The sequence below is a fragment of the Pseudarthrobacter sp. P1 genome, from assembly GCF_050156935.1.
In the GTDB taxonomy this organism is placed as follows: domain Bacteria; phylum Actinomycetota; class Actinomycetes; order Actinomycetales; family Micrococcaceae; genus Specibacter.
Map to the genome: position 1 here is coordinate 4,140,061 of NZ_CP189584.1, position 115,343 is coordinate 4,255,403.

Sequence of the window (115,343 nt, forward strand, 5' to 3'; positions counted from 1 at the left end):
CACGCATGCCGATGCTCGGCAAGACCAACCTGGACGAGTTCGCCATGGGCTCCTCCACGGAGCACTCCGCCTACGGCCCCACCCGCAACCCGTGGGACCTGGACCGCATCCCCGGCGGCTCCGGCGGTGGCTCCGCTGCCGCCGTCGCCGCCTTTGAGGCCCCGCTGGCCCTGGGCACCGACACCGGTGGCTCCATCCGCCAGCCCGGCGCCGTCACCGGCACAGTGGGCGTGAAGCCCACCTATGGTGCGGTCTCGCGCTACGGCGCCATCGCCATGGCCTCCTCCCTGGACCAGATCGGCCCCGTCTCCCGCACGGTGCTGGACTCGGCCCTGCTGCAGGAAGTCATCGGCGGGCACGATCCCTTCGACTCGACGTCGCTGACCGACCCGTCCACCGGCCTGGTGGCCGCTGCCCGGCTGGGCAACGTGGCGGGCATGAAGATCGGCATCATCAAGGAACTGCACGGCGAGGGCTTCCAGCCCGGCGTGGAGAACCGCTTCAACGAGTCCCTGGAGCTGCTGCGCAGCGCCGGCGCGGAAATCGTTGAGGTCTCCTGCCCCAACTTCGGCTACGCCCTGGGTGCCTACTACCTGATCATGCCCTCGGAGGCCTCCTCCAACCTGGCCAAGTTCGACGGCGTCCGCTTCGGCGCCCGCACGCTGCCCAAGGACGGACCGCTGACCATTGAGCGCGTCATGGGTGCCACCCGTGCCGCCGGCTTTGGCGACGAGGTCAAGCGCCGCATCATCCTGGGCACCTACGCCCTGAGCGCCGGCTACTACGACGCCTACTACGGCTCGGCACAGAAGGTGCGCACGCTGATCCAGCGCGACTTCGCCGCCGCGTTCGCCCAGGTCGACGTGCTGATCTCCCCGACGTCGCCGGTGACGGCGTTCAAGCTGGGCGAGAAGCTCAACGACCCGCTGGCGATGTACCTCAACGACATCGCCACCATCCCGGCCAACATGGCCGGCGTGCCCGGCCTGACCCTGCCCGGCGGCCTGGCCGACGAGGACGGACTGCCCGTGGGCATCCAGCTGCTGGCCCCGGCCCGCGAGGACGCCCGCCTGTACCGCGTGGGTGCCGTGCTGGAATCGATGCTTGAAGCCCAGTGGGGCGGCCCCATCCTGGACCAGGCCCCCACGCTGGCCTCCACCGCTGCGACCTCCGGAGAGGTGAAGTAAATGATCACTGACGCAACCCTGAGCTTCGAAGAGGCCATGGAGAAGTTCGATCCCGTTTTGGGCTTCGAGGTCCACGTGGAGCTGAACACCGCCACCAAGATGTTCTCCTCCGCCCCGAACGTGTTTGGCGACGAACCCAACACGAACGTCAACGAGGTGGACCTGGGCCTGCCCGGCGTCCTGCCCGTGGTGAACAAGAAGGCCGTGGAGTCCTCGATCCTGATCGGCCTGGCGCTGAACTGCAAGATCGCCGAGTCCTGCACCTTCGCCCGGAAGCAGTACTTCTACCCGGACACCCCGAAGAACTTCCAGACCTCCCAGTACGAGGACCCGATCGCGTACGACGGCTGGCTGGACGTCGAGCTGGAGGACGGCACCGTCTTCCACGTGGAGATCGAACGCGCGCACATGGAGGAGGACGCCGGCAAGCTGACCCACATGGGTGGCGCCACCGGCCGCATCCAGGGCGCCGATTTCTCCCTGGTGGACTACAACCGCGCCGGCGTGCCACTGGTGGAGATTGTCACCAAGCCGATCCAGGGTGCCGGTTCGCGGGCCCCCGAGCTCGCCAAGGCCTACGTGGCTGCGGTGCGCGAGATCGTGAAGAACCTGGGCGTCTCCGATGCCAAGATGGAGCGCGGCAACGTCCGCTGCGACGCCAACGTCTCGCTGCGCCCGTACGGCCGCGAGAAGTTCGGCACGCGCACCGAGACCAAGAACGTGAACTCGCTGCGCGCCGTCGAGCACGCCGTGCGTTACGAGATCCAGCGCCACGCCGCCGTGCTCAACGGCGGCGGAACCATCACGCAGGAGACGCGCCACTGGCACGAGGACACCAAGTCCACCACCTCCGGCCGTCCCAAGTCCGACGCCGACGACTACCGCTACTTCCCCGAGCCGGACCTGGTGCCCATCGTCTCCACGCCCGAGTGGGTCGAGGAACTGCGTTCGCGCCTGCCCGAGCCGCCGGCCGAGCGCCGCAAGCGCCTGCAGGCCGACTGGGGCTACTCCGACCTGGAATTCCGCGACGTCGTCAACGCCGGTGTGATGGATGAGATCGAAGAGACGGTGGCAGCCGGTGCCTCCGCCGCCGCCGCCCGCAAGTGGTGGATGGGCGAGATCGCCCGCCGCGCCAAGCTGGCCGACGTCGATCCGGTGGCCCTGGGCGTCACGCCCGCCGTCGTGGTTGAACTCGACGCGCTGATCACCTCCGGGAAGATCAACGACAAGCTGGCCCGCGAGGTCCTGGACGGCGTGCTCGCCGGCGAGGGCACCCCGGGTGAGGTGGTGGAGAAGCGCGGCCTGGCCGTGGTCTCCGACGACGGCGCCCTGCAGGCTGCCATCGACACCGCGCTGGCGGCCCAGCCCGACGTCGCGGACAAGATCCGTGCCGGCAAGATCCAGGCCGTTGGCGCCATCGTCGGTGGCGTCATGAAGGTGACCAAGGGACAGGCCGACGCCGGCCGCGTCCGCGAGCTCATCCTCAAGACGCTCGGCGTCGAAGGCTAACTCCACCCCTTCAACTGTGGCGCGGCACTTGCTGGAATAGAGCGTTATTCGAGCAAGTGCCGCGCCACAGTTTTGTCTTCTGGCAGGATGAAACCATGACGTACAGCTGGGAGATCCGCGCGCGGGTGCAGTTTGAGGGCGATGCCCATGTCCAGGAGGACACTTGCGGCTTTGCCGGGGACACCGCCTGGGTGGTCGACGGCGCCACCACGCTGCTGGAGCCGTTGGGGCTGCCGGCAGCCTCGGATCCGCAGTGGCTGGCCCAGACCCTGTCCGTGCTCCTGGCCCAGCCCCTGCCCGCGCCTGAAGGCTTTGTTGGCGTCCGCGCCCGGCTGGCCTCTGCGCTGGCTGGCGTGGATGCCATTGGCATGGCGATGGTGGGTCAGGAGCGCGTCCGCTTCCCCAGTGCCGCCGTGTCCGTCGTCCGGCTGAACGAGGACGGCGTGGAGGTCGCCAGCCTGGCCGACTGCCGCGTGCTGGTCCGCCTCGAGGATGGCCGCACGGAGCTCGTGATGGCACAGGATGCCGATGCTGCGGTGGATGCGGCCACGGTGCCCGGCGGGCCGGTGGATCCGCAGGACCGCCTGCTCGTGCTCGGCAAGGACCGCGAGCGGCGGAACACCCCCGGCAACCTCTGGGTGGCCCGGCGTGAGCCCGAGGCCGCCGACCATGCCCATGTGGTGCAGCTGCCCCGCCCCGCGCTAATGGTGCTGGCCACCGACGGCGCCTGGCGCGCCGTCGACCTCGGCCTGGTGGCCTCGCCCGCGGAGTTCCTGGACCGCGTGGCCACTCCGCTCGGCGCCCTGGAGCTGATGGTGGAGCTCCGCCGCGAGCAGGGGCGCATCGGCGAGGTGGCCGACGACGCCACTATTTTGGCCCTTGTCCCGGCGGCGAAATAATCCCGGCATTCCGCGCCTTGTACCAAGTGACTCTCTTCACACACTTTTCGGGGGCTCCCGTGGCTGAAAACCACCTTGACCATCAACATTCCGCCGGCATCCAGGCGCAGGCCCGCACCCCGCGGGTGATCTACTTGCTGCTGGCCGCCACCTTCGTGGTGATCCTGAACGAGACCATCATGAGCGTGGCGCTGCCGCACCTGATGGCCGACCTCCATGTGGATGCGCCCACCGTCCAGTGGGTCTCCACCGCCTTCATGCTCACCATGGCCGTGGTCATTCCGATCACCGGCTACCTGCTCCAGCGCTTCCAGACCCGGCCCATCTTCACCGCGGCCATGGTGCTCTTCAGCGCCGGGACGCTCATCGCCGCCGCTGCGCCCGGATTCGGCGTGCTGCTGCTGGGCCGGGTGGTCCAGGCCGGGGGCACCGCCATCATGCTGCCGCTGCTGATGACCACCGTGCTGCAGCTGGTCCCGCCGGCGCACCGCGGCAAGGTGATGGGCAACATCTCCATCATCATCTCCGTGGCGCCGGCCATCGGCCCCACCATTTCCGGGGTGATCCTGAACTTCCTGTCCTGGCGCTGGATGTTCATCTTTGTACTGCCCATTGCCCTGGCCATGCTGGTGGTGGGCATGCGCCAGGTGGCCAATGTCGGCATCGCCGGCACGGCTCCGCTGGATGTCCCCTCCGTCATCCTGGCGGCGTTTGGCTTTGGCGGACTGGTCTACGGGCTGTCCCAGGTGGGTGCCGCGGGCAGCGCCTTGCCCATGCTGATCTCCCTGGGCGTGGGCGCACTGGGCCTGGTGGCCTTCGTGCTGCGCCAGCTGCGGCTGCAGAAGAAGGACCACGCGCTGCTGGATCTGCGAACCTTCCACCAGCGGATCTTCACGCTGTCCATCGTGATGATGGCGGTGTCCATGATGGCCCTCTTCGGCACCATCATCGTGCTGCCGATCTACCTGCAGAACGTGCTGCACCTGGATGCGCTCTCCACCGGCCTGCTGGTGCTCCCGGGCGGCCTCCTCATGGGCCTGGCCGCACCTTTTGTGGGCCGGCTCTACGACAAGGTGGGGCCGCGGCCGCTGCTGGTGCCCGGCTCCATCGTCGTCAGCGTGGCCCTGTGGAGCCTGACGCTGGTGAGCGACTCCACGCCCGCCTACCTGATCCTGGCTGCGCATCTGGTGCTCAGCCTGGGTCTGGCCATGGTCTTCACCCCGCTGTTCACCGTGGGTCTGGGGGCCCTGCCGCCGCACCTGTACTCGCATGGCAGCGCCATCGTGGGCACCGTCCAGCAGGTTGCCGGGGCTGCCGGCGCCGCCCTGTTCGTGACCATCATGGCCGCACAGACGCACGTGCTGGCCGGCTCGGGCAGCGCTGACGCCGCCGCGGCCGGGGGAGTGCGGCTGGCCTTCCTGATGGGCGCGGTGGTTTCACTCTTCGCCGTCGTGGCCGCCTTCTTCATCAACAAGCCGGCCGACGCCGGACAAAGCGTTCACGGCGGCCCGGAGGCCGAGCCCGCACTGCACCCGGAAACCGAGCACGACACGGTGCGCTGACCGCCGTCGCGCTCCACCCACCCAACTGGGGCGCACCAACTGTCGAAAATCGCGTGGTTTTCAGCAGTTGGTGCGCCCCAGTTGCTCCCAGGCGGGTCAGGGCAGGGCGACGGTGCGGAAGCCGAGGTTGCCGCTGGCGGAATCGGGGGAGTTGGAGCTGCGCGCCGCCAGCCGGTACCTGTTGCAATAGGAGTCGTGGCACAGGTACGAGCCGCCGCGCATCACGCGCCCGCGGCCAATGGAGGGCCCGGCGGGGTTTTCCACCGTGCCGGCGGCGGCGCAGGTCTTGTAGTACTTGGGCAGGAACCAGTCCGCACACCACTCCCACACATTGCCGGAGGTCTGGTACATCCCGTAGCCGTTGGGCTCGAAGGAGCGGGCCGGCGCCGTGCTGAGGAAGCGGTCGTCGAGTGTGTTTTCGGTGGGGAAGGTGCCCTGCCAGATGTTGCAGTGGTGCACCGCGGAGCCATCGTCCGCCACGCCGTGGAGCTCGTTGCCCCAGGGGTAGCGGGCCTGCTCCAGTCCGCCGCGGGCGGCATACTCCCACTGCGCCTCGGTGGGTAGCGCGCGCCCGGTCCAGGCGCAGTACGCCAGTGCATCGTTGTGCGAGACCTGCACCACCGGGTGGTCCGCCAGCTCCTCCCACGACGAGCGTCCGCCGGCCGGATGGGCCCAGTCCGCGCCGCGCACATTCAGCCACCATGGCGTGCCGTGCACGGCGCCCAGGATGTCCGATCGGTCCGCGGCCACGGCCAGGTGGAAGACGGCGGACGTGCCAAAGGATTCCGATTCCGTCCGGTACCCGGTGGCGTCCACGAAGGCCGCAAACGCCGCGTTGGTGACGGTGGTGGTGTCCACCCGGAACGCGTCAAGGGAGACGTGGTGGACGGGCGTCTCGCCGTCGGCCGCGTAGCCCTCGTCGAAGGGGTCTCCCATGGCAAAGGTGCCGGCGGGAATGGCCACGTCCGCATGCCCGGCATCCGCTGCGGCTCGGGGCGCGGGCACCGCCAGATTGAAGGTCCCAGGCTGCGCCGGGGCGGTGGCGTGGCCGTGTTCGGACGGCCGTCCGTCGGGACTGCAACAGCTGGACATGCTTCACTCCTGGGGCGGGGACCGGTTTGGCCTAGGATACCGGGCGCCGCGGGCCGCCGCCATCCGGGTCCCGCAGCGGCCGGAATCCGCTCGCCTTCGGTATGATGCCAATGCTGCCCCACCCTTCTCCTGAAAGCCGGACCATGACCGAAAGCGGACACCGACGACCCACCATCAAGTCGGTCGCCCAGGCCGCAGGAGTCTCCACGGCCACGGTGTCCTATGTCCTCTCCGGCCGCAACGGCAACGCCGCCGGGTCAGGGGTTTCCCCCGCGACGGCCCTGCGCGTGCAGGAGGCAGCCCGGGCGCTGGGGTACCGGCCCAACCAGGCCGCCCGGACCATCCGCACCGGCAAGACGGACCTGATGATGCTCTCGCTGACCATGATTTCGGACCCCTGGTCGCTGGACGTGAGCCGGGCGGTGGGGGCAGCCGCCGCGGCACGGGGCATTACGCCAATGATCCTGGCCGACACTGACTGGCGGGTGGCCCTTCGCCGGCAGAATGCCGACGTGACGTTCATCGACGCCGCGGACCGCGAGGGCGACGCCGAGCTGCTGGCCCTGGCCGCGCAGCGCCAGCGCCTGGTGGTCTTCAGCGAGACGCTGGAACCGAACGGGTTCGACGTCGTCCGCTCGCTGGCGGGAGAGTCGTGCCAGCAGGCGGTGGACCACCTCTGCGCCAAGCACAGCCGCGTGGCCGTGCTGACCTCGAGGGTGCATTCGCCCACCACGCGCTCCATCCGCTTCGATGCGTACACCGCGGGCCTTCAGCGTGCCGGTCTGCCCTTCCGCGAGGACTATGTGGCCACGTACCGCAAGGACGCCCTCAGCGCCGTCGAGGCCGCCACCAGGCTCCTGCTGAATCCGGACCGTCCCACGGCCATCTACGCGACCACCGACTATGCGGCCATCGGTGCCATCCATGCCGCCCAGCGGCTCCAGCTGCGCGTCCCGGAGGACGTCGAGGTGGTGGGGATCGGCAACACCACCGAGGGCGAGGACATGGTGCCGTCGCTGACAACCGTGGGTCCGCTGGGTTTTTTTGATGCCCTGGCCGAGTTCCTGGTCGAACGGGCAGCCAACCCGGGGGGCCCGGCCACGGTGCTGGAGTTCCCGTGGCAACTGATCCTGCGCAATTCCGCCTAACCACGGGTTTTTTGGCTGCCGTGGGGCGGCCTTGCCGGCCCCTGCCGCGCACGCCGCGGGCCCCGTTGCCATGCACCTAAGTGACGGGCCAGTACAGATTATTTTCAGAAATGATCACTCGCGGCCTTGCGCTTAATCGATTAACATGGTGTGATTTTGTTCACCGCATAAAGCTGAATGGGTGGCCGGATGGCTTCCACCGGCACCCTCAGCGGCTCCACAGACACTATGAAGGAATCCCCATGACCCATCTGAATCGACGTTCGTTCCTTTCGCTGGCCGCCCTGGGCGCCGCAACGGCAACGCTCGCAGCCTGCAGCGGTGGAGCAGCAACCGGCGGCGCGGCCGCTGCGCCCTACACGGCCCCGGCCAAGGACCTGAGCGCTACGCTGACGTACGCCATCTGGGATGCCTCGCAGAAGCCGGCAATGCAGAAGATCGTTGACAAGTTCAACGCCGTCTACCCCAACATCAAGATCAACATCGATGTGACCCCCTCCAAGGGCTCGGCCTACTGGACCAAGATCCAGACCCTGGCCTCCAGCGATTCCCTGCCGGATGTCTTCTGGATGAACGGCCCCAAGATCAAGCTCTACGCCGAGAACAACCAGCTGCTGCCGCTGGACGGTTTGACCGCGGCCAAGGCCGTGGACACGTCCAACTACCCCAAGGCCCTGGTGGACCTGTACACGGTGGGCGGCAAGCTCTACGGTGTGCCGAAGGACTTTGACACCATTGCCCTGTTCTACAACAAGGCCATGCTCAAGGAAGCCGGCGTGGCCGAGCCCACCGCAGACTGGACCTGGGATGACCTGAAGACCAATGGCGCCAAGATCTCCAAGTTCTACGAAGGCAAGGGCGTCTACGGCTTCTCCGGCGACCTGACCGGTGGCCAGACCAGCTTCTACAACACCATCCTGGGTGCCGGCGGCTCCATCGTCTCCGCCGACGGCAAGAAGAGCGGATACGACGAGCCCGGCTCCATTGTTGGCCTGCAGTTCTGGCGCGATGTCATCGACTCCGGCGTCTCTCCGAACATGCAGCAGCTGACGGACACGCTCGCCACCGACATGTTCACCTCCCGCAAGCTGGCGCTGCTGATGGACGCTTCCTACATCGTCCGCCCCACCCACGAGGCGCTGGGCGAGGACATGGGCGTCGTCGCCCTCCCGAAGGGGCCGACCAGCAACCAGGGCGTCATCCACGGCCTGGCCAACGTCATCCCGGCCAACGCCAAGAACCCCGATGCGGCCCGCGCCTTCGTTGCCTTCCTGGGCACCAAGGAAGCCGCCGAGATCCAGGCCGAGACGGCCACCGTGATCCCCGCCTTCAACGGCACCCAGCAGGCCTGGGTCGATTCCGTTCCCGGCGCCGGCCTCCAGGTCTTCCTGGACGCCGCCCAGACGGCCTCGCCCTACCCGATTTCCAAGAACACCAGCGCCTGGAACAGCCTTGAGGGCGAGCTGCTCCCGCAGGCCTTCGCGGGCACCAAGCCGGTGGCCGACATTGCCAAGGCATTGGCAACCAAGATGAACGATGCGTTGTCAGCCGAATCATGAGCACTCCAACAACCGCAGTAAAGGCCGCCCCCGAGGCCGGCCCCGGACAGAAGCCGGCACCCGTGCGGCGCCGGATGGTGGCACGCGGTGACGGCTTCTGGCCGTGGCTGTTCATCCTGCCCACCGTTTTTGGCATCACGCTGTTCTACATCTGGCCGATCATCCAGACCTTCTTCTACAGCTTCACCAAGTGGGGCGTTTTTGGCGGGGCCAAGTTCATTGGCCTGGAGAACTACATCAAGATGTTCTCGGATTCCTCCATTCCGCAGTCGCTGCTCAATACGATCATCTACACGGTGATCGTATTGGCCGGCATCCCGATCGCCGTCGTGCTTTCGGCCTTGATGGAGAGCCCGGGGCTGAAGTTCGCCGGCTTCTACCGCACGCTCTACTTCATCCCGTACATCACCATGCCGGCCGCCGTCGGCATCGTCTGGCGGCTGATCTTCAACGGCGACTTCGGTCCGATCAACTGGTTCCTGAGCCTGTTCGGCATCCAGGGCCCGTACTGGACCTCGACGCCGGGCTTCGCCCTGGTGGCCGTCGCGACGGTGGGCCTGTGGATGTCGCTGGGCTTCAACCTGATCATCATCGGTGCCGGTCTGCGGGAGATTCCGCGGGAGATCTACGAGGCGGCCGAAATGGACGGGGCCTCGCGCCTGCGCCAGTTCTTTTCCATCACCGTGCCGCTGCTGACCCCGAGCATCTTCTTCGTCTCGGTGGTGACGGTGATCAGCGGATTCCAGCTCTTCGACCTGCTCTACGTGATGATGGGCAAGTCCAACCTAGCCATGCCGCAGACGCAGAGCCTGGTGTACATCTTCTACAACCACGCCTTCCTGGAGAACGACAAGGGCTACGCCGCCGCCATCGGCATCCTGATCCTGCTCATCATCGCCGCCCTGACGGCCATCCAATTCCGTGTCCAGAAGAAGTGGGTCAACTATGTCTGAGGCAGCCATCCGCACCAGCCGGCCGGTGAAGCGCGGCCGCAACGCCGCCGCCCATCTGGTGCTCGGCTTCGGCGGCCTGCTGATGATTGCGCCGCTGATCTACCAGGTCGTCATGTCCATCTCCACCAACGCCGAGGTGCAGAGCACTCCTCCCACCTTCTGGCCGTCGGAGATCCAGTGGCACAACTTTGCCGACGTCTTCACCGCGATGAACTTCGGTTCCTCGCTGCGGGTGTCGATCCTGATCACCGTGATCCGCGTGCTGGCCCAGGTCATCCTGTGCGCGCTGGCCGGGTACGCCTTTGCCCGCATGCGCTTCAAGGGCCGCGGCGTCATCCTGGGCATCATCCTCTCCATCCTGATGGTGCCCGGCCAGCTGTTCCTGATTCCGCAGTTCCAGATCGTGCAGAACCTCGGCTGGCTGAACACCATTGCCGGCATCGTGGCACCGGGCCTGTTCAGCGCCTTCGGCGTCTTTTTGATGCGCCAGTTCTTCATGGGCCTGCCCGATGAGCTGGAGGACGCGGCACGCCTGGACGGGGCCAACCCGTTCCAGGTCTTCACCAAGATCATGCTGCCGCTGGCGGCCAACGGCGTCTGGGCCCTGGTGATCATCACTGTCCTTTGGTCCTGGAACGACCTGCTCTGGCCGCTGGTCATCGCCTCCACGCAGGACAGTGCCCCGCTGAGCGTTGGCCTGGCCAACCTGCAGGGCGAGCACGCCAACAACTACCCGATCCTGATGGCCGCATCGCTGATGGCGATGGCCCCCATCCTCATTCTGTTCATTGCGATGCAGAAGAAGGTCATGGCAGGAATCGGCCGCTCTGGGCTGAAGTAGGAAGGTGGGGTCAAATGGCTAACCACAGCAGGATGGAGCACGGCTGGTCGTTTGCGCTCACCGACTCCCTGGAAAAGGTCTACCCCGACGCCGATCCGCGGCCGTTTGACGCCGCCATCCCGCTCTCCGTCCTGGTGGGGGAGACCGCCTCCTTCCAGCTGGCCATCCGGCCCCCGGTGGAGCATGGCTTCCGATCCTTCGCCCCGGTCACGGTCTCCGTGGCCGGCACGGCGGCAGCGTTCGCCACCCTGCACCAGGTTGACCTGGTGCCGGTGGCGCTGGCGGCGTTCCCCGGGCACGACGGCGGCTACGACCGCGGTGCGCCAGGGCTCTACCCGGACGTGCTGCGGCCAGCCACGGATGGGCTCATCCAGCCCCTCTACGGCCACTGGACCGCGGCGTGGATCGATGTCCACGTGCCGACGGCGGAGCACGCCGGGGCGCACGACGTCGCCGTGGCGGTGGCCGATGCGTCGGGCCGGATCCTGTTCGGCACGACCGTCCGGATCACCGTCGTCGCCGTGGCAGCCCCGGAACTGGGCATCGTGAACGCGCACTGGTTCCACTGCGACGGGCTGGCCTCCCACTACGGGGTGCCGGTCTTCAGCGAGGCCCACTGGGACATCATCGACCGGTTCGTCGCCTCGGCGGCCCGGATGGGTGCCAACTCGCTGTTGACGCCCACGTGGACGCCGCCGCTGGACACAGCCGTGGGCGGGTACCGCCTGCCGACCCAGCTGGTGGGGATCCACGACGACGGCGGGCGCTACAGTTTCGACTTTGCCCCGCTGCTGCGCTGGATGGAGATCTGCGCCAGGCACGGCATCAAGTATCTGGAGATCGCCCACCTGTTCACGCAGTGGGGCGCCGCCTGGACGCCTGCCATCTATGTCCACACCCTGCACGGGGAGGAGCGCCGCTTTGGCTGGGACGTGTCCGCAACGTCCCCGGCCTACCGGGAGCTGATGGCGGCCCTGCTGCCCGCGCTGCGGGACGTCCTGGCGGAGCATTGGTCCCTGGACCGGGTGTTCTTCCACATCTCGGACGAGCCCTCCGGGGCTGAGGCGTTGGCGAGCTACCAGCGGGCCAAGGCCGCCGTGGCGGATCTGCTCGAGGGCGTGCGGGTGGCCGATGCGCTCAGCGACTTCGGCTTCTACAGCAGCGGCGCGGTGACCAAACCGATCGTGGCGTCCGACGCCGTCGAGCCCTTTCTGGCGGCGGGCGTGGAGGACCTGTGGGTCTACTACTGCGTGGCCCAGGACAAGGATGTGGCCAACCGCTTCATCTCCATGCCCTCGGTGCGCAACAGGGTCCTGGGGCACCAGCTCTTTGCCTTTGGCTTCAGCGGCTTCCTGCACTGGGGCTTCAACTTCTACAACTCGGTCCACTCGACCAGGCCCGTGGACCCGTTCGCCGACACCTGTGCCGGCGGCGGGTTCCCGGGCGGCGACGCCTTTATGGTCTACCCGGGCCCCGACTGGGAACCCTGGGAATCGATCCGCTACAAGGTCTTCGCCCAGGCCATGTCCGACTACCGGGCCTTTGACCTGTTGGCCCGCCTGGCCGGCCGGGACGCGGTCCTGGACCTCATCAATACCAATGGCTCCGGCGGACGCCTGGCCATGGACGGCTTCAGCTACGACCCCCTGCACTACCGGCGCGTCCGCGAGCTGGTCAATCAGGGGATCGCTGCGCACCTCAACCAGCAACCCATCCAGCCCGTGGCCCTGCGCCCGGGCCCCACCACTTAGCAAGTCAGGAAAAGTTCAATGGACCTTAAAGTTGGAATCGTCGGGTTCGGCCTGCGCGCCAGCCTGTGGAAGCACGCCCACCGCCCGGGCGAGGGCTCGGCCGTCGTGATGGTGTGCGATCTGAGCGGGCGCGGCCGGGCCGACGCCGCGGCGAAGATCCCCACCGCGGTGGTGACGGACTCGCTGGAGGAGCTGCTGGCCGCCGGCCTGGACGCCGTGCTGGTGCTGACCCCGGACAACCGGCACGCCGAGGTCGCCGTGCAGACCCTGCGCGCCGGCATCCCCACCTTCTGCGAGAAGCCGCTGGATGTGACCCTGGCGGCGGCCGACGCCATCCTGGCCACCGCCTACGAGACGGGCACCCGGCTGTACGTGGGGCACAACATGCGCCACATGCCCGTGGTGGTCCAGATGCGCGAACTGATCCAGGCCGGCACCATCGGGGAGGTCAAGGCGGTCTGGTGCCGGCACTTCGTGGGCAACGGCGGGGACTACTACTTCAAGGACTGGCACGCCCAGCGCGCCAACACCACCAGTCTGCTGCTGCAAAAGGGCGCCCACGACATCGACGTGATCCACTGGCTCGCCGGCGGCTACACCCGCCGGGTCTCCGCGATCGGGGACCTGGCCGTGTACGGCGATGTCACCAGCCGCCGCGACAACACCGACCGCCGCATGGGCGACTGGTTCTCGCTTCAGAACTGGCCGCCGGCGGCGCAGACCGACCTGGCCGAGGTCATCGACGTCGAGGACATCTCGATGATGCAGATGGTCCTGGACAACGGGGTGCTGGCCTCCTACCAGCAGTGCCACTTCACCCCCGACTACTGGCGCAACTACACCGTCATCGGCACCAGGGGCCGGATCGAGAACTTCGGCGACGGCCCGGGCGACACCATCAAGGTCTGGACCACGCGCAGCTCCGCCGGGTTCGTTGCACCGGATGCGGAAATCGAGATCCTGGACGGCGAGGGCGGCCACGGCGGGGCGGACCCGCTGCTGATCGCCGAATTCCTGCGCTTCGCCCGCGAGGGCGGGGCCACGGCGACCTCCCCGGTGGCGGCGCGTGCCTCCGTCGCGGCCGGTGTGCTGGCCACGGCCTCGCTGCGCGGGGACGGCGGGGCCCTGGAGGTCCCGGCACTGCCGGCCGAATGGGTGGAGTACTTCAACGCCGGCCAGCCCGCACGCATTCCGCAGTAGCCGGCGGCGGGTCCCGCTGGTTGAGCGGAGCTACGAGAGGCAGCAGGGTTCCCTGGCCGAGCGAAGCGAGGTTAGGGTGGCTGGCGAACGGGAGCCGAAACCCGGTGAGGCGGCCGTGTCCCCGGCCGCCGCCGTCGGGTGCGGGGGTCTCGACGGGCTCGACCAGCGAGACCCCCGCTACTTAACGGTCGGGCCGCTCGACCATGATCTGCGTGCGGCGGTGGGTCAGATAGCCGACGGCCCAGTGGCCGATGGCACTGGCCCGCTGCGCCGTGCCCGAGAGCAAGGCCGCATGGACGGCCAGCCAGGCCAGGAAGGCCACCGGCCCCTGCATCTGGAACCGTTTGGCACCCAGTTCGGCGACGGCGCCCCCGCGGCCCACCATGGCCATGACACCCTTGTCGAGGTAGTGGAACGGTTCGCGCTGGCCGCCGGTGAGGTCGGCGTGGATGTTGCGGGCGGCCCACTTGCCGGACTGCTGTGCCACCGATCCGAGCTGCGGCAGCGCGTGCCCGGCGGCGTCGGTGAGGTTGGCGCAATCGCCGAGCACATACACGCCGTCGAAGCCGGGAACGGTCAGGTCCGTGGCCGCGTCGATCCGTCCGCCGCGCCCCTGCGGCAGCCCCACGCCCGCCACCAGCGCGCCCGCCTTCAGCCCGCCGGCCCAGATAACAATCCGCGTGGCGATCTGCGTCCCGTCCGCGAGGGTCACCGAGTCAGGGGTCACCTCGCTGACGCCGACCCCCAGACGCAGCTGGACGCCCACCTTGGCCAGCCGGGCCTTGGCGTAGCTTTGCGACTTCTTGGAGAAGGGTGCCAACACCGTGGGCAGCAGATCCACCAGGTGCACGCTGCAGCGCTCGGCCAGCCCCGCGGAGAAATAGCCCGGGACGCTGTATTTGAAGGCCTCCGCGATGGCACCGGCGGTTTCGACGCCGGTCGGGCCGCCGCCGACCACCACCACCGGAACGCCGCCGGACTCGTCCGCCGCGGCATCGGCGTCGTCGAGCTCCGCAAAGAGCTTGGCGCCCAGCCGGACGGCGTCCTGGACCGAATACAGCGGGTAGGCGTACCGTTCGACGCCGGGCGTATTGAAAAAGTTCGCCTCGGCTCCGGAGGCGATCACCAGGACCTGGGCCTGGTGGACGGTGCCGTCGGCCACGGTGACGGTGCGCGCGGCCGGGTCGATGGCCGTGGCTTCCGCCGTGAGCACCCTGACGTGTTTGTTCCCGCGGAAGATGGAGCGCAGCGACCGCGCCACCACCGAGGCCCCGAGCTGCGCCGTCGCCACCTGGTAGAGCAGGGGCTGGAACTGGTGGTAGTTGTTCTTGTCGATCAGCAGCACGTCGATGCCCTTGCGGCCGAGGTGCTCCGCCGCGGCCATGCCGGCGAAACCGCCGCCAAGGACGATGACCTGGGATGGGACCATTTCCGCCTCCTTCGCCGGTGCCGCCCTTGTGGCCGCGCGGCAGGGCGGGAAGGGGGACACTTGCCAGAATTGCAGCTGCCCCGGCGAAAGACAAGGGGTGGCAATGCCCGTTAGCCGGTCAGGTCCGCCATGACGCGCTGGAGCGCCTGGGCCACCAGCACCACCGAGGTGCGTTTGAGGCTTTCGGGCCGGGCCAGGATGTCGATCCGGCGCTTGGTGCTGATGCCCGTCAGCGGGCGCAGCACGACGGCCGGTGCCCCGGCCGGGGCCAGCGACGTGCTGGAGGTGTAGCGCGGGAGCAGGCCGATCACCTCGCCCGTGGACACCAGCGCGGCCACCGTGGAGTAGTCGTTGATCCGGTGCACCACCGTGACGGGCCGGCTGGCCACCGCGGCGATGGCCGCCAGCACGTCGTCGGGCGAGTAGCCGGCGCGGCTGGTCACCCAGGGCTGGTCGACGACGTCGGCGGGGGACAGGGCGTCCAGTGCGGCCAGCGGGTGGTCCGCGGCCAGCGCCACATCGAGGGGCTCGTGCGCCAGCGGCAACACCTGGACCTGCGGCGTGGGCCAGGGCGGGCTGTGGTCCATCCGGTGCGCCAGCACCAGGTCGTAGCGGGCGGCCAGGGCCGGGAAATCGTGCTGGGCCACGTCCTCGTCGGAGAGCAGCACGCGCGGCGTGCCGGTGCCGCCGTCGGCCCGCGCCATCTCACCCAGCGCACGCACCAACGGCGCGAAGAGTGCCTGGCCCGCGCTGTGGAAGCCGCTGATGGTGACCGCTCCGGTGGGATCGTGCTGGTACGCGCCGATGGCAGCCCTGGCGTGCGCCATCGCGTCCAGCACCCCGGCGCCGGCCTCGGCCAGCACCGCGCCGGCCTCGGTGAGCACCAGGTTCCGCCCCTCCTTGCGCGTGAGCGGGGTGTCCACGCCGCGCTGGAGCAGCGAGAGCTGCTGGGACACGGCCGACGGCGTCACGGACAGGGTCTCGGCCACGGCCTTGACGCTGCCCAGCTCGCCGAGTTCGCGGAGCATCTGCAGCTGGTGGAGTTCCATGGCGCCACACTACCATTAAGCATTTGCTAAATCGTTGATGGAGGAATTTCCGGTTGTGCTAAATGGTTTTGCTGGCTCTAATGGAGACAGCTAATCCCCTGCAAGCCACCATTGACAAGGACGGACCCATGAAGGCTCTGTACAAATCCGGACCGCACGAAGGTTTCGAACTGGTTGAGCGGCCCGAGCCCGAGGCCGGCCCCACCGACGTGAAGATCCGCGTCCACACCACCGGCATATGCGGCACCGACCTGCACATCCAGTCCTGGGACGCCTGGGCGGCCGCCACCATCAACGCCCCGCTGATCGCGGGCCACGAGTTCTACGGCGAGGTGGTCGAAATCGGCAAGGACGTCCGCGACGTCAAGGTGGGCGACAAGGTCTCCGGCGAGGGCCACGTGGTCTGCGGCATCTGCCGCAACTGCCGCGCCGGCCGCCGCCAGATGTGCATCAACACCCTCTCCGTGGGCGTCCAGCGCGACGGCGCCTTCGCAGAGTACGTGGTCATCCCCGAAACCAACGTCTGGGTCCACCACGACGAGAGCGTGACGCCGGAACTGGGCGCCATCTTCGACCCCTTCGGCAATGCCGTCCACACCGCCCTGAGCTTCGGCCTGGTGGGCGAGGACGTGCTGATCACCGGGGCCGGCCCCATCGGCCTGATGGCCATCGCCGTCGCCCGCCACGCCGGCGCCCGCAAGATTGTCATCACCGACGTCTCCGAGCCCCGCCTGAAGCTGGCCGAGCAGATGGGCGCGGACCTGGCCGTCAACGTCGCCACCACCCGCCTGAAGGACGCCCAGCGCGAGCTGGGCATGCGCGAGGGCTTCGACATCGGCATGGAAATGTCCGGCCACCCCACCGCGCTGCCGGAAATGATCGACAACATGAACCACGGTGGCCGCATCGCGATGCTGGGCCTGCCGAGCCAGTCCATCGACATCAACTGGGGCAAGGTGGTCACCCACATGCTCACGCTCAAGGGCATCTACGGCCGCGAGATGTTCGAGACCTGGTACGCGATGAGCGCCATGCTCTCCTCCAACCCGGTGCTGCACCACGCCATCGCCTCCGTGGTCACCGATGTCCTGCCCGCCACCGAATGGGAGGCCGGCTTCGCCGCCGCCCGCTCCGGCGTCGGTGGCAAGGTGGTCCTGGACTGGACCGTCTTCCACACCTCCGCCGATTCCACTGCCGCAGCGAACGCCTAAGGAACCCCATGTACACCTCCATGAAAGACCAGCTGGCCACCGAACTGGACGAGCTGCGCACCGCCGGCCTGTTCAAGGCCGAGCGCCAGATCACCACGGCCCAGTCCAGCCACATCATGGCCGGTCCGCTGGATGCAGCGCCCGCCGCGGTGCTGAACTTCTGCGCCAACAACTACCTGGGCCTGGCCGACCACCCGGAGATCATCGAGGCCGCCAAGACCGCCATGGACGAGCGCGGCTTCGGCATGGCCTCTGTCCGCTTCATCTGCGGCACCCAGGACACGCACCTGGCACTGGAGAAGCGTGTCTCGGAGTTCCTGGGCACCGAGGACACCATCTTGTTCTCCTCCTGCTTCGATGCCAACGGCGGCGTCTTCGAGTCGCTGTTCGGCCCGGCCGACGCCATCATTTCCGATGCGCTGAACCATGCCTCCATCATCGACGGCATCCGCCTGTGCAAGGCCGCGCGCTTCCGCTACGCCAACCAGGACATGGCCGACCTGGAGACGCAGCTGCAGGCCGCAGCCCAGATGAACGACGGCGCCGGCGCCCGCCGCACGGTGATCGTCACCGACGGCGTGTTCTCGATGGACGGCTACCTGGCCCCGCTGGCGGCCATCTGCGACCTCGCCGACAAGTACGGCGCCCTGGTCATGGTGGACGATTCCCACGCCGTGGGCTTCATGGGCGCCACCGGCGCCGGCACCCCGGAGCACGCCGGCGTTTCGGACCGCGTGGACATCTACACCGGCACCTTCGGCAAGGCCCTGGGCGGCGCGTCCGGCGGCTACGTGGCCGGCCGCGGCGAGATCGTCGCCATGCTGCGCCAGAAGGCCCGCCCGTACCTGTTCTCCAACTCGCTGGCCCCGGCCATCGTGGCCGCCACCATGAAGGCCCTCGACCTCGTGGCCGGCTCCGCCGAGCTGCGCACCAGGCTCTTCGAGAACGCCGCGCTGTTCCGCCGCCGGATGACCGAGGAGGGCTTCGAGCTGCTGGACGGCGAACACGCCATTGTCCCGGTGATGTTCGGCGACGCCGTCGTGGCCGCCCAGGTGGCCGACGAGATGCTCCGCCACGGCGTGTATGTCACGGCGTTCAGCTTCCCGGTGGTGCCCCGCGGTGCCGCGCGCATCCGCGTGCAACTCTCCGCCGCGCACAGTCCCGAGGACGTTGAGACCTGCGTGCGTGCCTTTGTGGCCGGCCGGGCCTCCCTGGCGGCCTAGGAGGGCGCTGAACAAGGGGCAATTCGGGGCCGCGGGTTTGGCTGTCGCACCTTTCCGGGGCCTTTGGCGGCCCGCTGGGGGTCTCCTTTCTGATCGCCGGAGATCTGGTTCGTGATTTTTGCGGGCCTTGTACCTCCGTTCGTGGCTCCCCGCGGCTGGGATTTGGCCCAGGACCGGGGTGGGGGCCCTTTCCGGGTCTTATCCCAGGGCCCAGGCCCCGTTGTGGCGGGTGAGGCCCAGTTTCAGGAGTCGCCGGAGGTTCAGCGCGGCGGTGCGGACCTGCAGCCAGGCGTTGTTCTTTTCAACTCCCCGGTATCTCAGGGCCCGGTTGCCTCCGGCGACCAGCCAGCCGATGGACCGTTCCACCAGGGGCCGGTGGGCCCGGTAGTCGTGCCGGAACCCGGGCTCGAGGGCGGCGGCCCGGTGGGCGCGCTGGCGGGCGTGGTGGACGGTGATGACGACCTTGCGCCCGCCCTTGGCCGTGGTGCATTTCTCCCGCAGCGGGCAGGCCTTGCAGGCGGTGCCGAAGTTCACGTTGCCTCTGGCGCTGATGGTGCGCACCTCACCTTTGGGGCAGGTGAGCGTGTTCTTTGCTTCGTCGTGGGTGAAGTCGTCCAGGTCGTAGCCGCCGGGCACTGCCGGGCGCAGCGGCCTGGGCTTGACCAGCCCCTGGTGCCCGGCCCCGTCGAGGTGTTCGAGCATGGGCCCGGAGCCGTAGGCCGAATCGCCAAGCATTTGGTAGTCAACCTCCGTATCCTTCATGGTCGGATCGGCGGCGGCCAGCCCGATTCCGGCCTCCGCGTCGCTGGAACCGGGGCCGGCGGCCCGGGTCATCACGGCGCTGGTGTAGAGCCCGGTTTCCGGTTCGGCAATGATGTGTCCCTTGAACCCGTCCATCATCACCGAGCGGGACTTGTGCGCGTGCCTGGCCTCGGGATCCACGATGGAGACCATCCGGTCCCGGGCGACCTTCCGGGCGATCCGCCACCGCCCGTCGGTGCCGTCGGAACCCTCGGCCGGCTCCACGTCCTGGCCCGAAACCAACGCCAGCAGCACGTAGGCCTGCGCCTGCGGCGAGTCTTCTTCCAGGGTGTCGGGATCCACCGCGCCAAGCAGGGCCAGGGCGTCGGTGACCAGCCCCGAGACCAGGGCGTCCTTCGCTTCCTTGTCGTCCCAGGCGATGTCCGGCTTGCCCACGTGCGAGTAATCGTAGGAGGTGGCATGGACCGCCATGAGCGTGGCCCCGTGCTCCATGGCCCTGCCGAAACGGCGGATCACGGCAATCAGCTGGGTGATGGTGTCCTGCCGGGCCACCGCATCGGCGAACACGGTCGAATCCACCGCCCGGCGGTGCCGGCCGGTGAGGACACCGGTCGCGGTGATGACCTGGGCGACGGCTTCGGTGATGCGGTGCGGGTTGCTGCTGCCGCGCAGGCGGTTGCGCCAATGCACCAGCGCCGTGGGATGGAACGCGGTCTCGGTCAGCCCGTACCCGCAGGCGGCCTTCCACCGCAGGTCAAAGGTCAAGGCTTCGGCGGCGGCCCGGTCCGAGAGACCCTCCAGGGCCTGCAGGACCAGGACGGTGCCGATGACCGCGGCCGGGATCGAGGGCCTGCCCCGGGTGGAGGGAAACAGGTCCTCCATCATCGAGTCCGGGAAAAGCTCCGAGCGGTGCCCGGCCAGAAACGCGTAGGCACTCCCCGGGGCCAACAGCTCCCCGGCCAGCGCCTCCACATCCAAATACCCGCGCTGGGCCTCTTCAATTCCTTGCATGCATCCAGTCTTAAGGACCAGGACCCGAAGTCCAGCAGGCGCGCCTTAAACCACCCAAATTGTTCAGCACAGTCCTAGGGTGTGTCTCCTAATCAGTGGTTTTGCGGTTTGGCATGATTGATGGGTGCCTTCTCGCTATTCCGTGTTGTCCGATGCCCAGTGGGAGTCCATTGCCCCGTTGATGCCCGATTCGTCGGGGAAACCGGGCCGACCCTTCAACGACCACCGGCTGATGACCGAGGGCATCATCTACCGCTACCGGGCAGGGATCCCATGGCGTGATCTCCCTGCCTATTTCGGGTCGTGGAAGACCGTGTGGAAGCACCACCGCCGCAACGCCGCCAACGGGACCTGGGACAAGGTCCTGGCGGCGTTGCTGACCCGCGCGGACACGGCCGGGCTGATCAACTGGGAGGTCTCGATCGACTCCACGGTCAACCGTGCCCACCAGCACGGCACGAACCTGCCCCGCCACACAGGGGGACCTGTCGAATTACAGGAATCTGCTCGACGAGCCTGAGGACCATGCCATCGGCCGGTCCCGCGGCGGGCTGACCACCAAGATCCACGCCCTGGTGGATGGCAACATGCGTCCCCTGGTCCTGCTGCTGGGGCCGGGCCAGGGCGGGGACTCGCCGATGTTTGAGAACCTCATGGAGGCCCTGAAGGTAGAAAGGCCCGGTCCCGGCCGGGCCCGCACCCGCCCGGACCGGGCCATGGCCGACAAGGCCTATTCCTCCAAAGCAATCCGGGCGTACCTGCGCGGGCGGGGCATCGAGTGCGTTATCCCGGAAAAGGACGACCAGAAGGCCAACCGGAAACGCAAGGGCTCCGCCGGGGGACGCCCCGTCAGATACGACAGGGACGCCTACAAACGGCGCAATGTGGTCGAGCGCAGCTTCAACACCCTCAAGCAATGGCGGTCCCTGGCCACCCGCTACGACAAACTGGCCCTCACCTACCGCTCAGCGGCCGTCCTGCACGCCGTCGTCATCTGGAGCGCCGCATTGGGAGACACGCCCTAGTACGCCTAGGTCAAGGCCGAGTCGTTTTCCCAGGGGGCCGGGATGGGGAAATACGCCTTCATGAAGTCGGTGACGGCCGTGGTGCGCAGGTCGTCATCGATTTCGGGAAAGCTGCCGTCGTTGAGGCAAAAGAAGTCCATGTTGCGCCGTCGAAGCAACACCTCCATCTCCCGCAGGGCCGCCCGTTTGGTGGTGTCCACATATTTGACCTTGGCCATCTCCTGGAGCACTGCGCGGCCGGTGACCAGGGCGTAGTAGTGGTAGAGCGAGCAGGTGACGGAGATGTTGGTGCTCGCGCGGAAGGTGCTGGCGGCCGTCTGGGTGAACTCTTCGGAGAACTCGCGCTCCATCTCCGCAAGGACGCTGCGGCGCAGCGCGGTGGGTGCGTGGGCCAGATGCCGGGTGGTGATCCGGCCAAAGCGCTCGTAGAGCAGGCGCCGGTTGACCCGGGCCGCGTTCTCGAAGCCGCTGCGCTTCGGGTCGGTGCCACCGAGCCCGATCCGGGTGGTTGCCTCGACGAAGCGGGTGATGCCGCCCGGGGAGAAGAACATGTCCGGGCTCACGGGGCGGCCGAAGAACACATCGTCGTTGAAATAGAGGAAGTGCTCGGCGAGGCCCTCGATGTGGTGCAGTTGGCTTTCGACGGCCATGGAATTGTAGGTGGGCAGCACGGAGGGATCGGTGAAGAAGTCCGCACTGCGCACCAGGGTGACCGAGGGGTGCTCGGCCAGCCACGCGGGCCGGGGCGAATCGGTGGCGACAAAGATGCGCCGGATCCATGGCGCGAAAAGGTAGACGGACCGCAGCGCGTACCGGAGCTCCTCAATCTGGCGGAACCGTGCCTCATGGTCATCGCCCTGGCCCAGCTGGACGTGGCGCATTTGCCCTTTGACCCCGGCCAGCCACGCCGGGTCGGAGCCATCGACCCAGGAGAACACAAGGTCGATGTCAAAAGTGATGTCGGTGGCGTGGTCGGAGAACATGTTCTCGATGGTCGGCCAGTGCAGGCCATAGCGTTCCACCGTGCCCCGCACGGCGTCCCGGGCGGGAATGGTGCGCCGGGTCAGCGAATTTTCAATCGGCAATGTGATCTCCGCCGCGGCAAAGGACCACAATTCCAGCTGGATTCCGGCGGCGGCACCGAAGGCCAGGCCGCTGCCGGGCACCAGGCGCGGCCGGAAGATCCGGAAGATCCGCGCCTTGGGAGTGTCCGCAAGGGTGCCGTCGGCCACCAGGCCCAGCACGGGCTTCTTCACGTCGACGGTCTTGGCGTAAAACGGTTCATCCTGGCAGGCGGCGGCCAGCGACTCGCGCAGCTGCCGGCGGTCCGTCCAGGACACGGCCAGGACCGGGCGCTCGTCATTGCCGCGCACCAACAAATATCCGATGCCGGCCGCATCCAGGGCGCGGCGGATGAACAACAGGTCTTCCACCATGGCCTGGTGCGGGGTCAGCGCGGCGTTGGCCAGGGCGTAACGGCCGCGATGCCTGACCAGGTCCCCACGGGCAAGCAGCCGCGCAGCCGTCGCCGCGCTGGCACTCTGGACCACCTCCACCGTCACCGGTTCCTCCGGACCCCCGATGTAGATGTCGCGGTCGGCGGCAATATCGGTCATCGTCGTACCCCCCTCGCCTCTTGGGCCGGACGCGGGCACGGGCCGTGGGTGCGCAAATGCGCCACCCGGCCCGGCTAAGCCGGAAGCTACCTGGTCCGGCCCCGATGGGCCGATCCAGTACCAGTTTCCGGCGTCAACCGTGTTACGTCCAGCCCCCCGGCTGCAGCAGCGGGACCGCTAGCGCAGCGGGCTGAGGGCGGCGGCCAGCGCGCGGTCCACGGCGTCCAACGGCATGGCCGCGCGGTCGGGTTCCAAACCGCGCAGGACCAGCTCAGCGGCCAGGTCCGCCAGGGCGGCCGAGGTCTGGATCCCGTAGCCGCCCTGCCCGGCCAGCCAGAAGAATCCCGGCGCCTCGGCATCGAATCCGGCCACCGGCAGCCCGTCCTTGGGGGAGGTGCGCAGCCCGGTCCAGGCCCGCTCGACGCTCTCGAACCCCAGGCTCGTCACGCCCGCCAGCCGGTGGAGGAGGGCCTCGATGTCCCCGGGCAGCACCTGCGCATCCTGCGCCGTGCTGGGCACCGATTCGCATGGCGAAACCAGCAGATGCTCGCCGTCGGGGCGGTAGTAGAAGGAATCGTCGGCCGCGGCCACCATCACTCCATGCGGGTCCACCGGGGTGGTGGTGCGCAGCAGGGCGGCGCTGCGCCGGTGCGGCGTCAGCCCCAGCGTGGAGACGCCGAAAACCACTGCCACCGGATCGGCCCAGGCCCCGGCCGCATTGACCACGGTGCGTGCGTCGATGCCCTGCCCACCGGCACCCACGGTCCAGCCGCGGGCCGTCCGCGAGGCCGTGTGCACGGGGGCCCCGGTGAGGATGAGCGCGCCCGCGGCCACGGCGGCGGAACGGTAGAACTCCAGCAGCGCCGGCACATCGACCTCCAGGGCCGATCCGTCCAGGCAGGCCGCCGCAAAGGATTCGGGGCGCAGGTCCGGGCTCAGCCGCAGCGCTTCGGCATGGTCCAGCGGCTGCAGCACGGGGTTGCCCGCCATCAGGGCGGAGATCTGGGCGGCGGTGCCGATGATGACCTCCGGCCGCGGCCGGAGGATGGGTGTGCCCAGCCCCGCGGAAATCTGCTGGACGGACGCGATGGTCCGGCGCGTCAGCACCCGGATTGGATCGGGCCCGTAGCTGGGCTGCAGCTGCCGGGCGGACCGGGACGAAGCGTGGTAGGCCAGCGTCTCCTCGGCCTCGACCAGCACCACCGAGGCCGAGGCGGCCAGCCGCCCGGCCAGGGACAATCCGGCGATACCGCCGCCGATGATCAGTACGTCGCATTCCATAGGGCCATCGTGGCAGAGAACCACGTGCCCGGCCACCGGCGTGGAACGCGCCCGGCGCATCCGGGCGCAACCCCGGCCGCAGGCTAGCTGGCGGCGCTGGAGGCGATGACGCCCAGGCCGAGCGCGGCCAGGACGCCGGAGGTGGCGCGCTCAAAGACGGTGGAGACCTTGGGCCGGCGCAGCCATTGGTTGGCCTTGGCCGCCAGCGCCGTGACAATGGCCAAGTAGCCGAAGGCAATGGCGGCCAGGATGGTGCCGAGCACCAGGGCCGTGGCCATGGTGTTGCCGCCGTGCGGAATGAACTGCGGCACCACGGCCAGGTAGAACAGGCCCACCTTGGGGTTGAGGATGGTGGAGAGCGCGCCGGAGCCGAAGCCCGCCCAATGGCTGTACCGCAGCGGCTTGCGTTCCTCGCCCGCGGCCGCCTGCGCCCCGGCCCTGCGCGCCCGCAGGAAGGAGGAGATGCCCAGGTACAGCAGGTACAGGCCGCCGGCAATCTTCAGCCAGCGGAAAACCTCGGCGGACTGTTCCAGGATGGCCGCCAGCCCCACGCCCACCAGGGCCGCCCAGAGGATCGCCGACAGCGAGGACCCGGCGGCCGCGGCAATGGCCGCGCTGGGGCGGTTCAGGGCGATCCGGAGCACCAGGAAGGTGTCGGGCCCGGGGGTTACGGCAAGGACGAGGCAAAGGCCGGCAAAGGCCAGCAGGGATACGGCAGTCACACTGTCAATGATGGGGCAGGTCCGCCGGAAGCGGCAACTGTCCGGAAGCACAGACGCCTTCGCTTTCGGACACGCGTCCGGCGGCAGGGGAGCGGCATACGCTGGGTGGATGAGCGAATTGATCACCAACATTGGCGAATTGATGACCCAGGATGCCGCGCACGGAACCCGCCGCCAGGCCGCCGTCGTGCTGGAGGGGGAGCGGATTGCGTGGATCGGCGACGCCGCCGCCGCCCCGGCTGCGGACACGGTGGTGGATGCCCAGGGCCGGGCCGTGCTGCCGGGCTGGGTGGATTCGCACACCCACCTGGTCTTTGCCGGCGACCGCACCAGCGAATTCGAGGCGCGGATGGCCGGGGAGAGCTACAGCGCCGGGGGGATCGGCGTCACGACGGCGGCCACCCGGGCCGCCAGCGACGCCGAGCTCACGGCGCTGGCGCAGGGCCGCGTGGCCGAGGCCGTCGCCGGGGGCACCACCTATCTTGAGACCAAGACCGGCTACGGTCTCACCGTGGAGCAGGAGGGGCGGAGTGCGCGGATTGCCGGCGCCGTGGCGGACCAGGTGACCTATCTGGGCGCCCACCTGGTGCCGGCCGGCATGGATGCCGAGGAGTACACGGACCTGGTCTGCGGACCCATGCTGGCGGCCGTGCTGCCCTTCGCCGGCTGGGCCGACGTCTTCTGCGAGCGGGGCGCCTTCACCGAGGAGCAGAGCCGGCGGGTGCTGGCCGCCTGTGCCGCCGCGGGCCTGGGCCTGCGCGTGCACGGCAACCAGCTCGGCCCCGGTCCCGGGGTCCGGCTGGCGGTGGAGTTCGGTGCGGCCAGCGTGGACCACGTGAACTTCCTGGACGACGGCGACGTCGAGGCGCTCGCGGCCAGCTGGGCCGGCTGGGACGCGGGCACGGGCACGCGCGGCACCGTCGCCACGGTGCTGCCCGCCTGCGACCTGTCCACCCGGGCCCCGCTGGCCCCGGCCAAGCGCCTGCTCGACGCCGGCGTGCAGGTGGCCATCGCCTCCAACTGCAATCCCGGCACCTCCTACACCTCCTCCATGGCCTTCAACGTGGCCACGGCGGTGCTGCAGATGGGGCTCAGCGTGGAACAGGCGGTCCGGGCCGCCACCTACGGCGGGGCGCTGGCCCTGGGCCGTGAACGCGGTGTGGATGCGGACGGGCAGCGGGCCGTCGGGTCCATCGCCGTCGGGCACCGGGCCGACCTGCACCTGCTGAACGCCCCCTCGGCAACCCATCTGGCCTACCGGCCGGGCATGCCGCTGACCCACGCCGTCTGGCGCCGGGGCGTGCGCGCCCTCTGACCCGGCGCCCTCTGACCCGGGGACGCGCGGCAGGGCTCCACCACGAAAGCGGCTGCGCAATCCCGGATTTCGGGATTGCGCAGCCGCCCCTGTCCTACGGGTGCGCTAGCGGGATGCTTCTACGGTGTGCAGGCCGTGTCGGCCGGCCGCGGCGACGGGGCGAACCCGGCCGCCGTGGCCGGCGAACTGCCGTAGACCCGCATTTCCGCTGCGGCTGCAAACGCCTGGCCGTTGATGGCGCTGTTCGCCTGGAACTTCACGTACCTGGCCTGCACGGGCGCGAAGGTGATGGTCTGCATCGCCGCCGTATCGGCCAGGTTCCCCGTGGCCACCTGGGTCCAGGTGGTGCCGTCCCCGGAGGTGAAGACCGTGTAGCCCTTGACCTTGCCGTTCTGGCCGCCGCTCTGGCGGCCCTGGTAGCCAAACCCGCCCACGGTGTACTCACCGTCAAACGAGAGCTGCACCCAGTGCGGGTAGCCGGTGATCGAGGGATCGTACTGGGTGTGCCAAATGCTGCCCAGGTCTCCGTCCAGGACATTCCCGACGGGACCCTCGCCCGGACCCGAATCAAGGTTCTGCGAGTCCGCCGTGGCCGTCATGGACGACGTGGGCACGATGGCCTGGGTTCCGACCCGCAGGTTTGAATCGGAGTCCACGGTCTTGGTGCCGCAGTTGTTGAAATAGCTGGCCGCCGGATGGATCAGCGTGGTGCTTCCGGCCGCGGCGGCCGGGGTGGTGATGATCCAGCGGGTGGTTGCCGTGGCGCCGGGCTTGACCGTGCCCACCAGGTTGGCGTCCTTGGCTGCGACCTGGGCGGTCCAGCCATCCGGCAGCGTGCCCAGCGACATGGCCACGTTCGTGGCATCGGTGGCCTCATTGTTGGTGAACGTGGTGGTGTAGCTGTTGGTGGTGCCCGGGTTGAGGTCCGCGTTGGCCGGACCGGCCACCGCGGCACAGGCCGCGCCGCCGCTGACGGCACCCAGGTCCGTGACGGTGAAGTCGTCCAGCACGAAATCGGCACCGTTGGCCCCGCCGGTCTTGCGCAGGCCCACCCAGTTGTCGCCGCACCCGGCCGTGAACGTCCGCGAGTAGCTGGCGGTGTCCAGTGCCGGGGCCATGGCCTCGGCCTTGAGGTCCTTGGACGCCACGGTGCCGCCGGCAGTACCCCCGGAGAGAGTGTCCGAGCCCGTCACCCACTGCCATTGGCCGGCAATGTTGGTCTGGTACTTGAACTCAACCTTGTAGGAGTGGCCGGCCGTGAACGGCACCGTAGCCGGCACCGTCCGGTACACCAGGCCGGTGTTTTCCTCATGCGATTTGAGCGAGTTGTTGCCGTTGAGCACGTCATCCACCGCCTGGCCGGTGAGCGTGCCCGTGCTGTACGGGCGGTAGGTGTTCTTCCATTCCTTCTGCGAGTAGGGGGGTGGAGGTTGCTGATGCTGGTGCGCGGATCGGTGACCCCGCCGGCGCCGCCCTTCACGAAGGGTCCCCAGCCGGGCTGGTTGCCTTCAAAGTTGGCGGATGCGACGATGTTGCCGCTGGTTCCGGCCACCGGCGTCGTCGTATCCTCCATGATGCGGACATCGTCGAGGGTGACGGCGGCGGACCCGGCCACGGCACCGATGGATACGTCCACCTTGCCGTTGGCGGGCACGGTGAACGCCACCGAGGCGCGCTGTGAATTCGTGCCAGCCTTCGCATCCGCTGCCACAGTGTTCTCGGCTGGGGTGATGTCGAAGGTGTTGGACGCGGCCAGATCCTTGCCGCTGACGGCCAGCGTAACGGCACGGCGGTTGCCGGCCGCAATGTCAACGTTGGCGCTGAGCGTGTACTTCTTGCCCTTGTCCAGTTTCTTGATGGTTTGGGAAATGGCCGACGACGACGTGCCCAGGACCGCGATGTTGTCGCCCGCCGCGGTGCGCGAGATGGCGGCGCCACCGGTCGGATTCCAGCCCATGAGGTTTCCGGCGTTGAACCCAGGGTCGGCCACGGGGGATCCGTCTCCGTAGTCGGCGTCCTTGTTGACGGGCTTGTCCCCGTTGGGTGCCAGCACGTAGGGGGTGCCCTTGTCGCCGGTCAGCGTCACGGTGCCGTTGGCGGCGGTGATGTCCGAGACCTTGACCCGGCCCTGGTCGGTGAGCTTGTAGAGGTCGAAGTTGCGGGTCTTGGCGAACTGGCTGGTCAGCGTGAACGTACTGGTGCCCCCGTCCGCCGAGTAGAAGTACATCTTGTCGGCCTTGGCCGGCGAGGTGGTCTGGCCATTGTTCTTCGCGTCCTGCCAGGGCAGCAGGTACGTGCCGCCCTTCAGGACCACGGCGTTGCCCATGGTGATCTGGCGCTGGCCGTCCACCATGGTGATTCCGACGCCGCCGGTCAGGGTGGCCGACGTGCCGAAGTTCCAGTTGGTGACGTCGAAGTGCTGGATGAATTTGGTGGGCAGGTTGGAGGTGAAAATGTTGCTGTAGAACGTATTCCAATCGTTCTGGCCGGTCCAGCCCTCAAATTCCTTGATCTGGGTTCCGCCCAGCAGGGGATCGGTGTTCCAGACGTCGCGGTCCGCGTTGGAGATGAACCGGACAATGTTGGAGTTGATGCCCTTGTTGGTGGCGCCGCCATAGTTCTTGTCGTTGGCCCAATGGGACCAGACGGAGTTGCCCTCAAACTTGCAGGCCCATTCCGAGGCCACCTCGAAGCCCATCGTGCGCAGCTGCGCGGCCAGTTGGTCGGCCAGCCAGCCGCTGGAATAGTAGGCATCGATGTACACGGTCTTGATGCCGGGCGCCTCCTTGCGGAGCTGGGCGAAGCGGTCCAGGATGGCGCCCGTGCCAAGGTCCGTGCGCTGGTCGATGTGGTACGACTGGTTCAGCCAGTCCCAGCCGTTGACCTGGCCCGAGATCATGCCCTCGCTGAAGCTCTGGGCCTGCGGGTAGGCCTCGGTGACGTTCACATGGACGGCGACATCGGCATTGAACTTGGCCCCGGTGCTGGTCAGCGTGTTCAGCTCGGCCAGTCCACCGGCGCGGGTGTTGTAGTCTCCGCCATAGTCCGGATGGGCGGAGTCATGGCCCTCGTTGGCGTAGCCCTTTTCCAGCACCCACTGGCCCAGATCGTCGGTGGACATCGAGATCCGCTTGACGTTGTCCAGGGTCTTCAGGAACGGGTTGGTTGCCTCGGAGGCGAAGTTGAACGGGATGTGCTGGACCACCCGCTCGGGGACGCGGTCCGAGCCCAGCGGCGCCGCCATCGCGGCACGGAACGCGATGGCGCCATCTTCCCAGGTGGCCTTGCCGTCGCCGTTGGCGTCGGCGGAGAGCACCACTGTGGTCTTGGGCAGGGCATAGAACTGCACGCGGGAATCCGTGGCACCGGCCGCGGCGTACGTGTAGGTGCCGGTGGACAGCGCGGCGCGCTTGGCGCCGTTGCCGGCGTCGAGGATCTGCGACTGCAACCGGCTGTTCCAGTTGGTGTTGCTGTCCTGTGCGGAGTCGTCCGTGGCGTTGGTCAACAGGCCGGCCGAGAGTGCGGAGTTGCTGACAAAACCATACGGTGTGCCGACCGGGGCCGCATCCGGCGTTGACGTGCCGATCACCGGCACGAACTGGTCCGCCGTGGTGGTCGAATCGCTGGAGATCCTGGTGCGGGCCAACTGGGCCCGGGCATCCCCGGAATCGACCGAGACGAGGGACTGGTTGGGGATGGCGAGGTGGTCCACCGTGGCGGCCGCGCTGCCGGAGATCTTGGTGACGGCAAAGTCGACGGTGTTGTTCTTGGTGACGGTGATCGAGGATTCGATGGACAGGTTGGGGAAGTCCGCGAACGTGGAGGTGTAGCTGGCCGAATCCTTCGCCGCGCTCGCGGTGGTGGTGGCGGTGTGGTTTGTGCCGTTGATGGCGAAGTCCTTGAGCAGGTCCGCCTGGCCGGAGAGCGATTTGCCGTCCAGGGTGTAGGAGATGACCTGCGGGAATTCCTTGCCCACCAGCACATCCAGGCCCTTTCCGTTGCTGATCTTCACGGGCGTGGCCGGATCGGCGGGAGGTGCCGGCGGCACAGGTTGGGGCGTGGTGTCGCCCACGGCGCGCACGCGCAGCTCCGACGCCGAGGCATTGGTGCTGCCGTTGACGGCGCTGTCGGCCTCAAACTTCACATAGCGGGCCTTGACCGGGCTGTCGAAGAGGACAGTCTGGACGGCCGTCTGGCTGGTTGGCTGGGCAAAGCTGCCGGTTGCCACCGGCGCACCCCAATCGCCGGCGGGGTCGGTGGCAATGCTGCGGTCAGTGGTGGCGAAGACCTTGAAGTTCTTCACGGGTCCGTTGGCCTGGTTCTTGACGGAGTAGTCCAGGCCCGTCAGGGTGAACGATCCGCCCACATCCCAGGAGATCCAGTGCGGCATGGGGTCGGCCACGCCGGCGTCGTTGACCATCTTGTAGGCCACGGTCCACTGCGAGGCGTAGTCGTTGTCGAAGGCACCGGCGGCTGTTCCGTCCAGGGCGGGCGGTGCCGGATAGGCCGGCGATTGCGAATCCGTGCCGAGGAGCGTGTATTGGCCCGGTGCCACGGGCGTTCCGGACACATCGGGTGCGGCGTCGGCGGCTACAGCGCCGGTTCCGACGCTCAGTGCGGCGACCAGGGAGGCTGTTGCCGCACAGGCTGCCACCCGCTGGAATGAGGCGCCGCGCCACGGGGGTTTTCTGGTGTGCTGGGTGGTCATGCGATGTCCTTCGTGCCGTGGGGTGCACATGTTCCGGCGACAGCGTGCCGCGGCGGAACAGGCAATTGTTATGGATAACACGTTGACTATGACACCGGTGTGACAGAAATTACAACCATGGGTAAAAAGATTCAATTTTGTCAACGGGGTGCAGATATAGGCTGCCCGCCTCCGGCTTGGGGGCGCAGATGGTTGCTGGATCGAAGTTGATCATTTATTGCATATATCCGTCATAAGCGATCACCAAATGGTAGGATTTCAATCAGAAAAAGGTGCGCCGACCGACCCGTCCAGCCCCCCCGTCCAGCCCTTCGGGCCGTGCGCTCTTTCCGCGCCGGAGCTGGCCAACCGCTATGAGGATATTGATGAACATGTTGACCCGGACCTCCGAGTCGCCTGCCCCCGATGCCGGCGGCGGAGCCGCCGCACCCACCGTGCTGGCCTTTGACGTTGGCGGAACGGACATGAAGGTGGGTCTGCTGGCCGGGCCCATTGCCCCCGGGGCCATCGAGATCCGGGATCTGCAGCGCCTGCCCACGCCCGGCATCGAGCAGGGGGCGGCGTCCGTGAGCACCGCCGACGCCATTGTGGAGCGGATTGTTGAACTGACGGCCGACTACCAGGCCAACCACCCCGACTCGCCCGTGGCCGCCATCGGCGTCACGGTGCCCGGCCTGGTGGACGAGGCCACGGGGGTTGGCATCTATTCGGCCAACCTGGGCTGGAAGGACTACCCCTTCACCGCCAGGCTTACCGAGCGCCTCGGCCTGCCCGTTGCGTTTGGCCACGACGTCGCCATGGCCGGCGAGGCGGAGCTGAAGATCGGTGCGGCCCGCGGTGAATCCAACGTCGTGGTCATGGTGATCGGCACCGGCATCGCCGGCGCCGTGGTGTGCGATGGCCACCGCGTCCGGGGCGCGGGCTACGCCGGCGAACTCGGCCATGCCCTCGTCCCCACCCCGGAGGGCCCGCTGGCCATCCTGGAATCCGTCGGCTCCGCCCGCGCCATCGCCCTTGCCTACCAGGAGGCCACCGGCACCGCCGTCAACGGTGCCCGGGACGTGCTGGACCGTGCCGCCGCCGGCGATGCCGCGGCCGCCGCGGCCTGGACCCGTGGTGTGGACGCGCTGGCCTTCAGCCTGGCCCAATGCGTCTCCATGCTGGGCACCGAGACAGTGGTGCTGGGCGGCGGGCTCTCCATGGCGGGACCGGCGCTGTTCGAGCCGCTGGCCGCCGGGATTGACGCACTGCTGACCTTCCACCGCCGGCCCCGGCTGGTGCACGCGGAACTGGGCCAGAATGCGGGCCTGATCGGCTCAGCGCTGAAGGCCCGCGAGATGCTGGCAGGTGCATGATGGGCAGCATCGAGATGGCATCGGCCCCGGACCTATCCGTCGCGGCCGAGGTTGAGGCGGCGCCCGCCGCGTCCGTCCCCGCGCACGGGAGGGTGGTCACTGTGACCCCCAATCCGGCCGTGGACGTCACCTACTGGGTGGACGGCGTGAAACTTGGTTCCTCGCACCGGGTTCCGGCGCCGCTGAACCGCGCCGGCGGCAAGGGCATCAATGTCTCCCGCGTGGCGCACCAGCAGGGCTATGCCACACTCGCCATCGCCACCGTGGGCGGGGCCGCGGGCGAGCAGTTCCGCGCCGACCTGGCCGCCAGCGGCGTGCCGCACCGCCTGGTGGAGGTGGAGGCGCAGACCCGCCGCACCATCGCCCTGGTGGACACGGTGAACGGCGAGACCAGCATCTTCAACGAGGCGGGCCACGCGCTGGCGGCCGCCAGCTGGCGCGCCTTGGCCGCCGCCGTCGTCGAATCCCTGGACGGGGCCGGCGTGCTGGTGGGCTCGGGCAGCCTGCCGGAGAACGCCCCGGCGGACTTCTACCCGGCCCTGGTGGCGCTGGCGCACAACGCCGGCATCCCTGCCGTCATTGACACCTCGGGGGAGGGGATCCTGGCCGCCGCCCGCGCCGGCGCGGACCTGCTCAAGCCGAACAACCACGAGCTCATGGAGGCCGTCGGCGAGACGGACCTGCCCACCGCGGCCCGGAAGCTGATGGAACTCGGTGCCCGGCGCGTGCTGGTCAGCGTGGGGGAGGAGGGCATGCTCGCCTTCGACGCCGCCGACCCCGGCCACTACATCCAGGCCAAGCTCCCGGCGCCGCTGGCCGGGAACCCCACCGGGGCCGGGGACGCCGCCGTCAGTGCGGCCGCCGCCGTGCTTGCCACCGGCACCGGATCGCTGGAGGACATGCTGCGCGCGGCCACGGCCTGGAGCGCCGCCGCCGTGCTGATGCCCGGGGCCGGGGAAATTTCCCCCGAGCACCCCACCTTGGCGGAGCAGCTGATCGTGACGCACCACTGACGCCGGCGACGGCGTTGTTCGACCCGAAGATTGTTTCCAGACGCACCGACTCAAAAGGATTTCCCGATGGCATTGACCCCCACCCGTGAATTGATGGACGCAGCAGCAGCAGCGGGCACCGGCCAGGGCGCATTCAACGTGATCCACCTGGAAACGGTGGAGGCGCTGGTGGCCGGCGCCGAGGCAGCCGGCCTGCCGGTGATCCTGCAGATCTCCGAGAACTGCGCCAAGTTCCACGGCGGCCTGGAGCCGGTGGCCCTGGCCACCCTCGCCGCAGCCCGCAAGGCCAGCGTTCCCGTGGCTGTGCACCTGGACCACGCCGAGGACGAGGCCCTGGCCCGCCAGGCCGTGGACCTGGGCTTTGGCTCCATCATGTACGACGGCGCGCACTTCGAGTACGAGCAAAACGTTGAGGCCACGGCCTGCGTGGCCAAGTATGCCCACGAGCGCGGTGTCTACATCGAGGCCGAGCTGGGCAAGGTGGGCGGCAAGGACGGGGCGCACGCTCCGGGCGTGCTGACCGACCCCGCCGAGGCCGCCGCCTTCGTGGCCGCGACGGGCGTCGACGCCCTGGCTGTGGCCGTGGGCTCCTCGCACGCCATGACCGAGCGTTCCGCCGCGCTGAACCTGGAGCGGATCGCGGCGCTGAAGGCAGCGCTGGACGTGCCGCTGGTGCTGCACGGCTCCTCCGGCGTCTCGGATGCGAACATCGTGGCCGCGATCACCGCGGGCATGACCAAGATCAACGTCTCCACGCACCTGAACGGCTTCTTCACCCGCGGGGTGCGCGAGTACCTGGACGCCAACCCCGCCGTCGTCGACTCCCGCAAGTACCTCGGCGCGGGCCGGGCCGCCCTGGTGCCCGAGGTGGCGCGACTGCTCCAGCTCTTCGCGCTCGCCACGGATCTGTCACCGGTGGAGGCCTCGTGAACCGCACCGAACGCCTGGCGGCCATCCTGGACTTGCTGGCCGGCGCCGGCTCGGTTGAGGTGGATGACATTGTCACCAAGCTGGGCGTCTCGCCGGCCACGGCCCGCCGGGACCTGGATTCGCTGGCCAACGAGCGCCTGCTCAGCCGCACCCGCGGCGGGGCCACGGCCGGTTCGGTGGCCTATGACCTGCCCGGCCGCTACAACCGTGACGACCATGCGGAGCAGAAGCACCAGATCGCACTGGCGGCCAGTGCGTTGATCCCCAAGGGCGCCGTCATCGGACTGTGCGGCGGCACCACATCCACGGCGCTGGCCCAGGTGCTCTCCACCCGTGCGGATCTGATGGAGCCCTCCAACCGGCCGACGCTGACGGTGGTCACCAACGCCATCAACATCGCGGCCCAGCTGGTGGTGCGCCCGAACTTCAAGATCATGGTCACCGGCGGCATCGTGAATCCGCGCTCATACGAGCTGGTGGGCCCGTACACCGACATCATCCTGCAGAAGGTGGCGCTGGACTTCGCGTTCATCGGCGTCAACGGCATCGAGCCCGGCGTAGGCCCCACCATCAACGACGAGGGCGAGGCCACGGTGAATTCGCTGATGGCCCGCCGCGCCACGGAGGCCTACATGCTGGCCGACTCCTCCAAGATCGGCCAGCGCGCGTTCGCCACCATGGAGGGGTACCGCTTCCACAAGCTCATCACCGACTCCGGTGTGACCGAAGCCCAGCTGGCGGCCTTTGCCGACAGCGGCATCGATGTCCTGGTGGCACCGGCCCAGTAGTTCCACAGGGGACTGCCCGCAGCCTGCGCTGCCAAATCCCGCATATGACGCTTTTGCTGCAGCGTCATATGCGGGATTTTTTGCGTCCCGGCCCACCCCTGCCGGGCGCCGGGTCCGCGGGGCAGCAGGATCCGGGGCTTGCGTGCATCGAATGCCACGCAGATCCGGACGGCGGAAGTCAAATCTCCAGTTTCCGTATTGTGGAAATCAAATCTCCTATTGCGAAAACATCGGAACCTATCTACAGTTGTGTTCAACCTCACATTGAGGAGCGGAACTAGAGATCGGCCCCCACCATGACACTCACTCCGGAGAGCTCGCCTCTCACAGAAGCGGTCGCGGAATCGCACCATGACGACGGCAGGCACCACCACCAGCACCGCGATCACGCCGACCACATCCTGCACGCGCCGCCGGCCGGGGCGCTGGCCGCGAACCTGCCCCCGACCAGCCCGCAGCTGTACAACCAGGACCTGGCCCCGACCCAGGCCGCCGGGCGCCGCTGGACCTCCTACAGCATCTTCACCCTGTGGGCCAACGACGTGCACTCGCTGGGCAACTACGGCTTCGCGCTGGGCCTGTTCGCGCTGGGCCTGGGCGGCTGGCAGATCCTGCTGGCCCTGGGCGTGGGCGCGGTGCTGTTGTTCGGGCTGTTGAACTTCTCCGGCTTCATGGGCCACAAGACCGGCGTCCCGTTCCCGGTGATGAGCCGGATCTCCTTCGGCATCCACGGCGCCCAGATCCCGGCCCTGATCCGCGGCGCGGTCGCGATCGCCTGGTTCGGCATCCAGACCTACCTGGCCTCCCTGGTGCTGCGCGTGCTGCTCATCGCCCTGGTCCCGTCCCTGGCATCCATGGACACCAACTCGATCCTGGGCCTGTCCTCGCTGGGCTGGATCACGTTCATCGCGCTGTGGATCCTGCAGGTGTTCATCGTCTCCTACGGGATGGACATGATCCGCAAGTACGAGGCCTTCGCCGGCCCCATCATCCTGGTCACCATGATCGCCCTGGCCGTGTGGATGTTCTTCCAGGCCGGCGCCTCCATCGCCTGGTCCACCGACCACGCCCTTCAGGGCGGGGACATGTGGCGGGAGATCTTCGCCGGCGGCGCCCTGTGGGTGTCCATCTACGCCACGTTCGTGCTGAACTTCTGCGACTTCACCCGCTCCTCCACGACCCGCAAGTCGATCGTCAAGGGCAACTTCTGGGGCATCCCGATCAACATGCTGCTCTTCGGCTCCATCGTCGTGGTCCTGGCCGGGGCCCAGTTCAAGATCAACGGCCAGGTCATCTCCAGCCCCTCGGACATCGTCCAGACCATCCCGAACACGCTCCTGCTGGTCCTGGCGGCCCTGGCGCTGCTGGTGCTCACCGTCGCGGTGAACCTGATGGCCAACTTCGTCGCCCCGATCTACGCCCTGACCAACCTGTTCCCGAAGAAGCTGAACTTCCGCCGCGCGGGCCTGATCAGCGCCCTGATCGGCCTGGTCATCCTGCCCTGGAACCTGTACAACAACCCGGTGGTCATCGTGTACTTCCTCGGCGGCCTCGGCGCCCTGCTGGGCCCGCTGTTCGGGGTGATCATGGCCGACTACTGGCTGATCCGCAAGGCCCGCGTCAACGTCCCCGAGCTGTACACCGAGCAGAAGACCGGCGCGTACTTCTACAAGAACGGGTTCAACCCGCGCGCCATCACCGCCTTCGCGATCGCCGCGGCGATCTCGCTGCTGATCGCCTTCGTCCCGGCCCTGGTGTCCCTGTCCTCCTTCTCCTGGTTCTTCGCCGCCGGCATCGCCGCGGTGGTCTACTACGCCATCGCGGACCGCAAGCGCACCTTCCAGGACGTCTCCGGCGAGCCGATCGCCGTCCCCAGCGTCCACTAACCGGCCCACCCCCGACACCCACGACCAGAGCAAAGAAGAAGACATGCGCATCCTCGTTCTCAACGTCAACACCACGCAATCCATGACCGACTCCATCGCGGCCCAGGCCAGGGCTGTGGCATCGCCCGGCACGGAAATCGTGGGACTGACACCGAACTTCGGCGCCGAATCCTGCGAGGGAAACTTTGAGAGCTACCTGGCCGCCATCGCGGTGATGGACAAGGTGCTCTCCTACCCCGAACCGTTCGACGCCGTCATCCAGGCCGGGTACGGGGAACACGGGCGTGAGGGGCTCCAGGAGCTCCTGGACGTCCCCGTCGTGGACATCACGGAGGCGGCAGCCAGCACCGCGATGTTCCTGGGCTACAAGTACTCGGTGGTGACCACCCTTGACCGGGCCGTCCCCCTGATCGAGGACCGGCTCAAACTGGCAGGACTCGACGCCCGGTGCGCCTCGGTGCGGGCCAGCGGCATGGCCGTTCTGGAGCTCGAAGAAGAGCCGGAACGGGCAGTGCAGGCCATCGTTGACCAGGCGGAAAAGGCTGTCAATGATGACAAAGCCGAAGTCATCGTCCTGGGCTGCGGCGGCATGGCCGGCCTGGACGACCAGGTCCGCGCCAGGACGGGTGTGCCAGTGGTCGATGGCGTCGCTGCCGCCGTCACCATTGCCGAATCCCTGGTGCGGATGGGGCTCTCGACCTCCAAGGTCCGCACCTATGCCACGCCGAGGCCCAAAAAAGTCATCGGCTGGCCAGTGACCTCCGGTCCGCTCGCTTCCTAGACTCTGTAGTACAGACAACAAAATTCATTCACGTCATTGCGTGGGCCTGCCGCCGGTTGCCGGCGGCAGGCCGTCCGCGCAATCCGAACAAGGGAAAAGTTAAATGCCTGAATCATCCAAGCCCCAGTTTGACCTGGTCTTTCGGGGCCAGCGCATACTCACCACAGCGGGCATTGTCGCCCGCGAGGTGGGGGTGCGTGACGGGTTGATTGCTGCGATTGAACCGTTGGGCAACGGCCTGGCAGGCGCCCAGATCATCGAACTGGCCGACGACGAAACGTTGATCCCCGGCCTGGTGGACACGCACGTCCACGTCAACGAGCCCGGCCGCACCGAGTGGGAGGGCTTCGCCTCCGCCACCCGTGCCGCAGCTGCCGGTGGCGTGACGACGATCATCGACATGCCGCTGAACAGCATTCCGCCCACCACCAATGTCGAGGCCCTGCAGCTCAAGCGGGCAGCGGCCAAGGACCAGGCGTTTGTCGACGTCGGCTTCTGGGGCGGCGCGATCCCGGGCAACAAGGGCGACCTGCGCAGCCTCCACGACGAGGGCGTCTTCGGGTTCAAGTGCTTCCTGCTCCACTCCGGCGTGGATGAATTCCCCCATCTGGAAGCGGATGAGATGGAGGAGGACATGGCCGAGCTGAAGACCTTCGACTCCGTCATGATCGTCCACGCCGAAGATTCCCGTGCGATCGACAGGGCCCCCTCCGCCGGGGGCGACCACTACGACAAGTTCCTGCACTCGCGCCCCCGCGGTGCCGAGAACATTGCCATTGCAGAGGTCATCGAGCGGGCCCGCTGGACCGGTGCCCGCGCCCACATCCTGCACCTGTCCTCCTCCGACGCGCTGCCGATGATCGAATCGGCCAAGGCCGACGGCGTCCACCTGACGGTGGAAACGTGTCCGCACTACCTGACACTGACCTCCGAGGAGATCCCCAACGGCGCCACCGCCTTCAAGTGCTGCCCGCCCATCCGTGAGGCCAGCAACCGCGAAAAGCTCTGGAAGGGGCTTGAGGACGGGCTCATCGACTGCATCGTCACCGACCACTCGCCGAGCACCCTGGACCTCAAGGACCTGGAAAACGGCGACTTCGCCGTAGCGTGGGGTGGCGTCTCTTCGCTGCAGCTTGGCCTGTCCCTGATCTGGACCGAGGCACGCCAGCGCGGCATCGCCCTCGAAAAGGTCCTGAACTGGATGTCGAAGCGTCCGGCGGAGCTGGCCGGCCTGCACCGCAAGGGCCAGCTGGCCCTGGGCTTCGACGCCGACCTGGCCGTCTTCGCCGCCGACGATGCGTTTGTCGTGGACGTCACCAAGCTCAAGCACAAGAACCCGATCACGCCGTACGCCGGCAAGCCGCTCTCCGGTGTCGTCCGCCAGACCTACCTGCGTGGCGGGCTCATCGATGGCGAAACGCCCACCGGCAAGCTCCTGCGCCGCGGCGAAATCTAAACACCAACACGGCCGCTGCATGGACTGACTGCAGCACACACGAAAACCGGCGCCAACGGAGATCCGTTGGCGCCGGTTTTCGTGTGTGCTGCAGGAACTGGGTCAGGGGTGCCCATGGCGGAGATCGGCCAAATATCGTTCTTCATATTCCACTAAGTGGAAACATTTATCCAAAATCTGACGTAGAATGGTTTCACAACAGGGATGGACCACGCTGCAGCCCGCCTGCAGCGGTCCGCGATGACGTGCAGGCCCGTGGTTCAACACCGCGGCACGGTGCTCCAATGACGGAGGGCCGTGGCAGTCCGCGGACGCGGAGCTCCTTCCCACCTGCACAGAATGAGGCCCCTATGCCTGGACTTGTTGTCCTTCCCGAACTGGGTGAAAGCGTCACCGAAGGAACCATCACGCGCTGGCTCAAAGACGTTGGCGACATTGTCGAGGTGGATGAGCCGCTGCTTGAGGTGTCCACGGACAAGGTGGACACGGAAATCCCCTCTCCCTGGGCCGGCCGGCTGGCCGAGATCCTCATCAAGGAAGACGCAGTGGCCGAGATCGGTGCTTCGCTGGCCCGGATTGAAGAGGCCACGGCGCCCACAGATTCCCCCCTCCCTGTAGTCGAAGACAGGGAGGCGGGGCAGCCCGTCGCTGCCGCCCCCGCCGCCGCTCCGGCTGTTTCAGCCGCCGCAGCAGTGGCACCGGCACGGACGGACCGCCACGCGCCGTACGCGACCCCGCTGGCCCGCAAGCTTGCCCGTCAGGCCGGCCTTGATCTGGCGGCAGTGGTGGCCTCAGGGCCCGGCGGACGCATCACCCTCTCGGATGTGGGCGGAACGCACACCGCCGTGCCGGCTGCCGCTGCGGCATCCGTGGCCGTCCCGGTGCCTGCGGCAGCTGCCCCGGCCCCCGCACAGGCCCCGGTCCAGGCCCCGGCCCCGGCAGCACCCAAGGGCGCAGCAGACCCCGCGTCGCTGCGCGGCACCACGGTGAAGGCACCGCGGATCCGGCAGATCATCGCCGAGCGGATGCGCCAGTCGCTGGACACCTCGACCCAGCTCACCCAGGTCATCGAGGTGGACATGACCCGCATCGCATCGCTGCGCACCCGGTCCAAGGACGCCTTCCAGAAGGCCCACGGCGCCAAGCTGACGTTCCTGCCGTTCTTCGCCCTCGCCGTCGTCGAGGGTCTGGCGCAGCACCCGGTGCTCAACGCCTCCTACGACGAGGGCCGCCAGGAGATCACCTACCACCACGACCAGCACCTGGCCGTCGCCGTGGACACGGACAAGGGCCTCCTGGTTCCCGTGGTCTTCGGTGCGGGGGAGATGAAGCTGGACGGGCTGTCCAAGGGCATTGCCGATGTGGCCCAGCGGGCCCGCAGCGGGAAGATTGGTGCCCATGAACTCTCGGGCGGCACCTTCAGCCTGACCAACATCGGCTCCGTGGGGGCCCTGTTCGACACCCCGATCATCAACCAGCCGCAGGTCGGCATCCTGGGCACCGGGGCCATCGTCAAGCGCGCCGTGGTGGTGACCGACGACTACGGGCAGGACACCATCGCGTTCCGCTCCATGGTGTACCTGTCCCTGACCTATGACCACAGGATCGTCGACGGTGCCGACGCCGGACGGTTCCTGCAGACCCTCAAGGGGCGGCTCGAGGGCGGCGACTTCACCGAGGCGTTGAACCTCTAAGCCGCCACAGCCACAATGCCGAATGTCCCCGGGGAGTTTCCCCGGGGACATTCGGCATTGTGGTGGCAAACCCCCGGGCACGAAAAAGCGGCCGTGCTGCTTGGCAGATCATTGACCTGCCAAGCAGCACGGCCGCCGTTGGTTCAACCGTTAGACGCTGGTTGGTTGGGTCTTCCGGGTCAACGCGGCCAAGTCCGTCCCGATCCTGGAACCCACCTCAATGAGGAGCCTGCCGGCCTCGGCCATGCAGACCTCGACGTTCGGTTCGATCGCGGTCAGCGCGAAGACGGCACGGAAGCCGGCCGCCGACAGCTGCTCACCGGTGAGGGTGGTCCGCCCACAGACGGCGACGACGGGAACGTTGGCCGCCGTCGCGCTCTGCGCCACGCCCAGGGGGGCCTTGCCGCCCAGGCTTTGCGCGTCGAGGCTGCCCTCGCCCGTGATGACGAGGTCCGCCCGGCCCAGGCGTTCCGGCAACGCGGTGAAGTCGAGAATGACGTCGATGCCGGGCCGGCGCTGCGCCCCCAGGACGGCCAGGGCGGCGTAACCCACGCCACCTGCCGCCCCGGATCCGGGGGCTTCCATGTGCAGCACGCCGTCGGAGCCCACATGGTTGGAGACACCCCGGTAGAGGCGCTCGAGCCCCTTTTCCAGGCGTTCGATGTCAGCCGGCGAGGCCCCCTTTTGCGGGCCGAAGATGGCGGCGGCGCCCTCGGGCCCCAGCAGCGGGTTGTCGACATCGCTGGCCAGGACAAACGTTGTGCTGGCCAGGCGCTTGTCCAGGCCGCTGAGGTCGAGGTCCCACAGCCGGTCGAGGTGCCCGCCGCCGTCGGCGAGCCGCCGGCCGTCGCAATCCAGCAGCCGGGCACCCAGGGCGCTGATCAGTCCGGCGCCGCCATCCGTGCAGGCGCTTCCGCCGACACCCAAGGTGATGGTGGTGCAGCCTTCATCCAGTGCGGCCAGGATCAACTCCCCGGTGCCGCGGCTGGTGGAGCGCAGCGGCTCCAGCCGGCCTTCCGGCAGGACATCGAGGCCGGAGGCGAGGGCCATTTCAATCACGGCCTCCCGGCCGCGGACGGCAAAGTCCGCGGCCAGGGGTTTTCCGGTGGGACCGGAGACCGTGACGGTGCGGCGGGTGAAGCCGCTTCCCAAGGCGGCGTCGAGGGTTCCCTCGCCGCCGTCGGCCACCGGAATGCGCTCCACCGTGACATCCGCCAGGACGGTCTTGAGTCCAATCTCCAGGTACTGGCAAACCTCGGGTGCAGACAGCGAGCCTTTGAATTTGTCGGGAGCAACGATGATGCGCATTCGGCTTTACCTTCTAGTCCAGCAGGGCGATCAGGGCGGTGGGAGCATCCTGGTGCTTCTCGGCCAGGTCCTCGAACTCGGTGACGTTGGTCAGCTCGGTGCCCATGGAAATGTTGGTCACCTTTTCCAGGATGACCTCCACGATCACCGGGACGCGGAACTCGCTCATCCAGGCCTGGGCCTTGTCGAACGCGGCAGCGAGGTCATCGGGGTTCTCCACGCGGATGGCCTTGCAGCCCAGGCCCTCGGCCACCTTGACGTGGTCCACGCCGTAGCCGTTGGTCTCGGGGGAGTTGATGTTCTCGAACGCCAGGGAGACGTTCTGCTCCATCTTGAACCCGCGCTGGGACTGGCGGATCAGGCCCAGGTAGGAGTTGTTCACCACCACGTGGATGTAGGGCAGGTTGAACTGCGCGCCCACGGCCAGTTCCTCGATCATGAACTGGAAGTCGTAGTCGCCGGAGAGGGCCACCACTGTCTCGCCGGGCTTGCCGCGCACCACGCCCAGGGCTGCCGGAACGGTCCAGCCCAGCGGGCCGGCCTGGCCGGCATTGATCCACCGGCGCGGGCCGAACACGTGCAGCAGCTGGGCGCCGGCGATCTGGGACAGGCCGATGGTGGAGACGTAGGTGGTTTCCTTGCCGAAGGCCTTGTTCATCTCTTCGTACACGCGCTGCGGCTTGATCGGCACGTTCTCGAAGTGGGTCTTGCGCTGCAGGGAGCCCTTGCGCTCGGTGCACTCGGCCACCCAGCCGGAGTAGTCCGGCAGCGTGCCGGCCCCCTTGCGGGCCTTGGCCAGGGCGATCAGCCCGTCCAGGGCGATGCCGGCGTCGGAGGTGATGCCCAGGTCCGGGGAGAACACGCGGCCGATCTGCGTGGGCTCGATGTCGATGTGCACGAACTTGCGCCCGGCCGTGTAGGTGTCCAGGCCGCCGGTGTGGCGGTTGGCCCAGCGGTTGCCGATGCCGATGACGAAGTCCGAGGCGAGCATGGTCTCGTTGCCGTAGCGGTGCGAGGTCTGCAGGCCCACCATGCCGGCCATCAGCACGTGGTCGTCCGGGATGGTGCCCCAGCCCATCAGGGTCGGGATGACCGGGACGTTGAGCAGTTCGGCCAGTTCCACCAGCTGTGCGGAGGCGCCGGCGTTGATGATGCCGCCACCGGCGACGATCAGCGGGTGCTTGGCGGCCGTCAGCATGTCCAGGGCCTTTTCCAGGGCGCGCTCGGAGGCCCGGGTCTTCTCCACGGGGAGGGGCTCGTAGGCGTCGATGTCGAACTCGATCTCGGCCATCTGGACGTCGAAGGGCAGGTCCAGCAGGACCGGGCCGGGACGGCCGGAGCGCATCAGCTGGAAGGCCTTGGCGAAGGCGCCGGGGATCTGGCCCGGCTCCAGGATGGTCATGGCCAGCTTGGTCACGGGCTTGGCGATGGACTCGATGTCCACGGCCTGGAAGTCCTCCTTGTGCAGCTTGGCCACCGGCGCCTGGCCGGTGATGCACAGGATCGGCACGGAGTCGGCCCACGAGGCGTACAGGCCCGTGATCATGTCGGTGCCGGCGGGGCCGGAGGTGCCGATGCAGATGCCGATGTTGCCGTCGGCGGAGCGGGTGTAGCCGTCGGCCATGTGGCTGGCGCCCTCAACGTGGCGGGCCAGCGTGTGGTTGATGCCGCCGTGCTCGCGCATGGCGGAGTAGAACGGGTTGATGGCTGCTCCGGGCAGGCCGAACGCCTCGGTGGCGCCCTCCTTTTCCAGAATGAGGACGGCAGCGTCTACGGTGCGCATCTTGGTCATGGTGTACTCCTAAAAAGTTTTGAGTGGTGCAAAATCCGTGGTCGGGCCTGGAACCCGGTGGTCGAGCTTGTCGAGACCAAGAGAGCCAGCTGGCCGAAACCGGCTGGTGTGGTCTACTTGCGGCCGCTCAGCTGCAGGACCTGCTTGAAGAGGCCCGAGTGGTCCAGTCCGCCGTCGCCCTGGTTCACGGTGGCGGCGACAAGCTGCGCGACGACGGCGCCGAGCGGGACGGCGACATTGGCCTCGCGGGCCGCGGCGGTCACGATGCCGAGGTCCTTGTGGTGCAGGGCCAGGCGGAAACCGGGGTCGAAGTTGCGGTCCAGCATCTTCTGGCCCTTCTGGTCAAGGACCTTGGAGCCGGCCAGGCCGCCGCCGAGGACCTTCAATGCTGCGTCGGTGTCCACGCCGTAGGCCTCGAGGAAGGCGATGGCCTCGCCGAGGACCTGGATGTTGACGGCGACGATGAGCTGGTTGGCCGCCTTGACGGTCTGGCCGGAGCCGGCCGGGCCAACGTGGACGATGGTCTTGCCTACCGAGGTCAGCACCGGCTGCGCTGCGTCGAAGTCGGCGGCCTCGCCACCAACCATGATGGAGAGGACGGCGTCAATGGCGCCCTGCTCGCCACCGGAGACCGGTGCGTCAAGGGCCCGGATGCCCGCGGCCTTGGCGTCCTCGGCCAGGCGCTTGGCGACATCGGGGCGGATGCTGCTGGCATCGATCCACAGGGTGCCGGGCTTGGCGTTGGCGAAGACGCCCTCGGGGCCGTGGACAACGGCCTCGACATCGGGGGAGTCCGGAACCATGGTGATGACGACGTCGGCGTCCTTGATGGCGTCGGCAATGCTGGTGGCACCACGGCCACCCGCGGCGGCCAGCTTGTCGATGGCCTCCTGGCTGCGGTTGTAGCCGCTGACCGTGTGGCCTGCCTTGACCAGGTTGGTGGCCATGGGAAGGCCCATGATTCCGAGACCGATTACTGCAACGTTCGCCATGATGTGTCCTTTGGGAGAAAGTGGGGGGGAGATGGGAGAGGTTCTAGGCCTGGCTGGTGCTGCGCTGGCGGATGGCCCAGGTGAAGGCTTCCGCGGCCGGGGCCTTGTATTCGAGGCCGATATAGCCGTTATAGCCAAGCTCGCGGCTGCGGGCAATCCATTCGCCCAGCGGGAGTTCGCCGGTGCCCGGCGCCCCGCGTCCGGGGTTGTCGGCAATCTGGATGTGGCCGAAGTCCTTGGCGTGGTTTTCGATGACGACGGCCACGTCGTCGCCGTTGACGGCGAGGTGGTAGAAGTCGGCCAGCAGCTTCACATTGTCCACGCCGGCGGCCTGGGTCTTGGCGATGACGGCCAGGGCGTCCTGGGCCGTCTTCAACGGGTAGGCCGGGGTTCCGGAGACGGGCTCCAGGAGCACTGTGCCACCGATGCGGGCCACGCCTTCGGCGGCGGCAACGAGGTTCGCCACTGCCAGCTCGTCCTGCTCGGCCGCGGTGGAGCCCTCCAGGCGGTTTCCGTACAGCGCGTTGAAGGCCTTGCAGCCCAGACGCTCGCCGATGCCAGCGACAACGGCGATGTTGTCGGTGAACTCGGAGGAGCGGCCCGTCCAGGACACCAGGCCCCGGTCGCCGGCGGGCATGTCGCCCGCGTTGAAGTTGAGTCCGGTCAGCTGCACGCCGGCATCGGTGATGGCCTGTTCAAAGGCGTTCACATCCTTGTCGGTCGGCACGGAACCGGCGAAGGGCCACCAGAACTCCACGGCGTCGAAGCCTGCGGCCTTTGCTGCCGCCGGGCGTTCGAGCAGGGGGAGCTCGGTGAGGAGGATGGAGCAATTCACGGTGTAACTCATGGGGGTTCCTTCCTTGGGTCTGGCCTGCTCTGTGTGGGAGAGGTGCGGGGCCGGACCCGGGTTTTCATATTTCATATTATGGAAAGTATCTTCTGCCTAATGAAAATACTAGATTGGGCGGCCAGCTCCGTCAACCCCGTGTCGGAAAACTTCGAGCCAGCAAACACGGCGCCGCCCCAGCTTGGAAAGCTGGGGCGGCGCCGTGTTGTGGAAGAGGTGTGTCGTGCTGTTTTTGGGCAGGTCCTAGGTGAGGCGGATCTGGCGGTTCATGTCCTTGTACAGCAAGTAACGGAACTCGCCGGGACCACCGGCGTAGCAGGCCTGCGGGCAGAAGGCGCGCAGCCACATGAAGTCGCCGGCCTCCACCTCAACCCAGTCGTTGTTGAGCAGGTACATCGCCTTGCCCTCCAAGACGTACAGGCCGTGCTCCATGACGTGGGTCTCCGGGAACGGGATGACCCCGCCCGGCTGGAACGTCACAATGTTCACCTGCATGTCGTGGGCCAGGTCGGAAGAATCCGTGAAGCGGGTGGTCTTCCAGGCGCCGTCGGTGTCCGGCATCGCGGTGGGTTCCGCTTCGGCGTCACTGGTGACGAAGGACTTTGCCTCGTAACCCTCAAGCCGCTCGTAGGCCTTGCGGATCCATTGGAAGGAGACGATGTCATCCGAGACGTTTTCCAGGCCCCAGGTGGCACCGGCGGCCAGGTAGGCGTAGCCGCCTTCCTCAAGCTGGTGAAGTTCGCCGTCGAGGGTCAGGTTGACCTTGCCCTTGGTGACGAAGACGACGCCTTCGACGCCTGCTTCGAACTCGGCCCTGGGGGCACCGCCGCCGGGGCCGATCTCCACGATCAGCTGCGAGAACGTGGTGGCAAACCCGGAGATCGGGCGGGCCAGGATCCAGGAGCGGGTGTTGGAGAAACCCGGCAGGGTGCTGGTCACGATGTCGGTCATAACGCCCTTGGGAATGACCGTGTAGGCCTCCGTGACGATGGCCCGCTCCGTGGTGAGGTGGGTCTGCGGCGGCAGGCCGCCTTGAGGGTAGTAGTACTTGCCCATCATTGGATCCTTACTTAGAAGTGGAGTGTGCCAGCCGCGGGTGCGCCAGGGCAGCCAGCTCCTGGTAGCCCAGGCCGGTGAGGGTGTGGACCTCGTCGGTTCCGACGGCGCCGCACTGGACGCCGCGGAGGACGAATGCCGCGAGGGCGCGTGCGGTGGCGGGCTCGTCCATGACGCTGCCTTCCACACGGGCCACGTAGTTGGAAAGCCGGGCCGCCGCGGCCGGCAGGCCTTGGCGGTAGAAGGCATAGGTGGCCAGGTAGCGCGTCGGCAGCTGCGCCTGGTGCAGGTCCCAGCCCTGGTAGTAGCCGCGTTCGAGCGAGCGGCGGACCAGGCGGCCGTGCAGCTTCCAGGCGTCCTCGATGCCATCGCCCAGGGGGATGACATTGGTGGAGCCGTCGGAGAGGCGGATGCCCGTGCCGGCCACGGCAAGCTGCATGACCTCCTTGGCGAAATCTGCCACCGGGTGTTCCATCGACTGGTACTCGGCGGAGATCTGCAGCGAGGCGCTGTAGTCGTAGGTTCCGTAGTGCAGCGCGGAGATCCGCCCCGGCACCACATGCGGCAGCTGGGCCACGGGGGAGGTGCCCTCCGGGCCGAGGATCAGCTGCGGGGTCTCGACCTGCACCTCGAAGCGGAGCCGTCCGGCGGGAAGCCCATGGATCTGCTCCAGGCGGCCGACGGCGAAGTCCATCGCCTTGACCTGGGCCACCGTGGTGACCTTGGGCAGGGTGAGGACCAGGCCCTCGGGGAGTTCGCCGGCGTTGGCCAGCGTGGAGACAAAGAGGTCCAGCGTGCGCAGCCCGCGGTCCCGGGTGGGGGCCTCGAAGCACTTGAAGCGAATGCCGATGAACGGCGGCGCGGTGCCGGCGGCCACGGCCAGGCTGACCTGTTCGGCGGCGGCAACCGCCGCCGCGTCCTCCACGGCGTCGCCGCGGTCGCCGAAGCCGTCTTCAAAGTCCAGCCGCAGGTCCTCGATGGGCTCGCTCGCCAGCTTGGACGCCACGCGGGAGGTGATCTGTCCGGCCAGCTCGTCGTCGAACCCCAACAGGGATGCGAGACGGTCCAGGCCGCCATGGGCGTCCGCGGTGGCCTGCGCATCGGCGCCCCACTGCTGGGCAACGCCGGTGTTGAACCGGTCGGCCGCCACATAGACGGTGTGGATCGGCTGGCGGCTGCCGTCGTCGCCCGGGTAGCCGCGCTCCAACAGCTGGTCGGTGCCGGCCAGCGATTCGTCGATGAACTTCAGATCCGCCGGATCAAGGGAAGGCGTGATGGCCATGTCCTAGCCCACCAGCTCGTAGGCCGGGGTGGTCAGGAAGTCCGTGTAGTCCTCGGAGAGCGTGATCTCGGCGATGAGTTCGCTGGCGGGCTTGTAGTAGCGTGCGAACATCTCATCGCCCACCTCGCCGCGCAGCTTCTCGGTCTCCAGGGCCAGTGCGGCGGTGACCAGCTCGCGGGTGACGGTGTTGCCGGTGTCCTCCAGCACCACCTGGTTGCGGATCTGCTGCCACACCTGGGACCGGGAGATTTCGGCCGTGGCCGCATCCTCCATGAGGTTGTGGATGGCAACGGCGCCGTTTCCGGACAGCCAGACGGCGGTGTAGGCAACGGCAACATAGAGGTTCAGGTGCAGGCCCGCCTCCGTCACGGTGCCGTCGGCCGAGGCCACGTCCAGCAGGTCCTCCGCCGTGACGGTGACCTCGGGGCGCTGCTTGCCCAACTGGTTCGGGTTCGTGCCCAGGACGGCGTCGAACACTTCCTGGCAGACCGGAACCAGATCGGGGTGGGCCACCCACGAGCCGTCGAAGCCGTCGTTGGCCTCGCGGGTCTTGTCGGCCTTGACCTTGGCGAAGGCCGCAGCGGTGACGTCGGGCTCGCGCCGGTTGGGGATGACGGCAGCCATGCCGCCCATGGCAAAGGCGCCGCGGGCGTGGCAGGTCTTGACCAGCAGTTCGGTGTAGGCGCGCATGAACGGAGCCGTCATGGCCACCGTGGCGCGGTCCGGCAGGACAAACTGCTTGCCGGCATCGCGGAAGTACTTGATGATGCTGAACAGGTAGTCCCAGCGGCCGGCGTTCAGGCCCGAGGCATGGTCGCGCAATTCGAAAAGGATTTCGTCCATCTCGAAGGCGGCCGGAATGGTTTCGATCAGCACCGTGGCGCGGACGCTGCCCTGTTCGATGCCGAGGTAGTCCTGGGCGAAGACGAAGACGTCGTTCCACAGGCGGGCCTCGAGGTGGCTCTCCATCTTGGGCAGGTAGAAGTACGGGCCCTCGCCGTTGGCCAGGCGGACCTTGGCGGTGTGGAAGAAGACCAGACCGAAGTCCACCAAACCGGCGGCAGCAGGCTCGCCGTCGATGAGGACATTGCGCTCCTCCATGTGCCAGCCGCGCGGGCGGGCCACCACCGTGGCAAGCGGCGCGTCGGTGCGCAGACGGTACTCCTTGCCCTCCGGGGAGGTGTAGGAGAGTTCGCCCAGGGCGGCGCCCTTGAGGTTCAGGACGCTGTCGATGACGTTGTGCCACGTCGGCGTGCTGGCATCTTCCATGTCAGCCAGCCAGACCTTGGCCCCGGAGTTCAGGGCGTTGATGGCCATCTTGGTGGGCGTGGCGGGGCCGGTCATCTCGACACGGCGGTCCCGCAGCGCGGCCGGTGCTTCGGCAACCTTCCAGTCGCCGGCACGGATATCGGCGGTTTCGGGCAGGAAGTCCAGGCGGCCGGTCTTGGCGACCTCTTCGCGGCGGACCCGGCGGGCGGCCAGGCGCTCGGTGCGGGTCGGGTTGAAGCGGCGGTGCAGTGCTTCAATGAACGCCAGAGCCTCGGGGGTGAGGATTTCGTCCGCACGCTCGTGGGGTGCGGGGCTGGGCAGTGTGAGGGCCATGGTGGATGTCCTTCCTAGTTGGCGTGGGCGTGGGCGTGGGCGTCGCGGGCGGCGTGGACGACGCCGATGATGGCCTCGGCGACGTCGCCGGCCACGTGCGGGTCAAAGACGCTGGGGATGATGAAGGAGGCGTTGAGCTCCCCGTCCCCGACGCGGTTGGCGATGGCCTCGGCCGCGGCGACGAGCATTTCCGGGGTGATGTCCGAAACGCCGGCGTCGAGCAGGCCGCGGAACAGGCCCGGGAAGGCCAGGACGTTGTTGATCTGGTTCGGGAAGTCGCTGCGGCCGGTGGCCACGACGGCGGCGTACTTGGCCGCGATCGCCGGGTCGACCTCGGGGGTCGGGTTGGCCATCGCGAAGATGATCGAGTCCTTGGCCATCGAGGCGACCTGCGCCTCGCCGAGCACGTTGGGGCCCGAAACGCCGATGAAGACGTCAGCGCCGGCGACGGCGTCGTGCAGGGAGCCGGTGAAGTTCTCCGGGTTGGTGTGCTCGGCCAGCCAGGTCCGGTGCGCGTCGGTGTAGGTTTCGTCGCGGTTGATCGCCCCGGTGCGCCCGCAGGCGACGACGTTCACGGCGCCCTGGGCGAGCAGGAGCTGGATGATGGCGTTGCCGGCGGCGCCGACCCCGGCGACGACGATCTTCACGTCGGCGATTTTCTTCTCGACCACGCGCAGGGCGTTGACCAGGGCGGCGAGGGTGACGATGGCGGTGCCGTGCTGGTCGTCGTGGAAGACCGGGATGTCCAGTTCGGCGCGCAGCCGGGCCTCGATCTCGAAGCAGCGCGGGGCGGCGATGTCCTCGAGGTTGATGCCGCCGTAGACCGGGGCGATGGCCTTGACGATCATGATGATTTCCTCGGTGTCCTGGGTGTCCAGGCAGACCGGCCAGGCGTCGACGTTGGCGAACTGCTTGAACAGGGCCGCCTTGCCCTCCATCACCGGCAGGGCCGCGGCCGGGCCGATGTTGCCCAGGCCCAGCACGGCGGAGCCGTCGGTGACCACGGCGACGGTGTTGCGCTTGATGGTCAGCCGGCGGGCGTCCTCGGGGTTTTCGGCGATGGCCATGCAGACGCGGGCCACGCCGGGGGTGTAGGCGCGGGAGAGGTCGTCGCGGTTGCGCAGGGCGACCTTGGGCACGACCTCGAGCTTGCCGCCCAGGTGCATCAGGAAGGTGCGGTCGGAGACCTTGCGCACGTGCACGCCCGCCAGGGCGTTCAGGGCGTCCTTGATCGTCTCCGCGTGGGCCTCGCTGGAGGTGTTGCAGGTGACGTCCACGACGATGCGGTCCTGGTGGGACTCGGTGACGTCCAGGGCGGTGATCAGGGCGCCGGCGTTGGCGACGGCGGCGGTGATTTCGCTGGTGGCCGTGAAACTCGAGGGCGCTTCAACGCGCAGGGTGATCGAATTGCCGGGGCTGGGTATCGCCATTGATGTTCCTCCTTGTGACCCGGTGGACACCGGATCGTGGGCGTTAGTTTTCGTATTATGGATATTATTATCTATCTGGTGGAAATACAAGCACTTCATGACGGCCGCTCGCCAGCGGGTTGGGCACGTGGTATATCTTGGGGATGAGGTCCACTTTTCACGATGTGGATAAAAATCTTCACGCAGAGCAAACAGGAGATCAAGGCAATGGCTGGAAAAACGGCTGGCGGAGTCCAATCGGTGGAGCGTGTCTTCGAGCTGTTGGAGTTGATCACGGATGCCGGCGGTGAGGTCACGCTCTCGGAACTGGCCAGCTCCACCGATCTGCCCCTGCCCACCATCCACCGGCTGCTGCGCACCCTGGTGTCGCTGGGCTATGCACGGCAGCTGCCCAACCGCCGCTATGCCCTGGGCCCGCGCCTGATCCGCATTGGTGACGGCGCCAGCCGGCAGCTCGGTGCCCTGGCCCGGCCGCAATTGACGTCGCTGGTCAAGGCGCTGGGTGAAACCTCGAACATGGCCATGCTCGACGGCGACATGGTGGTCTACATTGCCCAGGTCCCCTCGGCGCACTCCATGCGCATGTTCACCGAGGTAGGGCGCCGGGTCCACACCCACGCATCCGGCGTGGGCAAGGCGATCCTGGCCCAGCTTGATGATGAGACGGTCCGCGGAATCGTGGCCCGGGCAGGCATGCCGACCCCCACCGCGAAGAGCATCGGCAATGTCGAGGACCTGCTGGTGGATCTGCGGAAGATCCGCGAGCGTGGCTACTCCATTGACGACAACGAGCAGGAAATCGGTGTGCGGTGCTATGCGATGGGGATCCCCGGGGCCCCCACGCCGACGGCAATCTCCGTGTCCGGACCGGTGTCCCGGGTGGACGATTCCTTTGCCGAGCGGGCCATTCCGCTGCTGCGGGCCGCGGCCAACCAGGTGGCTGCCGCATTGGACTACGAGGACCAGGCCTCCTAAGCAGTGCTTGGTTGGGTTGGTGCCGGCAGCGGGACCAACCCAACCACGCACCGCTAGCCCTCCTGGTCGATGGCCGACATGTCGCCGACGCCAGGGGTGCCATCGGTGAGCGCGTAGCGCTGGCGCACCGCGCCCTTCGGTGAGGCGACGACCGGCTCGATGAGCCTGAGGTTCGTCGGAACGACCCCGTTGGCGAAGACCTTCTTTCCGCCGCCGAGGAGGATCGGATACACCCAGAGCGTGAGCCGGTCGAAGAGCCGCTCGGCGAACAGGGTCTGCACGAAGTCGAGACTGCCGATGACGTGGATGTTCTCGTGCTTCTCGCGCAGCTCGCGCACGGCAGCGGCGAGATCGGGACCGAGCAGTGTGGAGCCGGCCCACTCGAGGGTGGGCGTCTGGCGCGAGGCCACGTATTTCGGGAGCCGGTTGAACAGCCGCGCGATGTCCCCGTTCGCGTGCGGCCAGTACGCGGCGAAAATGTCGTAGGTCCGGCGCCCCAGCAGCAGCGCGTCCATCCCCGCCATCCCGGCGTCGATCTGCTCCCCGACGACCTCGTCGATGAGGGGCGCCTGCCAGCCGCCGAACGCGAAACCGTCGTCGGGGTCTTCCGCCGGCCCGCCGGGCGCCTGCGCGACGCCGTCGAGCGTGGTGAACAGGTCGATATGGATCAGTCCCATGCCGTGCTCCTTCGCTGTCGCCCGTCGTCGTCCCGGCGGCGGGATCACTTCGAGGCTGCCACACGATCCCCTGCGAAGCAACGGGTATCAACGGCTCGGGACGGGCCCTGGGAGGCCAGCCGTCAGGCCCCACGCCACCGGCGTGGAGCCCGACGGCGCCGCTCAGCCGGCGACCAGCCGCCGGGCGGCCTGGCTGTGCTTGGAAATGAGACCGGCCAGGTCCAGCCCCTCAATGGCACCGTCCTTCACCCGCCACACGCCGCCCACCATCACCCGGTCGGCCTTGTCTGCACCGCACAGCAGCAAGGCGGCAATCGGGTCGTGGCTGCCGGAAAAGCGCAGCTCGTCCAACCGGAACATGGCCAGGTCAGCCTGCTTGCCCGGGGCCAATTCGCCCAGGTCGCTGCGGCCCAGCACCCGGGCCGAGCCCTTGGTGGCCCAGCCCAGGGCACGCTCGCACGTCACGGCGGCCGCGCCGTAGCGCAGGCGCTGCAGGTACAACGCCTGCCGCGCCTCCAGGATCATGTTTGAGGCGTCGTTGGACGCCGAGCCATCAACTCCCAGCCCCACCGGCACGCCGGCGGCTTCCAGTTCCAGCACGCGGGCGGTGCCGGAGGCCAGCCGCATGTTCGACGTCGGGCAATGCGCAACGGCGGTGCCGGCGGCCCCCAGCCGGGCGATCTCGGCATCATTGAAGTGGATGCCGTGGCCCAGCCAGGTCCGTTCCGTGAGCCAGCCAACGCTGTCCAGATAGTCCACGGTGCGCAGCCCGAACCTCTCCAGGCAGAAGTCTTCCTCGTCCAAGGTTTCGGCCAGGTGGGTGTGGAGCCGCACGTCATGCTTCTCCGCCATTTCGGCGCTGGCCACCATGGCCTCGCGCGTGACGGAGAACGGCGAGCAGGGCGCCAGCGCAATCTGGATGGTGGCTCCCTCACCGCGCTCGTGGTAGCGGCCGATCAGCCGTTCGCTGTCTTCGAGGATTGCCTCGGTGCTCTGTACGGTCGACTGCGGGGGCAGGCCGCCGTCGTTCTGGCCCAGGGACATGGATCCGCGGGTGAGCGTCGCCCGCATGCCCAGGCGGCGCACCACCTCGACCTGGATGTCGATGGCGTCCTCCAGCCCCTGGGGAAAGAGGTAGTGGTGGTCGGCCGCTGTGGTGCAGCCGGAGAGCAGCAACTCGGCCAGTGCTGCGGTGGTGGCCAGCTCGAGGTCCCGTGGCGTCAGCCGGGCCCAGACCGGATACAGGTTTTGCAGCCAGGGGAACAACTCGGCGTTGGCGACCGGGGACCACGCTCGGGTCAAGGTTTGGTAGAAGTGGTGGTGGGTGTTGACCAGCCCCGGGGTCAGGACATGGTTGCCGGCGTCAAAGGTCTCATCCCAGGGCGCCAGGGGTTGCTTGCCGGCACCGACAACCTCGGCGATCCGCCCGCCGCTGACCACGAGTCCGCCCGAGGCGTCCAGGCCGTTGGCGGTGAATGCGGCCAATGGATTCTTGATCCAGAGCCGGTGCCCAGCGGGAGTGGGCTGCCGGGTTGTGGGCGAGGGGGCTGTGTTGGACATACGGAATCCTTTGCTGAGGGGATGGGGGTGTTCCCAAAGGTCCGGTTCCCACAAAAAGAGCCGGCACCCTCGGGTGCCAGCTCAGTTTCTCCCTGTCTGCTGATCCAGGTCCGGCCGATTGCATTGGCCACTCGTCAACTTAGGGCAGATGTCGGCGCCCGTCAAGGCCGTCTCGGATTTCACCATCCGAAATTAAATTTCCACGCCCCATTGCCCCCTCTGCGCAGAAATGTTAGTCTCATCACATGCCAAGGCGGGCACCCCAATGGCGGGGAGTTATCTACCAGGCGCAACTTAACCTTTCAAGTCTAAGTGGCAATCGGTCGATCAAGTGCCCGGGTTCCTCGGGTCTCTCATGTGGCTGGTTGCCCCCCGAAGCAAGGAATCCGCCATGAATCCCACCTTCCACGGCCAGGCGCATCTGGCCCGGGCCATCGATTTGGCCACGGCAAACGTCCTCAACAACGGCGGGCCCTTTGGCGCCGTCGTCGTCACGGCGGACGGACAGGTCTTTGACGGCGTCAACCGCGTCACGGCCAGCAACGATCCCACCGCCCATGCCGAGGTCACGGCCATCCGCACCGCCTGTGCCCAGTTGGGCACCTTTGACCTGAGCGGCGCCACGCTGTACACCAGCTGCGAACCGTGCCCGATGTGCCTCGCCTCCGCACTGTGGGCCCGCGTCGGGGACGTCTATTTTGCGGCCGACCGCTATGACGCTGCCCGCTCGGGCTTCGATGATGCCGTCTTCTACGACTACTACGACACCCCGGTCGAGCAGCGCCCGATGCCCGTGGCGAAGCTGCCGTTGGCCGCCGCAGATGTGCTGGAGCCGTTCACCACCTGGAATTCCCTCGACACCCGGATCGATTACTAGGGGCGGTGGACGGAATGACTCTCCTGGCAAAATCTAGCGAGATTTCCGCACCGGTGCCCTCCACGGCACCATCACCGCCGGTCAAGTACCCGCGGCTCGACGCGTTCTTCCAGATCACGAAGCGCGGCTCCACTGTGGCCCGTGAATTCCGGGGCGGCCTCGTCACCTTCTTCACGATGGCGTACATCGTCATCCTCAATCCGCTGATCCTGGGCGGATTCAGCCCGGACACCGCCCCGACGGATGTTGCCGGCGGCTGGTTGTCGGCTCCCCAGGTTGGTGCCGTCACCGCGCTGACCGCCGGGCTGATGACCATCATCTTCGGCCTCATTGCCAACCTGCCCTTCGGCCTGGCCGCCGGGCTGGGCATCAACTCCTTCCTGGCCGTGTCCATCATCCACGAGGTCACGTGGCCGGAGGCCATGGGGCTGGTGGTCATCAATGGAATCCTGATCGTGCTCTTCGGGATCACCGGTGCGCGCACCGCCATCTTCCGTGCGGTGCCGCGCGAGCTCAAGGCCGCCATCACGGTGGGCATCGGATTGTTCATTGCCTTCATCGGCTTTGTCGACTCCGGCTTCATCCGCCCCACGCTGGGCGGGCCGCCGGTGCAGCTGGGCACCGATGGCTCCATCACCACCATTCCCACGCTCATCTTCGTGGTGGGGCTGTTGCTGATGGGAATCCTGGTGGCCCGCAAGATCCAGGGCGGTCTGCTCATCGGCATTGTGGCCACCACGGCCTTGGCCGCCTTCGTTGAGGCCGCTCTGCACCTGGGCGTGGCCGGCAAGGACAATCCTGCCGGCTGGCATTTGAACACTCCGGTGCTCTCCGGCCAGCTGGTGTCCATGCCGGACCTGTCCCTGGTGGGCCATTTCGACCTCCTTGGGTCGTTCGGGCGGATCGGCGTGCTGTCCGCCACGATGCTCGTCTTCACCCTGGTGTTCACCAACTTCTTTGACGCCATGGGGACCATGACCGGCCTGGCCAAGAGCGCCGGGATCGCCCACAAGGACGGAACCTTTCCGCGCCTGAAGGCTGCCTTCATCGTCGAAGGCTTCGGGGCAGTGGTGGGCGGCGCCACCTCGGGATCTTCCAACACCGTCTACGTCGATTCCGCCGCCGGCATCGGCGAGGGAGCCCGGACCGGACTGGCCTCAGTGGTCACCGGTGTGCTGTTCCTCGGTGCCATGTTCCTCACCCCGCTGACGTCGGTGGTGCCGCTGGAGGTGGCAGCTGCCGCCCTGGTGGTGGTGGGAGCCATGATGATGGCGCAGATCCGCGAGATCAACTTCACCAAGTTCTCCGTGGCCCTGCCCTCGTTCCTGTGCATCGTGACCATGCCACTGTCGTACTCGATCGCCAACGGCATCGGCGTCGGCTTCATCAGCTGGACACTTGTCAGGGCCGCATCCGGGAAGGCACGCAAGATCCATCCGCTGATGTGGGTCGTGGCGGCAGGCTTCGTGTTCTACTTTGCCCGCGGTCCGATCAGCGCATTGCTTGGCCACTAAGAAAGCTTGGACCGTCCTCCGGAGCCCTGCGGGATTCCCGCGGGGCGCCGGTGGACGGTAAGGAGGAACAAATGCACAATCTCTTGGAATCACTACCGGCCTGGCGGGCCACAGCGGAAGCTGCCGGCTCGTGCGCCGTGGCCACCATCGTGGCCACCGAGGGCTCAACACCGCGGCCCGTGGGTACATCCATGCTGGTCTCGGCCAACGGCGACGTGCTGGGATCGCTCTCCGGCGGCTGCGTGGAGGGCGCCGTCGTCGAGGCGGCCCTGGATTCGCTGGCCGATGGCCGCACGCGGCGCGAATACTTTGGCTACAGCGCCGAGGACGCCTTTGCCGTGGGCCTGACCTGCGGCGGAGGCCTTGACGTCCATATCCAGCCCTATGGGCACGATGCCATGGCTCGCTTGTTCCAGGCGGCCGGGCGTGCCGCGGAGCTGGCCGCCGCCGGGAACGGTGTCGCATTGGTGCGCCGGTTGTCCGACGGCGGTGCGCGCCCGGGTGCCGCCGCCGGCCTGCTGGCCGTTCCCAACCCCCTGGCCGTGAAGACCGGTGATCTCGCCGGCGGGCTGGCGGGTCTTCTGGGTTCCGGCCCGGGGACCGGGGCCGGAACCGGAACCGGAACCGGAACCGGAACCGGTCGGGACATGGGCCAGCGTGCCGCGGTGCATGTCCAGGCCATGGTCCGTGCCGGGCTGACCGGAGTGGTGACGGTGGCGCCCGAGACCCCGGAGCACGATGGTGCGTCGCCGGCGCTTCTGGTGGAAAGCCTGCTTCCGGCGCCGCGGCTGCTGGTCTTCGGTGCGAACGACTTCGGCGCGGAACTGCTGCCGGGCGCCCAGCTGCTGGGCTACCACGTCACGATCTGCGACGCCCGGCCGGTCTTTGCCGGACAGACTCGCTTCCTGGGCGCGGAGGAAGTGGCTGTCGAGTGGCCGGACCGGTACCTGCAGCGCGAGGCGCTGGCCGGACGGATCGACGGACGCACGGTGGTGTGCATTCTCAGCCACGACCCGAAGTTCGACGTCCCGTTGCTGGCAACCGCGCTGGACCTCGACCTCGCCTATGTGGGCGCCATGGGCTCCCGCCGCAGCCACCAGCACCGCGTCGAGGCACTGCTGGCGGCTGGTATGGATCCAGGGTCCCTGGAGCGGCTGCATTCACCCATCGGCTTGGACCTGGGGGCCGTTTCGCCGGCGGAGGTGGCCGTGTCCATCCTGGCCGAGATCGTGGCCGCCCGGCGCCTGCCGGCGCACCGGAAATCCCTGCGGAACGGCGTCGGCGCCATCCACCCAGCCGCGCTGGCACTGGCCTAGGAGGCACCCATGGACATGAACACCATTGAGGCGGTGGTGGCCACCGCCGATCCCAACGAGTGGCACGAGGGCGATGCCTGGCTGGCCGGCGGGACGGTGCTGTTTTCCTATGGCAGCGTGGTGCTGCGCCGCCTGCTGGACATCAGTTCCGCCGGCTGGCCCGCCATCACCACCACTGCCGGCGGTATTGAGCTGGCCGCCACGGCGACCATTGCCGAACTCTACGACCTGCCGGCCAGGGAGGGCGTGCTGGAAGAGTGGCCCGCGCTGGAGTTGGTGCGCACCTGCTGCGACTCCTTCGTGGCATCCTTCAAGATCTGGAACATGTCAACGGTGGGCGGCAACATCTGCACCGCCCTGCCCGCCGGCCCGATGATCTCCCTGTGTGCCGCCCTGGACGGTACCGCCACCATTCTGTCCCCGGGAGGGGGAGTGCGGGAGCTGCCCGTGGCGGACCTAGTGGTGGGCGATGGATGCACCGCCCTGTTGCCCGGGGAATTGCTGCGGAGCATTGCCTTGCCGGCGGCCTCCCTCAGGGCACGGACCGCCTTCCGCCGGCTCTCCCTGAGCAACCTGGGCCGGTCCGGGGTGCTGCTGATCGGGCGGCTGGACGCCGACGGCGCCCTGGTGCTGACCGTGACGGCGTCGACCAAGCGGCCGGTTCAGCTGCGCTTTGGCGGGCAAAGTTTTGACGGACAGGGCACCCTCGGGGGACGGCCGGACCGGTCGGCCCTGGCCGGGGCACTGGACGCCGCCATCCCCGAGGGGCTCTACCACGACGACATCCACGGACTTCCGCGGTGGCGCCGCGACATGACCTACCGGCTGGCCGAGGAAATACGTGCCGAGCTGCTCGGCGAACTATCCGATGAACCACTGGGCGGAGCACCGTCCCGGGGAGGCAAGAAACCATGACCATGGAAATCAACGGTGCCCGGCACACGGCCGAGCCACGCCCGGGCCAATGCCTGCGCACCTTCCTGCGGGAGCAGGGCATGTTTGGCGTCAAGAAAGGGTGCGACGGCGGCGACTGCGGTGCCTGCACCGTACATGTTGACGGGGCGCCGGTGCACAGCTGCATCTATCCCGCCGTGCGCGCCGAGGGCCGGACGGTAACCACGGTGGAGGGTTTGGCCGACGGCGAGGCACTGCATCCGATGCAGGAGCAGTTCCTGGCGGCCCAGGGCTTCCAATGTGGATTCTGCACCGCCGGCATGCTGATGACGGCCGTGACCTTCGACGACGCCCAGAAGGAGAACCTGCCGCGGAACCTGAAGGGGAACCTGTGCCGCTGCACGGGCTACCGGGCAATCTCGGACGCCGTCTGCGGTGTTTCCACCGAATCCGCTCCGCAGAGCCGCCAAGTGGGCGACAACGTTGGCGCACCTGCCGGCCGCGCCGTGGTCACCGGCACCGCCCGCTATACGCTGGACGTCCCCGCGGACGAGCTCCCCGGCCTGCTGCACATGAAGCTGCTGCGTTCCCCGCACCCGCACGCCAGGATCGCCGCCATCGACATCTCCGACGCGCTGCGCCTGCCGGGGGTCCGCGCGGTCTATACCTACGAGGATTCCCCGCAGCAGCACTTTTCCACCGCCCAGCACGAGCTGTACACCGATGACCCGGACGACACCCTGGTGCTCGACCGGGTGGTGCGGCACATCGGCCAGCGGGTTGCCGCCGTCGTCGCCGATTCGGTCCACGAGGCCGAGGCCGGCGTCCGCGCGGTGCGGGTGGACTATGAGCTGCTGCCCGCCGTGATCGATCCGCTGGAGGCGCTGCGCCCCGGGGCACCCGCTGTGCACGGGGACAAGGACGCCGTGGTGTCGCGGATTGCCAGCCCCGGCACGAACGTGGTGGCCGAGCTCCACTCCGAACTCGGTGACGTGGCCGCGGGATTCCTGGCCGCCGACGTGGTCCATGAGGGCACCTACCGAACCCAGCGGGTGCAGCATGTCGCGCTGGAAACCCATGCCTGCATCGCCTCGTTCGACGACGGCGGCAGGCTGGTGGTGCGCTCGTCCACCCAGACGCCGTTCCTGACCCGCCGCGCACTGTGCCGCGTCTTTGGGCTCCGCGCCGAGGACGTTCGGGTTGTCGCCGCCCGGGTGGGCGGCGGATTTGGCGGCAAGCAGGAGATGCTGACCGAGGACATTGTGGCGCTGGCGGCGCTGGCACTGCGCCGGCCGGTGCAGCTGGAATACACCCGCACCGAGCAGTTCACCGGTTCCACCACCCGCCACCCGTTTACGATCCGGCTCAAGGCCGGTGCCCGGCGCGACGGCACGTTGACCGCGTTGGCGGTGGACGTGGTGGTCAACACCGGGGCCTACGGCAACCATGCGCCCGGGGTGATGTTCCACGGCTGCAGCGAATCGCTGGCCGTCTACCTGTGTGCGAACAAGAAGATTGATGCCCGGGCCGTCTACACCAACACCATCCCGTCCGGAGCCTTCCGGGGCTATGGGCTGAGCCAAATGATCTTTGCCGTTGAATCCGCCATCGACGAACTCGCTGCGCAGCTGGGCATGGATCCGATGGAATTCCGCCGCCGCAACATGGTCAGGCGGGGCGACCCCATGCTGTCCGCCCACCCGGAACCCGAAGAGGACGTGCTCTACGGCAGCTACGGGCTGGACCAATGCGTGGACCTGGTGGCCGATGCGCTTGAACGCGGCAAGGAACGCTACCGACTGGCCGGGACAGGGGAATTTGGCCTGGCAGAGCTTGGCCCCGACTGGGCCTTCGGCACCGGCACGGCGCTGTCGATGATCGACACCGTGCCCCCGCGGGGGCACTTTGCCCACACCAGGATTTCGCTGTTGCCGGACGGCCGCTTCACTGCCAGCGTGGGCACAGCGGAATTTGGCAATGGCACGACGACGGTGCACGCCCAGTTGGCGGCCACAGCCCTGAACAGCAGCACGGACCTGGTCCAGATCAGGCAATCCGACACGGACCTGACGGACCACGACACGGGGGCCTTTGGCTCCGCCGGCACGGTGGTGGCCGGCAAGGCTACGCTGCTTGCCGCCGAGGACCTGGCCGGGCGGATTCTTGACTTTTCCGCCCGGCACAGCGGTGCCGCCAGGGCCGACTGTGCCCTCCAACCCGGGGCCGTGCTCTGCGCCGGGACACCGGTGGCCCTGGCGGAGCTGTTTGCCAGCGCGCGGGACCACGGCGTCGAGCTGGCTGCCGAAGGACGGTGGGACGGAACCCCGCGGTCCGTGGCGTTCAATGTGCACGGCTTCCATGTGGCCGTCAACACCGGGACGGGGGAGCTGCGCATCCTGCAAAGCGTGCAGGCCGCCGACGCCGGAGTGGTGGTCAACCCCCGGCAATGCCGCGGGCAGATCGAGGGTGGCATTGCCCAGGCCTTGGGCGCGGCCCTCTACGAGGAGGTCCGGGTGGGGCCGGGCGGGAAAGTGGAAACGGACATCCTGCGCCAGTACCACATCCCCACTTTTGCCGACGTGCCCCGCAGCGAGGTCTATTTTGCCGCCACCAGCGACGCGCTGGGCCCGCTGGGTGCCAAATCGATGAGTGAAAGTCCCTTCAACCCGGTGGCCCCGGCGCTGGCGAACGCCATCCGCAACGCCACGGGGGTGCGCTACACGGAGCTCCCGCTGGCCCGCGACAAGATCTACCTGGGCCTGCAGGACGCAAGGAATGCCGCCGGCTGACGGCGCTTCCCACCCCCGCCGGTTTCGTTGGTCGGGAGCAGCCGAGGCCTCCCGCGCGCAGCCCACCCGCTGGTCGAGCTTGCCGAGACCCCGCCGCCGGTGGTTTCGGGCTCAACCACCGGTGGTCGTGCGCAGCCGGGACCTCCCGCGCCCGGCGGTGGGGGCCGGGGACACGCCCGTCGCACCGGGTTTCGGCTCCCGTTCGCCAGCCCTAGCCTCGCTTCGCTCGGCCAGGGAACCCTGCTGCCTCTCGTAGCTCCGTTCAACCCCCGGGGGAACCCGGTTAAACGCAAGGACGGCGGCGGAACCGTGGTTCCGCCGCCGTCCTTGCTGCACCATAGGGCTGCTAGCTGTCGCCGCCGGCGGAGCCGGTGGTGCCGGCGTTCACGTCGTGCAGGCGGTACTTCTCGATCGCCGCCGCGGGTGCGCCCGCGTCGACCTCGCCGCGGCGGGCGAGCATTTCCAGGGCCCGGACCACGATGGAGTGCGTGTCGATCTTGAAAAACCGGCGTGCGGCCTGGCGGGTGTCGGAGAACCCGAACCCGTCAGCGCCCAGGGTCGCGAACTCGTTGGGCACGAACTGGCGGACCTGGTCCGGGACGGCCTTCATGTAGTCGGTCACCGCGACCACGGGCCCGGTCGCGCCGGCGAGCTTTGCGGTGATGTACGGGACCCGTGCCGGGGCGCCCGGGTTCAGGAACGCGTCCTCCTCGGCGGCCAGGCCGTCGCGGCGCAGTTCCGTCCAGGACGTCACCGACCACACGTCCGCGGACACGCCCCAGTCGGCGGCCAGGATCCGCTGGGCCTCCAGCGCCCACGGCACCGACACGCCCGAGGCGAGCAGCTGGGTGCGCGGCCCGTCGACCGTGGCCGGGGCGAGCAGGTAGATGCCGCGGGTGATGCCCTCGACGTCGATCTCGGCCGGCGCGGCCGGCTGGGTGATGGGCTCGTTGTACACGGTGAGGTAGTACATCACGTTCGGGTCCGTGGAGTCGGGCCCGTACATGCGCTCCAGGCCGGCCTTCATGATGACCCCGATCTCGTACCCGTACGCCGGGTCGTAGGAGACCACGGCCGGGTTCGTCGCGGCCAGGATCGGGGAGTGCCCGTCCGCGTGCTGGAGCCCCTCCCCGGTCAGGGTGGTCCGGCCGGCGGTCGCGCCGATGATGAACCCGCGGGTCATCTGGTCCGCGGCGGCCCAGAACGAGTCCCCGGTGCGCTGGAAGCCGAACATCGAGTAGAACACGTAGATCGGGATCAGCGGCTGCCCGTGCGTGGCGTAGGCGGTGCCCGCGGCGGTGAACGCGGCCACCGAGCCGGCCTCGTTGATGCCGGCGTGCACGATCTGCCCCGAGATGGATTCCTTGTAGGCCAGGACCAGGTCCCGGTCCACGGAGAGGTAGTTCTGCCCGTTCGGGTTGTAGATCTTCGCGGTCGGGAAGAACGCGTCGATGCCGAAGGTGCGCGCCTCGTCCGGGATGATCGGCACGATCCGGTTGCCGAAGTCCTTGTCGCGCATCAGGTCCTTGAGCAGGCGCACGAACGCCATGGTCGTGGCGGCCTGCTGCTTGCCCGAGCCGCGGTTGGCCATCTCGTAGGACTTCTCCGCCGGCAGCGTGACCGGGGCGTGGGTGGAGCGGCGTTCGGGCACGAACCCGCCCAGCGCCGCCCGGCGCTCCATCAGGTACTTGATCTCCGGGGCGTCCATGCCGGGGTGGTAGTACGGGGGCCGGTACGGGTCCTTTTCCAGGACCTCGTCGGAGATCGGCAGGCGCAGCAGGTCGCGGAAGTCCTTCAAATCCTGCAAGGTGAGCTTCTTCATCTGGTGCGTGGCGTTGCGGGCCTCGAAGTGGGTGCCCAGGCCGTAGCCCTTGACCGTGTGGGCCAGGATCACGGTGGGCTTGCCCTTGAACTCGGTCGCGGCCTTGTAGGCGGCGTAGACCTTGTTGTAGTCGTGCCCGCCGCGCTTCAAATTCCAGATCTGGTCATCGGACAAATCCGCGACGAGGTCCTTGGTCGCCGGGGTCTGGCCGAAGAAGTGCTCGCGGACGAACCCGCCGGACTCGGCCTTGTAGGTCTGGTAGTCCCCGTCGACGGTGGTGTTCATGACCTTCACCAGCGACCCGTCCTCGTCCTTGGCGAGCAGCGCGTCCCATTCGCGGCCCCAGAGGACCTTGATGACGTTCCAGCCGGCGCCGCGGAAGAAGGCCTCCAGTTCCTGGACGATCTTGCCGTTGCCGCGCACCGGCCCGTCCAGGCGCTGGAGGTTGCAGTTGATCACGAAGTTCAGGTTGTCGAGCTTGTCGTTCGCGGCGAGCTGGAGCAGGCCGCGGGATTCGGGCTCGTCCATTTCCCCGTCGCCCAAAAACGCCCAGACCTGCTGGTCGGAGGTGTCCTTGATGCCGCGGTGGTGCAGGTACCGGTTGGACTGGGCCTGGTAGATCGCGTTCATCGGGCCGATGCCCATCGACACGGTCGGGAATTCCCAGAACGTGGGCATCAGGCGCGGGTGCGGGTAGGAGGAGAGCGCGTGGCCGGCCTTCGACTTTTCCTGCCGGAACCCGTCCAGGTCCTCCTCGGACAGGCGGCCCTCCATGAACGCGCGGGCGTACATGCCCGGGGACGCGTGGCCCTGGAAGAAGACCTGGTCCCCGCCGCCGGGGTGGTCCTTGCCGCGGAAGAAGTGGTTGAAGCCGACCTCGTACAGGGTCGCGGCCCCGGCGTAGGTGGAGATGTGGCCGCCGACCCCGATGCCGGGAGCCTGGGCGCGGTGGACCATGACCGCGGCGTTCCAGCGCAGCCAGGTCCGGTACTTGCGTTCGATTTCCTCGTTGCCGGGGAACTGGGGTTCCTGGTCGGCCGGGATCGTGTTGACGTAGTCCGTGGTGGTGACCATCGGAACGCCCACCGACTGGGCCCCGGCGCGCTGGAGCAGCGAGCGCATGATGAATTGGGCACGCTCGGTGCCGCGTTCCTGGATCAACGCATCCAGGGACTGCTGCCACTCGTCCGTTTCGACGGGGTCAGTGTCGGGGGCATAGCTGGTGAGTTGGGTGAGGATTTGTGTTGAGTCTCCAGAGAGGTACACATCCGGCCTTTCATGCTTGTGGGGTCTTTAGATTTGTCGTCAAGGTCCCCATGGATGGTTCACGACCGGACCAAGGTGGGTCGCGTTCCGGGCCATGTCCTTAGGATGAGGTCCATGGACCGGTGTCCCTCGGCTGTCACGCCAGTGGGACGGCTATGATTTCATTATATGGAAGAAAACTTTCATTTAGCAGATGTTACGTCAAATAAGGCGCTGCGCGAAAGTCGCAACTGAGGAGTTGAGCGGTATGGCATTGGATGGTGGGGCTCGAAGGGCCATTGTGACCGGAGCCGGATCAGGCATCGGACGGGCCGTGGCCCGTGCACTGTTGGATGATGGATACCAGGTGGCCCTGGCCGGGCGGCGCCCGGATGCGCTGGCGGCCACGGCGGGGGAGCACCCGAACGCCGTGTGCATCCCGACCGACGTCGCCGTTGAAGCGGCGGTGGAGAACCTCTTCAACGAGGTGTCGCAGCGGTTTGGCCGGTTGGACGTCCTGTTCAACAACGCCGGCGTCTTTGGGCCGATGGCCTCCCTCGATGAAGTGAGCCTGGCGGAGTGGGAGGGCACCCTGGCGGTCAACCTCACCGGAGCCATGCTGTGCGCCCGCGCGGCATTCCGCCAGATGCGGGCCCAAACACCCCAGGGCGGGCTTATCATCAACAACGGATCCATCTCGGCCCATTCACCGCGCCCGCTTTCGGTGGCCTATACCGTGAGCAAGCACGCCATTTCCGGCCTGACCAAGAGCCTTGACCTGGATGGCCGTGCCTATGGCATCAGGTGCGGACAGATCGACATAGGCAATACGGCCACCGAAATCATGAGTGAACTTGGGGTCAGGACGGGCGCCCTGCAGGCGGACGGCCGGCGGATGGTTGAACCGACGTTTCCCGTGGCGGAGGCTGCCAAGGTGGTGTTGATGATGGCCTCCCTGCCGCCGTCGGCCACCATTGGCAGCATCCAGATCCTGGCTTCGGGCATGCCCTTCGTCGGCCGGGGATAGCGCCCAGGTTCCGGGGGCAAAACGGCAAAAAACAGTGGGACGGCGTCCCCTCCCCGATCGGCCCAGATGGGGAGGGGGCACCGCCCCAATGCAGAACCAGTCTTCGACTCCTGGTTCTAGTGCGCCGTGGACGGAGAGTCCACGACACGTATTTCCTTGCCGTCGGCGTCGACCAGCTTGCCGTCCTCGCACCGGTCCCCATGCCGGAGGCATTCGAGGACTTCTGCGGTGACGTGCCTGTCGGTGCCGGCGGCAAAAACCGATGGGTTCTCCGGGTTCCCCGCCTTCAGATGGTTGAAGAGGACATTGAGAAGGATGGCCATGATCGCGGCCGAGCTGATGCCTGAGTGGAAAATGGTGCCAAACCAGCTCGGGAACTTGTCGTAGAACGTGGGCGCGGCGATCGGGATCATGCCGAAGGCAATCGAGGTGGCCACGATGATCAGGTTCATGTTGTTCTTGTAGTTGACCGTGGACAGCGTACGGATGCCGCTGGCCGCGACAGTGCCAAAGAGCACCAGGCCTGCTCCGCCCAGCACCGACGTCGGCACAGCCGCCACCACGCGCCCCAGCACCGGCAGCAGCCCCAGCAACACCAGGATCACGCCCCCGGCCGAGACCACAAAGCGGCTCTTGACCCCCGTGACGGCCACCAACCCCACGTTCTGGGCGAAGGCGCTCTGCGTGAAGGACCCGAAGAGGGGAGCCACGGTGCTGGAGATCATGTCCGCGCGCAGGCCGTCGCCGAGCCGGCGTGAATCGACCTTGGTGCCGATGATCGATCCCACGGCCAGGATGTCCGCCGACGTTTCCACCAGGGTCACGAGGATGACGATGACCATCGAGATGATGGCCGCGAGGTCGAACACGGGCAGGCCGAAATGGAAGGGGGTGGGGAACTCAAAGACGGGCCCCGTCGCAACCTTGGAGAAATCGGCCATCCCAAAGATGGTGGCAACCACCGTGCCGATGATCATGGCCAGCAGGATGGACAGGCGGGAGATGGTGGAACTGCCCACCTTGCTCAGCAGCAGCACAATCGCCAGGGTGGCGGCGGCCAGGCCAATGTTGCCGACGCTGCCGTACGTGGGGGCCTTGCTGTTGCCGCCCATGGCCCAGTTGGCGGCCACCGGCATCAGGGACAGGCCGATGACGGTGATGACAGTGCCGGTGACCACGGGTGGAAAGAACCGGATGATCTTGGAGAACACCGGGGTAATCAGCAGCCCGATCACGGACGCCGCGATCACCGCACCGAACACGGTCGGCAGCCCGCCGCCGCCGTTGAGGATGGCCACCATGGTGGCGACGCCGGCAAAGGAAACGCCCTGGACCAGCGGCAGCTGGGAACCAAAGAACGGGATGCCGATGGTCTGGAGCAAGGTGGCGAGGCCGCCCATGAACAGGCAGGCCGCAATGAGGAGTCCGACGTCGGCGGAGGACAGGCCTGCCGCCTGGCCAACGATGAGGGGAACGGCGATGATGCCGCCGTACATGGTCAGGACGTGCTGGAAGCCGTAGGCGAAACTGGCGCCGATTCCCAGGCGTTCGTCTTCGGGGCGGTGGGTGTTCACGGCGCGGGCACCGGTGGTGGTGCGGGGGGTTTTAGGCATTTTTGAGGACCTCCTTGTCCTTGGGTGCGCCGGCGGCGGCGGACCCGGTACTGCTGGGTGGTGTGATGGGCCGGTGGCCGCCCGTCGCAGGGCGGGCGGCCACCGGAGCATGGCTTCTAGCAGAAGCCGGCGATGCCGTCCCAGGCGTTGCCGGCGCCGCTGGCATCCTCGCGCAGCACAGTGGCCTCGATCAGGCCGTAGGGCCGGTCCGCGGCAAAGAAGACCTCGTTCGGGTTGTCGAGGCCAAACGGCGACAGGTCCACCAGGAAGTGGTGCTTGTTGGGCATGGAGAACTTGATCTCATCGATCTCCGGGTGCGCCAACAGGACCTTCTGGCCCATCTCGAACAGCGTCTGCTGCAGGGCGTGGGAGTATCCCCCGGTGAACGCTTCCAGGAGCAGTGCCTTCACATCTGAGTAGGACTTGTTGAAGTCGACCTCGGTGGTGTTGAACCGCCACCGGGCCGACACATCCGTGGCCAGGATGCGGTCGGTCGTTTCGGCCAAGGTGGTGTACTTGTCCTTCGGGTAGCCGACAAAACCGGACTGGGTGGTCTTGAGGACCGTCAGGTCCTTGAGGCCGGCAATCAGGTGCTTGTTCTCGCCGTCGACCACCAGCACCGCGGTGCGGATTTCCTGGCCGTTGCGCACGAACGAGTGCTCATGGCCGATGCCGTTGGCCTGGATGCGGTCCCAGCTGTACTGTTCGGCCGCCCAGCGCCCGCCGGACACCCAGTCAAAGCTGGACGTGAAGTGCTCGGCCAGGCGGAGCAGGAATGCCTCCGGCGAGCCCACGCCCTCGCGGGCCAGGGCATAGACGGTGTTCTTTTGGGTGTCGGTTGCCACCACGTGCGCGTTGTCGCCCGTGAGGTGCGCTTCGGCGAAGTCGCCGCGCAGCTGCGAGGTGACGTTGAGGTCCTCGATCTCGTGGCGGTCCGTGTCGCGGGTGACCTTGACCAGGCGGACTTCGGCCTTGCCGTACTGGTTGGCGCCCAGGATGATCTTGCTGTTTTCGCTCATGGTTAGTTGCCTCGGTAGGTGGAGTAGGAGAAGGGGCTCAGCAGCAGGGGGACGTGGTAGTGGTCCTCGCCGGCTGCAACCGTGAAGGTCAGCACGACTTCGGGAAAGAAGGTCTCGGTGGAGGTCCGGGCAAAGTAGGCGCCGGTGCCAAAACGCAGCTGGTAGTTCCCCGGCGCCAGCACCTCCGGTCCCAGGTCAGGGATCCGGCCGGCCGCATTTGTCACACCTGCGGCAAGATGCGTCCAGGCGGTGCCGTCGGCGGCGAAAAGCTCCACAGCGACGTGGTCCGCGGGCTTGCCGGAGGAGGTGTCCAGGATGTGCGTGGTGACATGTGAAACACTCATGCGGCCAGCGCTCCTTCAAGGCGGAGCAGCGCGATCTCGCGCAGCTGCTGCGCCACGGTGGCCATTTCCGCCTCGGGGGAGTTGTTGAGCCGCTGGGTGAGCGAGCCAAGGATGTCCCGGGCACTGCGTCCGGCCGCCCGGATCAGGAAGACCCGGCCAAACCTGGACTCGTAGGCCAGATTGCCCTCGGCGATGGCCGCCAAAATGGCTGGATCCTCCCCCGTGACCCGGGACTGCTCCGACGTCGAGAGTTGGGCTTCCTTGGTGGTTCCGGCGGCCTTCTCGCCGATCCGGGGGTGGTGCGACAGTGCCGATTCAATCTCAGGGATCGTGAAGGGATCCGCTGCGATTCTGGCGGAGTCGAGAAGTGCTTCCCGGCTCTCATAGGGGCGGGCATCGATGATCTCGTCGATCCAGCGTTGGATATCGAGACAGGGTCGGAGCACATCTTCCAGCTCCGCACGCACGGCCTCGTTGCATTGTTCAAGCAACATGGTGTTCCTTGCGACAGATACTGGCATCCACGGCGTGGGCTATACGGAACGGCCGGTCTGAAAACTCGGCTGACTCTGGCTGGTCAACGTTTCGTATCGTGGAACTGTTATTTCAGTATGTGTAATAGTGAATCGCATCACTTTTCACTTGTCAAGGGCTAATTTACCGCGACCTGCCAAAAGCGCAATTCCAGGGGGCTGGGACGCGCAAATCCGGGGCGCAAACCGGGACACAAAACTGCGGCCCCCACCCGGAAGTGGAGGCCGCAGGAGCGGTTTTTGGCGCGGTGCCGGCGGGGCCTAGGACAGGCCCAGGGAATCGCGCAGGCGGCGTACGTGGCCTGCTGCGGCGACGTTGTACTCCGAGGAGACGACCTGGCCGTTGCCGTCGATGACCACCGTGGTGCGAAGGACGCCCTCCACCGTCTTGCCGTCAACGACCTTCTCGCCCCAGGCTCCGTAGATGTTGGCGACGGCGCTGCCCTCGTCCGACAGCAGCGGGAAGTTGAGGCCATGGTCCGCGATGAACGACTGAAGGGAAGAGGCCGGATCCGGGGAGATGCCCAGGACCGAATAGCCGGCCGATTTTAAGCTGGCCAGGTTGTCGCGGAAATCGCAGGCCTCGGTGGTGCATCCGGGGGTCGCGGCCTTGGGATAGAAATACACCACGACATTCCTCCCCTGGAAATCCGACAGGGCAACGGTGGATCCCGTGGCGTCGGTGAGTTCAAAGGAGGGGGCGCTCTGGCCCGGTGCGAGTTGGGTGGTCATGGATGTCTCCCGGAGGGGTCGTAAGGGGTGGGTGCATCGGACGCAGGCCGCCGGCGAAAGAGGGGCCGGTCGGTGCATGGTTTCCATAATGCAAAACAAAATTCTTGCTATTCGGAATAGTAGCCAGACCACCAAGGCCCGTCAATGCTTCAACCCGCATCTGTCCCGCACTTATCGCACGCTTGGACGCCCAAGCGTGCGATAAGTGCGGGACAGATGGCCTCGTTTAGGCGAAGAACTCCTGGCCGTAGTAGTGCCCGGCCGCGGGGAGCCCCGCCGGGACGGCGAAGACGGCGGAGCCCACGTGTCGGATGTACTCGTTGAGCCGGTCCGAGGAACCCAGCTTGCGCTGCAGGGCCACAAATTGCGCCGGATCCTTCTGGAAGCTCAGGAACATCAGCCCCGCATCCAGCCGGCCCACGCTGTCCAAACCGTCGGTGAAGTTGTAGCCGCGGCGCAGGATCTTGGTGCCTGCGTTGTTCTCATGGGCCGCCAGTGCAATGTGCGAGTCCGCCTCGATGGCAGGCTTCCCTTCGCTGCCGGTGGCCGCGAAATCCGGGACGTCATGCTCGGCCTTGCCGGAGAGCGGGGCACCCTCGTTCTTGGTGCGGCCGAAGATGCTCTGCTGGTCCCCGATGGCGTCCGAATCCCAGGTCTCGATCAGCATGTGGATCTTGCGGGCCACCAGGTAGGTGCCGCCGTTCATCCAGGACTGCCCGGTTTCTGCCCCGGCCCAGACATGTGCGGCCCTGTCCTCATCCGTCGTGATGTTGCGGGTGCCGTCCTTGAAACCCATCAGGTTGCGCGGGGTCTGCTGGTTGGCCCCGGCCGACGCGCGGCCAAAGCCCAGCACCGTCCAGCGCGTCTTGACCTGCGTGCGTGCCATCCGGGCCAGGTTGCGGACCGCATGGTAGGCCACCTAGGGATCGTACGCGCAGGCCTGGATGCACAGGTCGCCACCGGTCAGCCCGGGCTGCAGCGACTCACCGGCCATGGCCGGCAGCTGAGCAAAGTTGGCAGGCTTGAACGATTCCAGCCCAAAACGGGCGTCAAAGAGGGACGGGCCGAAGCCGAGCGTCAGGGTCAGCCCCTGCGGCCCCATGCCATTGGCCTCGCCGGTGTCCACGGGCACAGCCTGCTCGCGGCCCGGCTCCGTGGCACCCACGGGCTTGCCGGCGGTCATCTCGGCCATGGCCGCACTCCACTTGGCCAGCACCAGCTGCAGGTCAGTGCGGCTGGTGGTGGTCAGGTCGAAGGACATGAACACCAGATGGTCCTGCGGCGGCGTTGAAATGCCGCCCTGGTGCGGTCCATAGAACGGGTACGCGAGCTGTGACTGCATGGCGGAAAGGGCGGAGATGCCCGGTTGGGCCGGTTCCTGGGCTCCGGCGAGTGCGTTGGCCCCCGCCATCCCGGCGCCTGCGCCGGCAACAACGCCTGCCGCCGCCGCAAGGACTGCAGTGCCGGCGGTGCTGCCAAAGAATTTGCGCCGGGACACCCCGCCGCCGGCACCCATGGGGCAACCGCCGGCGCTTTCGGTGGCAGGGTCCTCGGGCGATGCCGCCCCGGTGGCGGGGGACACGCCGTCGTTCTGGTTCTGCGGGACGCTCATCTAGGCCGTCGCAACCTTCGCGGCAATCTTCGAGAGCGGATCCTGCAGGGCCTGGATCAGTGCGGTCAGCTTGGCCGCATCCGAGGCCTTCAGCGCCTCGGTGTAGGGCTTCCAGCCGCCCAGCGAGCCGGCGTCCTTGTAGGAGTCCAGGGCCGCGGTGACGGTGTCGAACTGGGCGGAGATGGTCTTGGCCAGATCGGCATCGATCCCGACCAGGGCGGGCTTGAGGTATTCAAAGGCCTGCTGCGAGCCCTCGACGTTGGCGGCGAAGTCCAGCAGGTCCAGCTTGGAGTAGGCCTCCTCCTCGCCGGTGATCTTGGAGGACTGGACCTCCTCCAGCAGGCCGCTGGCGCCGTTGGCGAGCTCCTCGGCTTTGTACCCCAGGCCCGTGGTGGCCTCCTTGAGCTTGCCGATGTTTTCCACCAGCCCGGCGGCCAGCGCCTTGGTGGACTCGGTGATGGCCTTGGACTCGAACAGGTCCTTCTCCAGCGGGTGGAAGCCGGTCCAGGGCGTGCCGGGCTCGACGTCGGCCACGCGGAGGTCCAGGGCCGGATCCAGGTCCGGGAAGCTCTCGGCAACCGGCTCGATGCGCTCGTAGAACGGGCGGGCGGCCGCATAGGCCTTCTGGCTGGCCGCCACATCGCCGGAGTCGACGGCGATCTTCAGTGCGGCAACGGCATCCACCAGGGAGTCCACCTGGCCGGAAACGTAGCCGGCGTACCCGGCGGTGCCGGCCGTGAGCTGGTCCGCCACATCGCTGGAGGCAGTGGCCGTGCTGGTGCCCGTGACGGTGAAGGGCAGGTATTCGGTGCCCGCTCCGGGGCAGTAGAGCTGGTAGCTGCCACCGGTGAGCGTGACGGTGAAGCTGACGGACTTCAGGCCGGGAATCACGTTTTCGCGCTCGCCCAGGATCCGCTTGTCGCTGAGCAGTTCCACCTCGCTCACGCCGGAGGCGTCCTTGTTGGAGACCTGGAAGGTGACGGGACCGGCCGGGGCCTGGTTGAAGTCGGGGACGCACTGGTCCTTGCCGCCAACCTGCTGCACCGACAGCTTGACCGTGGCCGTGCCGTTGCTGACGGGTGCGCTGCCGCCGGCTGAGCCAGTGGCCTGGCTTTCGGCAGCGGGGCCCGAGCAACCGGCCAGGGCCAATGCCAGGACAGCGGGGCTGGCAACGAGCAATGCGGTGGTCCGCTTGCGGGAGGAGAAATTCATCGATGGTCCTTCACTTGCCGGGTGGATCCGGGGCAATCGTTGCGGGGGAGGGGGAGGGGAAACGGGGGAAGGGAAAGGCTTGGGCCGCCCGGTGCGTGGCGTCCGTCATGAGGGTTCGCTACGGCGTGCTGTGGGCAGTGGTGCGGGCCGGGGCCGGCGGCCCGGAACCGTCGACGGCGGCGGGCGCCGTTTGGGTTCGCGGTGCCGGAGCCGCGGGTGCGGATGCCGCGGCTGCGTCCGCGCGGCGCCGACGCACGGCCGAGACGGCCAGCACCAATGCGGCCGCAGCCAGCGCGGAGGGGAGCCAGAGCTGCCACAGCGGCAGTTCGTTGCGGGCCGCAGCGGCCCGGGCGAGCGCCTGGGCGGTGGCGGCGGAGGCATCCGGTGCTACGGCCCAGGCATCCTGGCCGGGCAGCACCACGGTCCGGGCGGTGCCCAGCCCGCCGCCGCTGAGGGTGACGGTGCTGGTGGCCGTGCTGGCGGCATTGAGCACCGTGGTGCCGGCAATCCAGACGGTCAGCTCGCCTGTATGGTTCCAGACGGCGTCGTAGGGACCGGGGTTGTTCTGGGCGCTGATGCCCACGGGGAGCCGGCCGCCGTTGAGCTTGGCCAGTTCCACCGGGCCGAGGCTGGCCGGTTCTGCCAAGGCGGGCTGGATGGGCAGTACATATTCGGTTGCTGTGGTTCCGAGGTGGCCGACGGAGCGCTGCCAGGCGCCGGAGAGGTCGTAGGTGCGGCCGCCGGCATCGGACGCCAGCGTGAGCACGCCGCCGGGTGCCACGGACAGCGTGCCGTACGGCTTGGAGCTGGAGTCCAGCACCGCCGTCGTGCCCGCATCCGCGAGCGAGAGCGCCGGCGCGGCCACCAGCGGGGCGGCAATGGCCAGGGCCGCTGCGGCAGCCGCGAGGGCGCCGGCGGCGGCCAGCTTGGCGCGCGGGGTCCGGGCGGGGCGGAAGCGGCGCGGAAGCACGATGAAGGCCAGCATGGGCACCAGATAGAGCAGCCAGCCCAGGACCTCTATGACGCGCGGATCCGAGGGGATGCCTAAGACGCCGGTCAGCAGGGCCGCCTGCCAGGAACCATTGGGTGCCAGCCAGGCCAGCGAGACAGTGGAACCCCGGCCGAGCGTGATCCAGCCGGCCTCGTGCGCGGTGCGGAGCGATTTCATCACCAGGCCGGCGGCCACGAAGATCAGGAAGATGCCGGTGCCCTTGAAGAACTTGGCCAGATTGATCTTCACCCCGCCGCGGTACAGGCCATAGCCGGCTGCGGTGGCCAGCACCAGGCCCAGCACGGCGCCGGCACCGGCCTGGAGGGGATCGAGCGAGGATTGGAAGGCCGCCACCAGGAACACTGCCGTCTCCACGCCCTCGCGCAGCACCGCCAAAAAGGCCATGCCGGCCAGCGCGAGCGCGGATCCGCCGCCCAGGGCGCTGGATGCGTGCACCTCCACGGCGGACTTCATGCCGCGGGCATTCTTCGCCATCCACAGGATCATGAAGGTCACGATGCCCACGGCCGCGAGGCCGATCACCGATTCCATGCCCTCCTGCTGGGCCTGCGGCAGTCCCGCGGAGACCAGTTCCAGGACCAGCCCGACGGCGGCGCTAAGGAATGCCGCGGCGCCGACGCCGATCCACATGGGAACCAGGGATGCCCCGTTGCGGCGCAGGAAGGCGGCGATCATGCCGACGATCAGTGCGGCTTCCAGACCTTCACGCAGGCCAATCACCAAGGTTGCAAGCACGCTAAAGGCTCCGGCTTCTGGGAACAAATGGCACGGAGAATTCTCCATGCCGAAGCCAAGGCTATCCTTACTTCCCGCCGCTGCGCCAATTACGCTAGAGGATTATGACGTAATAGCCGGTGCCGCCAGGCCAGCCTGGCCGCCGGTTGCGGTCACCAGTCCCTGTGGGGGGCGTCCAGTACCGTCTGGCTCATGGGGGTAAGGGACCACTGGTCGAAGGCGGTGTCCAGCGCGTAGCGCTGCCCCTGCCGCAGCAGCGTGCGGACCTCGGCGTTGCCGGGGTTGTTGAGCGATTCAAAATACTCCACGGACCAGTGGAACCAGCGCATGCAGAACAGCCGCATGGTCAGCCCGTGCGTCACCAGCAGCGTGTTGGGGGCGTAGGCGGATTTGTTCCAATGCCTGTACAGCGTCTCCATGAAGGAGGAGACGCGGTCGTAGACATCGGAACCGGATTCGCCGTCGCGGAAGCGGTAGAAAAAATGCCCGTAGGCGTTGCGGAGCTCGCGCTGGTCCGCAATGTCCGCAGGGTTCTGGAAGTTGGCCCAGTCCTGCTCGCGCAGCCGCGGCTCCTCAATGACCCGCTCCACCAGGTCTCCGAGCTTCAGGGCCTCCAGGGTCTGGTAGGCCCGCAGGTAGGGGGAGACATAGATGCAGACCTTTTGTCCGTCCAGCTGGCGCCGGATGCGCTCACCCGCCGCCGTGGCCTGCTCCACGCCCAGCTCCGTCAGGGGGATCCGGTAGTCGGGGACGCGGTTGTACAGTGTCTGGTCCACGTTGGCCGCGGATTGTCCGTGGCGGACCATGATGATCTGGCGGGGGGCGCTCATGGACGCCAATCCTAGTGCCGGGGACGACGGCGGCGGTGCGCGCCGTGCCGCCCGCCGCCGTCGTGGTGCCGTGCTTTCGCGCAATCCCCAGCATTGCCCGGCAGAATGGACCCCATGACTGGATCCCTGGCCAAGCCCGTGGCCGATTCCCGCCCCCGGCACACCGCCCGGCTGCGGGCGCAGCTGTGGATTGTGCTCGGCCTGTCGCTGGGGCAATCGGCCGTGTATTCGGTGGTGCAGCTGCTGGACAAGGCCACCCGCGGGCCGTTGGCCCAGGCCACGTCCACGCTGAACCCCGAGCGCAGCAGCCGCGAGGTGTTTGACCTCCTCTACCAGTTGCTGGACATTGGCTTTGCCCTGGTTCCGGTGGCATTGGTGCTCTACTTCCTGTGGCAGCCGGGCAAATCCGCCTTCCGAGTCCTGGGCTTCACGGCGGACCGGCCGGTGCGGGACGTGCTGTGGGGGATCGGGCTGATGCTGGCGATGGGGCTGCCCTCGCTGGGGCTCTATGCGCTGGGCCGGGCCTTGGGTGTGACCACCGAGATCATTCCCAGCGCGCTGGACGCCTACTGGTGGACCATTCCGGTGCTGGTGCTCTCGGCCATCCGGCACGCGCTGGTGGAGGAGGTCATCGTCGTCGGCTATCTGCTGAACCGGCTGGAGCGCTTCGGCTGGGGGCCCTGGGCGGCGGTGCTGGCCAGTTCGCTGCTGCGCGGCAGCTACCACCTGTACCAGGGGTTTGGCCCGTTCCTGGGCAACTTTGCCATGGGCCTGGTGTTCTGCTGGGTCTACAAGCGCTTCGGCCGGCTGGCCCCGCTGGTGGTGGCGCACGCCCTGCTGGACATCGCCGCCTTCACCGCCGGCCCGCTGCTGGGCTTCGGCTAAACGAGGGTTAAACGAAAACTGGGTGGCAGTTGTTGCAGCTCTCGACGCTGAGAACTGCAACAACTGCCACCCAGTTGCATTGGGGCCGGAGGTCAGATGGTGACCGGGCCGTTGGGGGTGTCAAAGGTGACGCTCATGATGCCGGGGGTGCCGCGCGGGGCGACCCACTCCACCGTGACATCCTCCAGCGGCTGCTCCACGGGCTCGCCCAGCCATTCGGTGACGCGCTCGGCGCTGCCGGCGATGGTCAGCGAGGCCAGCCGGACATTGGTCTTCCGGGCCAGCGAGGGATGCAGGGCAGGGTTGCCCTCCCACTTGAGCATGTAGGGCACCTGCGGGTCCGCAATGAGGCCCTTGATGCCGATCTGCTGCCAGATCAACTCCTGGCCGTCGGGGAACTTGCGGTTGCCGGGGACGGCACTGCGGCCCAGGCGCTCCTCGAAGGGTGCCAGATCGTCCACCGCCACGCACCAGCCCATCCAGCCGCCACCGGCAGCCGAGCGGGCCCGCACGGCCTGGCCGAAGGGCGCCTTGTCCGACGCCGGGTGGTCCAGGCACTCCACGACCTCCACATAGTGGTGGTCCGTGAGGGGGATGATCATATTGCGGGTGCCGAAGCGCGGGTGCACCCCACCACGCACCGCTTCGACCCCGAGGGCTTCGGCAATCCGGCCAGCCGTGGCTGCCAGTCCATCTGATTCACAGGCGTAAGAAACATGATCCATGCGCATGGCATCATCTTGGCACTTTGTGAGGTGCGTCTCGACTTAGGGCCGCCTTATCGTCATGGGACGTCAGATCAATGGCAGTATTCGCCCTGCCATGGTAGACGACGGCGGTGCCGGACGGCCCGGCCGTGCCGCCGGTGGTGAAGCCGTGGTGCCGCCGGGGCGCGGGCCCCGCCGGTGCGGCAGAATGGCACTGTGACTTCCCTCCCCGCAGCCCCGGCCCCGTCCCCCTTAGTGCCCGCCAAGGGTGCCCCCGGCCCCAAGCCGGCCACTGCGGGAGCCCCCGCGGGAACCGGCACCGAGGCCCGGATCGAGGCAGCGCTCGCCGCGGAACTCGGCGTCACGGCCAGCCAGGTGCGCGCCGCCGTCGGCCTGCTCGACGGCGGCGCCACGGTGCCGTTCATCGCCCGGTACCGCAAGGAGGCCACGGGCACGCTGGACGATGCCCAGCTGCGCACGCTGGCGGAGCGGCTGCGCTACCTGCGCGAACTCGAGGAACGGCGCCGCACCGTGCTGGAGGGCATCGAGACGGCCGGCAAGCTGGTCCCGGCGCTGCGCGCGGCGGTGCTGGCCGCGGCCACCAAGACCGAGCTTGAGGAGCTCTACTTCCCCTTCAAATCCACCCGGCGGACCAAGGCCGCGATCGCCCGCGAGGCCGGGCTGGAGCCGCTGGCCGACGCCCTGCTGGCCGATCCCCGCCGCGACCCCGAGGCCACGGCGGCCGGGTACCGCAACGCCGGTCATGGCGTTGCCGACGCCGCCGCTGCCCTTGCCGGGGCCCGCGCCATTCTGGTGGAGCGCGCCGGGCAGGACACCGAGCTGGCCGCCGCCCTGCGCGAGCGGCTCTGGAACGGCGGCCGGCTGCGCTCCAAGGCCAAGACCGGCAAGGCCGCCGGCGCCCCCGGTCCGGACGCCGGCAAGGACGCCGCCATGTTCAAGGACTACGCCGATTTCGTCCAACCCCTGCACCGGCTGCCCGGCCACCGGGTGCTGGCACTGCTGCGCGGCGAGGCCGACGGCGCCCTGGCGCTGGAGATTGCCGAGGCCGATCCCCGCGACGCCGAGGCCCTGGAGCAGGCGCGCGGCTGGTACGAACGCGCCGTTGCCCGGTCCCTGGGCATTGCCCACCGCGGCCGGGCCGCCGACGGCTGGCTGCAGGGCACGGTGGAGGCCGCCTGGCGGACCCGGCTGCTGGCCCGGCTGGCCACCGAAGCCCGTGGCAAGCTCTTTGCCGCCGCCGAGGAGGAGGCGGTTCAGGTCTTCGCCGCGAACCTGCGAGATGTGCTGCTGGCAGCGCCGGCCGGCAACCGGGCCACCCTCGGCCTGGACCCGGGCCTGCGCACGGGAGTGAAGGTGGCGGTGGTGGACGGCACCGGCCAGGTGGTGGCCACCGACACCATCTACCCGCACGTCCCGGCCAAGCGTTGGGACGAGTCCCTGGCGACGCTGGTGGCGCTGTCTCACAAGCACCAGGTGGAGCTGGTGGCGATCGGCAACGGCACCGCCTCCCGGGAGACGGACAAGCTGGCCGCCCAGTTGCTGGCCGAGCTGAAGAAGCGCGACGGCGCAGCGCCGGCCAAGGTGGTGGTCTCGGAGGCCGGGGCCAGCGTCTACTCCGCCTCGGCGCTGGCCTCCGCGGAGCTGCCCGGCATGGACGTCTCGCTGCGCGGCGCCGTCTCGATCGCCCGCCGGCTGCAGGACCCGCTGGCCGAGCTGGTGAAGATTGAGCCCAAATCCATCGGCGTGGGGCAGTACCAGCACGACCTCACCCCGGCCCGGCTGGACCGCGCCCTGGACGCCGTCGTCGAGGACTGCGTGAACGCCGTCGGTGTGGACGTGAACACGGCCTCCCCGGCGCTGCTGGCCCGGGTGGCGGGCGTGGGCCCGCTGCTGAGCGAGAACATTGTGGCCTACCGCAACGAGCACGGGCCGTTCGCCAGCCGCGCGGCGTTGAAGAAGGTGCCGCGGCTGGGCGCGAAGGCGTTTGAACAGTGCGCCGGCTTCCTGCGCATCACCGGCGGAGCGGAGCCGCTGGATGCCACCAGCATCCACCCCGAGGCCTACCCCGTGGCCAGGAAGGTGCTTGCCGCGGCCGGAGCCAAGGCACCGGGTGCCGGTGCGGCCGCCGTCGCCGCCCTGGACCCGGCCCGCTTTGTGGACGGCAGCTTCGGCCTGCCCACGGTGGCGGATATCCTGGCGGAGCTGCCCAAGCCGGGCCGGGACCCGCGCCCGCGCTTCGCCACCGCCACCTTTGCCGAGGGGGTGGAGAAGATCACCGATCTGCGCGCCGGCATGGTGCTGGAGGGGACGGTGTCCAACGTGGCAGCGTTCGGGGCGTTCGTGGACATCGGCGTGCACCAGGACGGCCTGGTCCACATCTCCGCCATGAGCACCCGGCGGATCGCCGACCCGCGCGAGGTGGTGAAGTCCGGCGACGTCGTCAAGGTCAAGGTGCTCGATGTGGATCCGGCGCGCAAGCGGATCTCCCTGTCGCTCCGGCTGGATGACGCCACCACATAGGCACTGTCATATAAACGTCACATTCTTGCGTCCCGCCGCGGGCCTCTCCCACACTGAACGTAGGTCATGAGTGTCAGCGACAAGCCCCGGCTCGCTGGCCGGCAACCCTCCTCCGCGGTGGGGTGCCCCGGGTGAAGACCTGGCCTTGGCCAATCGGTCCAGGGCAAGCGCGGGCTACAGGTGCATCCTGGCCCACCGGCCGGGGCCTCCCGTGGCGGTGGGCCACCGGTGCACCCTGAAGGCCCCAGAGCATGAGGAGCCCCTTGTGAGCACCGGTTGGTCATTTGAAACCCGTCAGATCCACGTAGGCCAGCAGCCCGACGCCACCACCGGCGCCCGTGCCCTGCCCATCTACCAGACGACGTCGTTCGTCTTCCCCAGTGCAGAGAGTGCGGCCAACCGCTTCGCGCTCGCCGAACTGGAACCCATCTACACACGCATCGGCAACCCCACCCAGGACGCGGTGGAGCAGCGGATCGCCAGCCTTGAGGGCGGCCTTGCGGCTCTGCTGCTCTCCTCCGGCCAAGCTGCGACGACCTTTGCGGTGCTCAACATTGCCGAGGCCGGGGACCACATCGTCTCCAGCCCCAGCATCTATGGCGGAACCTACAACCTGTTCGCCCAGACGCTGAAGAAGTTCGGCGTCGAGGTCACCTTCGTGGCCGACCCGGACAACCTGGATGACTGGCGCAACGCCGTCCGCCCCAACACCAAGCTGTTCTTTGGCGAGGTCGTCTCCAACCCGCGCCAGGACGTGCTGGACATCGAGGGCATCAGCGCCGTGGCCCACGAGGCCGGCGTACCGCTGCTGGTGGACAACACCCTGGCCACGCCGTACCTGATCCGCCCGCTCGAGTGGGGCGCCGACGTCGTGATCCACTCCGCCACGAAGTACCTGGGCGGCCACGGCAGCGCCATTGCCGGCGTGATTGTCGACGGCGGCACGTTCGACTACACGAAGGACCCGGAGAAGTTCCCCGGCTTCAACACCCCCGACGAGAGCTACAACGGCCTGGTCTACGGCCGCGACCTGGGTGCCGACGGTGCACTCGGTGCCAATCTCTCCTACATCCTCAAGGCGCGCGTCCAGCTGCTGCGCGACCTCGGCTCCGCCGTCGCCCCCTTCAACGCCTTCCTCATCGCGCAGGGTCTGGAGACCTTGAGCCTGCGCGTGGAGCGGCACGTGGAGAACGCCCGCGCCGTCGCCGACTGGCTGGAAAAGAATGCCGATGTGGAGGCCGTGGCCTACGCCGGCCTGCCGTCCAGCCCCTGGTACGAGCGCGGCCGCAAGTATGGCCCCAAGGGCACTGGCGCCGTTATCGCCTTCGACATCAAGGGCGGCGAAGAGGCGGGCAAGCGCTTTGTCGACGGGCTGGAACTGCACTCGCATGTTGCCAACATCGGCGACGTCCGCTCGCTTGTCATCCACCCGGCCTCCACCACGCACGCCCAGCTCAGCCCCGAGCAGCAGCTGGCCGCCGGCGTCCGCCCCGGACTGGTGCGCCTCTCCGTCGGCATCGAAAACGTCGCGGACATCATCGCGGACCTCGAAGCCGGCTTCCGGGCCGCCAAGAGCGCGTGAGCGTTTCCGCCGAAACCCTGGGAATCTTTCGCGTGTATTCTTCCGAGCCGGAGCTCCTCGGCGACGACGGCCTGAGCGGGGCCTCGCTGGCCCATGCCGGGCCGTCGTCCGACGGCGAGCTCCGCTATGCCCCCGTGGGTGCGCTGGAGCTCGAAGCCGGCGGCACCCTGGAGGATGTCACGCTCGCGTTCGAAACCTGGGGAACGCTCAACGCGGATGCCTCCAACGCCGTCCTCATCCAGCACGCGCTGACCGGCAGCACGCACGTCAGCCGCGGCGCCACGGAGGAGGACGGCTGGTGGGAGGGGCTGGTTGGTCCGGGCCGGGTGATCGACACGGAGCGGTACTTTGTGGTCTCGGCCAACATCCTCGGCGGCTGCTACGGCACCACCGGACCGTCCTCGATTGCCGCGGACGGCACCCCCTACGGCTCCCGCTTCCCGTTCACCACGCTGCGCGATTCCGTTGCGGCGGAGGCACGGCTGGCGGACCTGCTCGGCATTGCGTCCTGGTACGCGGTGGTGGGCGGATCCATGGGCGGGGCACGCGCGCTGGAATGGGCGGCGACTCTGCCCGAGAGGGTTCAGCGCTGTGCCGTGATTGCCTCCTGCGCGGCCAGCACGGCCGAGCAGATCGCCCTCGCCCAGGTGCAGGTGCTGGCGATCCGTGCCGATGCGCACTTTGCCGGCGGGGACTACTACGACGGCACCGCGCCGACGGCGGGCCTGGGCATTGCCCGGCGGATTGCGCACATCAGCTACCGGTCCGAGGAGGAGATGGCCGTCCGTTTCGGCCGCACCGCCCAGGACGGCGAAAACCCCGTGGGGCCTTCGCGGCTGGCGGCACCGTCTGGCCTGGCGGGGGAGCGGTACCAGGTGGAGAGCTACCTGGACCACCAGGCGCGCAAGTTGGTGGGCCGGTTCGACGCCAACAGCTACATCGCGATCACCGAGGCCCTGATGAGCCATGACGTCGGCCGCGGCCGGGGTTCGCTGGAGGCTGCCCTGGCGGCGGCGTCCGAGGTGGAGTTCCTGGTGGCCTCGGTGACGAGCGACAGGCTGTACTTCCCCGAGCAGTCGGACGCCCTGGCGGCGGCGCTGCCCGGGGATGTTGAGGTGCACAGCATCGACTCCGCCATCGGCCACGACGGTTTCCTGACCGAGACCGCCCAGCTCGGCGCCCTGCTGCGGAAGAGCTTCTTCCCGTTGTAGTCATGGCTGGGTCTCAACGAGCTCGACCAGGCCGCTGGTCGAACTCGTCGAGACCCGGCTGCGGGTCCCTAGCGGGCACGGGCACAGGCGGGTTCGGTCGTCGAGCTTGCCAGCCCGAACCGCCCTGGAACTCTAACCGGGACACCCAACTGCACCGGCGACGTCCAATGCTATCCGGGACGGCGCCACTCCGGTGTCCTGGAGGGGGTGGACCGTCGCGCCGCAGGGTTTCGCTGGTCGAGCGAGGCTACCTGGCCAGTTTGTAGACGGTCGTGCTGCCCACCGTCTGCGCCGTGAAGTTGGCGGCAACCCATGCCGCTACGCTGCCCGCGCCCGTTCCTGCGGAGGAACCGCCGCCGAATGGCATGCGCCCGGCGCCCATGCCGCCGGAGATGAAGTAGCTGACTTGGCCGTTGGCCACCATGTCCTGGAACTGCGCAAGGGTGGGGTACGGATCCGTGCCGCTGAAACCGCCCAGCGCAATCACGGCAGTGTTGCTGGCGAGTTCAAGCGATGCGGCCTCGGAGGACCCCGAAACGATGGCGGACCATTTTGTGGTGGTCGAGGACGACAACGCGGTGAGCTGGGCATTTGCCACGTCGCCCAGGAATCCACCGGCACCTGCTCCGCCCGTGGTCCTGCCGGGCTGCGGTGCGAGGTCGCCGGCACCCGCACCACCGCCTGATGGCTGCACCCGTCCGCCGTTCCCGGGCCGTGTTCCGGATGCATCCACACCATCCCTGAACCGCCAGGCGGCGCCCGCCAACCCGCCCGGCCCGCCGCCAAAGGAGGCGGCGGATGCCGGCCCGGACGTGGGGATGGCCCCGGTGTGCCCGACGCCCACCGTGGCCAGGCTCCAGGCCGTGCTGCCCAGACCCGCAGCCAGGATGGACGTGATGGCCAGGGCGGCGGTGGCCCGCTTGAACCGGTCCACCCGGAACGCCAGGCCCGCAGCGCTGAGGATGCCCAGGGCCACGGCGGCATATTTGAGCCAGGGAAGGAACGAGGCATCGCGGCTGAGCAGGACGGCGGACCACAGGGCCGACGCCAGGACCACGAGGGCAAGGGTGGAGCGGGCGGCCCAGTGCGAACGACGGCGCCACAACTGGACGCTGCCCAGGCCCACCAACGCGGCGATGGCCGGGGCCAGGGCCACCGCATAGTAGGGGTGGATGGTGCCGGACATGAAGCTGAAGATGCCTGCCGTGAGCACTAGCCAGCCGCCCCAGAGAATGGCCGATGCACGCAGCAGGGAACTGCGGTGCTCGCGCCGGGTGGTCCACAGCAGGGCGGCCAGCAAGATCAGAGCCGCCGGCAGCAGCCACGAGACCTCGCCGCCAAAGGTGTTGCCGAACATGCGCAGGATCCCGGGGCTGCCGCCGAACGCCGAGCCGCCTCCGCCCGCGCCGCCGAAACCACCGGCAGGTGCGCCGCCGAATCCGCCCGGGGCAGCGCCGCCGAAGTCCACGCCGGAGCGGACGCCGCCGCCCGGCCCGCCGTCGTTGCCCAGAATCCGGGCCAGGCCGTTGTAGCCGAAGGTGAGTTCAAGGAAACTGTTGGTCCTTGAACCGGCCATGTAGGGCCGTTGGCCGGCCGGGGTGAGCTGGAACAGGGCAACGTAGCTGCCCGCCACCAGCACAATCCCCGCCGCGGCCGCTCCAAGATGCGCCAGACGCCTGCCCCACCCCACGGGCGCCGCCCAGAAGTAGGCCAGCGCCAGTGCCGGCACAATCACAAACCCCTGCAGCATCTTGGCCAGAAACGCCAGCCCAATCACCGCTCCCGCCACGGCAAGCCATGTCCACCCGGGTTTTTCGATGGCCCGAAGCGTGGCATAGGCCGCCAGCACCAGTAACAGGGACAGTAGGGCGTCGGGGTTGTCGAACCTGAACATCAGGGCCGCCACGGGCGTCAGGGCCAAGGCGCAGCCGGCGATCAGGCCAGCCGCCGCCCCACCCGTGCGCTTCACCGCCGCATAGAGAAGCCCGACGGCGGCAACTCCCATCAGCGCCTGCGGCACCAGCACTGTGGCCGAGGAGAAGCCGAAGACCCGCCCCAGCAGCGCGGGGATCCACAGGGACGCCGGCGGCTTGTCCACCGTAATGGCGTTGCCGGCATCCAACGAGCCAAAGAGCAGAGCCGTCCAATTCTTTGTACCTGCCTGGACGGCAGCGGCGTAGAAGCTGTTGCCGTAGCCGGAGATCGTAATGTTCCACAGGTACAGCAGCGCTGTTCCCACCAGCATTGCCGCCGCGGAGGGCCGGATCCACCGCGCCTGGTTGCCGAACGCAAGGCGGGCCAGACGACGGCGGCGCGGACCGCCGTCGTTCGAAGGACCGGACCCCGTCGGGGAGGGAAGCTGTCCGGGGGTGGGATGGGCAGGGGTGGCCAGGAACGATGGCACGTCAGGCTCCTTTGGCGTCGTGCGGCCGTTTGCGGGGTCTGAAGACCAGACCCAATGCCTAAACAGCAGGAAGCGGATAATGGTGGCCGCGAGGTTGGCGGCGACGACGGAGAGGACTTCAACGGTCCGGCCGGGCTCGCCCAGGGCGTGCAGTGCGGCGAGGGAACCCGAGGTCAGCGCCAAGCCAATCCCAAAGACGAGCATGCCTTCAAAATGCGCCCGCGCGGCCGTCCCGCCGCGGATGCCGAACGTGAACCGGCGGTTGGCCGCGGTGTTGGCGACTGCGGAGATGAGCAGGGCCGCGAAATTGGCCAGCTGCGCGTCCAGGAACGTGCGGCCGGCGACAAACAGCAGGAGGTACACGAGGGTCGACGCTGCGCCGATGGCACCGAAACGCACCAACTGGTGGAAAAGGGGTCTGGAGACGGGCCCACCCTGCCCGCCCGGCGAACGATCCGGCGCCCACGCAGGCGGACCCGCAGGCGCACCTGCCAGCGGACCGCGGCCCAGCGCCGCCCGCAGCTCCGGCACGGGAATCCGCCCCGAAACCATGTCCCGGCCCAGGCGCACCATGCCCCTGAGGTCGGCCATCGCGGTGGGGAGGATGTCCACCGACGACTGCGGGTCATCCACCCAGTCCACCGGGATTTCCAGCACGCGCAGCCCGCACCGTTCGGCCAGGACCAGTAGCTCGGTGTCGAAGAACCAGGCGTTGTCCAGCGTGTGCGGCAAGAGGGCCGCTGCCACGTCCGCGCGGATCGCCTTGAAGCCGCACTGGGCATCGGAAAAATGGGCGCCCAGTGTTGAGTGCAGCAGGATGTTGTAGGAGCGCGAGATGAACTCGCGCTTGGGCCCCCGGACCACCTGGGCGCCGTAGGCCAGACGGGTTCCAATGGCCAGGTCCGAATGCCCGCTCAGCAGCGCCGACACCAGCGGCACCAGCGCAGCCAGATCGGTGGAAAGGTCCACGTCCATGTATGCCAGTACGGGGGAGGGGGAGCCCAGCCAGACGGTGCGCAGCGCATTGCCCCGGCCCTTCTCGTCCAGGTGGACCACCCTGATTCCGGGGAGTTCACGTGCCACACGTTCGGCAACGGCCAGCGTGGAGTCGGTGCTGGCATTGTCTGCCACGGTTATGCAAAATGTCTGCGAAAACTCGGTGCTGAGGTGGTGGTGCAGCCGGTGCAGGCAGCCCTCCACGCTGGCTTCCTCGTTGAACACCGGAATGGCGATGTCCAGCACCGGGCACCCAGCCCGTGCATGTATCGGGCGGCGCGGGGCGGGAACAGCGGCGGGTGCGGCTGGTTGGCGGTGTGCTGCCGGAATCGTGGCCGGATGCCTTGCTGGTGCGTGTGCAGGGGGTTTGTGCGTGGAACTGGTGACGGACATGGCTCAAGGTTCTGTCCGCTGCATTGGGCCGCGATGAACGTTGCCTGTGACATGGCTGTGCAACGGGCGGGATTGTTCCCAACGCTGCTCAGTGGTTCCGGAACATCTCCTCGCGGGCAGCGGCGTACTGTTCGGCAGTGATGCTTCCGGTGCGGCACCGGGCATCCAGAGCGTCCAGCCTGGCCTTGAGTCCCTTTCCTGCGGCGAGCCGATCGCCTGCGTGCGCCCGGGGTGCCGGGGCCGGGCCGGGCACGTCCGGTGCCTCTGGGCCGTAGGCGAGGGGCTGTTCCGGACCAAGCGGCTCGAAGTCCGCCGGCGGGGGCCGGTAGCCGGCGTCGAACGTCCGCACATCCGGCGGCTGCACGCCCGGGCCGGGCTGCCGGTTCCAGGTCCCGGCAGAGGGGCCGCCGTGCCGGCGGACATTGCGCCGGTTGGCGCGGCCCACCAGGCGCAGCACCACGGCCAGGGCCACCAAGAGCAGCGGGACCCAGCTGGAGCCGGGCTGGCCGATGGCATAGGCCAGTGGAAGCCCCAGTATCGCCGTCGGACCCATGGCACACCTCCCGAAACCGCCGTTGGCTCGAGGCTACGCCCGCCAGCTGGAAGCCACCAGCGAGTTTTGTCCGCCCATGTGTCGTCCGGACGCGCTACTCGCCGGAGCCGGCGGGCATGCCGGGCCCGAACACCGGTCCGGGCGTGGGGCGTTTGGCGGAGATGCCGTCGCCGGATGACTGGTGGCGGACACGGCGCAGTACCCACGGCACCAGGAACTCGCGCGCCCAGACCAGATCCTCTGCCCGGGCCTCGCGCCACGGGCGGACCGGCAGCGAACCGGGGGCCAAAGCTTCAAGAGTGTGCGGGACGTTGAGGGCGTTCAAAGCCATGGTTGCAATGGTGTGGTGGCCGAGGGCCGAGAAATGGAGCCGGTCCTCGGCCCACATCTGTGGGTCCACCAGCGCCCGCAGCGACCACATATCGGCGACGACTGCGTCGTGGCGGTTGGCGATGGTCCGCAGGTTCTCGTTGTAGATGGCCACGCGGCCACGGATCATGCCCAGCACCGGAGTGTCACGGATGTCGGGGCCGTTGAACAGCAGCACGGTTGCCCCGGCGTCGGCCATCCTGCCCACGGCGGCGTCCAGCTGCTCGGCCAGGGCATCCGGGTCCGAGCCGGGGCGCAGGAGGTCGTTGCCTCCGGCGGAAATGCTGATCAAATTCGGCCGCAGCGCCAGCGCCGGTTCGAGCTGCTCCGCCAGGATCTGGCCCAGCAGCCGCCCGCGGATGGCCAGATTGGCATAGGCAAAATCCGGCTGCGTGCGGCTGAGTTCCTCGGCCAGCCGGTCGGCCCAGCCGCGGTGTCCGCCCGGGCTGGCCGGCTCGGGATCGCCGATGCCCTCCGTGAACGAATCGCCCATGGCCACGTAGCGGGTCCAAGGATGGGTGTGGTTCACCAGCGTGTTGGCCGTGTTGGCCGTGTTGGCCGTGTTGGTCTCAGGGGTCTGCATTTCCGTCACCCGTCCATCTTGCTACCGATTGGTAACTTAGGCCAGGATAGCCCGGGGCAGATCCGCGGCAACGCCGTCGTCGAAGCTCGTCAAGACCAGTTCCAGCCGTTCCAGGCCATCGTTGCCAAACAGGTCCTCGGGCCCGGTGGGAGCGAGCTCGCAACTGGCTCTGGCGCAACTTGCGGACCGGCGAGCCCGCAAGCGGTCACTGATCGCGCACGACCGATGAGGGAATTCGGACTCACTCATCCAGGAAGGCTGGCCGCGGGGTGGGACACGGGCCGTTTTGTCCCGGCCCGCCGGCGGTGGTTTCCTGCACAGGGGGTGCCGGGGACGACCTTGTCCCCTTTTAATCGAAACCATGTTCGACCCATGTCCAGTTCACTAGAATTAGTGCATGGGCATCACGGCGTTTTCCCCCGCCCGGGCGGGGCAGGCACCGGGCGGGCATCTGCGCCGGATCATCACACTTGCCCACGCCGCGGCCGCGCAGACCTCCGGCGAAGCCAATGCGTCCGGCACCGATGGCGCCAAGCCCGGTGCCGGCTGCGGGCCGGACCCGCTCGCCCTGGCCGCCCTGCCCGATTTGGAGCTGGCCGTCCTGGCCGGCCAGCTGGAAACCCTCTCCCGGCACCTGGACGCGCTCAAGGTCCGCTGCGCCGGCGAGCTCGCCGTCCGCACCCTCGCCGGCCGGTACCGGGACACCGGGGCCGCGACCCCGGTGGCAATGCTCCGGGACGCCCTGGCCATCTCCGGGGCCGAGGCGGCCAGGCGGCTCGCCCTGGCCGCGGCGTTCGTGCCCGCCGTCGATCCGATCAGCCAAACCGTGGCCCCGCCGAAGCAGCCGGTGCTCGGTGCCGCGTTCCTGGCCGGGAACTGTTCGCTGGAGAACGCGCTGGTGGCTTCCCGGGCCGTGGCCGAGGCCTCCCGCCTGGCCGCCGGCGGACGGATCGGCGCCGCGGAGGTGGACGCGGTCGAGGCGTCGCTGGCCACCACCGCCGCCACGGAGTCCCCGGACTTCCTGGCCCGGGGCGCCCGGCGCATCCTGGCCCACCTGGACCCGGACGGGCAGGAACCCACCGAGGCCGAACTGCTGGCCAAGGAGGGCATCCACTTCGGGGCGCCGCGGCGCGGCATGGTCCGTTTCGACGGGCACCTGACCCAGCTGTCGTATGAGGAGCTGATGGCCGTGATGGGCACCGGCACCAACCCGCGCGGCACCGCCGGGATCCTGGCCGGCGGAGCCTTCGACGCCGTGGCCGTGCCCGGGCAGGGCGCGCCGCCGGCCTGGGCCACCGGCACCGGTGCCGCATCCGCAGCCTCTGCCGCCGGGGACGATGGCGCCGGAGGCCCGCCACAGGGCGCCTCGGGCGCTTCGGACGGCATGGCCGGGGCCGGAACCGGGCCCGGCGGCGGGGACGGCAGCGGCCGGAGCCACCGGCGCGGACGGGTCAGGCAGCCCGCGACGCAGCACCCCGGACATCCATCCCGGCGCCGGCGGCTCCGGGGCCCCTGCCTTGGGCGGGGATACCAGCCCGGACGTGTTCGGTGATCCTGGGAACCTGGGAACCTGGGAACCTGGGCGCCGGCAGTTCCGCCCCGGCCGGGGATGCCGAGGCGGTGCTGGAATCCGCCGACCCGGCCGGCGTCGACCCGCACGTGGCCCGGAAACTGCTGGCCGGGCAGCGGCCCCGGCCCCAGCTGCTGCTGCACGCCCTGCTGGACTGCGTCCGCCTCGCCACCCGCACCGGCACCCTCCCGGACAACGGGGGCCTGCGCCCGCAACTGTTCATCACCGTGACCCTGGCCGAGCTCGCCGCCGGTCCCGGCAGCGCCGCCGTCCCGCACAGCGGCCCGATCCCGGCCGCCGCGATCCGCACGGCGGCCTGCGACGCCGGGATCATCCCGGCCGTGCTCGGCGCGGAGGGCGAGATCCTGGACGTGGGCCGGTCCCAGCGCCTCGTCCCGCCCCACATCCGCAGGGCGCTGCTCATCCGGGACCGGGGCTGCGCGTTCCCGGGCTGCGACCGGCCCCCGCAGTGGACCGACGCGCACCACATCGTCTACCGGTCCCAGGGCGGGGACACCTCGGTGGAGAACTGCGTGCTGCTGTGTTCCTACCACCACCACCTCATCCACCACACCGGCTGGGCGGTCGAGTCCGTGCACGGCATCCCCTGGTTCACCCCGCCCCCATCCATCGACCCGCTCCGCCGGCCCCTGCGCAACGGGTACCACCACGCCGGGGCACCGCCGGGATGACGGACACCACCGCCGCCGGGCGCGGGAGGTCCCGGCGTCGCCCGGCTACCGGGCCCTACCGGCCGGCCAGGGGCCGCCCGCAGCCCGATCTCCGCACGGCCGCGCGCGGCCTTGGGCCTCCGGCCGCGAGGGCCCAGCGGCGAGCTGGCGGGCCGGGTGAGCGGCCGGGGACGATCACCGAGGCTGGCTTGACTGGCGGTGCGGTCTCGACATGCCCGGCCGGCGGCGCGGTCCGGGCATGAAAAGATGGATCCATGACTTTTACCTCCACGGAAGCCCAGCCCACCGTCCTTTGGTCCAAGCCCGAGGCCGAGCGGAAGGGCACGCCGCTGCTGGTGCTGCTGCACGGCTACGGCTCCAATGAGGCCGACCTGATGGGCCTGGCCGACATGCTGCCCGACGACTTCACCATTGCCTCGGTGCGCGCCGGCGAGCAGGCAGGACCGGGATTTGCCTGGTTCCCGCTGCGCACGGACATCAGCTACTCGCTGGACAGCGTGAAAACGTCCACGGAGGAGATCGCTGCGTGGATCGATTCGGTCAAGGGCAACCACAGCTCGGTGACGCTGCTGGGCTTCTCGCAGGGCATGTGCATGGCGACGTCGCTGGCCCGGCACCGTCCGGCGGACTTTGCCGCCGTCGTCGGGCTTTCAGGTTTTGCCGTGGACGCCGAGGGCGACGCGTTCTTCCAGGACGCGGCGCTGGGCGAGGCGAAGCTGCCCGTGTTCTGGGGCCGCGACCAGGCCGATCCGGTGATTCCGGAGGCTTCCATCGAGTTCACCAACAAGTGGCTGCGGGACCATTCGAAGCTGACAAAGGTCCTCTACACGGGGATCTGGCACGGCATCAACGCCCAGGAAATGGCGCATGTGAAGGAATTCCTGCAGATGACCGTGCTGGCCAAGTAGGCCCAGCACGGCCAGCCGCGGTCAACCGGCCGCGGCAATCAGACGGCAACCTGACGGTCAGCCGCGGACGGTGATCCGCACTGTTTCACCGTTGACGGTGACGGTGTCACCGGCACGCAGCTGGCGGCCGCGGCGCTCGTCAATCTCGCCGTTGACCTTGACCAGGCCGTTCTTAATCAGGTCGGTCGCTTCCACGCCGTCCTCGACCAGAGACGCCAACTTCAGCAACTGGCCCAGGCGGATGACGTCGTCGCGGATTTCAATATCGATAATTTCGTTGGAGCTCATACACCCATGATGCCGCAGAACAAGGCCGCGACCGCAGCCCACCACCAAATGAGCCCTCTGCTGGGTGTGCCGTTGGCCGTGGCGGCGGGAATTGCCATCCCGGTCCAGGGCCGGGTCAACGGGGCCTTGGGCGCCACGCTCGACGACGGTCTGGCCGCCGCACTGGTCAGCTTCGTCGTGGGTTTGGCGGTCATGATTGCCGCCTCGTTGCTGCTGCCGCGCGGCCGCGCCGGGCAGGCGGCCATGCTGCCGGTGATCCGTGCCCGGAAGTTTCCGCGCTGGTACCTGCTGGCCGGGGCGATTGGGGCGATCTTCGTCCTGAGCCAGGGCCTGACCATTTCCCTTCTGGGCGTGGCGCTGTTCACCGTGGCCACCGTTACGGGGCAGACCGTGAGCGGGCTGCTGGTGGACCGGCTGGGCATTGGTCCGGCGGGCAAGAAGCGGATCAACGGCATGCGCGTCCTGGGCGTGGTGCTGACCATTGCCGCCGTCGCCTGGGCCGTCTCGCCGCGCTTGGGGGCCGGCTTCGACGTCGGATCCCTGCTTCTGCCGCTGCTGCTCCCCATGGCGGCAGGGTTCCTGGTGAGCTTCCAGCAGGCCATGAACGGTACCCAGACGCTGCACTACGGGACGCCCATCACCGCCACGCTGGTCAACTTGGTTTCCGGCACGGCGGTGCTGTTGATTGCCTGGCTTGTCAAAGCCTATGTGGCCGGGGCGGGCAACCCGCTGCCGGGGGAGTGGTGGTACTACCTGGGTGGGCCTTTGGGCTGCATCTATGTTGGTGTTACAGCTCTTTTGGTGCGCAGCCTCGGCGTGCTGCTCACCGGACTGGGCATCATCGCCGGGCAGCTGCTGGGTTCCCTCGCCTTGGACATTGTGCTGCCGGTCCCGGGGTCGCAGGTTGCGCTGGCCACGGTGCTGGGTACGCTGTTGACCCTGGCCGCCATTGTTGTAGCCACGCTGCCCTGGCCCCGGGTGGTCCTGAAATCCATTGGAAGGTAACTACATGACCCACGCCTTGGTAGGCAGCTACACCGAGCCTGGCAGCGGCACGGGAACGGGTGTGTCCCGCCTGGCGCTCGCGGCGGACGGACTGATCGCGGGCGTGGAGCTGGCCGGCACAGGCCTGCGGAACCCGTCGTTCCTGGCGTCCACGTCCTCTTCCGGTGGCCGCGGTGTGCTGTATGCCGTGGAGGAGCTCGACGACGGGACCCTCGCCGCGCTGGACCCCGGTACCCTCACGTTGCGCTGGCGCACGCCGACCTCCGGCAGTGATCCCTGCCACCTGGGCGTGGTTGACGGCTCGGTGTGGGTGGCCAACTACTCCTCGGGCACGGTGGCGGTGCTGCCCGGGGTGGACAAACTTCCCGGCCCGGTCTCGGTGCTGCTCGCCAACCCCGGCAGCGGCCCGGTGGCGGACCGGCAGGAGGGGTCGCACGCCCACCAGGTGGTGCCCACCGGGTGGGGAACGGTGCTGGTGGCTGACCTCGGAGCCGACCGGGTGGACGAGTACCTGGCCCAGATCCCGCACACCCTGCTGCGCAGTGCCCAGCTGCCCGCGGGGACCGGACCCCGGCATGTGGTCCTCCAGGCGGCGGGCAGGCACCCAACAGAGACGCTGTGGGTCGCCGGCGAGCTCGATGCGCAGCTGCACCGGTTCACCCGGGAGGAGAACGGTGCCTGGACCCGGGCGGGCAGCATGGCGCTGTACGACGCCGCCAACCCGGCGGTCGACGCCGGTGCCGAGCGCTACCCCTCGCACCTGCAGGCCAATACCGGCGGCACCCTGCTGTACGCCGCTATCCGCGGCCGGAACACCATCGCCGTCGTCGACATCTCCGGCACCGAACCGCACCTGGTGGCCGAGGTGGACTGCGGCGGCAACTGGCCCCGGCACTTCGCCGTCGGCCGGTCCCTGCTCTACGTGGCCAACCAGCTCTCGGACGAGATCAGCGTTTTCGCCCTCGACGGCGCCGGCCTGCCCGGTGCCGAACCAGTCCAGCGCTTCGCCATCGGCAGCCCCACCTGCATCCTGCTGCCACCGAGCGCGGGCGCAGGTTCCCGGTAGGCTAGGGGAGGAGCCTCCGCACGGAGGAATTCCCGCGCCCCGGGCACTGACCGGACCGCGAGGCGGACCGCACCCAGCGGCCCCGCGACGCTCCTAGAAAGGGACACCGCCACCATGGCAAACAAGTCTTCACTCGACCCCATCATTTCGCTGGCCAAGCGCCGCGGCTTCGTCTTCCAGGCGGGTGAGATTTACGGCGGTTCGCGTTCGGCGTGGGACTACGGGCCCCTCGGCGTGGAGCTGAAGGAAAACATCAAGCGCCAGTGGTGGCAGACGTTCGTCCGCGGACGCGAGGACATGGTGGGCCTGGATTCCTCCGTCATCCTGCCCAAGGCCGTCTGGGAAGCCTCCGGCCACGTGGCCACCTTCACCGACCCGCTGGTGGAGTCACTGCACACGCACAAGCGCTACCGTGCCGACCACCTGATCGAGGCCTACACGGCCAAGCATGGCCGCCCGCCGGAGAACGGCTTGGCGGACATCAAGGACCCGGAGACCGGCCAGGACGGCAACTGGACCGAGCCGCAGAACTTCTCCGGCCTGATGAAGACCTTCCTGGGCCCCGTGGACAACGAGACCGGCCTGCACTACATGCGCCCGGAAACCGCCCAGGGCATCTTTGTGAACTTCAACAACGTGCTCACCACCTCGCGCAAGAAGCCGCCGTTCGGCATCGGCCAGATCGGCAAGGCGTTCCGCAACGAGATCACGCCCGGCAACTTCATCTTCCGCACCCGCGAGTTCGAGCAGATGGAGATCGAGTTCTTCACTGCCCCGGCCGACGCCGACGAGTGGTTCAAGCACTGGGTGGACTCCTGCTGGGACTGGTTTGTGGACCTAGGCATCAACCCGGACAACCTGCGCAAGTTCGACGTTCCCGAGCAGGACCGCGCGCACTACTCCGCCGGCACCATCGACGTCGAGTACCGCTTCGGCTTCCAGGGCTCCGAGTGGGGCGAGCTCATGGGCATCGCCAACCGCACGGACTTCGACCTGACCAGCCACTCCACCGCCTCCGGCACGGAGCTGAGCTACTTCAACCAGGCCTCGGGCGAGCGTTTCACCCCCTACGTGATCGAGCCCTCCTTCGGCCTGACCCGCTCCATGATGGCCTTCCTGGTGGACGCGTACGTCGAGGACGAGGCCCCCAACGCCAAGGGCGGCGTGGACAAGCGCACCGTGCTCCGGCTTGACCCGCGCCTGTCCCCGGTCAAGGCCGCCGTGCTGCCGCTGAGCCGCAATGAGGACCTGTCCCCGAAGGCCCGCGACCTGGCCGCCTCCTTGCGCAAGCACTGGAACATCGATTTCGACGACGCCGGTGCCATCGGCCGCCGTTACCGCCGCCAGGATGAGATCGGCACGCCGTTCTGCATCACGGTGGACTTCGACACCCTCGAGGACCAGGCCGTCACCATCCGCGAGCGCGACACCATGGCCCAGGAGCGCGTCTCCCTGGACAAGGTGGAGGGCTACCTGGCCGCCCGTCTGATCGGCGCCTAGGCACCGATGGCCGAGTTGACCTACCGCCCCTGGCGCGAGGGGGACGACCTGGCGCTGAACGAGATCTGGGGCGACCCGGAGACCGTCCAGGCCGGAGCCTTCCGCGGCGCCCTGGCACCGTCCCAGGATGCCGGGCCGTGGCGGCGCACCATCGTTGCCGAGGACCAGGGCATCGCCGTGGCCGCCGGTGTGGTGTACTCCACCGCGCTGCACGCCGAACGCCTCTGGGCGTATGTGGAGGTGGTCCGCGACCACCGCGGCGCCGGTGTGGCTGCCACGCTGCTGGCGATGCTGCGTGCCGAGGCCGCCGCGGCCAAGGCTGCCGGACTCATCGGTACGACGGCGCTGCGCTCCAAGGTGGAGCCGGGATCCGCGGGGGCTGCGTTTGCGGCCGCCGCGGGCCTGGCCCCGCTGCAGCGCAGCCGCGTGGTGGCCGTGTCGCCGGGGACCCTGCGGCTGCCGGTGTTCGGCGAGGGCACGGAGGCCGAGGCCACCGAGCGCGTGCAGGACCTGGCCACGGGCTCGGTGGAGCTGACCGACGTCGTCGGCCGGTACTACGAGGCCGTGCACGCCTGGGACCCCACCGGTCCGCTGTCCGTGGGCACCGTGCAGCGGTTGTTCCTGGACGACCTCACCGGTGCGCACGGGGCCCTGGTGCTCCGTGCTGCCCCGGAGAGTGCGTTCGGAGGCACCGTGGCACCGTCCAAGAAGGGCAAGGTGCAGGCATTTGCCGTCAGCTACACGCAGGGTGCGCAGGACGCTCCGACGGATGTGTTCCTGGGCCACGACCCCGCGCTGGCTCCCGAGGATGCCGCCGCGGCCGTGCTGGACATGCTGGCGCTGATTGCCCACCAGTACCCGGTGGTGCTGGAACTGGACGAGTCCATGGTGGCCCTGGCCGCCGTCGTCGAGCCGCTGATCGAGGCGGGTGCGGCCACCGTCCGCGGCACCGAGACACTGGTGGTCGGCGAGTCCTGACCGGAGTTGAGGTGGACGCTGGTGCCGTTCCGGAGCGATCCAAGCGGCATCATCGTCCACCGCAACCGTTTTAACCCCCTTCCTGCGAAGCATCAGAGGTCCGCGTTGAGCCATTCCCATTCCCACATGCTTGCCGACGCACCCCCGCTGGGCCGGGCCGAAGATCGGGCGCTGGCTGCGTCCCGGCGACGCGCCAACATCCTGCTCACGGCCGTGCTGGCGCCGCTGGCCCTCCTGGCCGTGGTGGCCATGGTGCTGCTCTGGCCCGACGGCGGCTCAGCAGCAAAGAACGTCCCCAGTCCGTACACCGCCGCGGCGGGTGCCAGCATCGACACCGGCACGGTGCAGCGGACGGCCACCGAGGCCTGCCCGGGCAGCGGTGCCGCCGCCCCGGGCCAGGACTGCTTCATCGCCTACACGGTGGGCGGCGGCGGTGCGGGCATCGTGCCGGTGGTCATCACCCCGGAGATCGTGCAAAGCCGCGGGGTCAAGGCGGGGGACACCATCCGCTATCTCAACCTGTCCGGGCTGGCGGCCGCCAATCCCGCTACGGCCATGGGCCCGCAGTACGTCTTTATGGACTTTGTCCGCACGGCTCCGATCGGCCTGCTGGCCCTGCTGTACGCCGTCGTCGTCATCGCCGTGGTGCGCTGGCGGGGCTTGCGGGCGCTCATTGGCCTGGGCGCGGCGTTCGGGGTGTTGGCCGCGTTCATGCTGCCGGCCTTGGTGGAGGGGAAGCCGCCGCTGCTGGTGGGCCTGGTGGGTGCCACGGTGATCATGTTTGGCGTGCTGTATTTCGCCCACGGCTTCTCGGCGCGGACCTCCACCGCGCTGCTCGGGACGCTCTTTGGCCTGGGCATCACCGCCTCCCTGGCCGCCTGGGCCACCGACGCGGCGGCGCTCACCGGCACCGCCGAGCACAACAGCTACACCCTGATGACCCTGGTGCCGGGGATGAGCCTGTCGGGGATGATCCTGTGCGGGCTGATCATCTCCGGGCTGGGGGTGCTCAACGACGTGACCATCACGCAGTCCTCGGCCGTGTGGGAGCTGTACGAGCTGGCCCCGCAGACCAGTGCGCGCACGTTGTTCACCTCGGCCCTGCGGATCGGCCGGGACCACATCGCCTCCACGGTGTACACCATCGCCTTCGCTTACGCCGGCAGTGCCCTGCCTGTGCTGATCCTGGTCTCGCTCTACGACCGGCCGCTGCTGGACGCGCTCACCGGTGTGGAACTGGCGGAGGAGGTGGTGCGCATCCTGGTCGGGTCCATCGGACTGGTGCTGGCCATTCCGGTGACCACCGCCGTCGCCGTGGCCGTGGTCAAGGCCACCGGCAGCCGCCGGTCCGTCAAACACGCCTCGGCGGCGGCCGGCGCGGAGGTCAGCGGGCCAGGGCGCCGGTGAACGGAAAGAGGATGGCCCCGGCCACCTCGGCCACGGGGCGCTCCGGGCTGAAGACGAGCCACTCCAGCCCGCCCATCAGCGCGGCGCCGAAGACGGAGGAGGCCATCATCAGGTCCAGGCCCTCGTCGCTGGGCTGCGGGTTCAATGGCACGATGGCCGCCACGAACTCGCTCAGGACCTCGCGGCGCAGGGTTAGGGTGGAATGCTGCCAGGCCCGGTCCGTACGGAAGATCTCCGCGGCCATCAGCTTGGCGAGGGCGCGGTTGTCCCGGATGAGCTCCAACATGGTCGCGACCATGGCCTCCACCGACCCCCAGCCGCCCGTGGACAGGCGGGACTCGCGCAGCACCACGGCCAGCCGGGAAATGCCAGACGTCAGCAGTTCCTCAAACAGCTTGTCCTTGGAGGAGAAGTTGTAGTAGACGCTGCCCTTGGCGACGCCGGCGCGCTCGGCCACTTCGTCCATGGTGGTGCCCGAGATGCCGTGCTGGGCGCCGAGCTCCAGTGCCGCGTCCAAAATGGCCCGCTTGGTTCCCGAGATGCGTGGCATGCTGGTCCTTACGTTGGTAGGGCAGGGGCGGTGCTGTACTGGCTGGTCAGTTTACCAGCAGGGCGCCCCCGCGCTGCCGATTTGCCCGGCTTTGAGAGAATTGATGGGTGAGCATTGCAGACATCCCCACCAGCACCACCCGCCTCGAACTCCCGCCCCTGAAGCTGGGCAACATCACCGTGGACACTCCGGTGGTCCTCGCCCCGATGGCCGGCATCACCAACACCGCGTTCCGCCGGCTCTGCCGCGAACACGGCGGCGGCGTCTTCGTTTCGGAAATGGTCACCTCCCGCGCCCTGGTGGAGCGCACCCCGGAGTCGATGCGCATCATCAGCCACGACGACGACGAGAAGGTCCGTTCCGTCCAGCTGTACACCACCGACCCGGTGACGGTGGGACGTGCGGTGCGGATGCTGGTCGAGGAGGACCGTGCGGACCACATCGACCTCAACTTTGGCTGCCCGGTGGCCAAGGTTACGCGCAAGGGTGGCGGCGCGGCCCTGCCGTGGAAGACGGACCTGTTCGCCTCGATCGTCAACACCGCTGTGCGCGAGGCCTCCAAGGGCAACATTCCCTTGACCATCAAGATGCGCAAGGGCATCGACGATGACCACCTGACCTACCTCGAAGCCGGCCGGATTGCCCGCGACGCCGGTGTGGCCGCCGTCGCGCTGCACGGCCGCACGGCCAGCGAGTTCTACTCCGGCAAGGCCGACTGGGACGCGATCGCCCGCCTGCGCGAGGCCCTGCCGGACATCCCGGTGCTGGGCAACGGGGACATCTGGAGTGCCGAGGACGCCATCGCCATGGTCCGGAAGACCGGCGTCGACGGTGTGGTGGTGGGCCGCGGCTGCCAGGGCCGCCCGTGGCTCTTCGGGGACCTGATGGCCGCCTTCGAGGGCAGCGACAAGCGCCACCGCCCGGGCCTGAAGGAGGTCTCCGACGCCGTCTACCGGCACGCCGAGCTGCTGATCGACACGTTCGACGACGAGAACAAGGCGCTGCGCGACATCCGCAAGCACATGGCCTGGTACTTCAAGGGCTATGTGGTGGGCGGGGAGCTGCGCGCCAAGCTGGCCACCGTGCCCACGCTGGAGGTGCTGCGCGAGCTGCTGGACCAGCTGGATCCGGACGCCCCGTACCCGGGCGTGGACGCCGAGGGCCCGCGCGGGCGCGCGGGCACCCCCAAGCGCACCGCCCTGCCCGAGGGGTGGCTGAACGAGCGTTGCGTCAGCGCCGCCCAGCAGCTCGAAATCGCCGCCGCCGAGGTGGACAACTCCGGCGGCTAGGGTCGAGACCCGGACAGGGATCTCGCCCCGCCGTCGCACCTTCCCCCTAGACTTAGGGCATGTCCAGCTCCGAACTATCCCCAGGCTCAGAACCCGTTTCCGGGCGGTACACGGACCATGATGCCGAGCGCTGGGTCCAGGAAGCGCCCAAGAGCAGCTACCGCACGCCGTTCGAGCGGGACAGGGCGCGCGTGCTGCATTCCTCCGCGCTGCGCCGGCTCGGCGCCAAGACCCAGGTGGTGGCCCCCGACGCGGATGATTTTGTCCGCACCCGGCTCACGCACTCCCTGGAGGTGGCGCAGGTGGGCCGCGAGCTGGGCCATGCGCTGGGCTGCGACCCGGACGTGGTGGACACCGCCTGCCTCTCGCACGACCTCGGCCACCCGCCCTTTGGCCACAACGGGGAGTCCGTCCTGCACGAGATCGCCCACGGCATCGGCGGCTTCGAGGGCAACGCCCAGACGCTGCGGCTGCTGACCCGGCTGGAGCCCAAGGTGATTGCGCCCGACGGCGGACCGGCCGGGCTGAACCTGAGCCGCGCCTCCCTGGATGCGGCGTGCAAATACCCGTGGTCGGCCCCTGACGCGCCGCTGCTCCACGGGCACCGTACGAGCAAGTTCGGCACCTACCAGGACGATCTGCCGGTCTTTGACTGGCTCCGCAGCGCCGCGCCGGCCGGCAAACCCTGCGTCGAGGCGCAGGTGATGGACCTGGCGGACGACATCTCCTATTCGGTGCACGACGTCGAGGACGCCATCGTGGCCGGGCACTTCCAGCTCAAATGGCTGGACAGCGCGGACCAGCGCAGCCGCGTGGTGGGCTACACCCAGCAGTGGTACCTGCCGCGCACGGATCCCGCGGCCATCGACGCCGCGTTGGCCCGGCTGGAGGCCACCGCCGTGTGGGTTCGCCACGCGGACGGCAGCCGTGCCTCCATGGCGGCGCTGAAGAACATGACCAGCCAGCTCATCGGCCGCTTCTGCCAGAGCGCGCTGGACGCCACCCGGGCGATCTACGGTCCGGACCCGCTGACGCGCTACGCGGCGGACGTGATCGTGCCCGAGGGGACGGTGGAGGAGATCGCCGTGATGAAGGGCCTGGCCACCACCTTTGTGATGACCACCGACCACCGCCAGCCCATCTACCAGCGCCAGCAGGATGTCCTCAACGAGCTAGTTGCGGTGCTCAGCGCCAGCGGCGAGCAGCACCTGGAGACCATGTTTGCCGCCGATTGGCGGCAGGCGGAGGACGACGGCGCCCGGCTGCGGGTGGTGGTGGACCAGGTGGCGTCGCTGACCGACGGCTCCGCCCTGGCCCTGCACGAACGGCTGGTGGGAACGTACCGCACGCTCATCTAGGGGCTGCCGCAGGCCGATCCCCAGCCCAAGCCACCGCCAAGGCTGCGGGTGCGGGCCGGTGCGGGCCCGGTGCTTAGGTGCTAGTTGGCCGGGTAGTTCGTCATGGAGTCGACCAGGAACCCCAGCTGGCCGGCGTCGAGCGTGGACAGGTACGCCATCGAGGCGGCGTACACCGTGACCATGAGCGTGACTAAGCCGATGATGACATACGCCAGCAGCTGGCGGTCCATGGTGTCGGAGCCGGTGATGAAGGCGGGAATGGCCAGCTGCGGGTCGATGTGATTGGGCGCCGTGTCGTGGCTGCCGTCCGCCAGCTGGGCCACGACCCGGCCGTTGGCCCGGTCCAGCCGCATGGAGGTGATGGCGCTGCCGTGGCGGGCCAGGAGGATGTCGTGTCCTACGTGGTGGCGCTGGGAAAGCGTAAGCATGGGAAGCCCCTTGTGAGTCGAAATTGAAAGAAAAATCGTGGCACCCTCAATCGGTTGCCAGGAGGTGTCCGCGCCATCGGGGGCACCTCAATTTTACCGACGGGGGAGCGGCGGATCCGGCGAAAAGCGCCCGGACCGCTGGTGATTCTGGACACCGCTGTGGGGCCTCCCTGTCCCGTAAGCTGGATCCGTGGCAGGGCTGATCAAACGCGAAGACATCGACGAAGTGCGCACCCGCACCGACCTCAAAGAGGTGGTGGACGGCTACGTCACGCTCAAATCCGCCGGGATCGGCTCCTACAAGGGCCTGTGCCCCTTCCATGACGAGCGCAGCCCCTCCTTCCACGTGCGCCCGCAGATGGGCTTTTTCCACTGCTTTGGCTGCCAGGAGAGCGGCGACGTCATCTCCTTCATCCAGAAGATGGACCACATCTCCTTCTCCGAGGCCGTGGAAAAGCTCGCCTCCCGGATCGGCTTTGAGCTGCACTACGAGGACGGGGGCACCGGCCCGCGCCGCGAGGAGGTGGGCCGCCGCCAGCGCCTACTGGACGCCCACAAGATTGCCGGCGAATTCTTCCGCGACCAGCTGCTGACGCCCGCCGCCGCGGCCGGCCGCCAGTTCCTGGCGGAGCGCGGCTTCGAGCGCTCCGCCGCCGAACACTTTGGCGTCGGCTTTGCCCCGCAGGGCTGGGACGCGCTGCTCAAGCACCTCACCGGCAAGGGCTTCACGCAGGAAGAGCTCAAGCTCACGGGCATGTTCTCGGGCGGGGCATCCGGAGGAGGCCAGGACCGTATCTACGACCGCTTCCGTGGCCGGCTCATCTGGCCCATCCGCGACATTGCCGGGGACACCATCGGCTTTGGCGCGCGCAAGCTCTTCGAGGACGACCAGGGCCCGAAGTACCTGAACACCCCGGAGACCACGCTCTACAAGAAGTCCAATGTCCTCTATGGCATCGATCTGGCCAAGCGGAACATCGCCGCCAAGCGCCAGCTGGTGGTGGTGGAGGGCTACACGGACGTCATGGCCTGCCACCTGGCCGGCGTGGACACCGCCGTCGCCACCTGCGGCACCGCTTTTGGTGCGGACCACATCAAGGTGGCCCGCCGGCTGCTCTCCGACGACGGTTCGGGAGGCGAGGTGGTGTTCACGTTCGACGGCGACGCCGCCGGCCAGAAGGCAGCGCTGAAGGCCTTCCACGAGGACCAGCGCTTCATTGCCCAGACGTATGTGGCGGTGGAGCCCTCCGGCGCGGACCCCTGCGAGCTGCGCCAGCGCCACGGCGACGACGCCGTGCACAACCTGATCAAGTCCCGGCGGCCGCTGTTTGAATTCGCCATCCGCTCCACACTGGCCAAGTTCGATCTGGACACCGTGGAGGGCCGGGTCTCGGGCCTGCGTGCCTCCGCGCCCGTGGTGGCTGCCATCCGCGACGGATCCACCCGGATGGGCTACAGCCAGGAGCTGGCCGGCTGGCTGGGCATCGCGGACCCCAATGAGGTGCTGCGTGCCGTCAACGGTGCCGCGCGCCGGCTGGCGAGCCCCCAGGGCGCCGCGGCCGGCGGTGCGGGACACCCGGGCAGCGGACACCCGGGAAGCGGGCACCCGGGAGCCGGACACGGCAGCGCGCCGGGGAGTGCCGGGCACGGCGGCCAGGGCCAGCGCACCCAGGGCCAGGCCGGCGCCGGTCCGGCCCAGGCCGGCGCCGGCCAGGCCCAGTCCGGTCCTGCCCAGTCCGGTCCTGCCCAGCGCGGCCAGGCCCCGCAGGGCCGCCACGCGCCGCCGTACGAGGTGCACGCGCCGGAGCCGGCGGAGCCCCTCTACGCCCGCCCGGACCCCAAGGACCCCGTCGTCCGGTTGGAGCGCGAGGCCCTGGAAGTGGTGGTCCAGCAGCCCGGCCTGCTGACCGACAGCGACTGGCGCAATTTTGCCGGCTCGGAGTTTGCCGTGCCCGCCTTCGGTGCCGTGCACCAGGCCATCTGCGCCACCGGCGAGGCCGGGGGCGTGCCGTCGCAGTGGCTGGAGCAGGTCCGCCAGCAATTGCCCGAGGCGCTGCAACCGCTGATCTCCGAACTTGCCGTGACGCCGCTGCCGGCCTCAAATCGGGATACCTTGCGCAATTACTGCCGCGACATTTTGCGGGGACTTTTTGAGATGCAAATCACGCGGCTGAAAGCGCAGCGCATGGGTGCCTTGCAAAGAATGGATCCGCAGGCCGATCCGGTGGCCTACCAGCAGCTCCAGCGCGAGCTCATGGAGCTTGAGATCAGCCGCCGCAGCCTTCGGGGGGACTGAGAAAAACCCCGGAATCCCGGGGTTTTTGGCACCCGTTGGGCCTCGATTTCACAACTGGGCAAAGCTTTGTTAGTGTTGTTCCTGCGCATTCCCCTGTAGCTCAATTGGCAGAGCATTCGACTGTTAATCGAAGGGTTGCTGGTTCAAGTCCAGCCGGGGGAGCCAATAGGCTTTATGCGTGCTTTCCCCTGTAGCTCAATTGGCAGAGCATTCGACTGTTAATCGAAGGGTTGCTGGTTCAAGTCCAGCCGGGGGAGCAGATAAACCCCGTCCCGTGGAAACACGGGGCGGGGTTTTTTCTTTTCCTGCGCCGTACGCCCCAGAATGGAACAGTGCACCCCGTGAACCAACAGCCGGCCCTGGGCCGAAGGCTTGGCACGGCCGACGCCGTCGTCCTGGGCCTGGCCTCCATGGTCGGGGCCGGCGTGTTTGCCGCCTTTGCCCCCGCCGCGGCGGCCGCCGGTTCCGGGCTGCTGCTGGGACTGGCCCTGGCCGCCGTCGCGGCCCTCTGCAACGCCACTTCCTCCGCCTCGTTGGCGGCCCAATATCCGTCCTCCCGCGGCACCTACCTGTACGGCCGCCAGCGGCTGGGTCCGTGGCCGGGATTCGTGGCGGGCTGGGGGTTTGTGCTCGGCAAGTCCGCCAGCAGCGCCGCCATGGCGATGACCTTCGCCGCCTATGTGGCCCCGGCCGGTTGGGAGCGCCCGGTAGCCATTGCGGCCGTCACCGCGCTGGCCGCCGTCAACTACCGCGGCATCACCCGCACCGCGCGGCTGGCCCGCATCCTGGTGGTGGCCGTGCTGGCTGCCCTGGCCGTGGCGGTTGCCGCGGGCTGGGCCGCCGGCACGGCGTCGATGCCGCGCCTGCTGGGGGAGGGATTGGTGGCCCACGGCTGGTACGGCATCCTGCAATCGGCCGGCCTGCTGTTCTTCGCCTTCGCCGGCTACGCCCGCATCGCCACCATGGGCGAGGAGGTCAAGGACCCGGCCAAAACCATCCCGCGCGCCATCCTGGCGGCCCTGGGGATCGCCGTCGTGCTCTACGCCGCGGCGGGCCCATGGCCCTGGGCGGGGCCAGTGGTGGCCGCAGGGGCCGCCCTGGCAGCGCTGGGGGCCCTGCTGGGGCTGCTGGCAGGGCTGGGCCGCACCGTCATGGCCATGGCCCGGGAAGCGGACCTGCCGCCGGCCCTGGCGGCCGTGCACCCGCGCTTCCACGTCCCGCACGGGGCGGAGGTGGCGTTGGCCGTGCTGATCTGCGCCGTCATCCTGGTGGCCGATCTGCGCGGCGCCATCGGATTCTCCTCCTTTGGCGTGCTGGTGTACTACCTCGTGGCCAATCTGGCGGCGCTGGCCCAAACACCCGAACACCGGCGCTACCCGCGGGTGCTGGCCGTGCTCGGGGCGGTGCTCTGCGTGGTGCTGGCCGCCACGCTGCCGCCGGGCTCCGTACTGGCGGGACTGGCCATGTTTGGTGTGGGCATCGTGTACCGGCTTCTCCGGCTCCGCCTGGCCCGTCCCCCCAACCAAGGCGCAGAAACTGCACAAAACGGGCGCGAAACGGACGATTAGTGCGCCCCAGTTGCTCCCGCGGCTCGCAGGCTCGCGGCGGGGCCCTCGCAACCGTGGACCCACCCAGTTGCTCCCGCGGCTCGCAGGCTCGCGGCGGGGCCCTCGCAACCGTGGGCCCACCCAGTTGCTCCCGCAGGGGTCCAAACAGGGGCCTAGACGAAGCTCATCTCGGCCTGGAGGAAGCGTTCGGCCTCGGCAATGGCGCCGATGAATGCGTCGTCCTCGGTGGGGTGCTGGCGCGGGGTCCGCGGGAGCCATTCATGGGCCGCCGAATGGACCCGGACGATGCCCGCGCCGGGCGGGGCGTAGAAGATGCCGAAGCGTTGTATCGGCCATTCCGGCGAGGATTCCGGGGCCACCAGCAGGGCGGCGTTGAGCGCGGGGTTGAACCACTGCGCAATGGGCCGGCGCCGGTCCTCGGCGAAGAGCCCCGCGGCGTAGAGCGACGCCGATTCCGCGCTGGTGGTCGCGACCAGCCGGTCCCACCAGAGCGCCAGAATGCCGCCGTCGCAGCGTTGCCACGCGGCGGGAATGGGCTGGGGATCCTGCCATTTGGCCACGGCACAATTTTATCCCGTGGACGCGCCGCTTCCCAGAGGGGGAGCGGCTATTTGCCGCCGGGGTTTATCCGGTACATGGCGGCCCCCAGCACGGCGGCGCCGATCAGCGCCGGGATGAGGCGGTTGCCGAAGAATCCGCCGAGCACCGCGCCCAGCACGGCCCCGAGCAGGAGGCCCACAAACAGTCCGCGGCCGTTGCGGTGGATTGGCTTGGAACTCATTGGCCAACCCTACCCCCGCGGTGAGAGCCCCAACCTGGGGTAGAGCACCCCAAAACCGTCGTGGAGCCCCTCCGTCAGGGCCTCGCCGCCATGGCCCGCCCCCGGGACCAGCGAGAGCGTGGTGGCCATGCCGGCGGCCTTGGCCGCCGCGGCAACCTCCGCGGCGGCCCGGGCATAGACGGTGTCCTGGTCGCCGGCGGTGAAGACGGCTGTGGTGTCGAAGGTCTTGCCGGCCATCAAGGCCAGCGGCTTCTGGGCATCGTAGGCACTCTGGTCGCCGCCGAAGATGGTGGCCAGGTTGTCCGCAGGATCCTCCGCCCCGGGGAAGAGCTCCCCGGAAATGTCCAGCAGATTGCCCCACAGCTGCGGGTGCTTGATGGCAAACGAGAGCGCACACTGGCCGCCGCTCGAATAGCCGCCCACCACCCAATGCGCCCGGTCGGTGAGGATGTTCAGGTTGGCCTTGGCCCACGTGGCCACGTCGGTGTTGATGTAGGTCTCGACCTTGCCGAACCGGGCCGTGTCCAGGCAGAGGGTGTCGTCCATGTCCGGGCCGATCTGGTCGGCCACCACCACGATGGGCGCCAGGCCCTGGTGCGAGGCGGCAAAGGCGTCCAGCACGCCCGCCACATACTGCGGGTCGGGCGCGCCGGGCTGGCCCATCATCAGCACCATGAATGGCAGCTTGGGCGGGTGCTCCACCAGAGCCGCCGGCGGGAGGTAGATCCCGGCGGGGCGGGCCACGAAGCCGGAGACCGTGGCCGGAATGTCCTTGACCCCGGTGGTCCCCTTGGCCGGCATCCCCGCCGGTGCGCTCCAGTGCTGGTAGAGCGGCCCGTCCGGGGCGGTGCTGGCAGTGGGCGGGCGCAGATCGATGGTGTCCTCGGTGGAGATGCCCAGCACCGAGCCCAGGGTCTTGTTGAGCCCGAACCCGGCGTTGACGCCCAGGGCCGCGACCAGCGCAAACACCGGTACTGCCACGATGGCCACCACCGTGCGCCAGCGCGGCACGCCGCGGAAGTTGGCCGCGGCCAGGCCCAGCGCTGCCGTCCCAAGCACGCCCCAGAACCAGGCAAGGCGGGGGAGGGGGACCTTGAAAGCGTCGACGACGCCGTCCAGCAGCCAGATCGCCGCCGCCCCCACCAGGGCCCCGGCGGCGACGGCGGCCAGCGCCCGCACGGTCCAACGTGTGGACGGGCGCAGGAACAGCACCGCGAAGACGACGGCGAAAACGCCGAAGCCCAGCCACAGGACCGGGCCGTCGCTGACGACTGTGTCAAGGATTGCCTTGGGCATTCGCTCTCCTTCGGTTGCTGGGATCTTCGGTTGCTGGGGTCAGTGCCCCAGGTTCATGATGGTGTTCAGGGCCAGGACCACAATGAGGCCATTGAAGAAGAAGCTGAGCACCGAGTGGAACACGATGGTCCAGCGCACCTTGGTGCGCAGGGTGCTGACATCGGAGACGGCAAAGGACGTCCCCACGGTGTAGGAAAAGTAGACAAAATCGGCCAGCACCGGCGCCTCGGTTTCCGGGAAGCGCAGCATCGGCCGCCCCGGCCGGCGGTAGTGGGCGTGCATGTAGATCCGGGCGAACCCCCAGTGCAGGAATCCCCAGGAGAGCAGCATGGCGGCCACCCCGATGACCGTCAGCACTGTGGCATGGTCAGGATCATCGTCGGTGCGGGCCACGAGCACCGCCGTGGCGGCGTAAAGGCCGAACATGCTCGAACAGATGGTGCCGGCGATCGCCGCGGCACGCAGTCCCCACAGGGGCCGGTGGACGCGGTTGAGCCGGCGGCCGTTACCGGCCAGCCGCGCGCCGAAGGCGACGCCGATGGTGTTGGCGGCGGCGTAGACAAAGCCCGCGACGCACCACAGCCCCAGCACCTCGATGTCGTCCAGGGCGTCGTTGGTGATCGAGGCCAGCGCGATGGCGATCATGGCCAGTTCGCCCAGCAGCCGCACCACATCCACCACCACGCGGCCCGTCCCCGGAGCCGGGTCCGCCGATCCGGCGGCGGTGCTCACGATTCCCGCCCGATCAGCCGGCGCAGCAGCGAGGCGCTCTGCCGGGCGGAGAGCCCGGGCAGGTAGGCATTGGAGACGGCCAGGCCGATGGCCGGCAGTGCCAGCGGATCCTGGTAGTACAGGTACAGCGTGCGGTGCACGGGCTGGAAGCGGGACTTGAAGGCGGCCAGCGACTTGAACCCGTACATCGGCTCCAAGGCGTCGCCGAGCTGGGCCAGCACCTTGTCCAGGGTGCTGTGGTCGCCGTCGTCCTTGGCCTGCCCCGCCGTGGCCAGCGGTGAGCCGGAGAGCGAGATCGTGGGAACGGTGGCCCTGAAATGGGTGGCGGCGGAGGCGATCAGGAACTCCATCACGCCCTTGAACCCCGTGGCGCGGCGGCGCATGAAATCGAGCGTCCAGCCGGCCGGCGTGCCCTGGTCGAAGACCGGCAGCCAGCTGGTCACCCCGTGGACCAGTCCGTCGTCGTCCACGGCCACGCAGCACAACACGGCGTCGTCCTTGAGATGTTCCAGCCCGCCGAGCGTAAAGCCCATTTCCGGCAGTGCTTTGTCCGAGACCCATTCGGCGGAAATTTCGGCCAGCTGGGCGCGGATGCCGGGCGGCAGCTGGGCATAGCTGGCCCACAGGTCCTTGATGCCCAGCTTCTCCGCCCGGTTCAGGGCGGTGCGCACGTTCTGCCATTCCTTGCCCTTGAAGGTCATGGCGTCGATGGCCAGCAGCGTTTCCTCGGCCACGGCCAGGGTCCGGAAGCCGTAGCCGTCCAGCGGGCCCACCAGCGCCCCGGTGGCCGAATAGAAGCATGGGGCCACGCCCAGCTGGGCACAATGGGCCACGAAGCCGACGGCGGCGCCCGGCACGGCGTCGGGCTCCCCAAAGGGGTCGGCCACTGTCAGGGCCACCCCGTTGTGCACCTGGTAGGCGAGTCCGGCCCGGCCATCCGGGGTGAACCAGTAGTTGTTGTTCTCCCACAGCGCCATCCAGGACAGCGATCCGCCGCCGCGCCGCACCAGGATCCGGGCCCGCTCCCGGTCCGCGGCGCCGTCGTCCTCCAGTGCCGCCAGCCCGGCCAGGCTGCGCCAGAGGGCCACCAGCACCACCAGCCAGACCACTACGCCGCCCACCGCGTAGATGATGGTGCTCCCGAGTCCAGCGGGCAGTTCGGTGGCGAACGGCACCGGGAACGGGATCAGGATGTGCGCCAGCTGGCCCAGCAGGGTCCACAGGCTGGAGCGGGCGAGGTTGCCCTCGGCAAACCAGAAGATGCAGTAGAGCGCCACCGTGGTGGCGGCGGCGATGCCCGTGCTGCGGTAGAGGCGACGGTAGCTCTCGGGGGCCGAAAACACGGTGAACTTGGCCCGGTGCCACAGCAACAGGACCACGATGATGAGCGGGCCCACAAAGACGGCGCCCACGTACAGCGAGAGCAGCCCGTAGAGCTGGATATCCACGGTGGTTGCCGGATCGGCCAGGAAGAGGAGAAGGTCTGCCACCATGACGAGCATCAGGTATCCGCAGATGCCCAGCACCGCCACGAACGCCAGACGGCGGCCGCGGCGCAGCCCCTCGGCGCAGAGCAGAAACAGCAGGACCGGGACCACGGAGAAGATGGCGGCGCCGGCACTGGCGACGCCGACGGCGCTCTGCAGGGACATGCACGCGGCGTCGGAATTGCAGATCTCTTTGAGCTCGTCTGTGCCGGGGCTGGCCTGGACCATGATCAGGGCGCTGAAGGACATCGGGCCCACGGAGAGCGCGCCCAGCAGCTGGCTGAGCAGGGAGCCCAGGGCAAAGACGCCCACCACCGTGCCGAGCAGGAAGCGGGACTCGCGCACCGTGGAGCGGTAGCGCGAGGCTCTCCAGCGCCGCCGGGCCCCGGCCGAGTACGCCAGCGCGCCCGCGGCCAGCCCCAGCAGGGCCCCGGCCAGGGCCTGGATGGTCTGGGCCACGCCCACATAGAGGGTGAACATGACGGTGGCCGCCAGCAGCCAGGTCTGCACACGCCGGCGCCACAAGGGCTCCATCCGGGCCGTGGCCAGGCCCAGGGCCGCCGCCGCGCCGCCATACGGGCCCACGACATAGTCGCTGCCCAGGTACTGGAGCCATTCGTCGTTGCTGGCAATGCCCAGCAGCACCAGCAGGCTCAGCAAAAGCGCGCTGGCGGCCGAACCGGCCACGTAGGCGGCGGCGGTGGCCACCGGCCCGGCCATCCGCTCGGCCACGCCGACGGCGGCCAGCACCACCAGCGTGCCAAAGGCATAGTCCAGCAGGGAGGTGGCGAAGAAGCCGGAGGTGAACCAGGACCACCAAGTGCCGGTGCCCTCACTGACGTCGATGCCCACGCCGGCCAGCACGTCCTCGCCGGGGCCGTGGGGCAGGGATCCGGTGGCCAGCGCGGCGATCCAGAGGATGGCCACAATGGACAGGGTCAGCGGCAGCTTGCGCAGCACCGCCAGGCGGGCCAGCAGGGGCGCGGCGGGCTGGTGCGGCGCCGCCGCCGTCGGACTGGACACGTCACTCCCCTTGGCACGTGTAGGGCCCGGGAACCGTCCGGCGCGGGGGCCGGGCGATCCCTAGAGGGCGGGCACAGTTCTGGGCCGGACGATCAGCCATAGGCACAGCATACCCAGCCCCACGCAGCCCGCCATGACGGCGGCCATCGGGGTGGCGCTGCCGACGCCGAACAGGCCGACGACGGGGGTGATCAGACCGGCAAAGCCGAACGTGACGGCGCCCAGCAGCGAGGCGGCGGTGCCGGCCTGCGCACCGTGCCGGGCCAGGGCCTGGACCTGGATGGAGGGGAACATGAAGCCGGTGGCCATGATGAAGAACCACAGCGGAATGGCCACGCCCCACAGCCCGGCGTGGAACTGGTCCAGCACAATCATGGCCACGGCCGCCAGCAGCTGCACCACGGTGGCCATCGCCATCACCCACTGCGGGCCCATGTGGCGCATCAACCGGGCCGCAACCTGGACGCCGGCCACCACACCCAGGGAGTTGATGCCAAAGAGCAGGCCGTACTGCTGCGGAGTGAAGCCATAGGTGGTCTGGAACAGGAAGGTGGACGCCGAGAGGTAGGTGAACAGGGCCGCGAAGTTCAGGCCGCCGATCAGCAAGGTGCCGACAAATATCCTGTCGCTGAACACCGCCTTGTAGCGGTGGATCTGCTTGACGTCGGAGGCCTGGCGGCTCTCGCGGGGGAGGGTCTCGATGATGAAGAAGGCCGCCGCCAATACCACGACGAAGCCGTAGATGGCCAGGAAGTAGAAGATGCCGGGCCAATCCATGATGCCCAGCAGCTGGGATCCGATGATGGGTGCCAGGATCGGGGCCATACCGTTGACCAGGGACATCCGGGAGAACATGCGCACCAGCTGGTAGCCGGCAAAGAGGTCCCGGATCATGGCCATCGCCACCACGCCGCCACCCGCGGCGCCGATGCCCTGCAGGACGCGGAACACGCCCAGCATGGTGATGTCCGTGGACATTGCCGCGCCCAGGGACGCGCCGACGTGGACCGCCGTTGCCACAATGAGGGGAATGCGGCGCCCGACCTTGTCGCTCATCGGCCCCATCAGCAGCTGGCCGAGGGCGAAGCCGATGGTGGTGGCGGTGAGGGTCAGCTGCACTGCCGTGGCACTGACGTTCATCTCATGGGAGATCACCGGGAAGGCGGGCAGGTACAGGTCAACCGTGAACGGACCGAGTGCGGTCAACAGCCCCAGAATGAAGACGTAGACCAGTTTTTGCTTGCGGCTGAGGGCGTCACCGGGGGTGGCGTGGGAGGTCAACGGGCGGTCCTGTCGAAAGAATGAGGGACGGCGGCGCGGAATGGTTGCCCCCGTCCCTCCATCGTAGGGGGAGCCGGCGCCGCGGCGTAAGGCATGACCTCGGCCAAAAGCCGTGCCGCAATGTGATTCGCGCCACTGTTGCGCGGGCGGCCCCGTGGACGGTCCACACCCGTGGGGTCAATGGTAATTTTGAGACCAGCAGTGTGCCGGGTCCGCCCGGCAGCCACGCGGAGGCCGCAGGTCCACCGCACGCAGGATCCTAGCGATGGAGGCGGTATCGATGAGCGGTGCAGGGCGCGGCGGGCCAGAGGCCAGAGGCGGCACATCATGGGCCGGAGAGGATTCCCTGGTTGCCGCGCTGAAGACCGCCGGCCGGCTGGTGCCGCGGCAGCTCAACGACGAACTGGAGTTGGCCAAGGCCGAGTTCAAGCGCAAGGGTGTCAAGGTGGGCGTGGCCTCCGGGTTCCTCGGCGGGGCCCTGGTGTTTGCGTGCCTGCTGGTGACGGCGCTGGTGGTGGCCGCCATCGCCGGCCTGGCCACCGTGATGCCGCTGTGGCTCTCGGCCCTGCTGGTGTCGGCGCTCTTCCTCGTGGTGGCGGCGGTCTGCGGGCTCATCGGCGTCCGGAAGCTGAAGAAGACGATGCCGCTTATTCCCGAGGACGCCTGGCGCGGAATCCGGCATGACCTGGGCATTGCCAAGGAGGGCCGCGGCTTCGACCCGGCCACGCTCGTGGCACCGGAGCCGACCAAGGAAGAACGTGCCGCCCGCAAGGCCGAAAAGCGGGCCGCGGCCGACCGGGCCAAGGCCGAGCACGAGTCCAAGGCCGCCGAAAACGGCCCCACCCCCAACGTGGCCGAACTGCTGGCCCGCACCACCACCCGCCGCGCCCACCTGCTGGCGCTGCGCGAAGACATCATGGCCAAGGCCAACGTCAAGACCCAAACCGCCGCCCTGGCCTCCGCCCTCCGCGCGGAAGCCACGTCCCGCGTCAGTTCGGCCGCCCACTCCGCCGCACCGCTGGTCGATGTGGTGGTCACCGAGGCCAGGAACCGCTGGCTGCCGCTGGGCATCCTGGCCGTGTCCGGCACCGCCCTGGTCCTCCTGCTGCGAAAGTTGTTGAAGAAATAGCCCGACCACAGGGGGCCGACCGCCACCGGCGGCAGGGGCAGGCACACAGGGACAGATGCGGAAAGGGGGAGGAATGAGGCTTTTCGGAGCGGGAACGCGCCCGGGCCAGGTGCCCACCGGCGGCGGCAGGATCCTCACCATCCCCAACCTGATTACCGTGGTGCGCTTCCTGGGCGTGCCCCTGTTCGTCTGGCTGGTCCTGGCACGGCATGAATACGGCTGGGGCGTGCTGGTCCTGGCCCTGATGGGCGGCACCGACTGGATCGACGGCTATGTGGCCCGGCGCTTCAACCAGGCCACCGAGCTCGGCCGGGTGCTCGACCCGCTGGCGGACCGCGTGGCCCTGGTGACGGTGGCCGTGACGCTGGTGCTGGCCGGTGTCGCGCCCTGGTGGCTGCTGGCCGTGCTGGTGGTACCCGACGCCGTCTTGCTGGCGGCCTCGCTGGCCTTCTTCCACTGGCACCCCGACCTGCCCGTGAGCCGGGTGGGCAAGATCCGCACCGCCGCCCTGTTGGTGGGCACCCCGCTGCTGCTGCTGGCCGAGGTGCTGGACGGGACACCCAATGTGCTTTGGTCCATCGCCTGGGTCTTCCTGGCCATCGGCGTCGTCGGCCACCTGGTGGCGGCCTACAACTACTTCTGGGCCATCGTGCGCAAGCACCGCGCCGAGCAAGCGGCAAAGACCGCCGGCCAGCGGCCGGCCGATCGGGGGAACCCCGCGTGATGTGGATTGCCGTGGCCTGTGCCGTGGCCGGCGCCTTCTTCCTGGCCTTCGGGGCCCAGCGGCAGGGCAGTGCCGTCCAAGCCAACACCGGCGGCCTGGCCCTGGGCAGCAACGGATTCCTTCGGCTGCTGCGCAACCCGCGCTGGGTCCTGGGGCTGGTGCTGCTGATGGCAGGCATGGGCCTGAACGTGGTGGCACTGACGCTGGGCACCCTCACGGTGGTCCAGCCGATCGGTGCGATAGCCCTGGTGATCACCACCATCGTCAATTCCAAGGACCAGGGCATCCGGCTCAACCGCGCCACCGTTGTGGCCATCACCTGCTGCGTCACCGGCAGCGCCCTCTTCGTGCTGCTGGCGGTCAATGTGGTCAGCGAAAACACCCATGTCACGGTGGAGGAGGAGCTGACCGTGGTGATGCTGCTCGCCGGCGTCATCCTGGTTTTCGGCACGGTGCTGGTGCTCTGGCGCCTCCACATCAGGGCCTTCTTCTACATCCTCGGCGCCGGCGTCCTGTTCGGCTTCGTGGCCGTGCTGACCCGCATCATCTCCAAGCAGTTCTTCGACCCCAACGGGCTCTACCTGCTGAACATCCAGTGGTATTCCATCATCGCCATCGCCGCCGCCGGGGGGTTGGGCAGCTGGTTTGTGCAGAGCGCCTACGCCAGCGGTCCACCCGATCTGGTGATCGCCGGACTGACGGTGGTCGACCCCATCATCGGCATCGGGATCGGCATCACCATCCTCGGTGAGCTGCGTCCCGATGTCCCCGCGGTGGTGGCCATTGCCATGGCCGGGGCCGCTTTGCTTGCTATCGTGGGAGTCGTTGCGCTCTCGCGGCACCACCCGGACGTGGTCAAAAGGAAGAACGAATCCGCCAAGGATTTGAAGAAAACCGACCGGAGCTAGTGTCCGCACAGCGGCGCGGCGCCATGCCACAGCATTCAGCTGCACGACGGCGGAGGGAACCCCAACGGTTGCCTGCGCGAACGCTCCGGCCACCGCCGGCTGCGTGAGAAGCCACCAGGAGTATTTTCAGTGACATCCACCCAGAGTCCCGACTCGGCAGAGGCGGTTCAGGCCGCCGCCGGCACCGCAACCGCCGGGACGCCGTCGTCGTCCACCCGGGCCAAGACCAAGCCGCTGACCATCCTCATTGCCGCGGACACCTACCCGCCCCACATCAACGGTGCGGCGCAGTTCTGCTACCGCCTCGCCAAGGGCATGACGGCCCGCGGGCACCACGTGCACGTGGCCGCCTGCCGCCCCGACAGCGGGGCGAAGTACACCGAGCAGCGCGACGAGGCCACTGTGCACCGGCTGCGCTCGCGCTCCGTGCCCACGCACGAGTACTTCCGTGTCTCCCTGCCGTGGGAGATCAAGAAGGACATCGCGGCCATCTTCGACGAGATCAACCCCGACGTGGTGCATGTGCAGAGCCACTACATGATCGGCGAGCACGTGGTCTACGAGGCCCAGCGCCGCGGCATCCGCATCGTGGCCACCAACCACTTCATGCCGGAGAACCTGAACCCGTTCCTGCCCTTCCCTCAGTGGTTCAAGAACATCATCGGCAAGGTCTCCTGGCGGGACATGGGCAAGGTCATGGGCCGCGCCGACGTCGTCACCACGCCCACGCCGCTGGCGGCCAAGGCCATGCACCAGCACGCCTTCCTGCCCAAGGTGCTCCCGCTCTCCAACGGGATCGACGCCGGCAACTACGAGCTGGCCCCGGGCGAGGACATCGAGCGCCATGCCAACCCCACAGTGCTCTTTGCCGGCCGGTTGGCCGAGGAAAAGCACATCGATGTCTTGATCGACGCCATCGCCAAGGTCCCGGCGGACCTGAACGTGCACCTGGAGATCGTGGGCGGCGGCGAGGTCAAGAACGCGCTCAAGGAGCAGACCGAGCGCCTGGGCCTGTCCGGCCGAGTGAAATTCTTCGGCCTGGTCAGCGACGAGGAGCTGCGCAAGGCCTACATCCAGGCCGATGTGTTCGCCATGCCCGGCACTGCCGAACTGCAGTCCCTGGTCAGCCTGGAGGCCATGAGCGCCTCCACCCCCGTGGTGCTGGCCAACGCCATGGCCCTGCCGCACCTGGTGGACGAGGGCGTCAACGGCCACCTCTTCACCCCGATGGACAGCGACGACCTGGCGGCTA

91 protein-coding genes, 2 tRNA genes, 1 pseudogene and 1 riboswitch (2 of these 95 only partly in view) are annotated in these 115,343 nt (G+C 68.4%); of the genes and pseudogenes, 51 read left to right on the forward strand and 43 right to left on the reverse strand.

Annotated features, from left to right (window positions below):
- The 4 genes from gatA to ACQCSX_RS19365 form a co-directional block, all read left to right on the forward strand.
- Positions 1-1,187 carry the 3' portion of an Asp-tRNA(Asn)/Glu-tRNA(Gln) amidotransferase subunit GatA gene (gene gatA / locus ACQCSX_RS19350; RefSeq protein ID WP_427016836.1) on the forward strand. The gene continues 358 nt to the left of window position 1, outside the view, so the window shows 1,187 of its 1,545 coding nt (coding positions 359-1,545); its start codon lies beyond the left edge, outside the window; the stop codon is at positions 1,185-1,187.
- Complete coding sequence (gene gatB / locus ACQCSX_RS19355) at positions 1,188-2,696, forward strand: Asp-tRNA(Asn)/Glu-tRNA(Gln) amidotransferase subunit GatB (protein WP_427016837.1); 1,509 nt, start codon at positions 1,188-1,190, stop codon at positions 2,694-2,696.
- 95 nt (positions 2,697-2,791) lie between these two features.
- Positions 2,792-3,595 (forward strand): hypothetical protein, encoded by an 804-nt coding sequence (locus tag ACQCSX_RS19360; protein ID WP_427016838.1) that lies wholly within the window; start codon positions 2,792-2,794, stop codon positions 3,593-3,595.
- A gap of 59 nt (positions 3,596-3,654) precedes the next feature.
- Positions 3,655-5,157 (forward strand): MDR family MFS transporter, encoded by a 1,503-nt coding sequence (locus ACQCSX_RS19365; RefSeq protein ID WP_427016839.1) that lies wholly within the window; start codon positions 3,655-3,657, stop codon positions 5,155-5,157.
- Positions 5,158-5,253: 96 nt separating this feature from the next.
- Here the strand turns inward: ACQCSX_RS19365 and ACQCSX_RS19370 are convergent, their stop codons facing one another.
- Positions 5,254-6,249, reverse strand: a complete 996-nt coding sequence (locus ACQCSX_RS19370; protein WP_427016840.1) for a formylglycine-generating enzyme family protein — start codon at positions 6,247-6,249, stop codon at positions 5,254-5,256.
- A 143-nt stretch (positions 6,250-6,392) separates the two neighbouring features.
- On the opposite strand from ACQCSX_RS19370, the gene ACQCSX_RS19375 reads away from it, so the two are divergent.
- The 6 genes from ACQCSX_RS19375 to ACQCSX_RS19400 all read left to right on the forward strand — a co-directional run bounded on the left by ACQCSX_RS19375 (position 6,393) and on the right by ACQCSX_RS19400 (position 13,701).
- Positions 6,393-7,397 carry a LacI family DNA-binding transcriptional regulator gene (locus tag ACQCSX_RS19375; protein ID WP_427016841.1) on the forward strand — a complete coding sequence of 335 codons (1,005 nt, stop codon included), beginning with the start codon at positions 6,393-6,395 and terminating at the stop codon, positions 7,395-7,397.
- A gap of 242 nt (positions 7,398-7,639) precedes the next feature.
- Positions 7,640-8,956, forward strand: a complete 1,317-nt coding sequence (locus ACQCSX_RS19380; protein WP_427016842.1) for an ABC transporter substrate-binding protein — start codon at positions 7,640-7,642, stop codon at positions 8,954-8,956.
- Positions 8,953-9,909, forward strand: a complete 957-nt coding sequence (locus ACQCSX_RS19385; RefSeq protein WP_427016843.1) for a carbohydrate ABC transporter permease — start codon at positions 8,953-8,955, stop codon at positions 9,907-9,909. Before ACQCSX_RS19380 ends, ACQCSX_RS19385 begins: the two co-directional genes overlap by 4 nt.
- Positions 9,902-10,750: a carbohydrate ABC transporter permease gene (locus ACQCSX_RS19390; protein WP_427016844.1), complete on the forward strand. Its 849-nt coding sequence runs from the start codon at positions 9,902-9,904 to the stop codon at positions 10,748-10,750. Before ACQCSX_RS19385 ends, ACQCSX_RS19390 begins: the two co-directional genes overlap by 8 nt.
- A gap of 14 nt (positions 10,751-10,764) precedes the next feature.
- Positions 10,765-12,501, forward strand: coding sequence for a DUF4091 domain-containing protein (locus ACQCSX_RS19395; RefSeq protein ID WP_427016845.1), 1,737 nt, complete (start codon positions 10,765-10,767; stop codon positions 12,499-12,501).
- A gap of 18 nt (positions 12,502-12,519) precedes the next feature.
- The gene (locus ACQCSX_RS19400) at positions 12,520-13,701 is read left to right on the forward strand and encodes a Gfo/Idh/MocA family protein (RefSeq protein ID WP_427016846.1); all 1,182 of its coding nucleotides are present in this window, start codon (positions 12,520-12,522) and stop codon (positions 13,699-13,701) included.
- Between the two features lie 181 nt (positions 13,702-13,882).
- Here the strand turns inward: ACQCSX_RS19400 and ACQCSX_RS19405 are convergent, their stop codons facing one another.
- Both ACQCSX_RS19405 and ACQCSX_RS19410 read right to left on the reverse strand, forming a co-directional pair.
- Positions 13,883-15,130 (reverse strand): NAD(P)/FAD-dependent oxidoreductase, encoded by a 1,248-nt coding sequence (locus ACQCSX_RS19405; protein ID WP_427016847.1) that lies wholly within the window; start codon positions 15,128-15,130, stop codon positions 13,883-13,885.
- 110 nt (positions 15,131-15,240) lie between these two features.
- Positions 15,241-16,179: a LysR family transcriptional regulator gene (locus ACQCSX_RS19410; protein ID WP_427016848.1), complete on the reverse strand. Its 939-nt coding sequence runs from the start codon at positions 16,177-16,179 to the stop codon at positions 15,241-15,243.
- 128 nt (positions 16,180-16,307) lie between these two features.
- Here ACQCSX_RS19410 and tdh point away from each other — a divergent pair, with 128 nt between their 5' ends.
- Together tdh and ACQCSX_RS19420 are read left to right on the forward strand one after the other, a co-directional pair.
- Positions 16,308-17,390 carry an L-threonine 3-dehydrogenase gene (gene tdh, locus ACQCSX_RS19415; RefSeq protein ID WP_427016849.1) on the forward strand — a complete coding sequence of 361 codons (1,083 nt, stop codon included), beginning with the start codon at positions 16,308-16,310 and terminating at the stop codon, positions 17,388-17,390.
- 8 nt (positions 17,391-17,398) lie between these two features.
- Positions 17,399-18,613 carry a glycine C-acetyltransferase gene (locus ACQCSX_RS19420; RefSeq protein WP_427016850.1) on the forward strand — a complete coding sequence of 405 codons (1,215 nt, stop codon included), beginning with the start codon at positions 17,399-17,401 and terminating at the stop codon, positions 18,611-18,613.
- 198 nt (positions 18,614-18,811) lie between these two features.
- Here the strand turns inward: ACQCSX_RS19420 and ACQCSX_RS19425 are convergent, their stop codons facing one another.
- The gene (locus ACQCSX_RS19425; RefSeq protein WP_427015623.1) at positions 18,812-20,386 is read right to left on the reverse strand and encodes an IS1182 family transposase; all 1,575 of its coding nucleotides are present in this window, start codon (positions 20,384-20,386) and stop codon (positions 18,812-18,814) included.
- A gap of 181 nt (positions 20,387-20,567) precedes the next feature.
- Here ACQCSX_RS19425 and ACQCSX_RS19430 point away from each other — a divergent pair.
- Positions 20,568-21,411 (forward strand): IS5 family transposase gene (locus tag ACQCSX_RS19430; protein ID WP_427018933.1). Its coding sequence is split into 2 segments (ribosomal slippage): positions 20,568-20,873 and positions 20,875-21,411, totalling 843 coding nucleotides; the frame shifts between segments, so codons are not numbered across the junction.
- 5 nt (positions 21,412-21,416) lie between these two features.
- On the opposite strand, the gene ACQCSX_RS19435 is transcribed toward ACQCSX_RS19430, so the two are convergent.
- The 3 genes from ACQCSX_RS19435 to ACQCSX_RS19445 form a co-directional block, all read right to left on the reverse strand.
- Complete coding sequence (locus ACQCSX_RS19435; RefSeq protein WP_427016851.1) at positions 21,417-23,027, reverse strand: stealth family protein; 1,611 nt, start codon at positions 23,025-23,027, stop codon at positions 21,417-21,419.
- Between the two features lie 177 nt (positions 23,028-23,204).
- A complete protein-coding gene (locus ACQCSX_RS19440; protein WP_427016852.1) occupies positions 23,205-24,308 on the reverse strand; it encodes an NAD(P)/FAD-dependent oxidoreductase in 1,104 nt (367 codons plus the stop codon).
- An 83-nt stretch (positions 24,309-24,391) separates the two neighbouring features.
- Positions 24,392-25,030, reverse strand: a complete 639-nt coding sequence (locus tag ACQCSX_RS19445; RefSeq protein WP_427016853.1) for a LysE family translocator — start codon at positions 25,028-25,030, stop codon at positions 24,392-24,394.
- Positions 25,031-25,139: 109 nt separating this feature from the next.
- Here ACQCSX_RS19445 and hutI point away from each other — a divergent pair, with 109 nt between their 5' ends.
- Positions 25,140-26,345 carry an imidazolonepropionase gene (hutI, locus tag ACQCSX_RS19450; RefSeq protein WP_427016854.1) on the forward strand — a complete coding sequence of 402 codons (1,206 nt, stop codon included), beginning with the start codon at positions 25,140-25,142 and terminating at the stop codon, positions 26,343-26,345.
- A gap of 119 nt (positions 26,346-26,464) precedes the next feature.
- Here the strand turns inward: hutI and ACQCSX_RS19455 are convergent, their stop codons facing one another.
- Together ACQCSX_RS19455 and ACQCSX_RS19460 are read right to left on the reverse strand one after the other, a co-directional pair.
- The gene (locus tag ACQCSX_RS19455) at positions 26,465-27,697 is read right to left on the reverse strand and encodes a discoidin domain-containing protein (RefSeq protein ID WP_427016855.1); all 1,233 of its coding nucleotides are present in this window, start codon (positions 27,695-27,697) and stop codon (positions 26,465-26,467) included.
- Between the two features lie 263 nt (positions 27,698-27,960).
- Positions 27,961-31,083 (reverse strand): annotated as a pseudogene (locus ACQCSX_RS19460) (endo-alpha-N-acetylgalactosaminidase family protein); the annotation flags it as partial.
- Between the two features lie 335 nt (positions 31,084-31,418).
- Between ACQCSX_RS19460 and ACQCSX_RS19465 the strand changes: the two are divergent.
- The 8 genes from ACQCSX_RS19465 (at position 31,419) to sucB (ending at position 40,956) form a co-directional block, all read left to right on the forward strand.
- A complete protein-coding gene (locus ACQCSX_RS19465) occupies positions 31,419-32,408 on the forward strand; it encodes an ROK family protein (RefSeq protein ID WP_427016856.1) in 990 nt (329 codons plus the stop codon).
- Positions 32,405-33,421 carry a 1-phosphofructokinase family hexose kinase gene (locus ACQCSX_RS19470; RefSeq protein ID WP_427016857.1) on the forward strand — a complete coding sequence of 339 codons (1,017 nt, stop codon included), beginning with the start codon at positions 32,405-32,407 and terminating at the stop codon, positions 33,419-33,421. Before ACQCSX_RS19465 ends, ACQCSX_RS19470 begins: the two co-directional genes overlap by 4 nt.
- Positions 33,422-33,487: 66 nt before the next feature.
- A complete protein-coding gene (locus tag ACQCSX_RS19475) occupies positions 33,488-34,351 on the forward strand; it encodes a class II fructose-bisphosphate aldolase (RefSeq protein ID WP_427016858.1) in 864 nt (287 codons plus the stop codon).
- On the forward strand, positions 34,348-35,139 hold the full coding sequence (locus ACQCSX_RS19480; protein ID WP_427016859.1) for a DeoR/GlpR family DNA-binding transcription regulator: 792 nt from the start codon (positions 34,348-34,350) through the stop codon (positions 35,137-35,139). Before ACQCSX_RS19475 ends, ACQCSX_RS19480 begins: the two co-directional genes overlap by 4 nt.
- A 296-nt stretch (positions 35,140-35,435) precedes the next feature.
- Positions 35,436-37,025 carry an NCS1 family nucleobase:cation symporter-1 gene (locus ACQCSX_RS19485; protein WP_427016860.1) on the forward strand — a complete coding sequence of 530 codons (1,590 nt, stop codon included), beginning with the start codon at positions 35,436-35,438 and terminating at the stop codon, positions 37,023-37,025.
- Between the two features lie 43 nt (positions 37,026-37,068).
- Positions 37,069-37,806 carry an aspartate/glutamate racemase family protein gene (locus tag ACQCSX_RS19490; RefSeq protein WP_427016861.1) on the forward strand — a complete coding sequence of 246 codons (738 nt, stop codon included), beginning with the start codon at positions 37,069-37,071 and terminating at the stop codon, positions 37,804-37,806.
- A 103-nt stretch (positions 37,807-37,909) separates the two neighbouring features.
- The gene (allB, locus tag ACQCSX_RS19495) at positions 37,910-39,262 is read left to right on the forward strand and encodes an allantoinase AllB (RefSeq protein WP_427016862.1); all 1,353 of its coding nucleotides are present in this window, start codon (positions 37,910-37,912) and stop codon (positions 39,260-39,262) included.
- 284 nt (positions 39,263-39,546) lie between these two features.
- Positions 39,547-40,956: a 2-oxoglutarate dehydrogenase, E2 component, dihydrolipoamide succinyltransferase gene (sucB, locus tag ACQCSX_RS19500; protein ID WP_427016863.1), complete on the forward strand. Its 1,410-nt coding sequence runs from the start codon at positions 39,547-39,549 to the stop codon at positions 40,954-40,956.
- Between the two features lie 150 nt (positions 40,957-41,106).
- Here sucB and ACQCSX_RS19505 read toward each other — a convergent pair whose 3' ends face one another.
- The 8 genes from ACQCSX_RS19505 to ACQCSX_RS19540 all read right to left on the reverse strand — a co-directional run bounded on the left by ACQCSX_RS19505 (position 41,107) and on the right by ACQCSX_RS19540 (position 51,265).
- Positions 41,107-42,264, reverse strand: a complete 1,158-nt coding sequence (locus tag ACQCSX_RS19505; RefSeq protein WP_427016864.1) for a glycerate kinase — start codon at positions 42,262-42,264, stop codon at positions 41,107-41,109.
- Between the two features lie 13 nt (positions 42,265-42,277).
- Positions 42,278-44,056 (reverse strand): glyoxylate carboligase, encoded by a 1,779-nt coding sequence (gcl, locus tag ACQCSX_RS19510; RefSeq protein WP_427016865.1) that lies wholly within the window; start codon positions 44,054-44,056, stop codon positions 42,278-42,280.
- Positions 44,057-44,169: 113 nt separating this feature from the next.
- On the reverse strand, positions 44,170-45,048 hold the full coding sequence (locus ACQCSX_RS19515) for a 2-hydroxy-3-oxopropionate reductase (protein WP_427016866.1): 879 nt from the start codon (positions 45,046-45,048) through the stop codon (positions 44,170-44,172).
- Positions 45,049-45,091: 43 nt separating this feature from the next.
- On the reverse strand, positions 45,092-45,895 hold the full coding sequence (locus ACQCSX_RS19520; RefSeq protein ID WP_427016867.1) for a hydroxypyruvate isomerase family protein: 804 nt from the start codon (positions 45,893-45,895) through the stop codon (positions 45,092-45,094).
- 243 nt (positions 45,896-46,138) lie between these two features.
- The gene (locus ACQCSX_RS19525; RefSeq protein WP_427016868.1) at positions 46,139-46,951 is read right to left on the reverse strand and encodes a bifunctional allantoicase/(S)-ureidoglycine aminohydrolase; all 813 of its coding nucleotides are present in this window, start codon (positions 46,949-46,951) and stop codon (positions 46,139-46,141) included.
- Between the two features lie 10 nt (positions 46,952-46,961).
- Positions 46,962-48,233: a DUF6986 family protein gene (locus tag ACQCSX_RS19530; RefSeq protein WP_427016869.1), complete on the reverse strand. Its 1,272-nt coding sequence runs from the start codon at positions 48,231-48,233 to the stop codon at positions 46,962-46,964.
- A 3-nt stretch (positions 48,234-48,236) separates the two neighbouring features.
- Positions 48,237-49,835 (reverse strand): malate synthase A, encoded by a 1,599-nt coding sequence (gene aceB, locus ACQCSX_RS19535; RefSeq protein WP_427016870.1) that lies wholly within the window; start codon positions 49,833-49,835, stop codon positions 48,237-48,239.
- A gap of 14 nt (positions 49,836-49,849) precedes the next feature.
- Complete coding sequence (locus ACQCSX_RS19540) at positions 49,850-51,265, reverse strand: NAD-dependent malic enzyme (RefSeq protein WP_427016871.1); 1,416 nt, start codon at positions 51,263-51,265, stop codon at positions 49,850-49,852.
- Positions 51,266-51,472: 207 nt separating this feature from the next.
- Here ACQCSX_RS19540 and ACQCSX_RS19545 point away from each other — a divergent pair, with 207 nt between their 5' ends.
- Positions 51,473-52,240 carry an IclR family transcriptional regulator gene (locus ACQCSX_RS19545; protein WP_427016872.1) on the forward strand — a complete coding sequence of 256 codons (768 nt, stop codon included), beginning with the start codon at positions 51,473-51,475 and terminating at the stop codon, positions 52,238-52,240.
- A gap of 53 nt (positions 52,241-52,293) precedes the next feature.
- Here ACQCSX_RS19545 and ACQCSX_RS19550 read toward each other — a convergent pair whose 3' ends face one another.
- Both ACQCSX_RS19550 and ACQCSX_RS19555 read right to left on the reverse strand, forming a co-directional pair.
- Positions 52,294-52,917: a dihydrofolate reductase family protein gene (locus tag ACQCSX_RS19550; protein WP_427016873.1), complete on the reverse strand. Its 624-nt coding sequence runs from the start codon at positions 52,915-52,917 to the stop codon at positions 52,294-52,296.
- 162 nt (positions 52,918-53,079) lie between these two features.
- A complete protein-coding gene (locus tag ACQCSX_RS19555) occupies positions 53,080-54,477 on the reverse strand; it encodes an 8-oxoguanine deaminase (protein WP_427016874.1) in 1,398 nt (465 codons plus the stop codon).
- Positions 54,478-54,868: 391 nt separating this feature from the next.
- On the opposite strand from ACQCSX_RS19555, the gene ACQCSX_RS19560 reads away from it, so the two are divergent.
- The 5 genes from ACQCSX_RS19560 to ACQCSX_RS19580 all read left to right on the forward strand — a co-directional run bounded on the left by ACQCSX_RS19560 (position 54,869) and on the right by ACQCSX_RS19580 (position 61,867).
- Complete coding sequence (locus ACQCSX_RS19560; protein ID WP_427016875.1) at positions 54,869-55,354, forward strand: nucleoside deaminase; 486 nt, start codon at positions 54,869-54,871, stop codon at positions 55,352-55,354.
- A gap of 14 nt (positions 55,355-55,368) precedes the next feature.
- The gene (locus ACQCSX_RS19565; RefSeq protein ID WP_427016876.1) at positions 55,369-56,868 is read left to right on the forward strand and encodes an NCS2 family permease; all 1,500 of its coding nucleotides are present in this window, start codon (positions 55,369-55,371) and stop codon (positions 56,866-56,868) included.
- Positions 56,869-56,939: 71 nt separating this feature from the next.
- Positions 56,940-58,184 carry an XdhC family protein gene (locus ACQCSX_RS19570; protein WP_427016877.1) on the forward strand — a complete coding sequence of 415 codons (1,245 nt, stop codon included), beginning with the start codon at positions 56,940-56,942 and terminating at the stop codon, positions 58,182-58,184.
- A gap of 9 nt (positions 58,185-58,193) precedes the next feature.
- Positions 58,194-59,099, forward strand: a complete 906-nt coding sequence (locus ACQCSX_RS19575) for an FAD binding domain-containing protein (protein WP_427016878.1) — start codon at positions 58,194-58,196, stop codon at positions 59,097-59,099.
- Entirely contained in the window at positions 59,096-61,867 is a 2,772-nt protein-coding gene (locus ACQCSX_RS19580; RefSeq protein WP_427016879.1) for a molybdopterin-dependent oxidoreductase, read from the forward strand. Before ACQCSX_RS19575 ends, ACQCSX_RS19580 begins: the two co-directional genes overlap by 4 nt.
- A gap of 346 nt (positions 61,868-62,213) precedes the next feature.
- Here the strand turns inward: ACQCSX_RS19580 and aceE are convergent, their stop codons facing one another.
- Positions 62,214-64,955, reverse strand: coding sequence for a pyruvate dehydrogenase (acetyl-transferring), homodimeric type (gene aceE / locus ACQCSX_RS19585; RefSeq protein ID WP_427016880.1), 2,742 nt, complete (start codon positions 64,953-64,955; stop codon positions 62,214-62,216).
- A gap of 247 nt (positions 64,956-65,202) precedes the next feature.
- Between aceE and ACQCSX_RS19590 the strand changes: the two genes are divergently transcribed.
- Positions 65,203-65,961, forward strand: coding sequence for an SDR family oxidoreductase (locus ACQCSX_RS19590; RefSeq protein WP_427016881.1), 759 nt, complete (start codon positions 65,203-65,205; stop codon positions 65,959-65,961).
- A gap of 116 nt (positions 65,962-66,077) precedes the next feature.
- On the opposite strand, the gene ACQCSX_RS19595 is transcribed toward ACQCSX_RS19590, so the two are convergent.
- The 10 genes from ACQCSX_RS19595 to ACQCSX_RS19640 form a co-directional block, all read right to left on the reverse strand.
- On the reverse strand, positions 66,078-67,574 hold the full coding sequence (locus ACQCSX_RS19595; RefSeq protein WP_427016882.1) for a nucleobase:cation symporter-2 family protein: 1,497 nt from the start codon (positions 67,572-67,574) through the stop codon (positions 66,078-66,080).
- Positions 67,575-67,690: 116 nt separating this feature from the next.
- Positions 67,691-68,593 (reverse strand): factor-independent urate hydroxylase, encoded by a 903-nt coding sequence (gene pucL / locus ACQCSX_RS19600; RefSeq protein ID WP_427016883.1) that lies wholly within the window; start codon positions 68,591-68,593, stop codon positions 67,691-67,693.
- Between the two features lie 2 nt (positions 68,594-68,595).
- Positions 68,596-68,937, reverse strand: a complete 342-nt coding sequence (uraH, locus tag ACQCSX_RS19605) for a hydroxyisourate hydrolase (protein ID WP_427016884.1) — start codon at positions 68,935-68,937, stop codon at positions 68,596-68,598.
- Positions 68,934-69,431: a 2-oxo-4-hydroxy-4-carboxy-5-ureidoimidazoline decarboxylase gene (gene uraD / locus ACQCSX_RS19610; RefSeq protein ID WP_427016885.1), complete on the reverse strand. Its 498-nt coding sequence runs from the start codon at positions 69,429-69,431 to the stop codon at positions 68,934-68,936. The genes uraH and uraD overlap by 4 nt, the downstream gene beginning before the upstream one ends.
- Positions 69,432-69,731: 300 nt before the next feature.
- Positions 69,732-70,202 (reverse strand): thioredoxin-dependent thiol peroxidase, encoded by a 471-nt coding sequence (gene bcp, locus ACQCSX_RS19615; protein WP_427016886.1) that lies wholly within the window; start codon positions 70,200-70,202, stop codon positions 69,732-69,734.
- Between the two features lie 226 nt (positions 70,203-70,428).
- A complete protein-coding gene (locus ACQCSX_RS19620) occupies positions 70,429-71,121 on the reverse strand; it encodes a Dyp-type peroxidase (RefSeq protein WP_427016887.1) in 693 nt (230 codons plus the stop codon).
- Positions 71,122-71,814: a Dyp-type peroxidase gene (locus ACQCSX_RS19625; protein ID WP_427016888.1), complete on the reverse strand. Its 693-nt coding sequence runs from the start codon at positions 71,812-71,814 to the stop codon at positions 71,122-71,124. It lies immediately after the preceding gene.
- Complete coding sequence (gene efeO / locus ACQCSX_RS19630; protein ID WP_427016889.1) at positions 71,815-73,026, reverse strand: iron uptake system protein EfeO; 1,212 nt, start codon at positions 73,024-73,026, stop codon at positions 71,815-71,817. It lies immediately after the preceding gene.
- 118 nt (positions 73,027-73,144) lie between these two features.
- Positions 73,145-74,773 (reverse strand): iron uptake transporter permease EfeU, encoded by a 1,629-nt coding sequence (gene efeU, locus ACQCSX_RS19635; protein ID WP_427016890.1) that lies wholly within the window; start codon positions 74,771-74,773, stop codon positions 73,145-73,147.
- Positions 74,774-74,925: 152 nt separating this feature from the next.
- Positions 74,926-75,603, reverse strand: coding sequence for a histidine phosphatase family protein (locus ACQCSX_RS19640; RefSeq protein ID WP_427016891.1), 678 nt, complete (start codon positions 75,601-75,603; stop codon positions 74,926-74,928).
- A 114-nt stretch (positions 75,604-75,717) separates the two neighbouring features.
- Here ACQCSX_RS19640 and ACQCSX_RS19645 point away from each other — a divergent pair, with 114 nt between their 5' ends.
- On the forward strand, positions 75,718-76,488 hold the full coding sequence (locus ACQCSX_RS19645) for a CPBP family intramembrane glutamic endopeptidase (protein ID WP_427016892.1): 771 nt from the start codon (positions 75,718-75,720) through the stop codon (positions 76,486-76,488).
- Between the two features lie 92 nt (positions 76,489-76,580).
- On the opposite strand, the gene ACQCSX_RS19650 is transcribed toward ACQCSX_RS19645, so the two are convergent.
- Complete coding sequence (locus ACQCSX_RS19650; RefSeq protein ID WP_427016893.1) at positions 76,581-77,219, reverse strand: VOC family protein; 639 nt, start codon at positions 77,217-77,219, stop codon at positions 76,581-76,583.
- Positions 77,220-77,450: 231 nt separating this feature from the next.
- On the opposite strand from ACQCSX_RS19650, the gene ACQCSX_RS19655 reads away from it, so the two are divergent.
- The 3 genes from ACQCSX_RS19655 (at position 77,451) to metX (ending at position 82,529) form a co-directional block, all read left to right on the forward strand.
- Entirely contained in the window at positions 77,451-79,736 is a 2,286-nt protein-coding gene (locus ACQCSX_RS19655) for a Tex family protein (protein WP_427019106.1), read from the forward strand.
- Positions 79,737-79,798: 62 nt separating this feature from the next.
- Positions 79,799-79,912: riboswitch (SAM riboswitch) on the forward strand.
- A gap of 89 nt (positions 79,913-80,001) precedes the next feature.
- Positions 80,002-81,318, forward strand: a complete 1,317-nt coding sequence (locus ACQCSX_RS19660; protein WP_427016894.1) for a bifunctional o-acetylhomoserine/o-acetylserine sulfhydrylase — start codon at positions 80,002-80,004, stop codon at positions 81,316-81,318.
- Between the two features lie 71 nt (positions 81,319-81,389).
- Positions 81,390-82,529: a homoserine O-acetyltransferase MetX gene (gene metX, locus ACQCSX_RS19665; protein ID WP_427019107.1), complete on the forward strand. Its 1,140-nt coding sequence runs from the start codon at positions 81,390-81,392 to the stop codon at positions 82,527-82,529.
- Positions 82,530-82,776: 247 nt separating this feature from the next.
- Here metX and ACQCSX_RS19670 read toward each other — a convergent pair whose 3' ends face one another.
- From ACQCSX_RS19670 to ACQCSX_RS19680, 3 genes are all read right to left on the reverse strand, one after another.
- Positions 82,777-86,175, reverse strand: coding sequence for a glycosyltransferase family 39 protein (locus ACQCSX_RS19670; RefSeq protein ID WP_427016895.1), 3,399 nt, complete (start codon positions 86,173-86,175; stop codon positions 82,777-82,779).
- Positions 86,176-86,410: 235 nt separating this feature from the next.
- Complete coding sequence (locus tag ACQCSX_RS19675) at positions 86,411-86,875, reverse strand: hypothetical protein (protein ID WP_427016896.1); 465 nt, start codon at positions 86,873-86,875, stop codon at positions 86,411-86,413.
- Positions 86,876-86,969: 94 nt separating this feature from the next.
- Positions 86,970-87,737, reverse strand: a complete 768-nt coding sequence (locus ACQCSX_RS19680; protein WP_427019108.1) for an SGNH/GDSL hydrolase family protein — start codon at positions 87,735-87,737, stop codon at positions 86,970-86,972.
- A 487-nt stretch (positions 87,738-88,224) separates the two neighbouring features.
- On the opposite strand from ACQCSX_RS19680, the gene ACQCSX_RS19685 reads away from it, so the two are divergent.
- From ACQCSX_RS19685 to ACQCSX_RS19695, 3 genes are all read left to right on the forward strand, one after another.
- Positions 88,225-89,379 (forward strand): DUF222 domain-containing protein, encoded by a 1,155-nt coding sequence (locus ACQCSX_RS19685; RefSeq protein WP_427016897.1) that lies wholly within the window; start codon positions 88,225-88,227, stop codon positions 89,377-89,379.
- Entirely contained in the window at positions 89,376-90,089 is a 714-nt protein-coding gene (locus ACQCSX_RS19690; protein WP_427016898.1) for a DUF222 domain-containing protein, read from the forward strand. Before ACQCSX_RS19685 ends, ACQCSX_RS19690 begins: the two co-directional genes overlap by 4 nt.
- A 254-nt stretch (positions 90,090-90,343) precedes the next feature.
- Entirely contained in the window at positions 90,344-90,997 is a 654-nt protein-coding gene (locus ACQCSX_RS19695; RefSeq protein ID WP_427016899.1) for an alpha/beta hydrolase, read from the forward strand.
- 57 nt (positions 90,998-91,054) lie between these two features.
- On the opposite strand, the gene ACQCSX_RS19700 is transcribed toward ACQCSX_RS19695, so the two are convergent.
- Positions 91,055-91,285 (reverse strand): RNA-binding S4 domain-containing protein, encoded by a 231-nt coding sequence (locus ACQCSX_RS19700; RefSeq protein WP_427016900.1) that lies wholly within the window; start codon positions 91,283-91,285, stop codon positions 91,055-91,057.
- 9 nt (positions 91,286-91,294) lie between these two features.
- Here ACQCSX_RS19700 and ACQCSX_RS19705 point away from each other — a divergent pair, with 9 nt between their 5' ends.
- From ACQCSX_RS19705 to ACQCSX_RS19725, 5 genes are all read left to right on the forward strand, one after another.
- Entirely contained in the window at positions 91,295-92,290 is a 996-nt protein-coding gene (locus ACQCSX_RS19705; RefSeq protein WP_427019109.1) for a DMT family transporter, read from the forward strand.
- Between the two features lie 4 nt (positions 92,291-92,294).
- A complete protein-coding gene (locus ACQCSX_RS19710) occupies positions 92,295-93,356 on the forward strand; it encodes a lactonase family protein (RefSeq protein WP_427016901.1) in 1,062 nt (353 codons plus the stop codon).
- A 114-nt stretch (positions 93,357-93,470) separates the two neighbouring features.
- On the forward strand, positions 93,471-94,856 hold the full coding sequence (locus tag ACQCSX_RS19715) for a glycine--tRNA ligase (protein ID WP_427016902.1): 1,386 nt from the start codon (positions 93,471-93,473) through the stop codon (positions 94,854-94,856).
- A 6-nt stretch (positions 94,857-94,862) separates the two neighbouring features.
- The gene (locus ACQCSX_RS19720; protein WP_427016903.1) at positions 94,863-95,834 is read left to right on the forward strand and encodes a GNAT family N-acetyltransferase; all 972 of its coding nucleotides are present in this window, start codon (positions 94,863-94,865) and stop codon (positions 95,832-95,834) included.
- Positions 95,835-95,960: 126 nt separating this feature from the next.
- Positions 95,961-97,241 (forward strand): YibE/F family protein, encoded by a 1,281-nt coding sequence (locus ACQCSX_RS19725; protein ID WP_427016904.1) that lies wholly within the window; start codon positions 95,961-95,963, stop codon positions 97,239-97,241.
- Here the strand turns inward: ACQCSX_RS19725 and ACQCSX_RS19730 are convergent.
- Positions 97,219-97,791, reverse strand: coding sequence for a TetR/AcrR family transcriptional regulator (locus tag ACQCSX_RS19730; protein WP_427016905.1), 573 nt, complete (start codon positions 97,789-97,791; stop codon positions 97,219-97,221). The genes ACQCSX_RS19725 and ACQCSX_RS19730 overlap by 23 nt on opposite strands.
- 113 nt (positions 97,792-97,904) lie before the next feature.
- Here ACQCSX_RS19730 and dusB point away from each other — a divergent pair, with 113 nt between their 5' ends.
- Entirely contained in the window at positions 97,905-99,080 is a 1,176-nt protein-coding gene (dusB, locus tag ACQCSX_RS19735; RefSeq protein ID WP_427019110.1) for a tRNA dihydrouridine synthase DusB, read from the forward strand.
- A 59-nt stretch (positions 99,081-99,139) separates the two neighbouring features.
- Positions 99,140-100,438 carry a deoxyguanosinetriphosphate triphosphohydrolase gene (locus ACQCSX_RS19740; RefSeq protein WP_427016906.1) on the forward strand — a complete coding sequence of 433 codons (1,299 nt, stop codon included), beginning with the start codon at positions 99,140-99,142 and terminating at the stop codon, positions 100,436-100,438.
- A gap of 80 nt (positions 100,439-100,518) precedes the next feature.
- Here the strand turns inward: ACQCSX_RS19740 and ACQCSX_RS19745 are convergent, their stop codons facing one another.
- Positions 100,519-100,866: a hypothetical protein gene (locus ACQCSX_RS19745; RefSeq protein ID WP_427016907.1), complete on the reverse strand. Its 348-nt coding sequence runs from the start codon at positions 100,864-100,866 to the stop codon at positions 100,519-100,521.
- Between the two features lie 190 nt (positions 100,867-101,056).
- Between ACQCSX_RS19745 and dnaG the strand changes: the two genes are divergently transcribed.
- The 4 genes from dnaG (at position 101,057) to ACQCSX_RS19765 (ending at position 104,730) form a co-directional block, all read left to right on the forward strand.
- Positions 101,057-103,162: a DNA primase gene (gene dnaG, locus ACQCSX_RS19750; RefSeq protein WP_427016908.1), complete on the forward strand. Its 2,106-nt coding sequence runs from the start codon at positions 101,057-101,059 to the stop codon at positions 103,160-103,162.
- An 89-nt stretch (positions 103,163-103,251) separates the two neighbouring features.
- Positions 103,252-103,327: transfer RNA gene (locus tag ACQCSX_RS19755), tRNA-Asn, on the forward strand.
- Positions 103,328-103,346: 19 nt separating this feature from the next.
- A tRNA-Asn gene (locus ACQCSX_RS19760) sits at positions 103,347-103,419 on the forward strand.
- Between the two features lie 84 nt (positions 103,420-103,503).
- The gene (locus ACQCSX_RS19765; RefSeq protein ID WP_427016909.1) at positions 103,504-104,730 is read left to right on the forward strand and encodes an APC family permease; all 1,227 of its coding nucleotides are present in this window, start codon (positions 103,504-103,506) and stop codon (positions 104,728-104,730) included.
- Between the two features lie 152 nt (positions 104,731-104,882).
- Here ACQCSX_RS19765 and ACQCSX_RS19770 read toward each other — a convergent pair whose 3' ends face one another.
- The 6 genes from ACQCSX_RS19770 to ACQCSX_RS19795 are packed head-to-tail and all read right to left on the reverse strand — an operon-like array spanning position 104,883 to position 111,330.
- Entirely contained in the window at positions 104,883-105,290 is a 408-nt protein-coding gene (locus ACQCSX_RS19770) for a hypothetical protein (protein WP_427016910.1), read from the reverse strand.
- A gap of 47 nt (positions 105,291-105,337) precedes the next feature.
- Complete coding sequence (locus tag ACQCSX_RS19775; protein ID WP_427016911.1) at positions 105,338-105,511, reverse strand: hypothetical protein; 174 nt, start codon at positions 105,509-105,511, stop codon at positions 105,338-105,340.
- A gap of 9 nt (positions 105,512-105,520) precedes the next feature.
- Complete coding sequence (locus tag ACQCSX_RS19780) at positions 105,521-106,807, reverse strand: alpha/beta hydrolase (protein WP_427016912.1); 1,287 nt, start codon at positions 106,805-106,807, stop codon at positions 105,521-105,523.
- A 39-nt stretch (positions 106,808-106,846) separates the two neighbouring features.
- A complete protein-coding gene (locus ACQCSX_RS19785) occupies positions 106,847-107,539 on the reverse strand; it encodes a DUF1345 domain-containing protein (protein WP_427016913.1) in 693 nt (230 codons plus the stop codon).
- Positions 107,536-110,049 (reverse strand): bifunctional lysylphosphatidylglycerol flippase/synthetase MprF, encoded by a 2,514-nt coding sequence (locus ACQCSX_RS19790; protein ID WP_427016914.1) that lies wholly within the window; start codon positions 110,047-110,049, stop codon positions 107,536-107,538. Before ACQCSX_RS19790 ends, ACQCSX_RS19785 begins: the two co-directional genes overlap by 4 nt.
- 60 nt (positions 110,050-110,109) lie before the next feature.
- Positions 110,110-111,330, reverse strand: a complete 1,221-nt coding sequence (locus ACQCSX_RS19795) for a multidrug effflux MFS transporter (RefSeq protein ID WP_427016915.1) — start codon at positions 111,328-111,330, stop codon at positions 110,110-110,112.
- Between the two features lie 280 nt (positions 111,331-111,610).
- On the opposite strand from ACQCSX_RS19795, the gene ACQCSX_RS19800 reads away from it, so the two are divergent.
- From ACQCSX_RS19800 to ACQCSX_RS19815, 4 genes are all read left to right on the forward strand, one after another.
- Positions 111,611-112,459 (forward strand): phage holin family protein, encoded by an 849-nt coding sequence (locus tag ACQCSX_RS19800; RefSeq protein WP_427016916.1) that lies wholly within the window; start codon positions 111,611-111,613, stop codon positions 112,457-112,459.
- A gap of 73 nt (positions 112,460-112,532) precedes the next feature.
- A complete protein-coding gene (locus ACQCSX_RS19805; RefSeq protein ID WP_427016917.1) occupies positions 112,533-113,183 on the forward strand; it encodes a CDP-alcohol phosphatidyltransferase family protein in 651 nt (216 codons plus the stop codon).
- Positions 113,180-114,091: a DMT family transporter gene (locus ACQCSX_RS19810; protein WP_427016918.1), complete on the forward strand. Its 912-nt coding sequence runs from the start codon at positions 113,180-113,182 to the stop codon at positions 114,089-114,091. Before ACQCSX_RS19805 ends, ACQCSX_RS19810 begins: the two co-directional genes overlap by 4 nt.
- 234 nt (positions 114,092-114,325) lie before the next feature.
- Positions 114,326-115,343: the 5' portion of a glycosyltransferase gene (locus tag ACQCSX_RS19815; protein ID WP_427019111.1), read on the forward strand. Its footprint extends 152 nt past the window's final position; 1,018 of the gene's 1,170 nt are visible here — the first part of the coding sequence; it begins with the start codon at positions 114,326-114,328; its stop codon lies off the right edge, out of view.

Bases quoted from the DNA above. Each gene is read 5' to 3' on its own strand.
- gatB (WP_427016837.1), top strand. From the start codon at position 1,188: ATGATCACTGACGCAACCCTGAGCTTCGAAGAGGCCATGGAGAAGTTC.
- ACQCSX_RS19360 (WP_427016838.1), top strand. From the start codon at position 2,792: ATGACGTACAGCTGGGAGATCCGCGCGCGGGTGCAGTTTGAGGGCGAT.
- ACQCSX_RS19370 (WP_427016840.1), bottom strand. From the start codon at position 6,249: ATGTCCAGCTGTTGCAGTCCCGACGGACGGCCGTCCGAACACGGCCAC.
- ACQCSX_RS19375 (WP_427016841.1), top strand. From the start codon at position 6,393: ATGACCGAAAGCGGACACCGACGACCCACCATCAAGTCGGTCGCCCAG.
- ACQCSX_RS19380 (WP_427016842.1), top strand. From the start codon at position 7,640: ATGACCCATCTGAATCGACGTTCGTTCCTTTCGCTGGCCGCCCTGGGC.
- ACQCSX_RS19385 (WP_427016843.1), top strand. From the start codon at position 8,953: ATGAGCACTCCAACAACCGCAGTAAAGGCCGCCCCCGAGGCCGGCCCC.
- ACQCSX_RS19390 (WP_427016844.1), top strand. From the start codon at position 9,902: ATGTCTGAGGCAGCCATCCGCACCAGCCGGCCGGTGAAGCGCGGCCGC.
- ACQCSX_RS19395 (WP_427016845.1), top strand. From the start codon at position 10,765: ATGGCTAACCACAGCAGGATGGAGCACGGCTGGTCGTTTGCGCTCACC.
- ACQCSX_RS19400 (WP_427016846.1), top strand. From the start codon at position 12,520: ATGGACCTTAAAGTTGGAATCGTCGGGTTCGGCCTGCGCGCCAGCCTG.
- ACQCSX_RS19405 (WP_427016847.1), bottom strand. From the start codon at position 15,130: ATGGTCCCATCCCAGGTCATCGTCCTTGGCGGCGGTTTCGCCGGCATG.
- ACQCSX_RS19410 (WP_427016848.1), bottom strand. From the start codon at position 16,179: ATGGAACTCCACCAGCTGCAGATGCTCCGCGAACTCGGCGAGCTGGGC.
- tdh (WP_427016849.1), top strand. From the start codon at position 16,308: ATGAAGGCTCTGTACAAATCCGGACCGCACGAAGGTTTCGAACTGGTT.
- ACQCSX_RS19420 (WP_427016850.1), top strand. From the start codon at position 17,399: ATGTACACCTCCATGAAAGACCAGCTGGCCACCGAACTGGACGAGCTG.
- ACQCSX_RS19425 (WP_427015623.1), bottom strand. From the start codon at position 20,386: ATGCAAGGAATTGAAGAGGCCCAGCGCGGGTATTTGGATGTGGAGGCG.
- ACQCSX_RS19435 (WP_427016851.1), bottom strand. From the start codon at position 23,027: ATGACCGATATTGCCGCCGACCGCGACATCTACATCGGGGGTCCGGAG.
- ACQCSX_RS19440 (WP_427016852.1), bottom strand. From the start codon at position 24,308: ATGGAATGCGACGTACTGATCATCGGCGGCGGTATCGCCGGATTGTCC.
- hutI (WP_427016854.1), top strand. From the start codon at position 25,140: ATGAGCGAATTGATCACCAACATTGGCGAATTGATGACCCAGGATGCC.
- ACQCSX_RS19465 (WP_427016856.1), top strand. From the start codon at position 31,419: ATGAACATGTTGACCCGGACCTCCGAGTCGCCTGCCCCCGATGCCGGC.
- ACQCSX_RS19470 (WP_427016857.1), top strand. From the start codon at position 32,405: ATGATGGGCAGCATCGAGATGGCATCGGCCCCGGACCTATCCGTCGCG.
- ACQCSX_RS19475 (WP_427016858.1), top strand. From the start codon at position 33,488: ATGGCATTGACCCCCACCCGTGAATTGATGGACGCAGCAGCAGCAGCG.
- ACQCSX_RS19485 (WP_427016860.1), top strand. From the start codon at position 35,436: ATGACACTCACTCCGGAGAGCTCGCCTCTCACAGAAGCGGTCGCGGAA.
- ACQCSX_RS19490 (WP_427016861.1), top strand. From the start codon at position 37,069: ATGCGCATCCTCGTTCTCAACGTCAACACCACGCAATCCATGACCGAC.
- allB (WP_427016862.1), top strand. From the start codon at position 37,910: ATGCCTGAATCATCCAAGCCCCAGTTTGACCTGGTCTTTCGGGGCCAG.
- sucB (WP_427016863.1), top strand. From the start codon at position 39,547: ATGACGGAGGGCCGTGGCAGTCCGCGGACGCGGAGCTCCTTCCCACCT.
- ACQCSX_RS19505 (WP_427016864.1), bottom strand. From the start codon at position 42,264: ATGCGCATCATCGTTGCTCCCGACAAATTCAAAGGCTCGCTGTCTGCA.
- gcl (WP_427016865.1), bottom strand. From the start codon at position 44,056: ATGACCAAGATGCGCACCGTAGACGCTGCCGTCCTCATTCTGGAAAAG.
- ACQCSX_RS19515 (WP_427016866.1), bottom strand. From the start codon at position 45,048: ATGGCGAACGTTGCAGTAATCGGTCTCGGAATCATGGGCCTTCCCATG.
- ACQCSX_RS19520 (WP_427016867.1), bottom strand. From the start codon at position 45,895: ATGAGTTACACCGTGAATTGCTCCATCCTCCTCACCGAGCTCCCCCTG.
- ACQCSX_RS19525 (WP_427016868.1), bottom strand. From the start codon at position 46,951: ATGGGCAAGTACTACTACCCTCAAGGCGGCCTGCCGCCGCAGACCCAC.
- ACQCSX_RS19530 (WP_427016869.1), bottom strand. From the start codon at position 48,233: ATGGCCATCACGCCTTCCCTTGATCCGGCGGATCTGAAGTTCATCGAC.
- aceB (WP_427016870.1), bottom strand. From the start codon at position 49,835: ATGGCCCTCACACTGCCCAGCCCCGCACCCCACGAGCGTGCGGACGAA.
- ACQCSX_RS19540 (WP_427016871.1), bottom strand. From the start codon at position 51,265: ATGGCGATACCCAGCCCCGGCAATTCGATCACCCTGCGCGTTGAAGCG.
- ACQCSX_RS19545 (WP_427016872.1), top strand. From the start codon at position 51,473: ATGGCTGGAAAAACGGCTGGCGGAGTCCAATCGGTGGAGCGTGTCTTC.
- ACQCSX_RS19550 (WP_427016873.1), bottom strand. From the start codon at position 52,917: ATGGGACTGATCCATATCGACCTGTTCACCACGCTCGACGGCGTCGCG.
- ACQCSX_RS19555 (WP_427016874.1), bottom strand. From the start codon at position 54,477: ATGTCCAACACAGCCCCCTCGCCCACAACCCGGCAGCCCACTCCCGCT.
- ACQCSX_RS19560 (WP_427016875.1), top strand. From the start codon at position 54,869: ATGAATCCCACCTTCCACGGCCAGGCGCATCTGGCCCGGGCCATCGAT.
- ACQCSX_RS19565 (WP_427016876.1), top strand. From the start codon at position 55,369: ATGACTCTCCTGGCAAAATCTAGCGAGATTTCCGCACCGGTGCCCTCC.
- ACQCSX_RS19570 (WP_427016877.1), top strand. From the start codon at position 56,940: ATGCACAATCTCTTGGAATCACTACCGGCCTGGCGGGCCACAGCGGAA.
- ACQCSX_RS19575 (WP_427016878.1), top strand. From the start codon at position 58,194: ATGGACATGAACACCATTGAGGCGGTGGTGGCCACCGCCGATCCCAAC.
- ACQCSX_RS19580 (WP_427016879.1), top strand. From the start codon at position 59,096: ATGACCATGGAAATCAACGGTGCCCGGCACACGGCCGAGCCACGCCCG.
- ACQCSX_RS19590 (WP_427016881.1), top strand. From the start codon at position 65,203: ATGGCATTGGATGGTGGGGCTCGAAGGGCCATTGTGACCGGAGCCGGA.
- ACQCSX_RS19595 (WP_427016882.1), bottom strand. From the start codon at position 67,574: ATGCCTAAAACCCCCCGCACCACCACCGGTGCCCGCGCCGTGAACACC.
- pucL (WP_427016883.1), bottom strand. From the start codon at position 68,593: ATGAGCGAAAACAGCAAGATCATCCTGGGCGCCAACCAGTACGGCAAG.
- uraH (WP_427016884.1), bottom strand. From the start codon at position 68,937: ATGAGTGTTTCACATGTCACCACGCACATCCTGGACACCTCCTCCGGC.
- uraD (WP_427016885.1), bottom strand. From the start codon at position 69,431: ATGTTGCTTGAACAATGCAACGAGGCCGTGCGTGCGGAGCTGGAAGAT.
- bcp (WP_427016886.1), bottom strand. From the start codon at position 70,202: ATGACCACCCAACTCGCACCGGGCCAGAGCGCCCCCTCCTTTGAACTC.
- ACQCSX_RS19625 (WP_427016888.1), bottom strand. From the start codon at position 71,814: ATGAGCGTCCCGCAGAACCAGAACGACGGCGTGTCCCCCGCCACCGGG.
- efeO (WP_427016889.1), bottom strand. From the start codon at position 73,026: ATGAATTTCTCCTCCCGCAAGCGGACCACCGCATTGCTCGTTGCCAGC.
- ACQCSX_RS19640 (WP_427016891.1), bottom strand. From the start codon at position 75,603: ATGAGCGCCCCCCGCCAGATCATCATGGTCCGCCACGGACAATCCGCG.
- ACQCSX_RS19645 (WP_427016892.1), top strand. From the start codon at position 75,718: ATGACTGGATCCCTGGCCAAGCCCGTGGCCGATTCCCGCCCCCGGCAC.
- ACQCSX_RS19650 (WP_427016893.1), bottom strand. From the start codon at position 77,219: ATGCGCATGGATCATGTTTCTTACGCCTGTGAATCAGATGGACTGGCA.
- ACQCSX_RS19675 (WP_427016896.1), bottom strand. From the start codon at position 86,875: ATGGGTCCGACGGCGATACTGGGGCTTCCACTGGCCTATGCCATCGGC.
- ACQCSX_RS19680 (WP_427019108.1), bottom strand. From the start codon at position 87,737: ATGGGCGATTCGTTCACGGAGGGCATCGGCGATCCCGAGCCGGCCAGC.
- ACQCSX_RS19685 (WP_427016897.1), top strand. From the start codon at position 88,225: ATGGGCATCACGGCGTTTTCCCCCGCCCGGGCGGGGCAGGCACCGGGC.
- ACQCSX_RS19695 (WP_427016899.1), top strand. From the start codon at position 90,344: ATGACTTTTACCTCCACGGAAGCCCAGCCCACCGTCCTTTGGTCCAAG.
- ACQCSX_RS19700 (WP_427016900.1), bottom strand. From the start codon at position 91,285: ATGAGCTCCAACGAAATTATCGATATTGAAATCCGCGACGACGTCATC.
- ACQCSX_RS19705 (WP_427019109.1), top strand. From the start codon at position 91,295: ATGCCGCAGAACAAGGCCGCGACCGCAGCCCACCACCAAATGAGCCCT.
- ACQCSX_RS19710 (WP_427016901.1), top strand. From the start codon at position 92,295: ATGACCCACGCCTTGGTAGGCAGCTACACCGAGCCTGGCAGCGGCACG.
- ACQCSX_RS19715 (WP_427016902.1), top strand. From the start codon at position 93,471: ATGGCAAACAAGTCTTCACTCGACCCCATCATTTCGCTGGCCAAGCGC.
- ACQCSX_RS19720 (WP_427016903.1), top strand. From the start codon at position 94,863: ATGGCCGAGTTGACCTACCGCCCCTGGCGCGAGGGGGACGACCTGGCG.
- ACQCSX_RS19725 (WP_427016904.1), top strand. From the start codon at position 95,961: ATGCTTGCCGACGCACCCCCGCTGGGCCGGGCCGAAGATCGGGCGCTG.
- ACQCSX_RS19730 (WP_427016905.1), bottom strand. From the start codon at position 97,791: ATGCCACGCATCTCGGGAACCAAGCGGGCCATTTTGGACGCGGCACTG.
- ACQCSX_RS19740 (WP_427016906.1), top strand. From the start codon at position 99,140: ATGTCCAGCTCCGAACTATCCCCAGGCTCAGAACCCGTTTCCGGGCGG.
- ACQCSX_RS19745 (WP_427016907.1), bottom strand. From the start codon at position 100,866: ATGCTTACGCTTTCCCAGCGCCACCACGTAGGACACGACATCCTCCTG.
- ACQCSX_RS19775 (WP_427016911.1), bottom strand. From the start codon at position 105,511: ATGAGTTCCAAGCCAATCCACCGCAACGGCCGCGGACTGTTTGTGGGC.
- ACQCSX_RS19780 (WP_427016912.1), bottom strand. From the start codon at position 106,807: ATGCCCAAGGCAATCCTTGACACAGTCGTCAGCGACGGCCCGGTCCTG.
- ACQCSX_RS19800 (WP_427016916.1), top strand. From the start codon at position 111,611: ATGAGCGGTGCAGGGCGCGGCGGGCCAGAGGCCAGAGGCGGCACATCA.
- ACQCSX_RS19805 (WP_427016917.1), top strand. From the start codon at position 112,533: ATGAGGCTTTTCGGAGCGGGAACGCGCCCGGGCCAGGTGCCCACCGGC.